Here is a 111389-nt window from a genome sequence, read left to right as displayed (position 1 = left end):
GAGGACCAGCCGGCCGAGGTTGACCGGGTGCAGCCCGTCGGCGTCCTTGGCCGGGTCCATCGCCTCCAGGACGGCGTACTCGTCGACCTGCCGCGGCAGCGGGAGCTGGACGATGTAGCCGGTGCACGCCGGGTCGGCGTTGAGCTCCTCGACGACGGCGAGGACGTCGGCCGGCGTCGCCGTGGCGGGCAGCTCGCGCTGGATGCTGGCGATGCCGACCTGCGCGCAGTCGGAGTGCTTGGCGTCGACGTACCAGCGGCTGCCCGGGTCGTCGCCGACCAGGAGCGTGCCCAGGCCCGGTTGGTGCCCGGCCGCCGTCAGGGCCGAGACCCGTGCGGTCAGCTCCTGACGGATGGTCGCTGCGGTCGCCTTGCCGTCGAGGATCGTCGCGGGCACGCGGACAGTGTGCCGGAGGCACCCCCGGGGCGGGCTCGACGGCCCTACCCTCACAGGCGGGGAGCGCAGCCCCGCACTGCCGACCCGCACGGCCGACCGCCAGGAGAGAGCAGATGACCGAGCGCGACCCGTCCACCCGTCAGGTCGGCGGCGAACCGCCGGCCGACGACTGGCGGGAGCAGACCACGCCGGGTCTCCTCCCCGTCGGCGGTGGCGCGTCCTCGGTGGACCCGGGCGGGTACGGCTACCCGGGCTCGGGCCAGAGCTACTCCACGACGCCCGACCACCCGACCAAGCCGGTGATCGTCCGGCGTCCCGACGGGCTGGCCGGGCTGCTGCTCCTGCTGGCCGGCGTCGCCGCCGCGGTGAGCCTGGTCCTGAGGTGGCTGCGGGAGCCCGGCGACATCGGCTGGGACCTCGTCCGCCGCGGGTTCGACGAGTTCGGCGGTGGCTTCGGCGACCTCGTCGGCTCCGGGTTCTGGCAGCCGCCGGCCGTCGTCCTCGGTGGCGGTGTGCTCTTCGTGCTCGGCCTGCTGCTGTGGCTGCCGGCGCGCACCCACCGGTTCCTCGGCGTGCTCGCGCTCTTCGTCAGCCTGCTGGCGCTGGCCGCGGTGCTGGTCCCGCTGGCCTCGGAGAGCTGGGACCCCGGCGCCTTCCGCCTCGGCTTCTGGTTCGCCTGCGCCGTCGGCGCCCTCGGTCTCCTCGGCGCCCTCAAGGCCATGCTGACGGGCCCCAGGTACGGCACGCGGTGACAGCGCCGTCCTCCCGGACGGCACCGCCCTGACTCCGCCGTCCTCCGCAGCCGGCTCGCCTCCGGTGCGTGCGTGCACGTCCGCGGACGTGCACGGTCACCCGTCGACGAGCGCTCCGTGCGCCGCTGCCACCTGGACGGCCTGGACGAGGTCGAGGCGGACGCCGGTGAGTTCCAGGGCACGCCACGGCAGGGCCTCGGTGGCCGCGCCGCGCAGGTCGCTGCCGCGCAGCTTCGTACCGCGCTGCATGCGGGCACGGTCGAGGTCGGCGCCGGTGAGGTCGCACTCACGCAGGTCCGCGTCGGTCAGGTCGGCCTCGCGGAAGCGCTGACCGGACAGGTCGCTGCCCGAGAGGTCCACGCCGCGCAGCGAGGTCCAGCTCCAGTCCGAGTCCGTCGTCGTCAGCGGCCGGAGCACCGCGCCCACGAACTGCGAGCCGGTCAGCTTGCAGCCCTCCCAGACGACGTCGATCAGCCGGGCGCGGTCGAAGCGGCAGGACAGGAACGCCGACCCCCGGTGCCGCGAGCCGCTCATCCGGACGCCGGTGAGGACGCAGGAGTCGAACACGCAGCGCCGGGTCACCAGCTCGGTGAGGTCGGCGTCGTCGAAGCGGCAGCGGGTGAACGTGACGCCGTCGAGCTCGGCGCCCCACCAGTCGGCCCGGGCGAGGTCGACGTCCTCGACCTCCTCCCCCGGTTCCGGCGGACGGAGGTGCGGCCGTGGCCCCGTGTAGGGGCCCGCGCCGAGCTTGCGAGGGGTGGGGGGCACGGGGTCCTTCCTCAGTGGGCGAAGTGGCGGGTCCCGGTGAGGTACAGCGGGACGCCGGCCGCCCGCGCCGCGTCGACGACCTCCTCGTCGCGCACCGAGCCACCGGGCTGCACGACCGCGCGGACCCCGGCGTCGAGCAGCACCTGCAGGCCGTCGGCGAAGGGGAAGAACGCGTCGGAGGCGGCCACCGACCCGGTCGCCCGCTCCCCCGCCCGTGTCACGGCGAGCCGGGCGGCGTCCACGCGGTTGACCTGCCCCATCCCGACGCCGACGGTCGCCCGGTCGTGCGCCAGCAGGATCGCGTTGCTGCGCACCGCCCGGACGCTGCGCCAGGCGAACACCAGGTCGTCGAGGCCGGCGGCGTCCAGCGGCTCGCCGCAGGCCAGCGTCCAGGTGGTGGGGTCGTCGCCGTCGGCGTCGATGCGGTCGGCGCTCTGCAGCAGCAGCCCGCCGCTGACCGGCCGCAGCTCGACCGCGGGCCGGCCGGCCTCGGGCAGCCGCAGCAGCCGGATGTTCTTCTTCGCCGTCAGCACCTCGATCGCGTCCTCGGTGAACGACGGCGCGACGACCACCTCGGTGAACACGCCGGCCACCTGCTCGGCCATGGCGAGGTCGACCTCGCGGTTGGCCGCGATCACCCCGCCGAACGCCGAGACCGGGTCGCAGGCGTGCGCCTTGCGGTGCGCCGCGGCGATGTCGGTACCGACGGCGATGCCGCACGGGTTGGCGTGCTTGATGACCGCCACGCACGGGTCGGTGTGGTCGTGGGCGGCCCGCCAGGCGGCGTCGGTGTCGACGTAGTTGTTGTAGGACATCTGCTTGCCGTGCAGCTGCTCGGCGTGCGCCAGCCCGGGCTGTCCGCTGCGGTAGAGCGCGGCCCGCTGGTGCGGGTTCTCGCCGTAGCGCAGCACGTCGGCGCGCTGCCAGCTGGCGCCCACCCACGTCGGGAAGCCCGACTCGTCGTCCGGGGCGAGCACGTTGCCCATCCACGAGGCGACGGCGATGTCGTAGGTGGCGGTGTGCCGGAACGCGGCGGCGGCCAGCCGCTGCCGCTCGGCGAGGGTGAACCCCCCGCCGGCGACGGCGGTCAGCACGTCGCCGTAGCGCGCCGGGTCGACGACGACGGCCACCGACGGGTGGTTCTTCGCCGCCGCGCGCACCATCGCCGGGCCACCGATGTCGATCTGCTCGACGCACTCGTCCGGCGTCGCACCGGAGGCCACGGTGTCGGGAAACGGGTAGAGGTTGACCACCACGAGGTCGAAGGCGGCGATGCCGAGCTCGTCGAGCTGCTGCACGTGCTCGGGCCTCCGGCGGTCGGCCAGGATGCCGGCGTGCACCGCCGGGTGCAGCGTCTTCACCCGGCCGTCGAGGCACTCGGGGAAGCCGGTGACCTGCTCGACCGGCGTCACCGGCACGCCGGCGTCGGCGATGCGGCGGGCCGTGGCCCCCGTGCTCACCAGCTCGACGCCGGCGTCGGCCAGCCCGCGGGCCAGCTCCTCGACACCGGTCTTGTCGTAGACGCCGAGCAGCGCGCGGCGGACGGGCGTGCGGGCGGCGTCGGGGGTCTCGGTCATCGGGGGCTCTCCTCCGTCGTCCCGGTGACGAGTCGCGCCACCGTCTCCATCAGGAGCGTGCGCTCCACGGCCTTGATCCGTTCGTGCAGGCGGTCCTCGTCGTCGCCGGGGAGGACGGGGACCTCGCGCTGGGCCAGCACCGGGCCGGTGTCGACGCCGGCGTCGACCAGGTGCACCGTGCTGCCGGTCACCTCGGCGCCTGCGCCCAGCGCGTCGCGGACGGCGTGCGCGCCGGGGAAGGCCGGCAGCAGGGCGGGGTGGGTGTTGACCAGGCGGCCCTCGTAGCGCTCCAGCACCGCGGGCCCGACGATCTTCATGAACCCGGCCGAGACGACGAGGTCGGGGTGGTGCGCGGCGATCACGTCGGCCAGCGCGCGGTCCCAGGCGGCGCGGTCGGGGAAGTCGCGCAGCCGGCAGGTGGCGGTGGGCAGGCCACGGCGGCGCGCGTGCTCGAGACCGGGGGCGTCGCGGTCGCTGACCACGGCGACGACGTCGGCCGGGTACCCGGGGTCGTCGGTGGCCTCGAGCAGTGCCGCGCACAGCGACCCGGTGCCCGAGAGCAGGACGACCACCCGCGCCCGCGCAGGACGTACGGGGGCGGGCACGCCCGCGACCCTATAAGGACCCTCCTGCCCCCATCGCTCGCACGCTCACGGCCGGCCCCCGCAGGAGGGCCGTTCCAGCAGGTCACCCGCTCGGCAGGAGCCTCTGGACGGGGCCGGTCAGCCCGGCGACCGCCAGCGCGCGACGGCGCCCGCGAGCGCCGCGGCGATGCCGGCCTGGGCGGCGACGGCGAGCGCGGTGGGCACCGGCGGGGCACCGACGTCGGCGAGGGCGCCGTCGCCCAGCGAGCCGCCGGCCACCGCGGCGACGACGCCCGCGGCCAGGCCGACCAGTCCCCCGGTGAGCACGCCCCACAGGCCGGCCATCACCGAGCCGCCGTCGTCGTCGATCATGCGCCGGCCCAGCGTCACGCCGGCGACCAGGCCCGCGAGCGCCGGCACCGCCTGCGAGACGAAGGCCAGCAGCGGCACCGCCTGGGTGTCGGGCAGCGCGGCCAGCAGCGGCAGCGCCGGCACCGGGCCCAGGCTGATCCCGTGCACCGAGACCACGGTCCCGGTGCCCACGGAGAAGCCCGGACCGGCCGCCAGCCCGAGGGACGCGGCGGCGGCGTTGGGCAGGAGCAGCGCGCCCAGCGCGAGCAGACCGACCGCGCCGGCACCCGAACCGCCGAGCGAGCCGGCCACGGCGGCGTAGCCCGCGGTGTCGGCGGCCAGCGCGACCGCGACGACCGCGGCGCCCAGACCCAGGGCGGTCAGCAGCCCGGCGAGGACGGCGGGCAGCACCGCCCGGACGGCGCCGGGCAACCGGTCCAGGACGGCGTCGAGCAGGCCGCTCTCGCGCAGCACGCCCCAGCCCGCGGCAGCCGCGGCGAGGACGGCGGGGCCGGCGGCGCAGCGCAGCAGGTCGGTGCGCGCTCCGGGCCCGTCGACGGCCAGGGCGAGCAGCACGGCGAGCGCGGCGTGGACGGTGACGACGGTCCCGGCCACCCCCGCGGCGCCCCCTGCACCCACCCGGTCGACCAACCGGACCACACCGCGCGCGGCACGGGACAGCCCCCAGGCCACGGCCAGGGTGAGCAGCAGCGGCGCCAGCACCAGCGGGCCCGACGGCAGCCGCAGTCCCCCGCCCTGGGCGAGCAGCCAGAGCCGTCCGGCCACCCGGGCCGAGCCGCCGACCGGGAGCCCGCCCGAGGGGTCGAGGGTCTGCACCACGACGACGGCGAGACCCAGACCGACCAGCCCGAGCACCGACACCGCGAGCGTGGCGGCGGCGGCGAGCGCGGCCGGGTACCAGGGTCGGCGGGCGTCCGGGTCGCGCTGCCCGGGCAGGGGCAGGCGGGCGAGCAGGGAGACCACGCGCCCACTGTCGCAAGCCCCGCCGCCGGATGGGCGGCGCACGCGCCGGGACGCCGTCCGGTGGACGCCGGCGAGGGACGGACGCCGGTGCCGCCGTCCCTCGCCGGGACGGGTGCCGGCCTCAGCCGGACGGGGATGACGCCCCGGTCAGGAGTGGCCCTGGCCCGACGCGGTGGAGCCGCCGGGCTGACCGGCCGGGCGTTGTGCGCCCGGGTCGGTCGCCGGGGACGGCGTGTACGGCTGTCCGGCCTGCCCGGGGTGCGGCTGACCCCAGGACGGGTCGGGCTGCCCGTACCGACCCGGGTCGGTCGACCGCTCCGGGCCCGGCCGGCCCCCGTGGGGCTGTCCGGGGGAGGCCGACCGGCCGGCACCGGAGCCGGGTGCCTGCCGGTGGGCCCACTGCGCGGCACCGGCGAGGCCACCGGGCAGCGCCCGCTGCGTGCGCAGCTCGGACAGCAGCCGCAGGACGGCGAACACCGTGACGGCGGCGGCGACCAGCAGTGCGAGCAGGCCGAAGACCGGGAAGTCGACGTCGGTGAGCGTGGCGAACTGGAGGAAGGCGACCAGCGTGAGCAGCGTGGCCAGGCCGGTGAGGCCCACCGTGACCCAGCTGCGCGGGAAGCCCAGCGGCAGCTCCACGAAGGCCGGCAGCAGCGCCCACGCCGCGGCGAGCAGCAGCAGCACGAAGCCGAACGTGACCAGGCCGCTGGAGGAGAAGCCGGAGTAGCTGTAGCTGACCTCCGGGACGTCGAAGCCCGGGAGGTCGAAGCTGTCGCTGGTGTAGCTGACCCAGGGCAGGGCCGCCAGCACCAGGTAGAGCAGCGCACCGGCGGCAACGACGTGGTCGGCCGTCCTCAGCCGCTTGAGGTCGAAGCCCGCGCCGGGCGGGCGGCCGGGGCCCGGGCCGTGGGGCGGCGGGGCGCCGTAGGGGGGCGGCTGCCCGTACGCGAACTGCTGGCCGTACGGCTGGCCGTAGGGCGGCTGCTGCCCGTACGGGAACTGCTGGCCGTACGGGAACTGCTGCCCGTACGTGGGCTGGCTGTACGGCTGCTGGCCGTGGAACTGGTCGTGGAACGGCTGAGCGCCGTACGGCTGCTCCTGCGGCGGCGGGCCGTACGGCGGAGCGGCGGGAGGCTGCTGGCCGTGGCCCGGCTGACCGCCCGGGCCCGGCTGCCCGTGGCCCCCGCGCTGCTCGGGGGGCTGGCTGGACGTCATGGGTCGGCTACCTCTCGTCACATCGGTACGGCGCGACGCGATGCTCTCCCCCGTCGGAGGCCAGGGCAACCACGCCACGCTCCTCCGCGACCAACGACGGCCGGGATCGCGACCGGGCGGCGACCGCCCCCTCCGCCGCCTCGATCACCGCCCGCCCACCGTGGCGCCGTCGGGCGTCCAGCGGGCAGGCGCCCGCGGTCAGGACCAGGCCGATCCCCGGCGGCGGGCCGCCGCACACGCGGAGGAGGCGCCCGCCAGGTCCGGTGGACGGACCAGGCGGACGCCCCCTCCGGAGTCACGACCCCGTCCCGGGTCCCGCCGTGAGCCTGCGAGCGGTGGGGGGCACGAGGGTCCTTCCTCAGCCGCCGACGATCTCCCGCATGAGGCGGGCGGTCTCCGACGGCGTCTTGCCGACCTTGACGCCCGCGGCCTCCAGGGCCTCCTTCTTGGCCTGCGCCGTGCCGGCCGAGCCGGAGACGATGGCGCCGGCGTGGCCCATGGTCTTGCCCTCCGGCGCGGTGAAGCCGGCGACGTAGCCGACGACCGGCTTGGTCACGTTGGCCTTGACGAAGTCCGCCGCGCGCTCCTCGGCGTCGCCACCGATCTCACCGATCATGACGATGGCCTCGGTCTCCGGGTCGTCCTGGAAGGCCTGCAGGCAGTCGATGTGCGTGGTGCCGATGACCGGGTCGCCGCCGATGCCCACGCAGGTGGAGAAACCGATGTCCCGGAGCTCGTACATCATCTGGTAGGTCAGCGTGCCCGACTTGCTGACCAGCCCGATCCGGCCCTGCTGGGTGATGTTGGCCGGGATGATGCCGGCGTTCGAGCGCCCGGGGCTGATCAGGCCCGGGCAGTTGGGGCCGATGATCCGGGTCGAGCCGCTCTGGGCGTGCGCCCAGAAGGCGGTCGAGTCGTGCACCGGGATGCCCTCGGTGATGACGACGGCGAGACCGATCTGGGCGTCGACGGCCTCGACGACCGCGCCCTTGGCCCCCGCCGGGGGCACGAAGATGACGCTGACGTCGGCGCCGGTCTCCTTCATGGCCTCGGACACGCTGCCGAAGACCGGCACGCTGGCGCCGTCGAAGTCGACGCTCTCGCCGGCCTTCTTCGGGTTGACGCCGCCGACGATGGCGGTGCCGGAGGCGAGCATGCGCTGGGTGTGCTTGCGCCCCTCGGAGCCGGTCATGCCCTGGACGATGACCTTGCTGTTCTCGTTGAGGAAGATCGACATCTCGGAAGTCCTGTTCTCAGGAGTGAAGGGGGCCCGGCCCCCTGCAGGGTCCCGCCGCGAGCTCGCGAGCGGTGGGGGGCAGGGGGTCCTTCTACTGCGAGGGGTGGGGAGGAAGGGGGTCCTTCCTCAGGCGGCGAGCTCGGCGGCCCGGCGGGCGGCGCCGTCCATCGTGTCGACCAGGGTCACCAGCGGGTGGTTGGCCTCGGCGAGGATCCGCCGGCCCTCCTCGACGTTGTTGCCGTCGAGCCGGACGACCAGCGGCTTGGTCGCCTCGTCGCCGAGCAGCTGCAACGCGTGCACGATGCCGTTGGCGACCGCGTCGCAGGCGGTGATCCCGCCGAAGACGTTGACGAAGACGCTTTTCACGGCGGGGTCGGAGAGGATGATGTGCAGGCCGTTGGCCATGACCTCGGCCGAGGCGCCGCCGCCGATGTCGAGGAAGTTGGCCGGCTTCACGCCGCCGAACTCCTCACCGGCGTAGGCGACGACGTCGAGGGTGCTCATGACCAGGCCGGCGCCGTTGCCGATGATGCCGACCGCGCCCTCGAGCTTGACGTAGTTGAGGTCCTTCTCCTTGGCCGCGGCCTCGAGCGGGTCGGCCGCGGCGCTGTCCTCCAGGGCCTCGTGCTCCTGGTGCCGGAAGCGCGCGTTCTCGTCGAGGGTCACCTTCGCGTCGAGCGCGAGCACGGTGCCGTCGGGCGCCTTGGCCAGCGGGTTCACCTCGACGAGGGTGGCGTCCTCCTTGCTGAAGACGTCCCACAGCTGGACGGCGATGGCGATCACCTGGTCCCGCACCTCGGCGGGGAAGCCGGCGGCGTCGACGATCTCGGTGGCCTTCTGGGTGTCGACGCCGACCGTGGCGTCGACGGGGATGCGGGCCAGCGCCTCCGGGCGCTCGACGGCGAGCTGCTCGATCTCCATGCCGCCCTCGACGCTGGCCATGGCCAGGAAGGTGCGGTTGGCGCGGTCGAGCAGGTAGGAGAAGTAGTACTCCTCGGCGATGTCGCTGGCCTGGGCCACCATCACGCGGTGGGTGATGTGCCCCTTGATGTCCAGGCCCAGGATGTCCTGGGCCCGCGCCCTGGCCTCGTCGGCGTCGTCGGCCAGCTTGACCCCGCCGGCCTTGCCGCGGCCACCGGTCTTGACCTGCGCCTTGACGACGACGCGCGTGCCGATCTCCCGCGCGATCGCCTCGGCCTGGTCGGGTGTCTCGGCCACGCCGCCGGGGAGCACGGGCACGCCGTGCGAGGCCAGCAGGTCACGCGCCTGGTACTCGAAGAGATCCACGAACAGGCACCGTAGCTCCCGCGCGTCCGGGTCGTGGCACCGGCGTGGGAGGGGTGGGCGGCGTCACGGCACGCGGCCGCCGGCACCCCCGTCCGGGCGCGGTCCCGGGGCCGGTGCCGGTGCCGCGGAGCCGGTCCCGCCGGCGCGGTGCAGGGCGGCGACGACCTCGTCGGGCGGGGTGCCGTCGGCGAACCGCCGCACGCCCGCGGGCAGGTTGCCGTCCTCCGGTCCGCCGAGCACGAACGCGGCGACGTCGTCCACGCCGGCGCCGGACAGCCGCTCGAGCACGTCGGCCAGCAGCCCGGGGGGCGCGCCGGCCAGGCCGACGGCGTCGGCGTCCTCCTGCACCACGGTGGCCGCCAGCTGCCCGGCCGACCGCGGGACACCGGTCAGGACGACCTCCGCACCCGCGTCGCGCAGGGCGCGGGCCAGGGCCACGGCGCGGGGGTCCGCCGGCGCCTCGGTCCCGGCGACGACGACCCGCAGCCGCTCGGCGACGCGTCCGGTCCCGCTCCCGCCGGTCGTCACGGGGCCGGCGTCCGGCGCAGCCGCCAGGCGAGCACGGTGAGCAGCCCGTAGGCCGCACCGGCGACGAGCAGCCCCGCGCCGGGCACGGTCCACTCGAGGTCCGGGCTGGCGACGGCGTCGCGCAGCCCGGTCAGCCCGGCGGCGAGCACGGTCACGGTGAGGGCGAGCAGGCCGCCGACCGCGGCCAGCCGCGGCCGCAGCGAGGGGGCGAGGACCGCGCCGACCAGGACGGCGCCGGCCAGGAGCAGCCCGCCCAGCAGCGCCAGCCCCGGCCGCTCGAGCAGCGCCTGCGGACCCTGCTGCTCGACCACGACCTCCATTCCGGTGGCCGGGTCGGCGACGAGCCGGTCGGGGACGTCGGCAGCGGGCAGGGCCAGGCACAGCACGGTGAGGACGCCGAGCAGCACGGCACCGCCGGCCAGCCCCGGGCGGGCGGGGTCGAGGGCACCGCGGTCCTCCATCAGCGTGCGGCCCCACGCCGCGGCGGCGCACCCGCCGGCGAGGACGGTCAGCCCGAGCGCGAGCACCTGCAGCCACCAGCCGGCCCCGGTCGCCACCGAGCTGGTGAGCACCCGCTCGCCGGCGAGCACCTCGATGCCGGGCCGCACCGTCGAGCTGCTGCCGCGGTAGACCTCGATGAGCAGCGAGCCGAGGGCCAGCACCCCGCCCACCCCGGCGTAGGCCAGCCCGAACCGGGGGACCCGGCCGGCCGCGAGCCCCGCTCCGACCGCCACCGACGTCAGCGGGACGACGAGGCCGACCAGCACGCCGCCGACGCCCCGGCCGAGGGTGAGCTCCTGGCTCCCGACGACGAGGTAGAGGGGGAACAGCGCGGCCGCGCCGGCCACGCCGGCCAGGACGAGGAGCGCCCCGGCGACGCGGGCGGTGCGCGGCGGCTCGCCGACGATCAGGCCGTCGGTGGACGCAGGGGGGACGGCGGGGCCCTCGGGCCGGCCCGTCGCCGCCTGCGGCCGCCGGTTGCCGGCCGGCCGGCCACCCCCGGTCCCCCGCTCGCGCGCGGCAGCGGAGCCGGTGCGCCGGGGGGTCGCGCCACTGGTGCGGTCGTCACGGGCAGAGCGGTCCCGGCCGGCCACGAGGCCTCCTTCGTCGAGATGTGTCACGAAGCGGCCTCGATGTCGTCGAGATCCGGCATCGTCGGTGTGACCGTCGCCACACGAGGGCATTACCGTCGTGTGAACGGAGCACAGGCAGGGTGCTCCGGCCACCGACGAGCTCTCGGTTCCCGGGACCAGGGCGGTGGCCGACGAACGGGGAGGACCAGCCATGCGCGCGACCGGCGACCCCGGGTGCCGTCCAGAGTGGCACACCGGGGACCACTCCCCGATCACGCCACGAGGCCTCCTGCGCACCCTGGCCACACCGGCCGCCGTCGCCGGTGGGCTGACCGAGCTGGCCTGGGTCGGCGCGCACCTGGTCATGTACCCGCTGGGCACGAGCAACGAGGTGCTGCGGCTCGACCCCCGGTGCCGCCCCGGTGAGCAGCCGCCCGGTGTCCGCGCGCTGTTCGCCGCCGACCCGCTGGCCGCTCGCATCCCGGTGCTGCTGGTGCACGGGCTCGTAGACAACCGCTCGATCTTCACGGTGATGCGCCGCGGGCTGCGCCGGCGGGGCTTCGCGCAGGTCTGCACGTGGAACTACAGCCCGATGCTGGGCGACGTCGCCCGGGGCGCCCGCGAGCTCGGTGCGCACATCGAGCAGATCTGCGCGCAGACCGGGCACGACCGCGTCCACGTCGTCGGGCACAGCCTGGGCGGCCTGATCGCCCGCTACCACGTCCAGCGGCAGGGCGGCGGCCGGCGGGTGGAGTCGCTGGTGACGCTGGGGACGCCGCACGGCGGGTCGGTGCTCGCCCACCTGCTGCCCACGCCGATGGTGCGCCAGCTGCGGCCGGGCTCCCCCGTGCTGCGTGAGCTCGCCCAGCCCGCGCCCGACTGGTCGACCCGCATGACCGCGCTCTACAGCGACCTCGACCAGATGGTCGTCCCCACGCGAGCCGGGCGCTGCGACCACCCCGACCTGAAGGCGCGCAACGTGCTCGTCCGCGGTGTCGGACACCTGTCGCTGCCCTTCCACCGCGGCGTCGTCGACGAGGTGGCCGCGACCCTCGCCGGCGTGCGCCCGGCCACGCCGACCCGGCTGGCCCCGGCGGCGGTCGCCTGACCGGTCGCGGTGGGGACATGACGACACGCAGGGTCGCCTACCCCCCTCGTCGGTGACTGCACGTTACGGTCCGATCACGGCGCCGGTACCCACCGGCGGGCGTCCCACCGGGCGCCTCCACCGCCGTCGCTCCCCCGGCGGACCGCTGCGCGCAGTGGTCCCGGGAGCGTGGACGAAGGGTGTCCCGTGGCCCGGCAGAGTGGTCCCGCGCTCCTCGAGCGCCCGGCGGGGAGCCCCCTGCCCGTCACCGCCGTGCCGCCCCGGGTGGGGGCACCGGCCGGCGACGTCCGCGACGCCGCCCCTGACGACGCTCCCGAGGACACCGCCGGGCCGGCCGCGCGCCGCACCGTGCGCCGCCCGCCCGGCCGGCGCGGGCCGCTGTGGCTGGCCGCGCTCGTCGTCGGGGCCGTGCTCGCCGCCGTCCCCGGCTTCACCGGCGGGACGCCCACCCCGACCTCGGTCAGCGCGGCCGACTACGGGCTCGGCGCGGCCGACATCGGCCTGACCGGGGACGTGGAGGACGCCGAGGCGCGCCGCGGGATCAGCCAGGCCGAGGCCCAGCAGCGCCTGAGCGAGCTCGCCGCCTCGCGCGCCGCCCGCGAGCCGCGGACCGTCCTGCCTGCGCAGGGCCGCATGACGACCTGCTTCTGCATGCGCTGGGGCTCGATGCACTACGGCATCGACCTCGCCGGCCCGCTCGGCACCCCGATCCACGCGGTCACCGACGGCGTCGTGCTGCGCGCCGGCCCGGCCTCGGGGTACGGCAACGCCGTCTACGTCCAGGACGCCGACGGCAACGTGCACGTCTACGGCCACATGCGCTACTACGACGTCGAGGCCGGCCAGATCGTGCACGCCGGCGACCAGATCGCCGAGATCGGCAACGAGGGCCAGTCGACCGGCCCGCACCTGCACTACCAGATCAACCGCGGCAGCATGACCGGCCGGCCGATCGACCCCGAGGAGTGGCTCGCCGACCACGGCGTGGCGATCTGACGGTCGGGGCACGTCCGCGGAGCGGCACTGCGGGTGTTCCTCGTGCCCTGGGGGCGGTGCAGGACCCGCAGTCCACGAGGACCACCGGTGGAGCGGGGTGCGGGACCGCAGGCTCCCCGACCGGTCCGTGGCCGGGCTCGGCGCAGGTCGGGACGGCACCTGGCCGCGGTGTCGTCAGGCGGACGACCGTGTCAGAGCTTGACGAGCGGGGCGTAGCGCAGGACCAGGCGCTTGGTGCCGCCCGAGCCGAAGTCGACCGTGGCCTGCGCCTTGTCGCCGGCACCGTTGACCTCGACCACCGTGCCGAGGCCGAACGCGTCGTGGCTGACCCGGTCGCCGACCTCGACGGAGATCACCGCGCGGTTGCCAGCACCGCCGCGCAGCCCACCGGTGGACAGCCCGGTGGCGGCCACCCGCGACTGCGCCGAGCCGTACCCGGTGCTCGGTGCCGGCGTCGGGTCGACGCGGGCCCAGTGGACGGCGTCGCCGGGCAGCTCGTCGAGGAACCGCGACGGCGGGTTGTAGGCCGGCTGCCCCCAGCTGGTGCGCACCGTGGCACGGGAGAGGAACAGCCGCTGCCGGGCGCGGGTGATGCCGACGTAGGCCAGCCGCCGCTCCTCCTCCAGCTCGCGCGGGTCCCCCAGGGCGCGCAGGTGCGGGAAGACGCCGTCCTCCAGCCCGGTGAGGAACACGACCGGGAACTCCAGGCCCTTGGCGGTGTGCAGCGTCATCAGCGTGACGACGCCGGCCTCGTCGCCGGACACGGGGATCTGGTCGGCGTCGGCCACCAGTGACACCTGCTCGAGGAAGTCGGTGACCGTGCCGCCGGGGTTCGTCGCCTCGAACTCCGCGGCCACCGAGACGAGCTCGTTGAGGTTGTCGACCCGCCCCTCGTCCTGCGGGTCGTTGCTGGCCTCCAGCTCGGCGAGGTAGCCGGTGCGGTCGAGGATGCTCTCGAGGAGTGCCGCGGGGCCCGAGCCGGTCTCGACCAGCTGCTCGAACTCCTCCAGCAGCGCGACGAAGTCCTGCAGTGCCTTGAGCGAGCGCGGCGCCAGCGTGGTGATCTCCGGGCAGCGGCGCAGCGCGGTGGCGAAGGCGATCCGTTCCCGGTCGGCGAACTGCTCGACGCAGGACTCCGCCTTGTCGCCGATGCCGCGCTTGGGCGTGTTGATGACCCGGCGGAGGCTGACGACGTCGGCCGGGTTGGCCACCACCTTGAGGTAGGCAAGCGCGTCGCGGACCTCCTTGCGCTCGTAGAAGCGCACCCCGCCGACGACCTTGTAGGGCATGCCGACGCGGATGAACACCTCCTCGAACACACGCGAGGCGTTGTTGGTCCGGTAGAAGACGGCGATGTCCTTGGGCGCCGCCTCGCCCTCGTCGACCAGCGCGTCGATCTGCTCGGCCACCCAGGCGGCCTCGTCGTGCTCGTTCTCGGCGACGTAGCCCTCGATCAGCTCGCCGTCGCCGGCGTCGGTCCACAGGTTCTTGGGCCGCCGGCTGGTGTTCTTGGCGATGACGGTGTTGGCCGCCTTGAGGATGCGCTGCGTCGAGCGGTAGTTCTGCTCGAGCAGGATCGTCGTCGCCTGCGGGTAGTCGCGCTCGAACTCGTCGATGTTGCGGATCGTGGCGCCGCGGAAGGCGTAGATCGACTGGTCGGCGTCGCCGACGACGCACAGCTCGGCCGGCGGGACGGGACCTTCGCCGGTGCCGACCAGCTCGCGGACCAGCACGTACTGCGCGTGGTTGGTGTCCTGGTACTCGTCGACCAGCACGTGCCGGAAGCGGCGGCGGTAGTGCTCGGCGACGTCGGGGAATGCCTGCAGGAGGTTGACCGTCGTCATGATCAGGTCGTCGAAGTCCAGCGCGTGCGCCTCGCGCAGCCGCCGCTGGTAGAGCGTGTAGGCCTCCTTGAGCACCTTCTCCGGCGCCGTCTGGGGGCTGAAGGACTCCTCGTCGACCAGCTCGTTCTTCAGGTTGGAGACCTGCGCGGTGAGGCTGCGGCCGGGGTAGCGCTTGGCGTCGAGGTCGAGGTCGCGGGCGACCATGGTCATGAGCCGCACCGAGTCGCCCTGGTCGTAGATCGTGAACGACGACTTCAGGCCCAGCTTGGTGGCCTCGGCGCGCAGGATGCGCACGCACATGGAGTGGAACGTCGACACCCACATCGCCCGGGCGCGCGGGCCCACGAGGGCGGCCACCCGCTCCTTCATCTCCCCGGCGGCCTTGTTGGTGAAGGTGATGGCCAGCACCTCGCCGGGCTGCACCCCCCGGGCGCCGAGCAGGTAGGCGATCCGGTGCGCGAGCACCCGGGTCTTGCCCGAGCCGGCGCCGGCCACGATGAGCAGCGGGCCGCCCTCGTGGACGACGGCCTGGCGCTGCGGGCCGTTGAGGCCGGCCAGCATCCGGTCCAGCTCCCGGCCGGCGGAGCCGGGTGCGGAACGCTGGAGAGCGGCGGTACCGGGGAGGGCCTGCTGCACGCTGCTCATAGCCACACCACTGTAGTTCGGATGGGGGACGGCTCCCCCGTCGGCGAAGCTATCTGGGGACGGCACCCCGGCGGGCCGCCCTGGTGTCGCCTCCCGGCGCTGTGGCAGACTCCGCGACGTGCTGCTCGCCACCGTCAGCTTTCACTACGGCCACCGGGATCCGGTGTCCGTCACCGCCGGCTGAGCAACCGCCGCAACAGACGCCCCGGGCCCGAGGAGCCCGGGGCGTTTCTCGTTCCCGGGGTCCGACGGCCACCGCCCCACCCGGAGGACCCCGATGACCGCCACCCTCCCCACCGCCGGCGCCGACCAGCAGATCGCCGAGCTGCGCCAGGAGATCGACGCCTGCGACGCCGAGCTCATCGCCCTGGTGCAGCGCCGGCTGGCCATGTCCCAGCAGATCGGTGAGCTGCGCCGCGCCGCCGGCGGCACCCGGCTGTCCCTCTCCCGCGAGCAGCAGGTGCTCGCCCGCTTCCGGACCGCGCTCGGCCCGGACGGCGCCGCTCTCGGCATGATGCTGCTCCGCCAGGGCCGCGGCCGCCTCTGAAGGGAGGACCCCGCGGGAGGGCCACCGTCGTGGTCGGTCAGCCGTCGCGCTGGTCGGGCGGCGGGAGGTCGGCGTGGCGGTGGACCAGCCACCAGTCGCCCTCGATCCGCCGGTAGACGTGCGTCACCCGGATCGCCATCGGCCGGGGTTCGCCACCGTCGACGCGCACCGTGCCCTCCTCGGTGCCGACCGTGTACGCGAGGTCGCCGCTGTGCTCGACCACCTCGTACCGCGGGACGAGCCGGCCGTTCCCGAAGCGACTGCCCACCCGCTCGACGGTCCTCGTGACGGCGTGGTGGCCCTTCTCGATCGGCCCCCGGGCACCGAACAGCGTCACGTCGGTGGAGTCAGCCCAGCAGGCCGCGTACGGACCGGGGTTCCCGGCCCCCATCTCCGCGAGCCCGTCGGCGACGCGTTCCAGCGCTCGCGACAGTGCGGGATCCACGGCCCCTCCTCCCACCCGGCGTGCCGGGCAGGAGCGTCCCGTGCGGCACGGACAGGCCGGGCCAGCATGCCCCCGGCTGTCCGGCCGCGGGGGGCGCCGGATCCCGGCCACCCCGTCCCGGCCGCCGTGTCACACCGCGGGCGGCTGCGTCGTCTCCATGGACGTCCCCTGGAGAGGAGCCGGACATGACCCGCAGCAGCACCGCCCGCATCCCGCTCGACCCGCCCCGCACCGTCGTCTACCGGCTGACGGAGTGGTACTCCCGCCGCCGGTTCGGGACCGTCGCCGACCCGGCCGCCGCGATGGGGCACAACCCCCGCGTGCTGGTGACCAACGCCCGGCACGAGATGGCGCTGGAGAAGTGGCACGCGCTCGACCCCACGCTGAAGGACCTGGCCCAGATGGCCTCCGCCGTCACCATCGGCTGCTCCTGGTGCGTGGACTTCGGCTACTGGGTCGCCACCCGGAAGGGCACCGACCCCGTCAAGCTCCGCGACGTCCCGCGGTGGCGGGACAGCGACGTCTTCACCGACCTCGAGCGGCGGGTGCTGGCCTACGCGGAGGCGATGAGCGCCACCCCGCCGGCCGTGACCGACGAGATGGTGGCCGGCCTGCGGCGCGATCTGGACGACGCCGCCCTGGTCGAGCTGACGATGATGGTCGCCGTGGAGAACTCCCGGTCGCGGTTCAACAGCGCACTGGGCCTGACCAGCCAGGGCTTCCGGGACCGCTGCGAGGTCCCCGCCGGGAGCGCCCGCGTCACGGGGGCCCGGTCGTCGTGAGCGCCGCGCGGCCGCCGGCGCCGGACGCGCGGCTCGCGGCCTTCGACCGGCACCGGCGGCTGCTGTTCACCGTCGCCTACCAGATGCTCGGCAGCGTCGCCGACGCCGAGGACGTCGTCCAGGACGCGTGGCTGCGCTGGTCGTCGGCCACCCGGGACGACGTCGCCGACCCGAGGGCCTACCTGGTGCAGGTCACCTCCCGGCTGGCCCTGGACCGGCTCGGGTCCGCGCGCTCGAGACGCGAGACCTACGTCGGCCCGTGGCTGCCCGAGCCCCTGCTGACCGACGACGCCGCCCGGGGACCGGAGGAGGCCGCGGAGCTGGGCGAGCAGGTGTCCCTGGCCCTGCTGGTGGTGCTCGAGACCCTCTCCCCCGTCGAGCGCGCCGTCTTCGTGCTGCGCGAGGTGTTCGGCCTGCCGGTCGCCGAGGTGGCCGCCGCGCTCGGGCGCTCGCAGGCCGCCGTCCGCCAGCAGGCCCACCGGGCACGCGAGCACGTCGAGGCGCGGCGGCCCCGGTTCGACGCCGACCGGCGCACGCAGCGGGAGGTGACCGAGCGGTTCCTGGCCGCGGCCGCCGGCGGGGACGTCGCCGAGCTCGTCGCGCTGCTGGCTCCCGACGTCGTCCTGGTGACCGACGGCGGAGGCCGGGCGAAGGCGGCGCTGCGGCCGATCACCGGCCGGGACAAGGTGCTGCGGTTCCTGCGGGCCACCGCGGCCGAGGGGATGGCGATGCCGGACCTGGCGATCGAGGTCACCGACCTCAACGGCACCCCGGGCGTCGTCGTGCGGACCGGCGGGGAGCCGTACATGACCATGTCGCTGGTCGTCGCCGGCGGGCGCGTGGAGCAGGTGCTCGTCGTCCGGAACCCGGAGAAGCTGGCCGGCCTGCGGAGGTGAGGTGCGGCGCGGCCCTCCTGCAGGGGCCCGCCGCGAGCCCGCGAGTGGCGGGGGGCAGGGCGGCCCTCCTGCAGGGGCCCGCCGCGAGCCCGCGAGTGGCGGGGGCAGGGCGGCCCTCCTGCAGGGGCCCGCTGCGAGCCTGCGAGTGGCGGGGGGCAGGAGGGTCCTTTCACTAGGCTCCGCCGGGTGACCGCGCCCCTCCCCACTGGACCCGCCGACCACGCGGAGCGCGCCCTCTGCGTGCTCGCCCACCCCGACGACGTCGACTTCGGCAGCGCCGGCACCGTCGCCACGTGGACGTCGGCCGGCACCGAGGTCACCTACTGCATCGTCACCGACGGCGACGCGGGCGGCTTCGACGAGACGCCGCGCGAGCAGATGGGCCCGCTGCGGCGGGACGAGCAGCGGGCGGCCGCGGCCGCCGTCGGCGTGACCGACGTCCGGTTCCTGGGGTACCCCGACGGCCGGCTGGAGCTGACCCTCGACCTGCGCCGCGACATCTCCCGGGTGATCCGGCAGGTGCGCCCGCAGCGGGTGCTGACCAGCTCACCGGAGCGCTGGTACGAGCGGATCGGCGCCAGCCACCCCGACCACATGACCGTCGGCGAGTCGACGCTGCGCGCGGTCTACCCCGACGCCCGCAACCCCTTCGCCTTCCCGGAGCTGCTCGCCGACGAGGACCTGGAGGCGTGGACGGTCTCGGAGGTCTGGCTGGGCGCGAGCCCGCGCGCCGACCACGCCGTCGACGTCACCGACGTGGTCGAGCTGAAGTTCGCCGCGCTGAAGAGCCACGTGACGCAGGTGGGCCACATGGACGACGTGGAGGGCTTCGTCTCCGGCTGGATGGCGCAGACCGCCCGCCGGTTCGGCCTGCCCGCGGGCCGGCTGGCCGAGGCCTTCCACGTCGTCCACACCGCCTGACCGCCGTGGACGGGTGGCGGGGCCGGCCCGGGAGGACCGGCCCCGCCGCCACCCGGGTGTCAGGCGTCGTGGTCGTGACCCAGTCCGCCGCCGCCCTCCTCCGCGAAGGTGCCCTCGGGGCCGGCAGGCTCGGGCAGCTCGAACGGCCGGCCGGGGACCGGCTTGCCCGGCACGGCGTTCACGGTCTCCGTGGAGTACGCGAACGTCAGCATCGCGAACGCGATCAGGTCGCTGTTGACCTCGAGCGCGTGGTCGTCGTTGTTCTCGTAGGTGTCGCAGGCCAGGTGGTAGCACGGGTCGAACTGCTCCCCGGCCGTGCCGCCCCAGATCGCCGCCTGCTCCTCGGTCTTGACCACCTCGGCGCCCGTGAACAGGCCACCCGAGGGGATGTCGGCGAGGATGAACGCCTCGTAGTCGCTCCGCCCGGAGAACTCGGTGTCGTCGTAGGGCTCACCGATCGCCGTGTAGTACGACTCGTAGACGTCCTCGACGGCCTCCGAGCCCTCCGGGATCGTGACGCCCTCGGGAGCCGGGAAGGTCGACTGGTCGGCGTCGTAGACCATGAAGACGTAGTTCGGCGAGCCGACCATGTCGTAGTTCGTGTAGAGCGCGATGCGGTCGCGCTCCTCCTGCGACAGCCCCGCGACGTAGTCGGCCGAGCCCACGAGTCCCTGCTCCTCGGCGGCCCACCAGGCGAACCGCAGCGTGTTCTGCGGCTCGGTGTCGGCCATCATCAGCGCCGTCTCGAGGATCGCTGCCGAACCCGAGCCGTTGTCGTTGATGCCCGGTCCCTCGATCACGCTGTCGAGGTGCGCACCGGCCATGACCACGTTGTCGGGGTCCTCGCCCGGCAGCTCGGCGATCACGTTGTGGTCGGTGCGCGTCTCGGCGGGCAGGACGTTCACGTACGCGGTCGAGCCCTCCTCGGCCAGCGACAGGCCGTCCTGGGAACTCGCGCCGACCACGGGGATGCCGTGGGTGACCGGTCCGGGGGCCCCGGGGATCGGCGCGTCCACACTCGTGGCATCGGCGACGAGCAGCTCTTCACGCTGCGGGGTGTTGCCCTGGTTCATGACGACGACCGCCTCGGCGCCGGCCTGCTCGGCGTGGTACGCCTTCGTCCCGAAGAAGCAGGTGCCGCGCTGCACGAGCGCGATGTCGGCGTCACCGCTCCAGTCGAAGGCCGCGAAGTCCTCGGGCTCGCAGCCGCTGGTCGAGACCGCGCCCTCGCCCGTCTCCGGGTTGATGTCGACGGGGATGACCTGACCCTCGACCTCGCCCGAGCCGCTGCCGGTGAAGACGCCGGTCTCGTACTCCGCCTCGGTCGGGGTGAGCTGGCGCAGCACAGCGGGGAAGTTGAAGGTGATCTCGACCGGGTCGAGCGTGACCTCGTACCCGGCCTCCTCGAGCAGACCGCGGACGTACTCGACGCTGTCCGCGTAGCCGTCGGTGCCGGCGGCCCTGGTCCCCGGGTAGACCGGGTCCGTGCTGTTGTCGGCGATCTTCTGGAACTCGGCCTGGTGCTCCCGGACGCCCTCGAGCGTCACGCACTCGAGGAGTTCGTCGTAGGTGTCGTTGCTGCGGTGCTCGCACCCGCCGCCCGGTGCCGCGACCGCCGTGGTCGCAGGCAGCGCCAGGGCCACGAGCAGCCCGCCCGCGCCCGCCGCGACGGCCTTCGTGCCGGTCCTCGCGGACCTGGTGTGCCGTTTCACCATCTCGTTCCCCCTCGTCAGGTCCGCCAGGCGACAGCGACCGACGGACACGTCCCGGTTCCCGATCGGCCGAGGATGGCCCCGGGTGCGCGGGAGGTACAGGGGCCGGCGCCGGACGGCGTCGGCGGCGGTGGAGCCGCGCGATCACCGCGAACGCGGGCTGAGCGGCGCCTTTGCGGGACGGTGCGGCCAGTGTGACGCGGGACACGCCCGGCTCGATCTGACGCTCCGTGGCTCCGAGGGGACGGACAGCAGTCCGGCCTGCCCGCCTCAGAGCAGGCGGTTCGTGGCCGCCCAGCGGGTGAGCTCGTTGCGGTTGGACAGCTGGAGCTTGCGCAGCACGTTCGACGCGTGCGACTCCACCGTCTTCACCGAGATGAACAGCCGTCCGCCGATCTCGCGGTAGGTGTAGCCGCGGGCCAGCAGCTGCATGACCTCGCGCTCGCGCGCGCTGAGCAGGTCCAGGCCGGGGTCGGTGGCGGGGTCCTCCGGCTCCGGGGCGGACGGCGACGAGGCGGCGAACGCGTCGAGCACGAAGCCGGCCAGCCGGGGGCTGAAGACGACGTCGCCCTCGGCCACCCGCTGCACCGCCGCGACCAGGTCGGGCCCGGAGATGGTCTTGGTGACGTAGCCGCGGGCGCCCGCGCGGATGACCGCGATGACGTCCTCGGCGGCGTCGGACACCGACAGCGCCAGCCAGCGCACCTCCGGCAGCTCGGCGCGCAGCGCCTCGAGCACCGCCCGCCCGTCGCCGCCGGGCAGGTGCACGTCGAGCAGCACCACGTCGGGGACGGCGGCCCGGATGCCGGCGACGGCGGAGTCGACGTCGGCGGCCTCCCCGACCACGGTGACCGAGTCGCCCAGCTCGGCGCGCACGCCCGCGCGGACCATCGCGTGGTCGTCGACGAGGTAGACGCGGGGGCGGTCGCTCACGCGGCGGCCTCGCGGGGCAGGCAGAGCTCCACCTCGGTGCCCTCCCCCGGCGCGGACCGGACGCTCGCCGTCCCGCCGAAGCGGGTCAGCCGCCCGCTCACCGAGTCGCGCAGGCCGCGCCGGTCGGCCGGTACCGCGGCGGGCTCGAAGCCGGCGCCGCGGTCGCGGACGAACACCGACACCTGGGCCGCCGACACCTCGGTGTAGAGGTCGGCGGAGGTCACGCCGGCGTGTTTGGCCGCGTTGACCAACGCCTCCCGGGCGGCCGCGCCGAGGGCGGCCAGCGCGTCGTCGACCGGCGCGTCCCCGACGACCACCGGGTCGACGGTCAGCTCGTGGTCGGCCTCGACCTCGGCCACGATCTCCGAGACCAGCGCCGTCCACGTGCCGCCGGCGGCGGCCGCCGGCTCGTACAGCCAGCTGCGCAGCTCGCGTTCCTGGCTGCGGGCCAGCCGGGCCACGGCCTGCTGGTCGTCGGCGTGCCGCTGGATGAGGGCGAGGGTCTGCAGCACCGAGTCGTGCAGGTGGGCGGCGACCGCGGCCCGCTCCTCCGACCGGATGCGGGCGGTCCGCTCGGCGGCCCGGGAGTCGAGCAGGCGGCGCCAGAACGGCGCGGTGGCCAGCACCACCCCGGCGAGGATGACCAGGGTGGCGGTGAACCCGTTGCGTGCGTTGGCCAGCTGCCCGGTGGTGGCCAGCAGCAGCACCACCCCGCCGGCGGCGAGCACCGCCCCGCCGGCCAGCACCCAGCGGACGCCGGGGCGGGCGAGCGTGCGGTCGGTGTCGAGCTGGCGCCAGATGACGGCCAGGCCGCCGGCGACGAGCAGCAGCGGGGCGATGAGGTCGCTGTTGCCCCAGGTGGAGAGGTTGGTGACCAGCACGAGGGCGCCGAGCCCGAAGAGCACCAGGCCGAGGGTCTGCCGCCGGCTCGGCTCCGACTCCGTGCGGGCCGGTGCGGCGTCGCCCAGCGGGACGAAGAACCACAGCAGCGCGTAGACCACGACGCCGATGCCGGTGGTGGCCAGTGCGACGAGGACCACCCGCACGACGAGCGGGTCGACGCGCAGGTGCGCCGCCGTCCCCGCCGCGACCCCGGCCAGCAGCCGGCCCGACCGGGGCCTGACCAGCGGCGGCCGCCCGTTCTCCATCGGGACCGGAGCCGCGGCGCCGGGCACCGGGGCGGGACCGCCGGGTGCGCCGCCGGGTACCTCGCCGGGCACGCCGACGGCGCGGCTGGGCGCGGGCGCGCTCGCGGCCGGCCGGGCAGCCGCCGGGGGTCCGCCCGCAGGGGTCGGCGCCGTCCTCGTCACGCGACGATCGTCGCACCGCGCGCCCCCCGTCCGGTACCGGGAAGCCCCCGGAGGAGGAGGACCAGGGTCGGATGGGGGCCTTCCCCGATACCGTGGCGGCGGCCCGGTCGGCACGCTGTGCGCCATGACCGCAGCACCCCCTCCCGCTCCACTCACCGAACCCCCACCGGTGGCCCGTTCCTCGCTCCGGCGCAGCCGCACCGACAAGGTCGTCGGCGGTGTCGCCGGCGGACTCGCCGAGTACAGCGGCATCGACGCGCTGCTGTGGCGGGTCGGCTTCGTCGCCCTGACCGTCGCCGGCGGCTCGGGCGTCCTCGTCTACCTGCTGCTGTGGCTGCTCATGCCGGCCGGCCCGCGACGTCCCGTCGACGGTGCCCCGGCGCAGCCGCCCGGCCCCCGCTCCCCCGTCGCCGGGATCACCGTCGCGGGGCTGCTGATCGCCGTCGGGCTGCTGGTCCTGGTCACCCGCTACACCGACCTCGACCTCGGCCCGACCGGCGTCCTCGCCACCGCGCTGCTGGTCGTCGGCCTGGGGCTGGTCGGGTCCAGCTTCGCCCGCGGCCGCTCGCCGCGCCGTGGGCTGATCGCCGTCGGCGCCGTTCTGTCCGTGGCGCTGCTGTTCGCCTCCACCGTCCCGTGGACCGACGGGGACGACGACGACTTCGGCGGCGGCATGGGCGACCGCACCTACCGGCCGACGAGCGTCGCGGAGGTGGACGACGTCTACCGCCTCGGCGCCGGCGACCTCGAGGTCGACCTCTCCGAGATCGACCTCGGCGACCGGGACCGGCCGCTGGAGGTGCGCATCGAGCACGGTGCGGGCGACCTCGACGTCACCGTGCCCGAGGACGCCGACGTGCGGATCGACGTCGAGAGCGGCATCGGCGAGGTCGACCTGCTCGGCCGCAGTGACGGCGGCCTGTTCCCCGCCGACGACGGGGACGGCGAGGCCGACCTCGTCCTGACCATCGAGCACGGTGTCGGAGACGTGGAGGTGTCCCGTGCCTGACTACAGCGAGTTCCCCACCACCCCCACCGGCTGGCAGGAGCGCGCGCTCGCCGAGCAGTGGCAGTACCCGACCGCGCTGGAGACGCAGGACGCGCCGCCGCCGCAGCGCCGGGTCGACCTGGTCACCCTCGTCCCGGGCGTCGTCTACGTCCTCCTGGCGCTGGTGGTCCTCGCCGGGGTGACCCTGCCGCTGGGCTTCCTCGCCGACGGCGGGCTGCTGTGGCTGCTGCTGGTCGGCGCCGGCGTCGGGCTCCTGGTGAGCGAGCTCCGGAAGGCCCGCCGCAGACGCTGACCACCACGGGGGTGCACCGATCGAGGGCCCGGGGAGCGACCGCTCCCCGGGCCCTCCGTCGTGTCAGCCGGCGACCCGGTCGCAGAAGGCCAGCGCCTCGCGCCACAGCCGCTCGGTCGCCTGCGGGTCGTACTCGTCCGGCAGGCTCGGATCGGTGAACAGGTGGCCCTCCCCCGGGTACTCGACCACCTCGAGCTGCCCACCGGCCGCGGCCACGTCGTCAGCGAGCGCACGGTCCCACTCGGCGGACCGGAACGGGTCGCCGGTCGTCCGGTGCAGCTGGGCCGGCAGCCCGGCCGGCCAGGACGCCCCCAGCACCGCCATCGGCAGGGCCCCGGAGAACAGCAGGACACCGCTGCACGGGCGCTGGGTGGCCACGTACTCGGCCATCCCGGCGCCGGTGGAGAAGCCGGCGGCCACGAAGCCGTCGGGGAGGTCGCGAACGGCGTCGGCGGCCTCGGCCATGAGCGCCGGGAAGCCGATCCCCTCGACGTACGCGCCGGCCGTCTCGTAGTCGTCGAAGACCCGCCCGTCGTACTGGTCGACGACGAGGACCTCGCAGCCGGCGGCCCGCAGCCGGGCGGCGGCACGGGTGACGCCCTCGCGGACGCCGAGGACGGAGTGGAAGAGCGCGACGGTGGTCATGCACCCACGGTGACGGAGGGTCGGTGACACCGTCCTGTCACCGACTGCTGCGAGGATCCGGCACGTGAACCGCACCGACCGGCTGCACGCGCTCACCGAGGAGCTGCGCCGGGCCGGCTCCCGCGGACGGACGGCGCACCGGCTGGCGGCGTGGCTGGAGGTGTCCACCCGGACGGTGAAGCGCGACGTCAGCGCGCTGCAGCAGGCCGGCGTCCCGATCTGGGCGAGCGCCGGTCCGGGCGGCGGCTACGTGCTCGACGCCGCGGCCACGCTCCCGCCGGTCAACCTCACGCCCGCGCAGGCCGTGGCGGTGGCGGTCGCGGTGGCCGGCGCGACGGACGCGCCCTTCGCCGCCGACGGCCGCGCGGCGCTGGAGAAGGTGCTCGACGTCCTCGGTCCCGCGGCCCGGGCGGAGGTGGAGCGTCTCGGGAACCGGGTGTGGGTGCGCGGCCGGCCGGGAGGACGCCCGGACCCGGCGCCCGTGGTCGAGGACGCCCTGGCCCGGCGCCGCGTCGTCGCGATCTCCTACCGCGACCGCGCGGGCACGCCCTCACGCCGCCGGGTCGAGCCGCACCTGCTCGCCCGCACCGGCGACCACTGGTACCTGGTCGGCTGGTGCCGGGAACGCGACGCCCCGCGCTGGTTCCGCTGGGACCGCATCGAGGCCGCCGACGTGACCACCGAGCCGGCGCCGGTCCGCGATCCCGCCGTCTTCGGCACCCCTCCGTCGGACGCCCACGCCGTCAGGTCCCCTGGGTGACGTGCTGGAACGGCCCTCCTGCAGGGGCCCGGCCCGAGCGTCAGCGAGGGCTGGGGGGCAGGGGGTCCTCATTCCCACTCGATGGTGCCCGGGGGCTTGCTGGTCACGTCGAGGACGACGCGGTTGACCTCGGGCACCTCGTTGGTGATGCGGGTGGAGACCCGCGCCAGCAGGTCGTAGGGCAGGCGGGTCCAGTCGGCGGTCATGGCGTCCTCGCTGGACACCGGCCGGAGCACGACCGGGTGGCCGTAGGTGCGCCCGTCGCCCTGGACGCCGACCGAGCGGACGTCGGCCAGCAGCACCACCGGGCACTGCCAGATCTCGCGGTCCAGGCCGGCGGCGCTCAGCTCGGCGCGGACGATCGCGTCGGCCCGGCGCAGCACGTCGAGCCGCTCCTGGGTCACCTCGCCGACGATGCGGATGCCCAGCCCCGGCCCCGGGAACGGCTGGCGCCACACCATCGACTCGGGCAGCCCGAGCTGCAGGCCGACCTCGCGCACCTCGTCCTTGAACAGCGTCCGCAGCGGCTCGACGAGGGTGAACGTGAGGTCCTCGGGGAGGCCGCCGACGTTGTGGTGGCTCTTGATGTTCGCCGTCCCGGTGCCGCCGCCGGACTCGACGACGTCGGGGTACAGCGTCCCCTGGACGAGGAAGTCGACCGACTCCCCGTGCTCCTTCGCGTCACCGACGACGTCGAGCGCCGCCTGCTCGAAGACCCGGATGAACTCCCGGCCGATCGTCTTGCGCTTCTCCTCGGGGTCGGCGGTGCCGGCCAGCGCGGAGAGGAACCGCTCGCGGGCGTCGACGACCCGCAGGTCGACCCCGGTGACGGCGACGAAGTCCCGCTCGATCTGCTCGGTCTCGCCCTCGCGCATCAGCCCGTGGTCGACGTGGACGCAGGTCAGCCGGTCGCCGATGGCCCGCTGCACGAGCGCGGCGGCCACGGCGGAGTCGACGCCGCCCGACAGCGCGCACAGCGCCCGGCCCTCGCCCACCTGCGCGCGGATCCGCTCGACCTGCTCGTCGACGACGTTGGCCATCGTCCAGGTGGGCTCGAGGCCGGCGATGTCGAACAGGAAGTGCTCGAGCACCGTCTGCCCGTGGGAGGTGTGCCGCACCTCGGGGTGGAACTGCACCCCGGCGAGCCGGCGGTCGACGTCCTCGAACGCCGCGACCGGCGCGCCGGTGGAGGTGGCGGTGACGGTGAACCCGGGGGGCGGCGCGCTGACGGCGTCGCCGTGGCTCATCCACACCGACTGCTCGACCGGCAGCGACCCGAACAGCCGGCCCGCCGTGGTGACCGTCAGCGGGGTGCCGCCGTACTCCCGGTCACCGGTGCGGGCGACGGTGCCGCCGAGGCTCTGGGCCATCGCCTGGAAGCCGTAGCAGATGCCGAAGGCCGGCACCCCGCCCTCGAACAGCGCGGGGTCGATCTGCGGGGCGTCCTCGGCGTAGACGCTGGAGGGCCCACCGGAGAGCACGATCGCGGCCGGCTCGCGGGCGATGATCTCCTTCGCCGGGACGTCGGAGGGGACGATCTCGGAGTAGACCCCGGCCTCCCGGATCCGCCGCGCGATGAGCTGGGCGTACTGGGCGCCGAAGTCGACGACGAGGACGGTCGGGAAGTCCATCAGCCGATCTCGGTGTCGGTCGGGCTGCCGCCGATCACCAGGTCCACGCGCTGGAACTCCTTGAGGTCGCGGTACCCGGTCTTGGCCATCGTGCGGCGCAGCGCACCGAAGAGGTTGGTGCGGCCGTCGGCGGTCTCGGCGGGGCCGAGCAGCACCTGCTCGAGCGTCCCGGCGGCCGGCACCGGCGCCGACGTCCCGCCGCGCGGCAGCCGCGGGTGGGCGGCCACCGAGTCCCACCAGACGCCGCCGGCCGGGGCCTCGCGCGCGGCGCGCAGCGGCTCCCCGATCTGGACGGCGTCGGCTCCGCAGGCCAGGGCCCGGGCGATCGACCCGCTGGTCTCGATCCGGCCGTTGGCGATGACGTGCACGTACCGGCCGCCGGTCTCGTCGAGGTAGTCGCGGCGGGCGGCCGCGGCGTCGGCGATGGCACTGGCCAGCGGCACGCGGATGCCCATGACGGCGTCGCCGGTGGAGAAGCTGTCGGCCCCGACGCCGACGATCACGCCGGCCGCGCCGGTGCGCATCAGGTGCAGCGCGGTCTGGTAGTTGGCCGCGCCGCCGACGATCACCGGGACGTCGAGGTCGGCGATGAACTCCTTGAGGTTGAGCGCACCGCCCTGGGTGGTCACGTGCTCGGCGGAGACGATCGTGCCCTGGATGACCAGCAGGTCGACCCCGGCGGCGAGCACGGCCGGCGCGAGCTGCAGCGTGTGCTGCGGGGAGACGCGCACCGCGGTGGTGACCCCGGCGTCGCGCATCTCCTTGATCCGCGCGCCGATCAGGTCGGGCTTCACCGGCTCGGCGTACACCTGCTGCAGCAGGGACACCGGCGGGGGCGCCTCGGCGGCGGCGTCGCGCAGCTGCCGGTAGACCGGCTGCGGGTCGTCGTAGCGGGTCCACAGCCCCTCGGCGTTGAGCACGCCGAGCCCGCCGGCCTGTCCGACGGCGATCGCCGTGGCGGGGCTGACGACGGCGTCGCTCGGGCTGGTCACCAGCGGGATGTCGAACCGGAAGGCGTCGATCTGCCAGGCCGTGGAGACGTCGTCGACGTCGCGGGTGCGGCGGGACGGGACGATCGAGACCTCGTCGAGGTCGTAGCCACGGCGGGCGAAGCGGTTGAGACCGATCTCGACGGTGTCGCGCGCGGGCATCGTCAGCGTCCTCGGTAGTTGGGAGCCTCGACGGTCATCTGGATGTCGTGCGGGTGGCTCTCCGTCAGGCCCGCGGCCGTGATCCGGGTGAGCCGGCCGTGCTCCTGCAGGTCGGCGACGGTGGCCGCGCCCGCGTAGCCCATCGACGCGCGCAGCCCGCCGACGAGCTGGTGCGCCACGGTGGCCAGTGCCCCGCGGTAGGGCACCTGGCCCTCGATGCCCTCGGGGACGAGCTTGTCGTCGGACAGCACGTCGTCGGCGAAGTACCGGTCGCGGCTGTAGGACTGGTTGCCGCGCTTCTGCATCGCGCCCAGCGAGCCCATGCCGCGGTAGGTCTTGAACTGCTTGCCGTTCATGAACACCAGCTCGCCCGGGGCCTCCTCGACCCCGGCGAACAGCCCGCCGATCATCACCGTGTCCGCGCCGGCCACCATCGCCTTGGCGATGTCGCCGGAGTACTGCAGGCCGCCGTCGGCGATGACCGGGACACCGGCCGGCCGGGCGGCCAGGCTCGCCTCGTAGACGGCGGTGACCTGCGGGACGCCGACGCCGGCGACCACGCGGGTGGTGCAGATCGAGCCCGGGCCGACGCCGACCTTCACCGCGTCCACGCCGGCGTCGACGAGCGCCTGCGCACCGGCCCGGGTGGCGACGTTGCCGCCGACCACCTGCACGCCGCCGTCGCCGCCGAAGTCGCCCTTCACGCGCGCGACCATGTCGAGCACCGCCCGCTGGTGGCCGTGCGCGGTGTCGACGACGAGCACGTCGACCCCGGCGTCGACCAGCAGACCGGCCCGCTTGTAGGCGTCCTCGCCCACGCCGAGCGCGGCGCCGACGACCAGCCGGCCGTCGGCGTCCTTGGTGCTGTTCGGGTACTGGTCGCGCTTGACGAAGTCCTTCACCGTGATCAGGCCGCGCAGCCGCCCGGCGTCGTCGATGATCGGCAGCTTCTCGATCTTGCGATGGGACAGCAGGCGCAGCGCGGTGTCGGCGTCGACCCCGACCGGCGCGGTGACCAGCGGCATCGGGGTCATGACGTCGCGCACGAGCCGGTGCTGGTCGGTCTCGAAGCGCATGTCGCGGTTGGTCACGATGCCGACCAGCACGCCCTCGTCGTCGACCACCGGGGCGCCGGAGATGCGGTACCGGGCCGACAGTGCGTCGACCTCGGCCAGGGTGTTGTCCGGCGAGCAGGTGACCGGGTTGGTGACCATCCCGGCCTCGGAGCGCTTGACCAGGTCGACCTGGCCGGCCTGCTCCTCGGCGGCGAGGTTGCGGTGCAGGATCCCGACGCCGCCGATGCGGGCCATGGCGATCGCCATGCGGGCCTCGGTGACGGTGTCCATGGCGCTGGAGAGCAGCGGCACGGCCAGCCGGATGCCGCGGGTGAGCCGGCTGCTCGTGTCGACCTCGGCCGGGACGACGTCGGACTCACCGGGGATGAGCAGGACGTCGTCGTAGGTCAGGCCGAGCGGGGCGAACTTCGCCGGGAGCTCGGGGACGCGGTCGTCGGGCTGCATGGGATGCCGCCACCCTCTCCGTCGGGCGTGCCCCCGGCCGGGCGCACGGGAACCCCCCGATCGTAGGCCGCGGCCGCGTGCGGCCGGGACGCCGCCGTGGGGTGCTGGGCGTGAGATCCGTCGGCGGGGGCGACTACCGTGAGCCCTCGGACGCGCGAGCCCGCGCGTCCCTGCAGGAGCGACAGCGCCGCCGGCGCGTGGGAGGAGGCACCGTGAGTCCCTTCGACGACTCCCCGGGGCCCGACTTCGGCTCCTCGCCGGCGGACCCGCCACCGCTGTCGATGGAGGAGCGGGCCGGCGTCCTCGACGACCTGGCCGAGCTCGAGGTCTTCCGCACGCTGCTCGAGCCCACCGGCATCAAGGGCATCGTCGTCGACTGCCCCGACTGCGACGAGGAGCACCACGTCGACTGGGCGCTGATGCAGGCCAACCTGCGCCAGCTGCTCGAGGAGGGCCAGACCGGCCGGCACGAGCCGCCGTTCGACCCCGACCCGGCCGACTACGTGAGCTGGGACTACGCCAGCGGCTACGCCGACGGGGTGGCCGCGATGGCCGAGCGCGACGAGCCCACCGGCTCCCAGCGCGGCGGCAAGCACGCCCGCGAGGAGTGAAGGACCCCCCTGCTCCCCACCGCTCGCACGCTCGCGGCGGGACCCTGCAGGGGGCCGGGGACGGGGCCGCACGACGAGGTGAGGGGCCCCTCCGACTCGGAGGGGCCCCTCGGCGTGTTCTCGTCCTGCTCAGCTCATCATGCCGCGGCGGAAACCGGTGGCCACCGCCTCGGCGCGGTCCTTCGCGCCCAGCTTGCGGAACAACCGGCGGGCGTGGGTCTTGATGGTGTCCTCGGACAGGTAGAGCTCGCGGCCGATCTGGGCGTTGCTCTTGCCCTGGCTCATGCCGGTGAGCACCTGCATCTCCCGCATCGACAGCGTGACCGGCGGCGTCGTCTCGCGGACCGTCGTGCTCACCGCCCGCGGCCCGGCACCGTTGAGCGGCGTGGCCCAGTTGGGGGCCGGCGCCCCGACCGAGGCCAGCGGCACGGGGGCGGCCGGCTGCGGCGGGCGGCCGTCGGCACGCAGGCCCACCCGGGACAGGCCCAGGCCCATCTCCAACGCGCTGGCGTCCCAGCGCAGGTACCCGCGGGCACCGACGGCGACCGCGGCGCGCACCGTCTCGGCGTCGTCCGGTGCACCCAGCAGCAGCACCGGGACGCCGGGGTGGGCCCGCAGCACCTGGGTGGCCACGGTCAGGCCGGTGTCGACCGCCCGCTGTGTGCCGACCAGCAGCACGTCGGGCTGCCGGATGGCCAGCCGCTGCACCAGCACGGCCGCGTCACCGACGACCTCGACCCGCCCCACGAAGGGCAGCGCCACGAGGCGGGCGGCGACGTCGTCGCGGACACGGCGGCGCTCGTCGTACACCCACACGGTCGTGGCCCCGTGGCCCGGACCGCGCATCCTGTCGTCGATCACGCTGACTCCTCGTCTTCCCCCGGCCGTGCAGGGCGTTCGGGTCACTCGACCCGGGGAACGGCGCGGCCTGCAGCCACCATGAGCGACCGTCAGAGGCGGCAACAGCCGTGCTCACCCTGCGGAGGGAGACGAGGACCGGCAAAATGACGGATCCGGTCGTGTTTGACCCCACTGACCCTCGGGCACCGGCCCCCATGCAGCCGGACCGCCCCCTCCGGCTCGCACCGAGCCGAGGAGGACCCAGATGGCCGACATCCGCCGCCTGCCCACGCCCGTTGCCGAGGTCTGGGACTGGCAGCTGCACGGTGCCTGCCGTGGCGAGAGCACGGCCCTGTTCTTCCACCCCGACGGCGAGCGCGGCCCCGCCCGCGCCCGTCGGCAGGCCGCGGCCAAGGCCGTGTGCGGCAAGTGCCCGGTCGTCGAGGCCTGCCTCAAGCACGCGCTCAGCGTCCGCGAGCCCTACGGCGTGTGGGGCGGCATGAGCGAGGAGGAGCGGGCCCGGCTGATCGCCGCGGAGCCCGCCGCCGTCGCCGCCGGGGTCTGAGCCCACCGGGGTCGGCGGACCCCACCACGGACACCGAGAGGGCCGGTCCAGCTGCTGCTGGACCGGCCCTCTCGCCGTGTGTGCAGGCGCCCGGGACGGCGTCCTCCCGCACCGTGCAGCGTCCTCCCCCACCGTCTGCGGTGAGGGAGGACGCGCGGTGATCAGGTCACCTGATCACCGCCCCGGCCGGCGTCAGTGGCTGTGGCCGTGCCCGTGCGAGTGGCCGTGGGTGTGGTGACCGGCCCCCGCGTGCTCCTCCTCCGCCGGTGCCTCGACGATCGCGGAGTCGGTGGTGAGCACCATCGCGGCGATCGACGCGGCGTTGCCCAGCGCGGCCTTGGTGACCTTGACCGGGTCGATGACGCCCTGCGCGGCCAGGTCGCCGTACTCGCCGGTCGCGGCGTTGAAGCCGTTGCCGACGCCCAGCTCGCGGACCTTGCTGGCCACGACCCGGCCCTCGAAGCCGGCGTTCTCGGCGATGCGGACCAGCGGGGCGTCGAGCGCCGCGCGGACCAGCCGGGCGCCGGTCAGCTCGTCACCGGTGAGGTCGAGCGCGTCGACCGCGGCGGCGGCGTGCACCAGCGCGGAGCCGCCACCGGGGACGACGCCCTCCTCGACCGCCGCGCGGGTGGCGGCGATGGCGTCCTCGATGCGGTGCTTGCGCTCCTTGAGCTCGACCTCGGTGGCCGCGCCGACCCGGATGACGCCGATGCCGCCGGCCAGCTTGGCCAGCCGCTCCTGCAGCTTCTCGCGGTCCCAGTCGGAGTCGGTGGACTCGATCTCGCGGCGGATCTGCGCGACCCGGTCGTTGATCGCCTCACCGGTGCCGCCGCCGTCGACGATCGTGGTCGTGTCCTTGTCGACCGTGACGCGGCGGGCGGTGCCCAGCACCTCGAGGCCCACCTGGTCGAGCCGGAGGCCGACGTCCTCGCTGACCACCTGGCCGCCGGTGACGATCGCCAGGTCGGTCATGAAGGCCTTGCGACGGTCGCCGAAGTAGGGCGACTTCACCGCGACGACCTTGATCGTCTTGCGGATCGAGTTGACGACGAGGGTGGACAGCGCCTCGCCCTCGACGTCCTCGGCGACGATCAGCAGCGGGCGGGCGCCGGAGCCGAGCACCTTCTCCAGCAGCGGCAGCAGGTCGGCCAGCGCGCCGACCTTGCCCTGCACCAGCAGGACGAGGGCGTCGTCGAGGACGGCCTCCATCGCCTCCGGATCGGTCACGAAGTAGGGCGAGAGGTAGCCCTTGTCGAACTGCACGCCCTCGGTGACGTCGAGGTCGGTGGAGAGGGTGTTGCTCTCCTCGACGGTGATGACGCCGTCCTTGCCGACCTTCTCCATCGCCTCGCCGATCAGCTGGCCGACCTCGGCGTCCTGCGCCGAGATGGTGGCGACGCCGGCGATGGACTGCTGGTCGTCGACCGGGATGGCGGCCTCGTCCAGGGCGGTGTGCACCGCGTCGACGGCGGCGCGCATGCCGCGGCCGAGCGCCATCGGGTTGGCGCCGGCGGCGACGTTGCGCATGCCCTCCTTGACCAGGGCCTGGGCCAGCACGGTCGCGGTGGTGGTGCCGTCACCGGCGACGTCGTTGGTCTTGGTGGCGACGCTCTTGGCAAGCTGGGCGCCGAGGTCCTCGTAGGGGTCCTCGAGCTCGACCTCGCGGGCGATGGTGACGCCGTCGTTCGTGATGGTCGGGGCGCCGAACTTCTTGTCGAGGACGACGTTGCGACCGCGCGGGCCGAGGGTCACCTTGACCGCGTCGGCGAGCTTGTCCACACCGCGCTCGAGCGCGCGGCGGGCGTCCTCGTTGAACTTGATGATCTTGGCCATGGGGCCCTTCCGATCAGAGGGTGCACGGGGTGGGACGACGACCGCCCCGGGACCCGGTCAGGACGGGTCGCCGGGGCGGACGTGACGTGCTGGAACGGCCATCTCTCAGGGTCCCGCGCCGAGCCTGCGAGGCGTGGGGGGAGAGATGGTCCTTCTACTACTTCTCCACGACGGCGAGCAGGTCGCGGGCGGAGAGCACGAGGTACTCCTCGCCGGCGTACTTGACCTCGGTGCCGCCGTACTTCGAGTAGATGACGACGTCGCCGACGTTGACGTCGAGCGGGACGCGGTTGCCGTTGTCGTCGATGCGGCCGGGGCCCACGGCGATGACCGTGCCCTCCTGCGGCTTCTCCTTGGCGGTGTCCGGGATGACCAGACCGGAGGCAGTGGTGGTCTCGGCCTCGTTGGCCTGGACCACGACGCGGTCCTCGAGCGGCTTGATGGTGACCTTGGTAGCGGTCGTCACGAGGTGACGCCCCCTTCGGGATCGGACGGCTGGTGGGCTTGCACGTTGTGGCACGGGGTCTGGGCCTGCCGTCGCGGGGGTCAGGCGCCGACCCGTGTCGATTGGCACTCTACCCACGAGAGTGCCAGCCACTCAACCGGGTCACCGGCGGGGTGGAACAGCCGGCGGAGGACGCTGGCCGGGTGCCCGACGACGACGTGCCCGCCCAGCTGCAGCGACTGCGCACGCCGGCCGGGGCGGCGGCCACCGCCCGTGCCGCGGCACTGCTCGCCGAGGGCGCCGACGTGCTCGCCGGCGTGGCCCGGCTGCGCGCGGAGGTGGGCCCGGAACTGGCCGGGCCGGCGTGGGAGCTGGCCCGGTTGCGGGCGCGCGCACGGCCGGTGTTCGGCGCCGACGCCGACCTGCTGTTGCTCACCGCCGACACCCTCGAGCAGGCCGGCCGACCCGAGCTGGCCGCCCGCCGCGCCGCGCGCCTGCTGGCCGACGGCACCGACTCCGCCGCCGACCTCGGCTGCGCGGCCGGCACCGACTCCGTGGCGCTGGCCCGGGCGGGCGCCCGGGTGCTGGCGGTGGACCGCGACCCGGTCGCGCGGGAGCTGACCGCCGCCAACGTCGCCGCGCTCGGGGTGGACGACGACGTGTGGGTGGTCGCCGGCGACGTCGTCGAGCTGGTCGACGCCGCCCGCGGTGGCGAGGTGGCCGGCTGCGGCGCCGCCGTCCTGGACCCCGCCCGGCGGGCCGGCGGACGGCGGCAGCTCGACCCCGACCGTTGGTCCCCGCCCTGGTCCACGGTCACCACGCTGCTCGACCGGGTGCCGCGCGCGGTGGTCAAGGTGGCGCCCGGACTGGACCACGAGCGGGTGCCCGACGGCGTCGAGGCCGAGTGGGTGTCGGTGCGCGGGTCGATCGTCGAGGCGCTGCTCTGGGGTCGCGGCGTCTCGGCCACCTGGCGGCGGGCGACGGTCGTGCGCGACGGCGGTGTCACCGAGCTGACCGCCGACGCCGACCCCGGCCCCGCCGTCGCCGGTCCGGTGCGCGGCTGGCTGCACGAGCCCGACCCCGCCGTCATCCGGTCCGGGCTGGTGTCGCTGGTGGCCGGCGACCTCGGCGCCACGCTGGTCGACCCGACGATCGCCTACCTGACCTCCGACGCCGCCGCGGACTCCCCCTGGGTGGCCTCCTACCGGGTCGACGAGGTGCTGCCGTTCAACCTCAAGCGGCTCCGGGCGCTGCTGCGGTCGCGCGGCGTCGGCCGGGTGACGGTGAAGAAGCGCGGCTCGGCGATCGAGCCCGAGCTCCTCGCCCGGCAGTTGCGCGGCGACGGCGCGGGGACGGCGGTCGTCGTCGTCACCCGGGTCGCCGGCGCTCCGGCGGCGCTGGTGTGCGACGTCAGCGGGTGACCACGTCGATGGGCAGCGAGCTGTCCGCGCCCAGGTCGGGGGCCGACGGCGCGACGCCGGCCGCGACCAGCCGTGACCCGAGCGCGGCGACCATCGCGCCGTTGTCGGTGCACAACCGCGGGCTGGGTACCCGCAGCACGATCCCGGCGGCGGCGCAGCGCTCCTCGGCCAGCGCGCGCAGCCGCGAGTTGGCCGCCACTCCCCCGCCGAGCACCAGGTGGTCGACGCCGGAGTCGCGGCAGGCACGAACGGCCTTGGCGGTGAGCACGTCGGCCACCGCCTCCTGGAACGACGCCGCGACGTCGGCCACCGGCACCGGCTCGCCGGCCCTCCGGCGGGCCTCGACCCAGCGGGCGACGGCGGTCTTGAGCCCGGAGAACGAGAAGTCGTAGGGGGCGTCGCGGGGGCCGGTGAGCCCGCGGGGGAAGTCGATGGCCGAGGCGTCGCCGTCGCGGGCGGCGCGGTCGATCGGCGGGCCGCCCGGGAAGGGCATGCCGAGCACGCGGGCGACCTTGTCGAACGCCTCGCCGGCCGCGTCGTCGATCGTGCGGCCCAGCGAGGTCACCTCGCGGGCGAGGTCGGGCACCAGCAGCAGCGAGCTGTGCCCGCCGGAGACCAGCAGCGCCAGCGACGGCTCGGCCAGCCGGCCGTGCTGCAGCTCGTCGACGGCGACGTGCGCGGCCAGGTGGTTGACCCCGTACAGCGGCTTGTCCAGCGCCAGCGCGTAGGCCTTGGCCGCGGCCAGGCCGACCAGCAGCGCGCCGGTCAGCCCGGGCCCGGCGGTGACCGCGACGGCGTCGACGTCGGAGGCGCGCACCCCGGCCTCGGCCAGGGCGCGGTGCACGGTGGGGACCATCGCCTCCAGGTGCGCCCGCGAGGCGATCTCGGGCACCACGCCGCCGAAGCGCTCGTGCTCGGCCATCGAGGTGGCCAGCGCGTCGGCCAGCAGCGTCTGCCCGCGGACGACGCCGACCCCGGTCTCGTCGCAGGAGGTCTCGAACCCCAGCACCAGCGGCTCGCTCATCGCAGCAGCTCCCGCCTCATCACGACCGCGTCCGTCCCGCTCGGCTGGTAGTAGCGCGGGCGCCGGCCGATCTCGGTGAACCCCCGCCGCCGGTAGAGCCCCTGGGCGAGGTCGTTGTCGGCGCGGACCTCGAGCAGCACCACCGGGCTGCGCCGGTCGGCCTCGGCCAGCAGCGCGTCGAGCAGCTCCGCGCCGATCCCCTCGCCCTGCCGGGCGCGGGCGACGCCGATCGTCGACACGTGCGCCTCGTCGTCGTAGGCGATCAGCCCGGCGTAGCCGACGACCGTCCCGTCGTCCTCGGCGACCAGGTAGTGCCGGGTGTCGGGGCGCGACAGCTCGTCGCGGTACATCGCGCGGGTCCAGGTGTCGGGCGCGAAGAGCTCCTCCTCCAGCACCAGGACCGCGTCGAGGTCGGCCAGCCGCATCGGCCGCAGCCGCACCGTCGTCACGACGTGGTCACCGGCTTGAACGACGTCGGCGGGACGGCGTCGGGGCGGCGCAGGTAGAGCGGCACCAGCGGGCCGGCGGACGAGGGGTCGGCCAGCGGCTCCGCGGCCGCGCGCAGCAGGCCGGCCGTCGTCACCTCGGCGGGGGTGACCGGCGCGCCCAGCCGTTCCCCGAACCGCGGGTCGCCGACCAGCGGGCCGGTCAGGTGCGCGTCCTCGGGGCGGACGACGCCCGGCCCGTCGACCCGCGCCCCGGCCGCGTCGTAGGCGGCCCAGTAGACCTCCTTGCGGCGGGCGTCGGTGACCACCGTGCGGGCGCCCTCGCCCACCGCGTCGAGCGAGCAGACGCCGACGGCGGGGATGCCCCGGGCGTCGGCGAGCGCCGCTGCGGTGACCACGCCGACGCGCAGGCCGGTGAAGGGCCCCGGTCCCAGTCCGGTCACCACGGCGTCCAGGTCGCCCAGCGCCAGCCCGGCCTCGGCCAGTGCCTCCCGCACGGCGGGGACCAGCAGCTCGGCGTGCCGGTTGCCCGAGGGCACCGACCGCTCGGCGAGGACCTCGACCCGCCCGTCGCCCGAGCGGCGGGCGACCCCGGCGACCAGCGTGGGGGTCGCGGTGTCGAGGGCGAGGACGAGCACGGGACGCCAGGTTAGTCCGCGGGCGCACCCGCGCCGGTCACCCGCTCGACCAGGTCGGCGTAGGACGGGTCCGCCAGCGCCAGCCCGCGGACCTCGGCCGCGGACACCCAGCGCAGCTCGTCGTGCTCGGCCGGCTGCAGGTTGCGCGGCTCCCCCTCCCACGCACGGACGGCGTAGAGCACCAGGTGCAGCTCCCCGTCCTCGAGGCGGGCCACGGGGTCGGCGTCCACCCGCGCCACGACGACGCCGACCTCCTCGCGCAGCTCCCGGGCCAGCGCGGTGCGCTCGTCCTCGCCGGGCTCGACGTGGCCGCCGGGGAGGTCCCAGACGTCGGGGTACCAGCGGCGGGCCGGCGACCGGTGGCCCAGGAGGACCCGGTCGCCCCGGACGAGGACCCCGGCGACGACGTGGTGGACGCGGGCGGTCACAGGTCGAGCTCGTACACGATCTCGACGCCGTCGACCTCGTCGACCTCCTCGCCGACCTCGCGGAAGCCGAACGGCAGCGCCACCGCCCGCGACGCCGCGTTGGACGGGGCGATCGACACCCGCACCACCCGCACGCCGGGCTCGCGACGGGCGCGGTCGACCAGGGCGGCCAGCGCCGCGCGCGCGTACCCGCGCCGCTGGTGCTCGGGGACGACGGCGTAGCCGATCTCGACCGTGCCGCGGGCATCGGGCGGGCCGTGGAAGCCGGCGCGGCCGACGGCGAGCCGCCGGTCGGGGTCCCACACGACGCCGGTCACCCAACCGGCCGCTCCGGGGTCGGCGGCCACCTGCTGCGCGCGCACCCGCCACACCGGCGCCCACTCCGGATCCGCGAACGACGGCGGGAGCGGCACGGGGGCGGCCGCGTTCGCCGCGGCCAGGTCGCCGTCGGCCAGCGCCGCGAACACCGGGCCGCTGAGCGCGACCACCTCCACGCGCGGCGCGGCCGGCGGGGCGGCGGGGACGGACACGGCGGCGACGCTAGCGGTCACGGAGCCGTGCGGCGCCGGCGCCCGGGCCGGGTGACCGGTCAGCCGCTGCTCCCAGCCGGGGCCGTGCGGCACGAGGACGGCGGTGCGGACGTCGTCGTCGCGGCGGTCCAGCCGCACCTCCAGGTGCTCGTCGGCGAGCCGCTCGACCAGTCCGGCGCCCCACTCGACGACGGTCACCGACTCCTCGGTCGAGGCGTCGAGGTCGAGGTCGTCGACGTCGGCGACGCTCGCCAGCCGGTAGGCGTCGACGTGCACCAGCGGCAGCCGCCCGCCGCGGTGCACGCGGGCGATGACGAACGTCGGCGAGGTGACCGGCTCGGTGACCCCGAGGGCGGCGCCGAGGCCCTGGGTGAGCGCGGTCTTGCCGGCGCCGAGCGGGCCGGTGAGGACGACCAGGTCGCCGGGCCCGACGACGGCGGCCAGTGCGGCGCCCAGTGCCCGGGTGTCCTCGGGCGTGGGCAGGACGTGGTCCCGCCTCACGCCAGGCTCGCCGCCACCGAGGTCAGGTCCGCCAGCAGGCCGGCGCGCGGCGCCCCGTGCGGGCCGAACCGGATGGCCGCCGACGGGTGGTAAGTGGCCCAGACGGCGCGGCCACCGACGTCGTGCGGGCGGCCGCGGGCCGCGGCGAGCACCGTCCTCGGTCCGAGGAACCACTTGGCCGACGAGAGCCCGAGGGCCACGACGACCGGCGGGTCGAGGAGCTCGAGCTGGCGGCGCAGCCAGCCGCTGCAGCGGGCGACCTCGGGCGTCTTCGGCGTCCGGTTGCCCGGGGGGCGGCACTTCACGATGTTGAGGACGGCGGCGTCGGCGCGGTCCAGCCCGGCCTCGGCGAGCAGCCGGTCGAGCAGCTGTCCCGACTTCCCGACGAAGGGCCGGCCGGTCTCGTCCTCGTTCGCACCGGGCGCCTCCCCGATGAGCGCGAAGCGGGCCCGGCCGTTGGCCGGGGGGTCGCCGACGACGACGTGCTGCCGGGTGGTGGCCAGCTCGGGGCACGCGACGCAGGGCGTGGCGGCTGCGGCCAGCGCCGGCCAGTCGGCGGCCGCCGCGGCGGCGCGGGCGACCTCCTCGGCCGTCGCCCGGGTCACGGCGTCGAACCGGGGCGGACGGGGGGCGGCCACACCCCGACCCTACGGCGGCGGCGCGGGAGCGGCCCGCGGGCTTCCGTCCGGAGCCGCGTCCTGTCACCGTTGCCCCCAGGACCCCCGCACGGGAGGTGGTGGGCATGACCCCGCAGCCGGACGTGTACGACGTCGCCTTCCTCGCCGGCGGCCCGCACCGGGTGGTGGACACCGCCCTGGTGGCGCTGGCGTCCACCGGCCGGGTCCGCGCGGTCGCACCGGGCGAGCTGCAGGTCGTCGACCCGCGCCGCCGGCACCCCGTGGAGGCCGCCGTCCTCGACGCCGTCGGCGGGCGCGGGCGGCGCTCGGTGGACACGGTGCACTGGCGGGCCCTGGCCGACCGGCGGGTCACCGGCATCGGGCGGCGGTTGCACGACGCGGGCCTGCTCGGCCGGGTGCTCGGCCCGACCGCGGCCGGCCGCCGTCTGCTGCGCGAGCTGCGCTGCGCCGTCGGTGCCGGCGACCCGGTCCGCCGGGTGGCCCTCGACGGGCGCGAGCAGGTGACCGACCCGGCGCTGCACGCGGCCGTCTTCGAGCCGCCGCGCCACCCCGTGCTCCCCGGTGCCGGGACGACGCCGTGGGACCTGTCCTTCGCCGACGGCTGGCAGGCCGCCCACCGCACGCGGGACGCGATCGTCGCCCGGGCGCAGAGCGGCGGGCTCGGCTGAGCGGGCCTCAGTCCTGCGGGCGGCCGGCGGTCTCGGCGGCGACCCGGCGCAGCAGCCCGGTCAGCGCCCGGGTCACCTCGTCGGGCTTCTCCAGCGTCACCAGGTGACCGGCCTCCGGGACGACGACGTACTCGACCCGGCCCTCGCCCACCCCCCCGAGGTGCTCGACGAGCAGGTCGCTGTGCGCCTTGGGGATCATCTTGTCCTGGTCGCCGGTCAGCACGAGGACGGGCACCCGAGCCAGGGGCGCCAGCGCGCCGGTCTCGTCCAGGCCGGTCAGCGCCGGGTAGAACTCCGCGATCACGTCGACCGGGGTGCCGGCGATCATCGCGTCCACGTAGCGGCCCAGCCGCGGGTCGACGTCGGCGGAGGCGAACGACAGCGAGCGGGTGATCGCGCTGACCACCTCGGCGACCAGCTTGCGGGTGCGCTCGGCGAAGGCCGGCCGGCGGCGCATCGTGTAGGCGGCGAACGGCAGGACGGCGGCCCGCACGCGGGTCAGGAACTCGGGCATGCCGAAGTCGAGGTCGGCGAGGTTGCCGCTCGACGTCGACACCAGGGCGACGCCGACCACCTTGGGGCCGAACAGCTCGGGGGCGACCTCGGCCAGGCCCATGATCGTCATGCCGCCCATGGAGTGTCCGATCAGCACGACCGGGCCCGAGGGCGCCCGCGCCGCGAGCACGCTGGCCAGGTCGTGGGCCAGCTGCTCGACGGTCGAGTGCTCGGCCGGCCCGCGCGAGGACGAGCCGTGCCCGCGCTGGTCGTAGAAGACCAGCCGGGCGTCGGGCCGGTGGCCGTTGGCGGTGGCCAGCGTGGCGGCCAGGGACCGCCGCTGGTAGGTCCACGACGCCATCGACAGCGTGTAGCCGTGCACGAAGACGACGGTCAGCGGCGCGTCGAGCGGGCCGATCTCCTCCACCGCCAGCAGCACGCCGTCGTCGGCCTGCACCAGCGCCGTGCGGTCGGCCCGCCGCGCCGCGGCGCCGAGCGGGTCGTCCTCGCGCAGGTCGGCGTCGCTGGCGCCCTCGGGCAGGGCACCGGCGGGGCTCAGCCGGTCGGCGCGCACCCGCCGGGTGGCGATGCGCGCGACCGTGACGCCGACCGCCGTCGTCGCGGCCACCAGGCCCACGACGGCCCCGGCGACCCCGACCACCGGGTGGCGCGACAGCGCGTCGGCGACCCCCGACCGCGCCGGCGTCGCCTGCTCCCCGGCGGACCCGGGCCTCCCCCACCGTGCCATCAGACCGCCCCCGCAGTCCCGACGTAGCGGCGGGTGAAGCGCCCGCCGACCCGGGTGACCAGCTCGTAGTGGATGGTGTCGACCGCGTCGGCCCACTGCTGCGCGGTCGGCTCGCCCCGGTCGCCAGGCCCCCACAGCACGACCTCGTCGCCCGGCGCGACCTCGGCGTCGCCGACGTCGAGCACGAACTGGTCCATGCACACGCGCCCGGCGATCGTGCGCTGGGCGCCGGCGGCCAGCACCGGCGCGCGGTTGCCCCCGGCCCGCGGCACGCCGTCGGCGTAGCCGACGGGGACGAGTACCAGGGTGGTCTCGCGCTCGGGCGTGTAGGTGTGCCCGTAGGAGACGCCGACGCCGGCCGGTACCCGCTTGGTCAGCGCGGCCGCGGCGCGCACGGTCATCGCCGGCCGGAGCCCGTGCACGGCGGGGTTCCCGCCGAGCGGGTCGAGGCCGTAGACGGCGATCCCCGGGCGGACCATGTCGTACCAGGTCTCGGGCAGCGCGACGGTGGCCGCGGAGTTGGCCAGGTGCAGCCGGGCGTCGGTCAGCCCCGCCCGGCGGGCGATCGCCACGGCCTCGTCGAACAGGCGCACCTGCGCGCCGATCGTGGGGTGGGTCGGCGCGTCGGCGTAGGCCATGTGGCTCCACAGCCCGACCACGCTGAGGTCGCCGTCGGTCCGGGCCCGTGCCGCGGCGTCGACCAGCGCGGGCCAGGCGGCTTCGGTGGCGCCCTCCCGGGACAGTCCGGTGTCGGCGCACAGGTGCAGCCGGGCGGGGCGGCCGGTGGCGCGGGCGGCCTCGACCACCTCGGCCAGCGCCCACTCGGCGTTGACCGACACCTCGACGTCGGCGGTGAGCGCGGCGGCGTAGTCGGTGCCGGGCCGGTGCAGCCAGGCCAGCACCGGGACGGTGATCCCGGCGGCCCGCAGCGCGAGGGCCTCCTCGAGCACGGCGACGCCGAGCGCGTCGGCCCCCCCGGCCAGCGCCGCCCGCGCGGCGGGCACCAGGCCGTGGCCGTAGCCGTCGGCCTTGACCACCGCCATCAGCGGCCGGCTCACCCGGTCCCGGAGCGCAGCCGTGTTGGCCGCGATCGCGTCGAGGTCGACGACCACCTCGGCCCCGTCCGCCCTGTCGCTCACGCCTCCGAGTCTCGCAGGCCCCCGGTCCCCGGCTCGCGCACCCGGCCGACCGTCTCGGGCAGCCGCCGCACCAGGTCGCCCGCGATCAGCGGCCCGCGCTCGGCGGCCAGCTGCCCGGTGCGGCCGTGCAGGTGGGCGGCGGCCGCGGCGGTCTCCGCGGCGGGTGTGCCGGTGGCCAGCAGCGCGCCGAGGATGCCCGCCAGCACGTCGCCGGTGCCGGCGGTGGCCAGCTCCGAGGTGCCGGTGGCGTTGACGTACGCCGTCCCGTCGGGAGCGGCGACGACGGTGGCGTCCCCCTTGAGCAGCACGACGGCGCCGAGCTCGGCGGCCAGCCGGCGGGCACTGCCGACCCGGTCGGCGTCGACCGGGACGCCGAAGCGCTCGAACTCGCGGTCGTGCGGGGTGAGCACGGTGGGCGCGTCCCGGCCGCGGACGAGGGCGGGCTCGCGGGCGGCCATCGTGAGCGCGTCGGCGTCCACCACCACCGGCAGGTCGGTGGCCAGCACCTCGGCGAGCACGCTGCGCGCGTCGTCGTCGGTGCCCATGCCCGGGCCGGCCACCCAGGCCTGCACGCGGCCGGCGTCGGCCGGCCGGCCGTCGGTGACGATCGCCTCGGGCCAGGCCGCGCGGACGCCGTCGCCGGCCGTCCCGGCGTAGCGGACCAGCCCGGCGCGGGTGCGCAGCGCCGCGCCGGTGCACAGCACCGCGGCACCCGGGTAGGTCGCCGAGCCCGCGACGACGCCGACCACGCCGCGGGAGTACTTGTCGTCGCCCGGCTCCGGGGGCTGCAGGTGCGCGGCGACGTCGGCGTCGGTGAGCTGGTGCGCCCGCGGCGGGGCCAGGTGCGGGCCGAGGCCGATGTCGACCAGGTGCACGGTGCCGGCGTACCCGCGCCCGTCGCCGACGACGAGGCCGGGCTTGACGGCGCCGAAGGTGACCGTGTGCAGCACGGGGAACGCCGCACCCTCGACCGCGCCGGTGTCGGCGTCCACGCCGCTCGGCACGTCGACGGCGACGGTCAGCCCCGGGCCCGTCGCGGCCCGCTCGGCCAGTGCCGCGGCGGCCGGCCGCAACCCGCCCCGGCCGCCGATGCCGACGATCCCGTCGAGCACCAGGTCGGCGCGGTCGAGCCCGTCGGGACCCTCGGGTCCGGTCACCCGGCCGCCGGCGCGGCGCAGTGCGGCGAGCCCGGCGGGGTGCGCGCGGCCGGGGTCGAGCAGGACGGCGGTCACCCGGGCGCCGCGGGCGGCCAGGTGCGCACCGGCGAACAGCGCGTCACCGCCGTTGTTGCCGCCGCCGACCAGCACGGTGACCCGCACGCCGTGCGCCCGGCCGAGCCGCCGCAGGCAGACGGTGGCCAGGCCGGTGGCCGCTCGCCGCATGAGCGCGCCCTCGCGGGTGCGGGCCAGCAGCACGTCCTCGGCGGCGCGGACCTCGGCGGCGCGGACCTCGGCGGCGGTGGACAGGCCGATCACGGCCGCCTCCCCCGCGCGATGCCGCTCTCGGCGATGACGACGGCGGAGGCGATCCCGCCGTCGTGGCTGAGCGAGACGTGCCAGCGGGTGACCCCCAGCTCGGCGCCCCGCTCCGCGATGCTGCCCCGCACGTCCAGGTGCGGCCGGCCGCGCTCGCCGACGACGACCTCGGCGTCGTGCCAGCGCAGGCTGGCAGGGGCGCCGAGCGCCTTGGCCAGGGCCTCCTTGGCGGCGAACCGTGCGGCCAGCGACTCCGGGCTGCGGTCACCGCCCGACGGCGTCCGCTGCTCGGCCTCGGTGAACAGCCGGTCGCGCAGACCCGGGGTGCGGGTGAGCGACTCCGCGAAGCGGGCCACGGGGACCACGTCGATCCCGACCCCGACGATCACCGGCTCAGTCTGCCCCAACCGTGCTGGAACGGCCCCGTCCAGAGGCTCACCCCGAGCCTGCGAGGGGTGAGGGGGACGGGGTCCTTCTATTCGACGGTGACGCTCTTGGCCAGGTTGCGCGGCTGGTCGACGTCGTGGCCGCGGGCGGCGGCGATCTCGCAGGCGAGCACCTGCAGCGGCACCGTCGTGAGCACCGGCGCGAGCAGGGTCGGCGTGCGCGGCACGCGGACGAGGTGGTCGGCGTACGGGACGACGTCCTCGTCGCCCTCCTCGGCGATCACGACGGTGCGCGCCCCGCGGGCACGGACCTCCTGGATGTTGGAGACGACCTTGTCGTGCACCGACTCCCGGCTGCGCGGCGACGGGACGACGACCACCACCGGGGTGCCCTGGTCGATCAGCGCGATCGGGCCGTGCTTCAGCTCACCCGCGGCGAAGCCCTCGGCGTGGATGTAGGCGAGCTCCTTGAGCTTGAGCGCACCTTCCAGGGCCACCGGGTACCCGACGTGCCGGCCGAGGAACAGGATCGTGTCGGCGTCGGCGAGGGACCGGCCCAGCTCGCGGACCGGCTCCATGCGGCCCAGCACGACGCTCACCTCGTCGGGCAGCCTGCGGATGTCCTCGACGATCGCGGCCACCTCGTCGGCGTACTTGATGCCGCGGATCTGGGCGAGGACGAGGCCCACCAGGTAGCAGGCGACGACCTGGGCGAGGAACGCCTTGGTCGAGGCGACGGCGATCTCCGGCCCGGCGTGGGTGTAGAGGACGGCGTCGGACTCCCGCGGGATGGTGGAGCCGTTGACGTTGCAGATGGCCAGGGTGCGGGCCTTCTGGTCGCGGGCGTGCCGCAGCGCCATGAGCGTGTCCATCGTCTCGCCGGACTGGCTGATGACGACGACCAGCGTGGAGCGGTCGAGCACCGGGTCGCGGTAGCGGAACTCGCTGGCCACCTCGACCTCGACCGGGATGCGGGTCCAGTGCTCGATGGCGTACTTGGCGATCAGCCCGGCGTGGAAGGACGTGCCGCACGAGACGACGAAGATCTTGTCGATGTCGCGCAGCTCCTGGTCGGACAGCCGGACCTCGTCGAGCAGCAGCCGGCCGTCGTCGCCCAGCCGGCCGAGCAGGGTGTCGGCGACCGCCTGCGGCTGCTCGGCGATCTCCTTGAGCATGAACCAGTCGTAGCCGCCCTTCTCGGCGGCGGCGGCGTCCCAGTCGACGGTGTAGGCGACCGGCTCGACGGCGGTGCCGTGGAAGTCGGTGACCGTCAGCCCGCGGGTGCGGTCGATCTCGACGACCTGGTCCTGGCCGAGCTCGCGGGCCTCGCGGGTGTGCGCGATGAAGGCCGCGACGTCGGAGCCGAGGAAGTACTCGCCGTCGCCGACGCCCACCACGAGCGGGCTGTTGCGCCGCGAGGCGACCAGCGTGTCGGGCTCGTCGGCGTGCGCGGCGACGAGGGTGAAGGCCCCCTCCAGCCGGCGGCTGACCGCCCGCAACGCCTCGGCCAGCCGGTCGGGACCCGCCGGCAGCTCGTCGTAGGCGCGGGCCAGCAGGTGCGCGGCGACCTCGGTGTCGGTCTCGGAGCGGAACTCGGTTCCCGCGTCCTCGCACTCGGCGCGCAGCGCGGCGAAGTTCTCGATGATCCCGTTGTGGATCACCGCGACCCGGCCGTCCGCGGACAGGTGCGGGTGGGCGTTGCGGTCGGTCGGGCCGCCGTGGGTGGCCCACCGCGTGTGCCCGATGCCGAGCGTCGACGCCGGCAGCGGCTGGTCGGCAAGGACCTTCTCGAGGTTCGCCAGCTTGCCCGCCTTCTTGGCCGTGCTCAGCTCAGCCGCGCCGTCGACCCGGACGGCCACCCCGGCGGAGTCGTACCCGCGGTACTCCAGCCGGCGCAGACCCTCCAGGACGACCTCCAGGGCGTCCTTCGAGCCGACGTAACCCACGATGCCGCACATCCCTCGGAGGTTACCGGCAGAGGCGGACCGATCCGTCCTGTCCGCGCCGTGTCACCGTCGCCGGACACCGCCGCCCCACCAGTCCCACGGCTCCGACCGGGGTGGCCGGGGCCGGGGCCGTCCCGTGGGAGGGGGTCCCGTCAGCCGACGGCGGCGACGACGGCGGCCAGGCGCTGGGCGATCGCGTCGGCCTGCTCCTGGGTGGGCGCCTCGACCATCACGCGCACGAGCTGCTCGGTCCCCGAGGGACGCAGCAGCACGCGGCCGTCGTCCCCGAGCTCCTCCTCGACGGCGTTGACCGCGCCGGCCACCTCGTCGCTCTCGACGACGGCGATCCGGTCGCGCACCGGCACGTTGACCAGGATCTGCGGCAGCCGCACGACCACGGAGGCGAGCTCGGCGAGCGACGCGCCGGTGGCGTGCAGGCGGGAGAGCAGCGACAGGCCGGTCAGCAGGCCGTCGCCGGTGGTGGCGTGGTCCAGGAAGACGAGGTGCCCGCTCTGCTCGCCGCCCAGGCTCAGCCCGCGGGCGCGCAGCGCCTCGAGCACGTAGCGGTCGCCGACCGCGGTGGTGTGCACCGCGATGCCGGCGTCGCGCATGGTGTGGTGGAAGCCCAGGTTGCTCATCACCGTGGCGACGACGGTGTCCTGCGCCAGCTCGCCGCGCTCCTTGAGGCCCAGCGCGCAGACCGCGAGGATCGCGTCGCCGTCGACGACCTCGCCGTCGGCGGTGACCGCCAGGCAGCGGTCGGCGTCGCCGTCGTGCGCGATGCCGAGGTCGGCGCCCAGGCTGCGCACCGCGTCCTTGAGCGGGCCCAGGTGGGTGGAGCCGATGCCGTCGTTGATGTTCCAGCCGTCGGGCTCGCCACCGATGACGGTGACGTCGGCCCCCGCACGGCGGTAGACGTCGGGTGCGCAGGCGGCGGCGGACCCGTGCGCGCAGTCGACGACCAGGCGCAGCCCCGGGACGGGGGCCGGCAGTGTCGCGAGCAGGTGTGCGGTGTAGTCCTCGGTGCCGCCGGCGAGGTCGCGGACCCGGCCGACGCCGTCCCCGGTGGGCCGGGGCCCGGGGCCGTCACCGGCGAGGACGGTGCGCTCGATGGCGGCCTCGACCGCGTCGGGCAGCTTGTGGCCGCCGCGGCTGAACAGCTTGATGCCGTTGTCGGGCATCGGGTTGTGGCTCGCCGAGATCATGACGCCGAGGTCGGCGCCGGTCGAGGCGGTGAGGAAGGCGACGGCGGGGGTGGGCAGGACGCCCACGCGGAGCACCTCGGCACCCGCGCTCGCCAGGCCCGCCACGACGGCGGCCTCGAGCATCTCCCCGCTGGCGCGGGGGTCACGGCCGACGACCGCGACGGGACGCCGGGTCCCGTCGCGGTCGGCGAGCACGCCGGCGGCCGCGCGGGCCACCGAGAGAGCCAGCTCCGGCGTGAGGTCGGCGTTGGCCCGACCCCGGACGCCGTCGGTCCCGAAGAGGCGACCCACGGCCGTACCGGTCAGCGCTTCGAGTACTGCGGTGCCTTGCGGGCCTTCTTGAGCCCGTACTTCTTGCGCTCGGTGACCCGGGCATCGCGGGTGAGGAAGCCGGCCTTCTTCAGGGCCGGACGGTCGTCGGCCTCGACCTCGACGAGGGCGCGGGCGATGGCCAGGCGCAGCGCACCGGCCTGCCCGCTGACGCCGCCGCCGTGCAGGATGCCGACGACGTCGTACTGCTCGCCCTTCTCCAGGATCACGAACGGCTCACGGATGAGCTGCTGGTGGACCTTGTTGGGGAAGTACTGCTCGAGGGTGCGGCCGTTGAGGCGGAACTGGCCGGTGCCGGGGAGGAGCCGCACGCGGACGATGGCCTCCTTGCGGCGACCGACGGTCTGGACGGGACGCCCCTCGGCGTCGGTCACGTTCAGGGCGGAGGTCACTGGGCCACCTGCTTGATCTCGAAGGTCTGGGGCTGCTGAGCGGCGTGCGGGTGCTCCGGCCCCGCGTACACCTTCAGCTTCTTGATCATCTGCCGGCCGAGGCTGTTGTGCGGCAGCATGCCCTTGACGGCGCGCTCCACGACCCGGTCGGGGTGGGTGCGCAGCTGGTCACCGACGTTGATCGCGCGCAGACCGCCCGGGTAGCCGGAGTGCCGGTAGGCCGTCTTCTGGTCCCGCTTGGAGCCGGTGAGGGCGATCTTGCCGGCGTTGACGACGACCACGAAGTCGCCGACGTCCACGTGCGGTGCGAACTGCGGCTTGTGCTTGCCGCGCAGCAGGGTCGCGACCTGGCTGGCGAGTCGACCGAGCACCACGTCGGTGGCGTCGATGACGTGCCACGCCCGGGCGATCTCGCCGGGCTTGGGTGAGTACGTGCGCACGGCGCTCGTGTCCTCCGTCGTCGTCGGGGCGGCTGGTGGGATCGCCTCACCGAGCACGGGAGACGCCGACGGCACGCGCGCACCAGCCGGCGGCCGCGCACCAGCCGACGACGATACCAGCCGGTCACCACGGGCCGGCCGGCCGCTCAGCCGTCGACGAGGTCCGCTGTCACGCTCCCGGCGCCGGCTCCACCCGGTGCAGTCGGCCGGTGGTGACGTCGTAGACGGTCCCGCAGATCTCCTTGGAGAGCAGGAACGGGCTCTCCTGCAGCAGCCGGATCGACTCGCGGACGTCGTCGTCGGCGTCGGTGAAGGCCCGCGCCGGCCACGGCGGGCGGACGCCGGTGGCCTGCTCGACGAGGTCGGCGAAGGCGGCGTCGTCGGTCTTCTGCAGCCCGCAGTCGGTGTGGTGGACCAGCACGATCTCGCGGGTGCCGAGCAGGTGCTGGGAGATGGTCAGCGACCGGATGGTGTCGTCGGTGACGACGCCGCCGGCGTTGCGGATGACGTGCGCGTCGCCGACGGCCAGGCCCAGCAGCGGGAACAGCGGCATCCGCGAGTCCATGCAGGCGACGACGGCGACCTTCCGTGCCGGCGCCACGGGCAGCTCGCCGCGGAAGTCGCGGGCCCACTCCTCGTTGGCGGCCAGCATCCGCTCGTACTCGGGCATGCGCTCTCCTCCGGGTCCGTGTCGGGCACGGCTAGCCAACCACCTGCCCCGGGAGCCGCCCACCGGGCCATCGGCCAGGATGGCCGGGTGCGCACGGTCGAGGAACACCAGGCGGTCGTGGCCGCCCTGCTCGCGCCGCTCGGCGAGGAGGAGGTGCCGCTGGCCGCGGCGCACGGCCGCGTCCTGGCGCGGGACGTGCCGGCGAGCGTGCCGCTGCCGGGCTTCGACAACTCGGCGATGGACGGCTACGCCGCCCGCTGGGCCGAGGTCGGCTCCGCGGGTGAGCGCCCCGTGCGGCTGCCGGTCGCCGACGACGTCCCCGCCGGGCGCACCGACGTCGTCCCGCTGGCGCCGGGCACGGTCCAGCGGATCATGACCGGGGCGCTGCTGCCGCCGGGCACCGACGTGATCGTCCCGGTGGAGCTCACCGACGCCGCCACCGACGTGGTCGAGATCCGCGGTGCTCCCGCCGCCGGCACCCACCTGCGCCACGCCGGGGAGGACATCACCGCCGGCGCGGTCGCCCTGCAGGCCGGCACCCCGCTGGGCGCCGCGCAGCTCGGGCTGGCCGCCGCCGTCGGGGCGCGGACCCTTCCCGTCCGCCGGCGTCCGCGGGTGCTGGTGCTCTCCACCGGCAGCGAGCTGGTCGAGCCCGGCGAGCCGCTGCTGCCCGGTCAGGTGTACGAGTCCAACTCGCTGCTGCTGTGCGCCGCCGTCGAGGACGCCGGCGGCACCGCCCGGCGGCTGCACTTCGTGCCCGACGACGTCGACCAGTTCCTCACCACCGTGCGCGCCGAGCTGGCCGAGGCCGACCTGCTGGTGACCAGCGGCGGCGTCAGCGCCGGCGCCTACGAGGTCGTCAAGGACGCCTTCCGCACGCTCGGCACCGTCGAGTTCGGCAAGGTGGCCATGCAGCCCGGCGGCCCCCAGGGAGCCGGCACCGTGGACGGCGTCCCGGTGGTCACCCTCCCCGGCAACCCGGTGAGCTCGTTCGTGTCCTTCGAGGTCTTCGTCCGGCCGGCGCTGCGGCGGGCCCTCGGCCACGCCGCGCCCGACCGGCTGCGCGCGCCGGCCGCCCTGACCGCGCCGCTGCGCTCCCCCGCCGGCCGGCGCCAGTTCCTGCGCGGCCGCTACGACGCCGGGCAGGTGTCCCAGGTCGGCGGCCCCGGCTCGCACCTGGTCGCCCACCTGGCGCGCGCCAACTGCCTGGTCGTCGTACCCGAGGACGTCACCGAGCTGCCCGCGGGCGCCCGGGTGGACGTCGTCCTGATCGAAGGAGCGCTCCAGTGAGCGAGCCCCGGCTCACCCACGTCGACGAGGCCGGCGCCGCCCGGATGGTCGACGTCTCCGCCAAGCCCGTCACCGCCCGCGAGGCCACGGCCGCCGGGCGGGTGCTGGTCAGCCCCGAGGTGGTCGCCCTGCTGCGCGGGCAGGGGGTGCCCAAGGGGGACGCCGTCGCCGTCGCCCGGATCGCGGGGATCGCCGGGGCCAAGCGGACGCCGGACCTCGTGCCGCTGTGCCACCCGATCGCGCTGCACGGCGTGACCGTGGACGTGACCGTGGCCGACGACGCCGTCGAGATCACCGCGACCGCGCGCACCGCCGACCGCACGGGCGTGGAGATGGAGGCGCTGACCTCGGTCGCCGTCGCCGGCCTGACGGTCATCGACATGGTCAAGGCCGTCGACCCCCGGGCGTCGATCACCGACGTCCGGCTGCTGGCGAAGTCCGGCGGCAAGAGCGGCGAGTGGCGGAGATGAGCGAGCTCCCGCCCGGCGCACGGGCCGTCGTCGTCACCGCGTCCAACCGCGCCTCGGCCGGGGTCTACGAGGACCGCAGCGGGCAGGCGCTCGCCGAGGGGCTCCGGTCGCTCGGCTTCGAGGTCGAGGGGCCGCACGTGCGCCCGGACGACGTCGAGGCGCTGGTCGCCGTCCTGCGGGACGCCGTGGCCTCCGGCGCCGACGTCGTCCTCACCACCGGCGGCACCGGCCTGTCCCCCACCGACGTCACGCCCGAGGCGACCCGCGCGGTGGTGGAACGCGAGGCGCCCGGGCTGGCCGAGGCCGTCCGGCGGTACGGGGAGTCGACGGTGCCGACGTCGGTGCTCTCCCGGGGCCTGGCCGGGACCGCCGGGCGCACGCTGATCGTCAACCTGCCCGGCTCCACCGGCGGCGTGGCGGACGGGCTCGCCGTCCTCGGCCCGCTGCTGCCGCACGTGGTGAGCCAGCTCCGCGGGGGCGACCACTCCTGAGGAAGGACCCCGCTGCCCCCCTCACTCGCAGGCTCGCGGCGGGACCCTGCAGTGGGGCCGGACGCTCAGTCCGGCAGGACGATGCGCTCCTGACGCGTGTAGACGTTGCAGCCGTCGCCACGGAGGAAGCCGACCAGGGTGATGCCGACGTCGGCGGCCAGCTCCACGGCCAGCGAGGACGGCGCCGACACCGCGGCCAGCACGGGGATGCCGGCCATCGCGGCCTTCTGGGTCAGCTCGAAGCTCGCCCGGCCGCTCACCATGAGCACGTGCCCGGTCAGCGGGACCCGTCCCTCGCGCACCGCGTCGCCGATCACCTTGTCCACGGCGTTGTGCCGGCCGACGTCCTCGCGGAGCACCACCAGCTCGCCGTCGGCGGTGAACAGGCCCGCGGCGTGCAGCCCGCCGGTGCGGTCGAACACCTCCTGGGCGGCGCGCAGCCGGTCCGGCATCGCCAGCAGCGTCGCGAGCTCCAGCCGGGTGGCGTCGGCGGCGACGTCGTGCCGCGTGCGCGTGCGGATCGCGTCGATGCTGGCCTTGCCGCACACCCCGCACGAGCTGGAGGTCAGGAAGTTGCGGTCCAGCGCGGTGTCGGGCGGCTGCACGCCGGGCGCCAGGTCGACGTCGACGACGTTGTAGGTGTTGCGTCCCTCGGCGTCGACGGAGTTGCAGTACCGCAGCCCGGCGACGTCCTCGACGCCCGCGATGACGCCCTCGGTGGCCAGGAAGCCGTGCACGAGGTCGAAGTCCGCGCCCGGGGTGCGCATGGTGACCGCCAGCGGCGTGCCGGCCAGGCGGATCTCCAGGGGCTCCTCGGCGGCCACCGTGTCCGGCCGGGTGGTGCGCACGGGACCCCGGATGCGGAGGACCGGGGTGCGGCTGGTGACTCGTCCCACGATCAGCGACGGTACCCACGTCCGGCCCCTACGGTCCTCCTGTGACCCGGCCGCCGGACCCGCTCCCGCCCTACGCGGCGGTGGTGCTCGCCGGTGGCCGCGCGGCCCGGCTCGGCGGTCGGGCGAAGCCGCAGCTCGAGGTGGGTGGCCGCACGATGCTCGCCGCGGCGCTGACCGCGGTCGCCGACGCGTCGCCCCGGGTCGTCGTGGGCCCGCCCCAGCCGGTGCCCGACGGCGTCCTCGTCGTCCGCGAGCAGCCGCCGGGAGGCGGACCGGTAGCCGCGCTGCGGGCCGGGCTGGCCGCCGTCGACACCGACGTGGTCGCCGTCCTCGCCGGTGACCTGCCGTTCGTCCCGGCACAGCTGGTCCGCGAGCTGCGCGAGCGGCTGACCGGCGACGGCGTGCTCGTCGTCGACGACACCGGCCGCGACCAGCTGCTGCTCGGGGTCTGGCGCACCGCGGCCCTGCGGACGGCGCTCGGCGGCGCCGGCGGCCCCACCTCGGTCCGCCGGCTGGTCGCGCCCCTGTCGGTGACCCGGTACCGCCCCGACCGCGAGCCGGGGCGGCCCGCACCGTGGACCGACTGCGACACCCCGGCCGACCTCGCCCGCGCCCGGGCCGCCGCCGCGGAGGAGCCCCACCGGGGGTGACCGCACCGGCCCGCGGGTAGGCAGCGGCCATGCGCGTCGCCATCGCCGGTGCCCACGGACAGATCGCCCGCCGCCTCGGCCGCCTGCTGGCCGGACGCGGTGACGCCGTCCTCGGCATCGTCCGCAACCCCGACCACGCCGCCGACCTCGAGGCCGACGGCGTGACGCCCGTGGTGCTCGACCTGGAGTCCGCGTCCGTCGACGAGGTGGCCGACGCCGTCCGCGGCTCCGACGCGGTCGTCTTCTCCGCCGGGGCCGGGCCGGACAGCGGGGCGGCGCGCAAGCACACGGTCGACCGCGGCGCCGCGGTGCTGCTCGCCGACGCCGCGGAGCGCGCCGGTGTCCGCCCGTACCTGCTGGTGTCCTCGATGGGCGTCGAGCAGGCCCGCCAGGGCACGCCGAAGGGCATGGACCCGGTGTTCGCCGTCTACCTGCAGGCCAAGCTGGCCGCGGAGGACAGGATCCTCCCGCGACCGGGTCTGGACACGGTCATCGTCCGGCCCGGGCGGTTGACCGACGAGCCGGGCACCGGCCGGGTGACCCTGGCGCACGGCGTCGAGTACGGCGAGGTCCCCCGGGACGACGTCGCCGCGGTCCTGCTCGCCCTGCTCGACGCCGGCAAGACCGACGAGGTCGTGGAGCTGGTCAGCGGGGACACCCCGATCGACGAGGCGGTCGCCGCGCTGCCCTGAGCCGCGTTCAGGCCCGCCGGGCGCGGGTGACCCGGGCGCGGGCGGCGAGGTCGGCGTCGGCCGGGTAGTCGACCCGCACCAGCGTGAGCCCGCCCGCGGGAGCGACGCCGACCTCGTTCACCCGCTCCCGGCGGGTCAGCAGGCCGGCCGGCCACTCGGGTGGCCGGCGGCCCTCCCCCACCGCCAGCAGCGCGCCGACGAGGCTGCGGACCATCGAGTGGCAGAAGGCGTCGGCCGATGCCGATACGGTCACCAGGTCACCCGCTCGGGCCACGGCCAGCCCGAGCAGAGTCCGGATCGTGGTCGCCCCCTCGCGGCGGCGGCAGAACGCGGCGAAGTCGTGCTCGCCGAGCAACAGGCCCGCCGCCCGGTCCATCGCCGCGGCGTCCAGGCGGCGCGGCCAGCCGACGGTGTCGGCCCGGCGCAGCGGCGGCGGCCCACCGTCGGCGTCGGAGAGCCGGTAGACGTAGTGCCGGGCCAGCGCGGCGAAGCGGGCGTCGAAGTCCGGCGGCGCCTCGTCGACGGCCGGGACGGCGACGTCGGGGGGCAGGACTCCGCGCAGCCGGCGCACCAGCCGCCCCCGCTGCTCCTCCCAGACCTCGCGGGGGACGTCGGCGTGCGCGACCTGCCCGGTGGCGTGCACGCCGGCATCCGTGCGCCCGGCGACGGTCAGCTCGACCGGGCAGCGCAGCACCCGCGCGAGCGCCTCCTCCAGCTCGCCCTGCACGGTGCGCCGACCGGGCTGGCGGGCCCAGCCGGACAGCGCCGTCCCGTCGTAGGCGACCTGCAGCCGGAGACGGACGAGCCCGCCCCCGGGGCCGGGAGCGGGCTCGTCGTCGTGCGCGGTGGTGGTCAGCGACCGCTCACCGGGGGTCGGGTGCGGAGTCGCCACCGGGGGCGTGGGTGCCCGCGCTCGCGGCGTCCCCCATCTCGGCGGCCTCGATCTCGGCGGCCGCGGCGGCGGCGACGTCCGGCGACAGCGACGGGTCGTCGACCACGGCGGTGTTCTCCGCGCGCGGCTGTGGGGTGACGTCGCCGTCGTCGAGACGGTCGCCGTCGGGGGTGAAGACGTCGGTGACGACCTGCTGGGCCTCGTCGGTGACGCTGCCGTCGGTCACGGCCGGGGAGGTGTCCCCGCCGGGTCCGGTGGTCTCGCCCTCGAAGGTCGCCCCCTGGTCACCGCCGCTGGCGGGGACCCCGACGGCGCCGGCGTTGCCGCCCTCGCCCGGCCGGCGGTCGGTCACCGGGCGCCGCCGGTGTCCGCGGCGTCGCCCGGGGACTCGGCGTCGCCCGGGGACTCGGCGTCAGCGGCCACGACCTCGTCGGCAACGGGCTCGTCGGCGGCGGGCTCGTCGGCGGCCACGGCCTCGTCGGCGGCGGCCTCGTCGGCGGCCACGGCATCCGCGGCGGTGGCCTCGTCGGCGTCCTCGTCGACGGCGACGGGAGCGGCGTCCGCGGCGGGGGCGTCGGCGGCCTCGACGGCGTCGGCGGTGACCTCACCGGCGGCGGAGGCGGCACCGGCGCCGGCGGCGAAGCGGGTGCCCCGGGCGCGCTCGGCCTCGCCGACGGCCTCCTGGGCCACGGTGGCGCCCTCGACCAGCTCGATGACCGCCATGGGGGCGTTGTCGCCCTTGCGGGGGCCCACCTTGGTGATGCGGGTGTAACCGCCCGGACGGTTCTCGTAGCGCGGACCGATCTCGGCGAACAGGTGGTGGACGACGTCCTTGTCGCGGATGACCGTCATCACCTGGCGCCGGGCGTGCAGGTCGCCCCGCTTGGCGAAGGTGACCAGCTTCTCGGCGTACGGGCGCAGCCGCTTCGCCTTGGTCTCGGTGGTGGTGATCCGCCCGTGCTCGAACAGCGACGTGGCCAGGTTGGCCAGCATCAGCCGCTCGTGCGACGGGGAACCGCCGAGACGGGGGCCCTTGGTGGGGGTGGGCATGTCGGTCCTTCCTCACGCGGCCGGGCGGGCGGGTGCCGGCTGCATCCAGGTGGTGCGTCGTCGCTGATCGGTGTGGCGGGCGGGGCCAGTGTGCGCGGCTCCGCAGACGGACCGGGCGGCGGGTCGCCCCGCCGCCCGGTGCGGCCCCGCTGCAGGGTCCCACCGCGAGCCTGCGAGCGGTGGGGGGCAGCGGGGTCCTGCTAGAGCTGCTCGGTCTCCTGGAAGGAGCCGTCGTCGTACTGGACCTGGCCGTACTCGGTGCCGTACTCGGCGGTGCCGTGGTAGGCGTCGGTCTCGTAGCCCTCGTCGTAGCTCTCGACCGAGGTCGGGATGAACCCGGGCGGGCTGTCCTTGAGCGCCAGGCCCATGGCCGCCAGCTTCATCTTGACCTCGTCGATCGACTTGGCCCCGAAGTTGCGGATGTCGAGCAGGTCGGCCTCCGAGCGGGTGACCAGCTCGCCGACGGTGTGCACGCCCTCGCGCTTGAGGCAGTTGTAGGACCGGACGGTGAGGTCCATGTCCTCGATCGGCATCGAGAAGTTCGCGATGTCGGCGGCCTCGGCCGGGCTGGGGCCGACCTCGATGCCCTCGGCGTCCACGTTGAGCTCGCGCAGCAGGCCGAACAGCTCGACCAGGGTCGACCCGGCGCTGGCGATGGCGTCACGCGGGGCGATCGACGGCTTGGTCTCGACGTCGACGACGAGGCGGTCGAAGTCGGTGCGCTGCTCGACGCGGGTGGCCTCGACGCCGTAGGTGACCTTGAGGACCGGCGAGTAGATCGAGTCGACCGGGATGCGGCCGATCTCCTGGCCGGGCTGCTTGTTCTGCGGCGCCGGCACGTAACCGCGGCCCCGCTCGACGACCAGCTCGACCTCGAGGCGGCCCTTGCCGTTGAGGGTGGCGATGTGCAGGTCGGGGTTGTGCACCTCGACGCCGGCCGGGGGCGCGATGTCGGCGGCGGTGACCTCACCGGGGCCCTGCTTGCGCAGGTACATGGTCACCGGCTCGTCGGAGTCGGAGCTGACCACGAGACCCTTGAGGTTCAGGATGATCTCGGTGACGTCCTCCTTGACCCCGGGCACGGTGGTGAACTCGTGCAGGGTCCCCTCGATCCGGATGCTGGTCACAGCAGCACCGGGGATCGAGGACAGGAGCGTCCGGCGCAGCGAGTTGCCGAGGGTGTAGCCGAATCCGGGCTCCAGCGGCTCGATGACGAACCGCGAGCGCTGCTCGGAGATGGTCTCCTCGGTCAGCGTGGGGCGCTGTGCGATGAGCATGGTGGGGTTCTCCTCAGATTCCTCCGGCGACCGCCATATGACGCCGTGAGGGGGGTGGTGCGGGCCCCGGCGGACATCCGTCCGCCCGCCGGAGCCGGCCTGGTGCAGGGACCGGGGTCCCTGCACCAGGCGGCGAGCTGCTACTTGGAGTAGAGCTCGACGATCAGCTGCTCCTGGACCGGGGTGTCGATCACCTGGCGGGCCGGGACGCTGTGCACGACGGCGCGCAGCTGGCCGCCGATGACCTCCAGCCACGGCGGCACGGGACGCTCGCCGGCGCGGGCCTGGGCGATCTCGAAGGGCACCATGCGGCGCGACTTCTCGGCGACCTCGACGATGTCGTTGGCGCTCACGCGGTAGGACGGGATGTCGACCTTGCGGCCGTTGACCCGGATGTGGCCGTGCTTGACCAGCTGGCGGGCCATGTCGCGGCTCTCGCCCCAGCCGGCCCGGTACACGACGTTGTCCAGTCGCGACTCGAGGATCTGGAGCAGGACCTCACCGGTCTTGCCCGTCTTGCGGTTGGCCTCTTCGTAGTAGCCGCGGAACTGCTTCTCGAGGACGCCGTAGATGCGGCGGGCCTTCTGCTTCTCGCGCAGCTGCAGGAGGTACTCGCTGTCCTTGCTGCGGCCCCGGCCGTGCTCGCCCGGCGGGTAGGGCCGGATCTCGATCGGGCACTTCGGGGACTCGCACTTGCTGCCCTTGAGGAACAGCTTCATCTTCTCGCGCCGGCACATGCGGCAGTCGGCTCCGGCGTAACGGGCCACGTCAGGTACTCCTCGTCAGTCTCGTCTGTGGCCGGTCAGACCCGGCGGCGCTTCTTGGGGCGGCAGCCGTTGTGCGGCTGCGGGGTCACGTCCTGGATCTGCCCGACCTCGAGGCCGGTGGCCTGCAGCGAGCGGATCGCGGTCTCACGGCCGGAGCCGGGGCCCTTGACGAAGACGTCGACCTTGCGCATGCCGTGCTCCTGCGCCTTGCGCGCGGCGTTCTCCGCGGCCATCTGAGCGGCGAAGGGCGTCGACTTGCGGGAGCCCTTGAAGCCGACGTGGCCGGCGGACGCCCAGCTGATCACGTTGCCGGTGGGGTCGGTGATCGACACGATCGTGTTGTTGAACGTGCTCTTGATGTGCGCGGCGCCGTGGGCGACGTTCTTCTTCTCCTTGCGGCGGACCTTCTTGGCACCAGCCGCGGTGCGAGCCCTGGGAGGCATGTCTCTCCGGTTTCCTTCTGGACGATCAGTGGCCAGGTACGGCTCGTCGCGCGCTCGTCGCTCCCGCCCTCACGGGTCGCCGCGACGGCGCGCGCACGGCCTTACTTCTTGCCGGCCTTCTTCTTGCCGGCGATGGTCTTGCGCGGGCCCTTGCTCGAGCGCGCGTTGGTGCGGGTGCGCTGACCGTGGACGGGCAGCCCGCGGCGGTGACGCAGCCCCTGGTAGCAGCCGATCTCCACCTTGCGGCGGATGTCGGCGGCCACCTCGCGGCGCAGGTCACCCTCGACGCGGAAGTGCTCGTCGATGTAGTCGCGCAGCCTCAGCAGGTCCTCGTCGCCGAGGTCCCGGACACGCAGGTCGGGGCTGACGCCCGTCGCGGCCAGGGTCTCCTTGGCGTGGGTCTTGCCGATGCCGTAGATGTAGGTGAGCGCGATCTCCATCCGCTTGTCGCGGGGGAGGTCGACGCCGGCCAGTCGTGCCATGTCCAGGTACTCCCTCAGCCCTGCCGCTGCTTGTGGCGGGCGTTGTCGCAGATGACCATGACCCGGCCGTGCCGGCGGATCACCTTGCACTTGTCGCAGATCTTCTTCACCGACGGCTGGACCTTCACCGGTGCCGCCCCTCATTCCTGTCGATCGATGGCCGCCCGCACGGCACCCGGAGGTGCCCCGCGTGGGCGGCGGTCACTTGTAGCGGTAGACGATGCGACCGCGGGTCAGGTCGTAGGGCGAGAGCTCCACGACGACGCGGTCCTCCGGCAGGATGCGGATGTAGTGCTGTCGCATCTTGCCGCTGATGTGGGCGAGCACCCGGTGTCCGTTCTGCAGCTCGACCCGGAACATCGCATTGGGCAGCGGCTCGACGACGCGACCCTCGACCTCGATGGCCCCGTCCTTCTTCGCCATGCCCGACACGGCCTCCCTGACTCGGTGGTGCTCACGGTGTGGTGCTGAGTCGCGTGCGACCATGCCGGAGCCCGGCGAGGTCGTGCGCGGTGGATGCAGAACAGGTGGTGCAGACGCTCCCGCGAGGGCGTCCTGCGCCGAGCGGCCACAGCACGACGACAGGACGGCGCGAACGCCGTCGTTCACTGTACCCCGCGGCGACGGGGCTCTCCAACCCGGCCTCGGTCACATGCAGGACCCTCTGTCCCACCACCCGCGCGCTCGCCGCGGGCGCCCCGTCCCGGGTCCCACCCCGAGCCCGCGAGGGGTGGGTGGGGAGGACGGTGGACCCCCTGCAGGGGGCCCGCCGCGAGCCTGCGAGCGGTGGGGGGCAGGGGTCCTTGCTCAGGTGCGGGGGGTGATCCCGAAGGGCGCCAGCCCGGCGGCGCCGCCGTCCTCGGCCGTGAGGACCCACGGTCCCTCGGGCGTGATGGCGACGGTGTGCTCGAAGTGGGCGGCCCGGGAACCGTCCTTGGTGACCACGGTCCAGCCGTCCTCGAGCTCGACGGTGGCCGGGTCGCCCACGGTCACCATCGGCTCGATGGCCAGGACCAGGCCGGGGACCAGCCGCGGCCCACGACCGGGCCGCCCGTAGTTGAGGACGTGCGGGTCCTGGTGCATCTCGGTGCCGATGCCGTGGCCGCCGTAGTGGTCCACGATGCCGTAGGGGTGCGTCTCGGCGGTGACGACCGACTCGACCGCGGCACTGATGTCGGTCAGCCGGCCACCGGCGACGGCACGGGCCAGACCGGCCCACATCGACCGCTCGGTGACCGCCATCAGGGCGGCGTCCGCGGCCGACGGCGGCCCGACGGTCACGGTGACCGCGGAGTCGCCGTGCCAGCCCTCGAGGATCGCGCCGCAGTCGATCGAGATGTTGTCGCCCTCGGCGAGCGCCCGCTGCGGGTCGGGGATGCCGTGGACGATCTCGTCGTTGATCGACGCGCAGATGCTCCCGGTGAAGCCGTGGTAGCCCAAGAACGACGGGATCGCCCCCGCGGAGCGGATGGTGTCCTCCGCGATGGCGTCGAGCTCACCGGTGGTCACCCCCGGTCGCACGGCGGCGCGCACGGCCGAGATGGCCTGCGCGACGACGAGACCGGCTCCGCGCATCAGCTCGATCTCGTGCGGCGTCTTGATCTGGATCATGCGTCCACTCCACTTCGCCAGCAGCGGGAGGCGGGTGAGGATCCCGGCCGACATCGGCGGTGCCGTCCCCCTCAGCTGTCGTCCGACTGCCCGGGCTGCCCCAGGGCGGTCATCGCGCGGGCGGTGACCTCCTCGATGGTCCCGATCGCGTCGAACTGCGCGAGCAGTCCCTCGGCGTCGTAGAACCCCGAGAGAGGGGCGGTCTGTGCCCGGTACACCTCGAGACGGTGCCGGACCGTCTCGGGCTTGTCGTCGTCGCGCTGCACCCACTCGCCGTCGACGAGCATGCGGCGCCCGGACAGCCGGCGCACCAGCTCGTCCTCGTCGACGACGAGCTCGAGCACGCAGTCGAGGTGCTGCCCCAGCTCGTCCAGGGAGGCGCGCAGCTGCTCGGCCTGGGCGATGGTGCGCGGGAAGCCGTCGAGCAGGAACCCGGCCTTGGCGTCGGGCTCGGCCAGGCGGTCCTTGACCATGGCGACGGTGATCTCGTCGGGCACCAGGTCGCCGGCGTCCATGTAGGCCTTCGCCTGCCGGCCCAGCTCGGTCTGCCCGCTCACGTTGGCACGGAAGATGTCGCCGGTCGAGATGGCCGGCACCCCGAGCCGGCCGGCGATGATCTGGGCCTGGGTCCCCTTGCCCGCCCCCGGGGGGCCGAGCAGCACGACGCGCACTACTTCAGGAACCCTTCGTAGTTGCGCTGGTTGAGCTGCGTCTCGATCTGCTTCACGGTCTCCAAGCCCACTCCCACCATGATGAGCACTGCGGTCCCGCCGAACGGGAAGTTCTGGTTGGCTCCCTGCTGCGTGATCGACAGGAAGAAGTTGGGCAGCACCGCCACGATCCCGAGGTAGATCGACCCCGGCAGGGTGATCCGGGACAGCACGTACTGCAGGTACTCCGCCGTCGGCCGGCCGGGGCGGATGCCGGGGATGAAGCCGCCGTAGCGCTTCATGTCGTCGGCCCGCTCCTCCGGGTTGAAGGTGATCGACACGTAGAAGTACGTGAAGAACACGATCAGGCCGAAGTACAGCGCGACGTGCACCGGGCTGCTCTGGTCGATGACGTAGTTCTCGAAGAACTGGCGCACCGGGCCGGTCTCGTCGCCCTGCAGCTGGGTGATCAGCTGCGGCAGGTAGAGCAGGGACGAGGCGAAGATGACCGGGATGACACCGGCCTGGTTCACCTTCAGCGGCAGGTAGGTCGACGTCCCGCCGTACATCCGGCGGCCGACCATGCGCTTGGCGTACTGCACCGGTATGCGCCGCTGGGCCTGTTCGACGTAGACCACCGCACCGATGATCAGCAGGGCGAAGGCGCAGACGACGGCGAAGACCACGCCGCCGCGGGTCTGCAGGATCGAACCGCCCTCGGCCGGGATGCGCGCCGCGATCGAGGTGAAGATCAGCACGGACATGCCGTTGCCGATGCCCTTCTCGGTCAGTAGCTCGCCCAGCCACATGATGACGGCGGTGCCGGCGGTCAGGGTGATGACCAGGACGATCGTCGACCAGATGCTGTCCGACGGGATGATGTCCTGCTGGCAGCCGGGGAAGAGCTGGCCGCTGCGGGCCAGCGCGATGATGCCGGTGCTCTGCAGGATCGCCAGGGCGATCGTCAGGTAGCGCGTGTACTGGGTCAGCTTGGCCTGACCCGACTGGCCTTCCTTCTTCAGCTGCTCGAAGCGCGGGATGACCACGACCAGCAGCTGCACGATGATGCTGGCGGTGATGTAGGGCATGATCCCGAGCGCGAACACCGACAGCCGCAGCAGCGCGCCGCCGGAGAACAGGTTCACCAGCGAGTAGACGTCCCGCTGGTCGGAGGCCTGCGCCTGCTCGAGGCAGCTGTTGATGGCCTCGACCGAGACACCGGGACCGGGGATCGCGGCACCCAGCCGGTAGACGGCGATGATCGCCAGGGAGAATAGCAACTTGCGCCGGAGGTCTGGCGTCCGGAACGCCGCGGCGAACGCCTGCAGCACGTGCCCTCCCCTGCTCGGTCGGATGAGGTTAGCAACGACGAAGGACCCCTGCCCCCCACCACTCGCGAGCTCGCGGCGGGGCCGGGCAGGGGGCCGCATCCGGCCCGCCCTCGGAGCGGCGGACCGGGCAGCAGACGACCCCCGGGGTGCTGGTGCACCCCGGGGGTCGTCGTCGCTCAGATGCGGGTGGTGCTGCCCCCGGCCGCGACGACCTTCTCGGCCGCCGAGCCCGAGAAGGCGTGCGCGTGGACGTGGACCTGGACGCCGCCGAGGTCCCCGGTGCCGAGGACCTTGACCGGCTGACCGCGGCGGACGGCGCCCGCTGCGGCGAGGGAGTCGGGGTCGACGTGCCCGCCCTGGGGGAAGAGCGCCGCGATCCGGTCGAGGTTCACGACCTGGAACACGACCTTGTTGTTGTTCTTGAAGCCGGACATCTTGGGCAGCCGCATGTGCAGCGGCGTCTGGCCGCCCTCGAAGCGCGGGGAGGTGTTGCCGCGCGCCCCGCTGCCCTTGGTGCCGCGACCGGCGGTCTTGCCCTTGGAGCCCTCACCCCGGCCGACGCGCGTCTTGGGGGTGTGGGCGCCCGGGGCCGGACGCAGGTGGTGGACCTTGAGAGTCATGTCAGAGCCCCTCCTCGCCTGTGACCCGGACCTCTTCGACGGCGACGAGGTGGGTCACCGTGGCGACCATCCCGCGGATCTCGGGACGGTCCTCCTGCACGACCGTGTCGTTGATCCGCTTGAGGCCCAGGGACCGCAGCGTCTGCCGCTGGTTGGGCTTCGTGCCGATCGCCGACCGGACCTGGGTCACCTTCAGCTGCGCCACGTCAGACCCCCTGACCCGCACGCGCCCGCAGCATGGCGGCCGGGGCGACGTCCTCGAGGGGCAGCCCGCGACGGGCGGCGATCTCCTCGGGGCGGACGAGGTCCTTCAGCGCCTGCATGGTGGCGTGCACGATGTTGATGGGGTTCGACGAGCCGAGGCTCTTGGACAGCACGTCGTGGATGCCCGCGCACTCCAGCACGGCGCGCACCGGGCCACCGGCGATGACACCGGTACCGGGGCTGGCCGGCTTGAGCAGCACGACACCGGCAGCGGCCTCACCCTGCACGGGGTGCGGGATGGTGCTGGCGATGCGCGGCACCTTGTAGAAGTGCTTCTTGGCCTCCTCGACGCCCTTGGCGATCGCCGCGGGCACCTCCTTGGCCTTGCCGTAGCCGACGCCCACGGTGCCGTCACCGTCGCCGACGATCACCAGGGCGGTGAAGCTGAAGCGCCGACCGCCCTTGACGACCTTCGACACGCGGTTGATGGCCACCACGCGCTCGATGAAGTTGCTCTTCTCGGCAGGCGCGCCGCCGGGCCCCCGCCCGCCGTCACGACGGTCGCGGCGGTCGTTACCGCCGCCGGCGCCGCCGCCGCGTCGCTGTGGTCCTGGCATCAGACGTCCCTCTCGATCTGCTGGTCGGCCGGGTGACCGGCCGAGTCGTGAGTCAGGCTGCTCATCAGAAGTCCAGCCCGCCCTCTCGTGCACCGTCGGCGAGTGCGGCGATGCGGCCCTGGTAGCGGTTGCCACCACGGTCGAACACGACCTTGGTGATGCCCGCGGCCGCGGCGCGCTCGGCGACCAGGCTGCCCACCCGGCGGGCCAGGGCGGACTTGTCGCCCTCGACGCTGCGCAGGCTGGCGTCCAGCGTCGAGGCACTGACCAGCGTACGGCCGACGGTGTCGTCGACGACCTGCACGTGGATGTGCCGCGAGCTGCGGTTGACCACCAGGCGCGGGCGCTCCGCCGTGCCGGCCACCCGCTTGCGGAGCCGGTTGTGGCGGCGCAGCCGCGAGACGCGGCGCGCGGTGCTGATGTCGGTGCCGACGGGCGTGTGCGCCCGGGCCACCTTCGCCCCGCTCTGTGAACTGGTCTGTGCCATCACTTACCCGTCTTCCCGACCTTGCGCTTCACGACCTCGCCCTGGTACCGGACGCCCTTGCCCTTGTAGGGGTCCGGCCGGCGCAGCCCGCGGATGTTGGCGGCCACCTGGCCGACCTGCTGCTTGTCGATGCCGGTGACACGCAGGCGCGTGGGCGACTCGACGGTGAACGTGATGCCCTCCGGCGCCCGCACGGGCACCGGGTGGCTGTAGCCGAGGGCGAACTCGAGGTCCGACCCGCGCGCCTGGACGCGGTACCCGACACCCACGATCTCGAGTGTCTTGGTGTAGCCCTCGGTCACGCCGGTGATCATGTTGGCGATCAGGGTGCGGGACAGGCCGTGCAGGGCCCGGCTCTCCCGCTCGTCGTCGGGGCGCTGCACCGAGAGGACGCCGTCCTCGCCGCGGGCGACCGTGATCGGCGTGGCGACGGTGTGCGCCAGCTCGCCCTTGGGGCCCTTCACGCTCACCGTCTGGCCGTCGACGGACACATCCACGCCGCTCGGCACGGGAATCGGCAGTCGTCCGATCCGTGACATCTCGCTCGCTCCTCTTACCAGACGTAGGCGAGGACTTCCCCGCCCACGCCCTTCTTGTTCGCCTGCCGGTCGGTCAGCAGCCCGGTCGAGGTGGAGATGATCGCCACCCCGAGGCCGCCGAGCACCTTGGGCAGGGCGGTGGACTTCGCGTAGACCCGCAGCCCCGGCTTGGACACCCGGCGCACCCCGGCGATGCTGCGCTCGCGGTTGGGGCCGTACTTCAGGTCGATCACCAGCTCCTTGCGGGTGGTGCCGTCCTTCTCGACCTCGGCGACGCGCCAGCCGGCGATGTAGCCCTCCTGCTGGAGGATCTCGGCGATGTGCGTCTTCAGCTTCGACGACGGCATCGCCGCCTGGTCGTGGTAGGCCGTGTTCGCGTTGCGCAGACGCGTGAGCATGTCCGCGATCGGATCGGTCATCGTCATGGGTGTCGTGCCTCTCTCGCCGCGGTTCCGCACGCGTCCCTCGCGTGGGCCTCTCGGCGACCGGTGGTGCTCAGGTCCCGTCCCGGCGGTCAGTCGCGGGGCGGGCGGTCAAGCGGCCCCGCTGCAGGGTCCCGTGCCGAGCGTGCGAGGCGCGGGGGCAGCGGGGTCCTTCACCAGCTGGACTTGCTCACGCCCGGCAGCTCGCCGGCGTGCGCCATCTCCCGCAGGCAGATCCGGCACAGGCCGAACTTGCGGAAGACCGAGTGCGGACGACCGCAGCGCTGGCAGCGGGTGTACCCGCGGACCGCGAACTTGGGCTTGCGGGCCGCCTTGTTGATCAGAGCCTTCTTGGCCATCTGTCTCTCCTGCCCCGGCTCAGCGGGTCGTGGTCACGACGGTGAGGCCGGCGAAGGGGAAACCGAGCAGGCGGAGCAGCTCGCGACCCTCCTCGTCGGTCGTGGCGGTGGTGACGAGGGTGATGTCCATGCCGCGGGGACGGTCGATCTTGTCGACGTCGATCTCGCGGAACATCGACTGCTCGGTCAGCCCGAAGGTGTAGTTGCCGTGGCCGTCGAACTGCCGGGCGTTGAGGCCGCGGAAGTCGCGGATGCGGGGCAGCGCCAGCGCCAGGAGCCGGTCGAGGAACTCCCACATGCGGTCACCGCGGAGGGTGACCTTCGCGCCGATGGGCATGCCCTCGCGCAGCTTGAACTGGGCGATGGACTTGCGCGCCCGGACGACGGCCGGCCGCTGGCCGGTGATGGCGGTGAGGTCGCGGACCGCGCCGTCCATCAGCTTGGCGTCGCGGGTGGCCTCGCCGACGCCCATGTTGACCACGATCTTGGTCAGCCGCGGGATCTGCATGACGTTCTCGTAGCCGAACTCCTCCTGGAGGGCCGGCACGATCGACTCGCGGTAGTGCGACAGCAGGCGCGGGAGCTCGCGGGTGGGTGCAGTCATGGTCCTCAGAGGTCCTTACCGGTCCGCCGCGACACCCGGATGTTGCGGCCTTCCTCGTCCTTGCGGTGGCCGACCCGGGTCGGCTTGCCCTCGGAGTCGATCACCATCACGTTGCTGACGTGGATGGGAGCCTCCTGGGTGACGATCCCGCCCGACTGTGCGCCCCGCTGGTTCGAGCTGATGCGGGTGTGCTTCTTGACGCGGCCGACGCCCTCGACGAGGACCTTCTGCAGCTTGGGGTAGGCGGCGATCACGCGGCCCCTGGCGCCCTTGTCCTTGCCGGACAGCACCACGACCGTGTCGCCCTTCTTGACCTTCATGGACGGCGTCCTGCCGGTGTTGGCCATGGTCAGAGCACCTCCGGTGCGAGCGAGATGATCCGCATGAAGCGCTTGTCGCGCAGCTCCCGGCCGACGGGACCGAAGATGCGGGTCCCGCGCGGGTCGCCGCTGTCGCGGATGATGACCGCGGCGTTCTCGTCGAAGCGGATGTAGGAGCCGTCGGGACGACGCCGCTCCTTCGCCGTGCGGACCACGACGGCCTTGACCACGTCGCCGCGCTTGACGCCGGCACCGGGCAGCGCGTCCTTGACGGTCGCCACGATGACGTCGCCGATGCCCGCGTAGCGCCGCCCGGAGCCGCCGAGCACCCGGATGCAGAGGATCTCCTTCGCACCGGTGTTGTCGGCGACCCGGAGCCGCGACTCCTGCTGGATCACGTCCTACTCCCAATCTCAGTGGTGACAGCCGGGCCGGAACGGTGAACCGGCTGTCCGGCACCCACGTGCGGACGCACCGGCAGCTGATGCCGCCGGTGCGTCCGACACGGGTACCGGGATGTGACGCACTCCCGGAGGGGCGCCAGTCGTCCAGGGTACCCGGTCCCGCGACCTCGCCCTGAGGGCATGGGTCACAGGGGCCGGACGACCCCGATCGGTGCTACTTGGCCTTCTCGAGGACCTCGACCAGCCGCCACCGCTTGGTGGCCGACAGCGGCCGGGTCTCCATGATCTGCACGCGGTCACCGATGCCGGCGACCCCCTGCTCGTCGTGGGCCTTGAGCTTGCTGGTGCGACGGAGGACCTTGCCGTAGAGGCCGTGCTTCACGCGGTCCTCGACCTCGACGACGATGGTCTTGTCCATCTTGTCGCTGACGACCAGGCCCTCACGGACCTTGCGGTAGCCACGACCGGCCAGGCCGGGGCCGCTGGCGACAGCGGTGTTCTCGGGCTCGCTCATGCCACACCCTCGTTCGGGGCGACCGAGAGACCCAGCTCGCGCTCGCGCATGATCGTGTAGATCCGGGCGATGTCGCGGCGGACGGTCTGCAGCCGCCGGTTGTTGTCCAGCTGGCCGGTGGCCACCTGGAACCTCAGGTTGAACAGCTCTTCCTTGGACTCACGCAGCCGTGTGGCGAGCTCGTCGGCCGAGAGCTCGCGCAGCTCCGGGGCGGTCAGGCCGGCGGCCATCACACCTCTCCTTCACGCGTGATGAAGCGGCACTTCATGGGCAGCTTGTGGATGGCGCGGCGCATGGCCTCGCGGGCCACCGGCTCGGCCACACCGGAGAGCTCGAAGAGCACCCGGCCCGGCTTGACGTTGGCCACCCACCACTCCGGCGAGCCCTTGCCGGAACCCATGCGGGTCTCGGCCGGCTTCTTGGTCAGCGGACGGTCCGGGTAGATCGAGATCCACACCTTGCCGCCACGCCGGATGTGGCGGGTCATGGCGATACGGGCGGACTCGATCTGCCGGTTGGTCACGTACGCCGGCTCCAGGGCCTGGATGGCGTACTCACCGAAGTTGATCTCGGTGCCGCCCTTGGCCCGGCCGGAGCGGCTCGGGTGGTGCTGCTTGCGGTGCTTGACGCGCCGTGGGATCAGCACGTGTCAGCCCTCCGTCGTGGTCTCGGCCGCGGTCGTCTCGGCCGCGGCGGTCGCCTCGGGCCCGGCGGCCTGGGCGACGGTCTGCTCGGACGCCCCCTCACCGGAGGTCACCGCCACGGTGCTGTCGGCGGTCTCCGGGCCGGTCGAGGACTCGGCCGCGGCGCGGCCGGCCTCGGTGCCGCCGGCGGTCGTGCCGCTGGAGCCCGACCGGCGGGGGCGCTGCGGCCGCTCACGGCGCTGCTGCCGGGCGGCGAGGGCCTCGAGGGCCTCCCGCTCGGCACGCGAGCCGCTGACGTCGCCCTTGTAGATCCACACCTTCACGCCGATCCGGCCGAAGGTGGTGCGGGCCTCGTAGAGGCCGTAGTCGATGTTCGCCCGGAGGGTGTGCAGCGGCACCCGACCCTCGCGGTAGAACTCCGACCGGCTCATCTCGGTACCACCCAGGCGCCCGGAGCACTGCACCCGGATGCCCTTGACCTGCGGGCTGCGCTGCGCCGACTGCATGGCCTTGCGCATGGCGCGGCGGAAGCTGACGCGGCTGGACAGCTGCTCGGCCACGGCCTGTGCGACGAGCTGGGCGTCGGCCTCGGGGTTCTTCACCTCGAGGATGTTCAGCTGCACCTGCTTGCCGGTCAGCTTCTCCAGCTCACCGCGGATGCGGTCGGCCTCCGCGCCGCGACGGCCGATGACGATGCCCGGCCGGGCGGTGTGGATGTCGACGCGGACCCGGTCACGGGTGCGCTCGATCTCCACCTTCGAGATGCCGGCGCGCTCCATGCCCTTGGACATGAGCTTGCGGATGGCCACGTCTTCCTTGACGTAGTCCTTGTAGAGCTTGTCGGCGTACCACCGGGACTTGTAGTCGGTGGTGATGCCCAGGCGGAACCCGTGCGGGTTGACCTTCTGACCCACTAGCGGGTCCCTCCCCTCGTGTTGGAGCGCTGCTGCGTGCCCTGCTGCTGCGCAGCCGGGCCGGACTGGCCGGTGCGACGGCGCGCGGTGCGCGACTTGCCGGCGAGCTCGGCGCTGGTGCCGACCTCGGTCACCTCGACGGTGATGTGGCTGGTCCGCTTGTTGATGCGGTAGGCCCGGCCCTGGGCACGCGGACGGATCCGCTTGAGCGTCGGGCCCTCGTCGACGTAGGCGGCGCTCACGATCAGCGCAGCCGGGTCGAGCCGCAGGTTGTGCTCGGCGTTGGCCACCGCGCTGGCGACGACCTTGGCCACCGGCTCGCTGGCCGCCTGCGGGGCGAACCGCAGCAGGGCCAGGGCCTCGTCGGTGGGCAGGTAGCGGATGAGGTCCACCACCCGGCGTGCCTTCATGGGGGCGACGCGGACGAACCGGGCGGTGGCCCGGGCGACCTGCGTCTCCTCTCCCAGCTGGGAAGTCATCTCGTGTCTCTCTCTCCCGGGACCGTGGTCAGCCCCGCCGCGACCGGCGGTCGTCCTTGACGTGGCCCCGGAAGGTCCGGGTGGGGGCGAACTCGCCGAGCTTGTGCCCGACCATCGCCTCGGTCACGAAGACCGGGACGTGCTTGCGCCCGTCGTGCACGGCGATGGTGTGGCCGAGCATGTCGGGGATGATCGTCGAGCGCCGCGACCAGGTGCGGATGACGGTCTTGGTGCCCTTGTCGTTCTGTGCGTCCACCTTGGCGAGCAGGTGGTCGTCGACGAACGGGCCCTTCTTCAGGCTGCGTGGCATGTCTGTCGGACTCCTCTACCCGCTCAGCGCTTCTTGTTGGTGCGGCGACGGCGCACGATCAGGGCGTCGCTGGCCTTGCGCTTGCGCGTCCGGCCCTCCGGCTTGCCCTTCGGGTTCACCGGGTGGCGACCCCCGGAGGTCTTGCCCTCACCACCACCGTGGGGGTGGTCGACCGGGTTCATGGCGACGCCACGGACGGTCGGGCGCTTGCCCTTCCACCGCATGCGGCCGGCCTTGCCCCAGTTGATGTTGGACTGCTCGGCGTTGCCCACCTCGCCGACCGTCGCGCGGCAGCGGACGTCGACGTTGCGGATCTCGCCCGAGGGCATGCGCAGCTGCGCGAACCGGCCCTCACGGGCGACCAGCTGGACGCTGGTGCCCGCCGAGCGCGCGATCTTGGCGCCGCCACCGGGACGGAGCTCGATGGCGTGCACGACCGTGCCGACCGGGATGTTGCGCAGCGGCAGGTTGTTGCCGGGCTTGATGTCGGCCGCGGGGCCGCACTCCACCGTGTCGCCCTGCTTGAGCCGCGCCGGCGCGAGGATGTACCGCTTCTCGCCGTCGGCGAAGTGCAGCAGCGCGATGCGCGACGTGCGGTTCGGGTCGTACTCGATGTGCGCGACCTTCGCCGGCACGCCGTCCTTGTCCGCCCGACGGAAGTCGATGAGACGGTAGGCGCGCTTGTGGCCGCCGCCCTGGTGGCGGGCGGTGACCTTCCCGTGCACGTTGCGTCCGCCGCGACCGTGCAGCGGCCGGACCAGCGACTTCTCGGGATGGTCGCGGGTGACCTCGGCGAAGTCGGCGACGCTGGAGCCGCGGCGGCCCGGCGTCGTCGGCTTGTACTTGCGGATGGCCATGGGTCTGCAGTCCCTGTCTGTTCTCTCTGGTCCGGATCAGTGGTCTCGGGCGCGGGTCGGCGTCGGCCGGCTCAGGCGCCCGGGCCGCCGAAGATCTCGATGCGGTCGCCGGGGGCCACCGAGACGATGGCGCGCTTGGTGTCCTTGCGCTTGCCCATGCGGGTGCCGCGGCTGCGCTTGCGCTTGCCCTGGCGGTTCGCGGTGTTCACGGCCAGGACCTTCACGTTGAAGACCTGCTCGACCGCGATCTTGATCTGCGTCTTGTTCGCCTCGGGGAGGACCACGAACGTGTACTGGTTGTCGTCCAGCAGCCCGTAGCTCTTCTCGGAGATGACCGGGGACAGCAGGACGTCCCGGGGGTCGCGGACGCTCATGCCTTGTCCTCGGTGGTGTCGGTGGCGATGTCGAGGTCGGTGGTGCCCTCGGCCGGCTGCATCGACGGGATCGCACCCGGGATGTCCGGGGTGGTCAGGTCGGGCTTGTGCAGCGAGACGGCACCGCCGTGGGGACCGGCGACGAACTCGGCGAGCGCGGCCTCGGTGAAGACCACCTCGTCGCTGAGCAGGACGTCGTAGGTGTTGAGCTGACCGGCCTCGAGCAGGTGCACCCGCTGCTCGTTGCGCAGGCTTACCCAGTTGAGGACGTCGTCGCGGTCGAGGACCACGAGCACCCGCTTGGCCGAGGTGATCGCGTCGAGCGTGGCCAGCGCCGCCTTGGTCTTCGGGGCGTCCCCGTCGACGAAGGTGGTGACCACGTGCACGCGGCCCTCGCGGGCCCGGTCGGACAGCGCCCCGCGCAGGGCGGCGGCCTTCATCTTCTTGGGCGTGCGCTGCGAGTAGTCGCGCGGCTGGGGCCCGTGGACGGTTCCACCACCGGTGAACTGCGGGGCGCGGATCGAGCCCTGACGGGCGCGGCCGGTGCCCTTCTGGCGGTAGGGCTTGACGCCACCACCCCTGACGGCACCGCGCGTCTTCGTCGCGTGCGTGCCCTGGCGGGCGGCGGCCAGCTGCGCGACGACCACCTGGTGCATGAGCGAGACGTTGGCGGTCGTGTCGAACAGGGCGCCGGGCAGCGTGACGCTGCCGGCGGTCTCCCCGCCCGGCGCGCGGACGTCGACCTGGCGGTCGGCGCGCGCGGCCTCGGTCGTGGTCGACTGGGTCACTGGTTGTCACTCCCCACGGGGCCGCCCTTGACCGCCGAACGGACGAGCAGGAGCCCACCCTTCGGGCCGGGGACGGCGCCCTTGATCAGGATGAGGCCGCGCTCGGCGTCGACCTTGTGGACCACGAGCGAGAGCGTCGTCGTCTTGACCGCGCCCATGCGGCCGGCCATGCGCAGGCCCTTGAACACACGGCCCGGGGTGGACGCGCCACCGATCGAGCCGGGCGAGCGGTGCTTGCGCTGGGTGCCGTGCGCGGCGCCGAGGCCCTTGAAGCCGTGACGCTTCATGACGCCGGCGGTGCCCTTGCCCTTGCTGGTGCCGATGACGTCGACCTTGGCCACGCCGTCGAACACCTCGGCGGTCAGCTCCTGGCCGACCGTGTACTGCGCGGCGTCCTCCGTGCGCAGCTCCACCAGGTGGCGCCGCGGCGTGACGCCCGCCTTGGCGAAGTGCCCGCCCTCGGGCTTGTTCACCTTGCGGGGGTCGATCTCGCCGAAGCCGAGCTGGAGGGCCGAGTAGCCGTCCACCTCGGGGGTGCGCACCTGCGTCACCACGCACGGACCCGCCTTGACGACGGTGACCGGCACCATGCGGTTGTTCTCGTCGAACACCTGGGTCATCCCCAGCTTCTCGCCGAGGAGCCCGCGGAACGTACTCGCCATGACTGGTCTCGGTCCTTACTGGATGTTCACGTCGACCGAGGCCGGCAGGTCGATGCGCATGAGCGCGTCGACCGTCTTCGGCGTCGGGTCGAGGATGTCGATGAGGCGCTTGTGCGTGCGCATCTCGAAGTGCTCGCGCGAGTCCTTGTACTTGTGCGGCGAGCGGATGACGCAGTACACGTTCTTCTCCGTCGGCAGCGGCACCGGGCCGACGACGCGCGCACCGGTCTTGGTGACCGTGTCGACGATGCGCCGCGCCGAGGCGTCGATGGCCTCGTGGTCGTAGGCCTTCAGCCGGATGCGGATCTTCTGTCCCGCCATCGCTGTCTTCTGCTCCTGCCGATCGGTGTTGTCCGTAGCTGGGGAACGCCGGGTGTGTCCGGACGTCATCCGGTCAGGGCCCCAGCGGGTGGGTGGCCGTGCGCACAGGCGCCGGCCACCCGGGGACGGGCGGCGGTGCGGGGTCGCACCGCCGCCCGTCGGGTGGTGTTACTTGAGGATCTTGGTGACGCGACCGGCGCCGACGGTGCGGCCACCCTCACGGATGGCGAACCGCAGGCCCTCCTCCATGGCGATCGGCTGGATGAGCTCGACCGTCATCTCGGTGTTGTCGCCCGGCATGACCATCTCGGTGCCGGCCGGCAGGGTCACGACGCCCGTGACGTCCGTGGTCCGGAAGTAGAACTGGGGCCGGTAGTTGTTGAAGAACGGCGTGTGACGGCCACCCTCGTCCTTCGAGAGGATGTAGACCGAACCCTCGAAGTTGGTGTGCGGGGTGATCGAGCCGGGCTTCACGACGACCTGGCCGCGCTCCACGTCCTCGCGCTTGATGCCGCGCAGCAGCAGGCCCACGTTGTCGCCGGCCTGGCCCTGGTCGAGCAGCTTGCGGAACATCTCGACGCCGGTGACGGTGGTCGAGGTCGAGTTCGGGCGGATGCCGACGATCTCGACGGTCTCGGAGACCTTGACGATGCCGCGCTCCACGCGACCGGTGACGACGGTGCCGCGACCGGTGATGGTGAAGACGTCCTCGACGGGCATGAGGAAGGGCTTGTCGATCTCACGCTCCGGCTCGGGGATCGCCGTGTCGACGGCGGTCATGAGCTCCATGAGCTTGTCGCCCCACTCGGCGTCGCCCTCGAGGGCCTTCAGCGCCGAGACGCGGACCACGGGGACGTCGTCGCCCGGGAACTCGTACTCGGACAGCAGCTCGCGGACCTCCAGCTCGACGAGCTCGAGGATCTCCTCGTCGTCGACCATGTCGGCCTTGTTCAGCGCCACGACGATGTAGGGGACGCCGACCTGGCGGGCCAGGAGGACGTGCTCCTTGGTCTGCGGCATCGGGCCGTCGGTCGCGGCGACCACCAGGATGGCGCCGTCCATCTGCGCCGCACCGGTGATCATGTTCTTGATGTAGTCGGCGTGCCCGGGGCAGTCGACGTGAGCGTAGTGACGGTTCTCCGTCTGGTACTCGACGTGGGCGATCGAGATCGTGATGCCGCGGGCCTTCTCCTCGGGCGCCTTGTCGATCTGGTCGAAGGCCGACGCCTCGTTGAGGTCCGGGTACTTGTCGTGCAGCACCTTGGTGATCGCCGCGGTCAGCGTGGTCTTGCCGTGGTCGATGTGCCCGATGGTGCCGATGTTGACGTGCGGCTTGGTCCGCTCGAACTTGGCCTTGGCCACTGGGTTCCTCTCCTCGTGGTGTCGCAGTCGTGCGCGAACTCTGGGGTGGGGCTTGCTGGGGGCCGGGCGGGGACGCACCCCGCCCGGCGGGTCACTCGCCGGTGGCCTTGGCGATGATCTCCTTGGCCACGTTCTGCGGGACCTCGGCGTACGAGTCGAACACCATGGTGTAGCTCGCCCGCCCCTGGGTGCGGCTGCGCAGGTCGCCCACGTAGCCGAACATCTCCGAGAGCGGGACCAGGGCCCGGACGACGCGGGCGCCGGAGCGCTCCTCCATCGCCTGGATCATCCCGCGCCGGGAGTTCAGGTCGCCGATGACGTCGCCCATGTAGTCCTCGGGCGTGACGACCTCGACGGCCATCATCGGCTCGAGCAGGGCCGGGCTGGCCTTGCGGGCGGCCTCCTTGAAGACCATCGAGCCGGCGATCTTGAAGGCCATCTCCGAGGAGTCGACCTCGTGGTACTGGCCGTCGACGAGGGTCGCCTTGACGCCCACCATCGGGTAGCCGGCGAGGATGCCGTACTGCATGGCGTCCTGCATGCCCTGGTCGACCGAGGGGATGTACTCCCTCGGGATGCGACCACCGGTGACGGCGTTGACGAACTCGTAGGTCGGGCCGTCGGCGGCGACCTCCAGCGGCTCGATGCTGACCTGCACCTTGGCGAACTGGCCGGACCCACCCGTCTGCTTCTTGTGGGTGTAGTCGACCTTCTCGACCAGCTTGCGGATGGTCTCGCGGTAGGCCACCTGCGGCTTGCCGACGTTGGCCTCGACCTTGAACTCGCGCCGCATGCGGTCGACGAGGATCTCCAGGTGGAGCTCGCCCATGCCGGAGATGACCGTCTGGCCGGTCTCCTCGTCGAGCTTCACCTGGAAGGTCGGGTCCTCCTCGGCCAGCTTCTGGATGGCCGTGCCCAGCTTCTCCTGGTCGCCCTTGGTCTTGGGCTCGATGGCGACCGAGATGACCGGGGCCGGGAAGGTCATCGACTCGAGGATCACCGGGTTCTGCGGGTCGCAGAGGGTGTCACCCGTGGTCGTCTGCTTCAGCCCGACGACGGCGACGATCTGACCGGCACCCACGCCCGCACGCTCCTCGCGCTTGTTGGCGTGCATCTGGTAGATCTTGCCGATCCGCTCCTTGCGGTCCTTGGTGCTGTTGAGCACCGGGGACCCGGAGCTGAGCCGGCCGGAGTAGACCCGGACGTAGGTCAGCTTGCCGAGGTGCTGGTCGGTCTGGATCTTGAAGGCCAGGGCCGAGAACGGCTCGTCCTCGTCGGCGTGCCGCAGGACCTCGGTCTCGCCGTCCATGGCTGTGCCGACGATGGCCTCGACGTCCAGCGGGCTGGGCAGGTAGTCGGTCACCGCGTCGAGCAGGGGCTGGATGCCCTTGTTCTTGAACGCCGTGCCGGTGAGCACCGGGTTGACCTGCGCGGCGATGGTCGCCTTGCGGATGGCGGCCTTCAGCCGCTCGACGGAGATCTCCTCGCCGCCGAGGTATGCCTCCATGAGCTCGTCGTCGGTCTCGGCGATGGTCTCGAGCAGCTTCTCGCGGTACTCGGCGGCCTGGTCGGCGAGCTCGGCCGGGATCTCCTCGATGGCGTACTCCTCACCCAGCGCGGTCTCCCCGCGCCAGGTGAGGGCCTTCATCTGCACCAGGTCGACGACGCCGATGAAGTCGGCCTCGGCACCGATGGGCAGCTGCAGCACGGCCGGGTTGGCGCCGAGCCGCTCGACCATCATGTCGATGCAGCGGAAGAAGTCCGCACCGGTGCGGTCGAGCTTGTTGACGAAGCACATGCGCGGGACGCTGTACTTCTCGGCCTGCCGCCAGACCTGCTCGGTCTGCGGCTCGACGCCGGCGACACCGTCGTAGACGGCCACGGCACCGTCGAGCACGCGCAGGGACCGCTCCACCTCGACGGTGAAGTCGACGTGCCCCGGGGTGTCGATGATGTTGATGTCGTGGCCGTTCCAGGAGCACTTCGTCGCGGCGGACGTGATGGTGATGCCGCGCTCCTGCTCCTGCTCCATCCAGTCCATCGTGGCCGCGCCGTCGTGGACCTCACCGATCTTGTAGTTGATACCGGTGTAGAAGAGGATGCGCTCGGTCGTCGTGGTCTTGCCCGCGTCGATGTGCGCCATGATCCCGATGTTGCGGGTCTTGGCGAGCTGGGCCTCGTTGCTGGCCATTCCTCACTCCTCTTTGCTTCGGGTCCGCGTGCGGACGTCCGGGGTGGCCCGGACTCGTCCGCCGGCCGCGGGGTGCTGGCTGGGCCAGCGCGGTGCGACTACCAGCGGTAGTGCGCGAAGGCCTTGTTCGACTCGGCCATCTTGTGGGTGTCCTCGCGGCGCTTGACCGCGGCACCGAGGCCGTTGCTGGCGTCGAGCAGCTCGTTCATGAGGCGCTCGGTCATCGTCTTCTCCCGGCGGGCGCGGCTGTACTGGATCAGCCAGCGCAGGCCGAGTGTGGTGCTCCGGGAGGCGCGGACCTCGACCGGGACCTGGTAGGTCGCACCACCCACGCGGCGGCTGCGGACCTCGAGAGCCGGCTTGACGTTGTCCAGCGCGCGCTTGAGCGTGACCACCGGGTCGGTGTCGGTCTTGGCGCGGGCACCTTCGAGGGCGCCGTAGACGATCGCCTCGGCGACCGAGCGCTTGCCGTCGACGAGCACCTTGTTCACCAGCTGGGTGACCAGCGGCGACTGGTAGACCGGGTCGGCGACCAGCGGACGGCGCGGCGCGGGGCCCTTGCGCGGCATTAGCTCTTCTCCTTCTTCGCGCCGTAGCGGCTACGGGCCTGCTTGCGGTTGCGGACACCCTGGGTGTCCAGCGAGCCACGGATGATCTTGTAGCGCACACCCGGGAGGTCCTTCACGCGACCGCCGCGCACGAGCACCATCGAGTGCTCCTGCAGGTTGTGGCCGACGCCCGGGATGTAGGCGGTCACCTCGATGCCACTGGTGAGGCGGACGCGAGCGACCTTGCGCAGCGCCGAGTTCGGCTTCTTCGGCGTCGTGGTGTACACGCGGGTGCACACGCCGCGACGCTGAGGGGAGCCCTTCAACGCCGGGGTCTTGGTCTTCTCGACCTTGTCCTCGCGGCCCTTGCGGACCAGCTGGTTGATCGTGGGCATGGGTGGCCTGGATCTCCTACCTGCGCTGCGGTGGTGCTGCGGACGGTGCTGCTGTCGTGTCGCCGGTGCCGGTCCTGCCGGGGCCGGCCGCTCGCGGCCACACCCACCGTCCGGTCCCCGCGGTCGGGCGTGTCGCCCTTCCCGGGACCGGCCCGTGAGTCGAACCGGATCGGTCGCCCCCCGCGACTCGGCGCCGCCACCTCCGGCGACCGTCCTCGTGGACGGTCCGGCCGGTGGGGACCCGCGGGCCAGGAGGACGGACCTCCGGACACCCAGGCGCACCGCGAACGGGAGCAGGCCCAGGGCACCCTGGGCACGGCTCACCACGATACCCGCGTGCTCGGAGCCGGTCAAAGCCGGGTCCCGGGCACCGGACGGGCAGGCGGACCTGCCTCCCGGACGGGACACCGGGCACAACGGCGCAGGGGTCCGGGGCATTCCGGACGCCGACGGCCGGGACACGGCGGCGGGGTGGCGAGGACTGTACCGCGGCGCGGCCCGGACGCCAGGGCTCCCACACCGTCGACGGCGACGGCCTCCACCGCACCCGCCCGCGACTGTCACCCCCTCCCCCTACCGTCGGTCGCAGTAATGCAACCCACAGCAACGGAGGTCACCCGTGCTCATCGACTCGGCGCGCGAGCTCAAGGCGCGTCTGTCCGCGCGGCTGGCCGAGGGGTTCCCCCCGGTCACCGCCAGCGACCTGGGCGGCCGGGTGTGGACCCGGCCGGCGATCGGACTGGTCCCGGTGGCGCCGGGACGGGCCCACCTGGCCATCCGGGTGGCCGCTGCCGACGACGCCCGGGTGTTCCTCACCGATCTCGACGACGCGGTGCGCGCCGAGGTCGACGTCCGGGTGACCGGGCCGATAGTGCCGCAGTCCTCCCCCACCCCGGGCCGGCTGCAGCAGCGCACCCGCCCGCTGGTCCCCGGGCTCTCGGTGGCCCATCCCGCCGTGAGCGCGGGGACGCTCGGCGGGTTCGTCCGGCTCGACGGGCGGCTGGCCGTCCTGTCCAACAACCACGTCCTGGCCGCCAGCGACGCCGGTGCGGTGGGAGACGCCGTCCTGCAGCCCGGCCCGGCCGACGGCGGCGTGCCGGCCGACCGGGTCGCCAGGCTCGCCGCCGTCCAGCGGTTCACCGGCTCCCGCAACCGCGTGGACGCCGCGGTCGCCGTCCTCGACGAGGGCGTCGGCGCCGAGCCCGGCCGACTGCCGGGCGGGCCGCTGGGCACCACGGTGCCCGACGGGGTCGAGGTCGAGCCGGACGAGGAGGTGGAGAAGCTCGGCCGGACGACCGGGCACACCCGGGGCCGGATCACCGCCGTCGAGGTCGACGGGGTCGCCGTCCAGTACGACGACGGCGTGTACTTCTTCGACGACCAGATCGAGATCGAGGGGCTGGCGGGGACCTTCTCCCTCGGCGGCGACAGCGGCTCGGTCATCTGGCGCAGTGCCGACCGCGCGCCGCTGGCACTGCTCTTCGCCGGGAGCAGCGAGGGCGGCAGCAACGGCGCCGGGCTGACCTTCGCCAACCCGCTGTCGACCGTGCTGTCCACCCTCGGGGTGGAGTGGGTCGCCTCCTGAGGTCCTCCCCCGGGTCGGGGGGATGTCGCTCCGGGCGGGGACGGGGCACCATGGGGAGGTGACCGAGCCCGCGCGGCCGCCCGGGGCTCCCCGCTCCCCCGGGCGCCCGGCCGCCGGGCGTCAGCGAGGAGACCTCGTGACCGACCGTGCCACCGCCCGCGCCGCCAAGCAGACCCTCGTCGCCCAGCTGTCCACCCAGTCGGGGGTGGTCGGCATCGGCCTGGCACGGCGCGACACCGGCTACGTCGTCAAGGTCGACGTCGCCGACGCGGACGCGGCCGGCCGGGTCCCCCGCGACGTCGACGGCGTCCGCGTGGTCACCGAGGTCGTCGGCGTGATCCGGCCCCTGCGCAGCCGCACCGCCTGACCTCGCGGCGGCCCTCCCGAGCCCGCCGGCCCGCTCCCCGGCACCCGCTACGGTCGCGCTGGCGCCGACGAGGGCGCCGCCGACCAGAGGAGTGCAGGTGCGCATCGGCATCCAGGCCAGTTACGCGGGGGGTTTCCGGGAGACGGCGGCCGAGATCGTCGACCTGGAGGCCGCAGGTCTCGACCTGGCCATGTGCGCGGAGGTCTACACCTTCGACGCCGTCAGCCAGCTCGGCTACCTGGCCGCCGTCACCGAGCGGGTCGAGCTGATGAGCGCCATCCTGCCGATCTACAGCCGCACCCCCGCGCTGACGGCGATGACCGCGGCCGGCCTGGACTTCGTCTCCGGCGGCCGCTTCACCCTCGGCCTGGGCGCCTCGGGCCCGCAGGTCATCGAGGGGTGGCACGGCGTCCCCTACGACGCCCCGCTGCAGCGCACCCGCGAGATCGTCGAGATTTGCCGCCAGGTGTGGCGGCGCGAGCGGCTCGTGCACGAGGGGCCCAAGTACACCGTCCCGCTGCCGGCCGACCAGGGCACCGGTCTCGGCAAGCCGCTCAAGCTGATCAACACCCCCGTCCGCGAGCGGATCCCGGTCATGCTCGCGGCCCTGGGGCCCAAGAACGTGGAGCTGGCCGCCGAGATCGCCGAGGTGTGGGAGCCCATCTGGTTCATGCCGGAGAGGGCCGACGCCGTCTGGGGGGACTCGCTGCGCGCCGGGAAAGCCAAGCGCGACCCCGAGCTGGGTGAGCTGCAAGTGATCTGCGGCGTCCCGGTGGCCATCGGCGAGGACGTCGACCACCTGCACGACCAGGTCCGCCCGAACCTGGCGCTCTACGTCGGCGGCATGGGCGCCAAGGGCAAGAACTTCTACAACGACCTCGCCCGGCGCTACGGCTTCGAGGAGGCCGCCGAGACCGTCCAGGAGCTCTACCTCTCCGGGCGCAAGGACGAGGCCGCTGCCGCACTGCCCGAGGAGTTCGTGCGGTCGGTGTCGCTCATCGGTCCCGAGTCGCACGTCGCCGAGCGGGTGGCCGCCTACGCCGAGGCCGGCGTCACCACCATCGCCCTGCAGCCGCTCGACGACAGTCGCGAGGGCCGGCTGCGCACCGTCGAGACCATGCGCAGGCTCGCCGACCGGTAGCTGGGGGCCTCCTCCGGTTCTGTCACGTCATGGGCGCGGCCTCGGGACCGTGCCGGTCCGGTAGTACCGGCCGACGCCGTCCTCCCCCACCGCAGCGGGTCCTCCTCGACCGCCCACCGTCGGGGAGGACACGCCAGGATCAGGTCACCTGATCGTCGCCGCTCCCCGACGCCGGACACGGAAGGGCCCCCGGACCGAGTGGTCCGGGGGCCCTCCTCACGTGCTACGGAGCCTCAGCCCCGCCAGTCGTACTCCTCGAGGCGCACGGCCTCACCGGAGCCCGCCCCGAAGACGTCGGGGCTGTAGTACTGCCCGTCGTCGTACCCGGCCATCGTGTAGACGGCGGCGCGGGCCTCCTCGGTCGGCTCGACCGTGATGTTCCGGTAGCGGCTGATGCCCGTACCCGCCGGGATCAGCTTGCCGATGATCACGTTCTCCTTGAGGCCGAGCAGGCTGTCGCTCTTGCCCTGGATCGCGGCGTCGGTGAGCACCTTCGTCGTCTCCTGGAAGGAGGCCGCCGACAGCCACGACTCGGTCGCGAGCGAGGCCTTGGTGATGCCCATCAGCACCGGACGGGCCGAGGCCGGCTCGCCGCCCTCGGCGACGACGCGGCGGTTCTCCGTCTCGAAGATCGTCCGCTCGACCAGCGCACCGGGGAGGAACTCCGTGGCGCCCGAGTCGATGATGGTCACCCGCTTGAGCATCTGGCGGATGATCACCTCGATGTGCTTGTCGTGGATGGACACGCCCTGGCTGCGGTAGACCTCCTGGACCTCGCGGACCAGGTGCAGCTGCACCTCGCGCGGGCCCATGATCCGCAGCACCTCGTGCGGGTCCACCGCACCCTCGGTGAGCTGCTCGCCGACCTCGACGTGCGCGCCGTCCTCGACCCGCAGCCGCGACCGGCGCGACAGCTTGTCGTAGACGACGTCGTCGGAGCCGTCGTCCGGGGTGATGGTCAGCTTCCGGAACTGCTCGCCGTCCTCGATGCGGACGCTGCCGGCCAGCTCGGCGATCGGGGCCTTGCCCTTGGGGACGCGGGCCTCGAAGAGCTCCACCACACGCGGCAGGCCGTGGGTGATGTCCTCACCCGCGACACCACCGGTGTGGAAGGTGCGCATCGTCAGCTGGGTGCCGGGCTCGCCGATGGACTGGGCGGCGATGATGCCGACCGCCTCACCGACGTCGACCAGCTTGCCGGTCGCCAGCGACCGGCCGTAGCAGGTCGCGCAGGTGCCGAGCAGCGACTCGCAGGTCAGGACGCAGCGGACCTTGACCTCGCTGACCCCGGCCTCGACGAGCGCGCTGATCAGCACGTCGCCGAGGTCCTGACCGGCCTGCGCGACGAGCGTGCCGTCCTCGGCCGTCACGTCGGCGGCCAGGGAACGGGCGTAGACGCCGGTCTCGACGTGCGGGTCGCGGGTCAGCTGACCGTCGACCACCGTCGCGATCGGCATGAGCACGCCGCGCTCGGTGCCGCAGTCCTCCTCGCGGATGATGACGTCCTGGGAGACGTCGACAAGCCGGCGGGTGAGGTACCCGGAGTCCGCGGTCCGCAGGGCGGTGTCGGCCAGACCCTTGCGCGCGCCGTGCGTGGAGATGAAGTACTCCAGCACCGACAGACCCTCCCGGAAGTTGGCCTTGATCGGCCGCGGGATGATCTCGCCCTTCGGGTTGGCGACCAGACCACGCATGCCGGCGATCTGGCTGATCTGCATCATGTTGCCCCGGGCGCCCGAGTTGACCATGACCCAGACCGGGTTGGTGGTGGGGAAGTTGTCCACCATCGCCTGGCTGACCTCGGCCCGCGCGCGGGTCCAGATCTCGATCAGCTCACCGCGGCGCTCGGCGTCGGTGATGACACCGCGCTCGTACTGCCGCTCGATCTGCCGGGCCTCGGCCTCGTGGCGGTCGAGGATCTCCTGCTTGGCCGGCGGGGTGACGACGTCGTCGATGGCGATCGTGACGCCCGAGCGGGTGGCCCAGCGGAAGCCGGCCGACTTGAGGGCGTCCAGCGTCGCCGCGACCTGCACCTTGGGGTAGCGCTCGGCGAGGTCGTTGACGATCGCCCCGAGCTCCTTCTTCGGCACCTGGTAGTTGACGAAGCGGTAGTCCTCGGGCAGGGCCTCGTTGAACAGCACCCGGCCCAGGCTGGTCTCGACCAGCGCCGGCTGACCGGGGGTCCAGTCCTCCGGCTGCTGCCAGGCGGGGTTGACCTTGCCGTTGTCGACGCCGAACACCTCGTCGAGGCGGATCAGCGCCCGCTCCTGCAGACCCAGCGCACCCATGTCGAACGCCATGATCGCCTCGGCGGTCGAACCGTAGGCGGCCGGACGGCCACCGTCGGCCTCGTACCGGCTGGCCACCAGGGTGGTCAGGTGGTACAGACCCAGCACCATGTCCTGGGTCGGCGCGGTGATCGGGCGACCGTCGGCCGGGCTCAGGATGTTGTTGCTGGACAGCATGAGGATGCGGGCCTCGGCCTGCGCCTCGGCCGACAGCGGCAGGTGAACGGCCATCTGGTCACCGTCGAAGTCCGCGTTGAACGCGGTGCAGACCAGTGGGTGGATCTGGATGGCCTTGCCCTCGACCAGCTGCGGCTCGAAGGCCTGGATGCCCAGGCGGTGCAGCGTCGGCGCCCGGTTCAGCAGGACCGGGTGCTCGGTGATGACCTCCTCGAGCACGTCCCAGACGACGGGACGGGCACGCTCGACCATGCGCTTGGCGGACTTGATGTTCTGCGCGTGGTTGAGGTCGACCAGCCGCTTCATGACGAAGGGCTTGAACAGCTCGAGTGCCATCTGCTTGGGCAGGCCGCACTGGTGCAGCTTGAGCTGCGGGCCGACGACGATGACCGAACGGCCGGAGTAGTCGACGCGCTTGCCGAGCAGGTTCTGGCGGAACCGGCCCTGCTTGCCCTTGAGCAGGTCGCTCAGGGACTTGAGGGGACGGTTGCCCGGGCCGGTGACCGGCCGGCCGCGGCGGCCGTTGTCGAACAGCGCGTCCACGGACTCCTGGAGCATCCGCTTCTCGTTGTTCACGATGATCTCGGGGGCGCCGAGGTCGAGCAGACGCTTGAGCCGGTTGTTCCGGTTGATGACCCGGCGGTACAGGTCGTTCATGTCGCTGGTGGCGAAGCGGCCACCGTCGAGCTGCACCATCGGGCGCAGGTCCGGCGGGATGACCGGGACGCAGTCGAGCACCATGCCCATGGGCGAGTTGCGCGTCTGCTGGAACGCCGCGACGACCTTGAGCCGCTTGAGGGCCCGCAGCTTGCGCTGGCCCTTGCCGTTGCGGATGGTGTCGCGCAGCGACGTGGCCTCGGCGTCGAGGTCGAAGTCGGCCAGCAGCTTCTGCAGGGCCGCGGCACCCATGCCGCCCTCGAAGTACTCACCGAAGCGGTCGCGCAGCTCGCGGTAGAGGCCCTCGTCGGCGATGAGCTGCTTGACCTCGAGCTTGCGGAAGGTGTCGAGCACCTCCTCGAGGCGGTCGATCTCCCGCTGGGCACGGTCCCGCAGCTGGCGCATCTCGCGCTCGCCGCCCTCGCGCACCTTGCGGCGGACGTCGGACTTGGCGCCCTCCGCCTCGAGCTCGGCGAGGTCGGCCTCCAGCTTCTGCTGGCGGGCCTCGACGTCGGCGTCGCGGCGGTTCTCGAGGTTGGACTTCTCCGCGCTGATCTCGGCCTCGACGGTCGGGAGGTCGCGGTGGCGGGCCTCGTCGTCGACCGAGGTGATCAGGTAGGCGGCGAAGTAGATGATCTTCTCGAGGTCCTTGGGCGCCAGGTCGAGCAGGTAGCCCAGGCGCGAGGGGACGCCCTTGAAGAACCAGATGTGCGTGACCGGCGCGGCCAGCTCGATGTGGCCCATCCGCTCGCGGCGGACCTTGGCCCGGGTCACCTCGACGCCGCAGCGCTCACAGATGATGCCCTTGAAGCGGACGCGCTTGTACTTGCCGCAGTAGCACTCCCAGTCCCGCGTGGGACCGAAGATCTTCTCGCAGAAGAGACCGTCCTTCTCCGGACGGAGGGTGCGGTAGTTGATGGTCTCGGGCTTCTTCACCTCACCGTGCGACCACTGGCGGATGTCGTCGCCGGTGGCCAGACCGATGCGGAGCTCGTCGAAGAAGTTGACGTCGAGCACTGAGTGGACCCCTTTCCCGGGGCTCGGTTACTGCACTTCTCGCTGATGGCTTCGGGGGCGCCGGCCGGCCCCGGGGGCCCGGGGCCCGGCCGGCTGACCCTCTCCCGGCGTCCCCTGAGCGTGCGGGGGGACGCCGGCGGGGGTCCTCTAGACGTCCTCGACGCTGGAGGGCTCGCGGCGGGAGAGGTCGATGCCCAGCTCCTCCGCGGCCCGGAACACCTCGTCGTCGGTGTCGCGCAGCTCGATCGCCTGCCCGTCCCCGGACAGCACCTCGACGTTGAGGCAGAGCGACTGCAGCTCCTTGAGCAACACCTTGAACGACTCGGGGATGCCCGGCTCGGGGATGTTCTCGCCCTTGACGATGGCCTCGTAGACCTTGACGCGGCCGAGGATGTCGTCGGACTTGATGGTCAGCAGTTCCTGCAGCGCGTAGGCCGCGCCGTAGGCCTGCATCGCCCAGCACTCCATCTCGCCGAAGCGCTGGCCACCGAACTGCGCCTTACCACCCAGCGGCTGCTGCGTGATCATCGAGTACGGGCCGGTCGACCGGGCGTGGATCTTGTCGTCGACCAGGTGCAGCAGCTTCAGGATGTAGACGTAGCCCACCGAGATCGCCTCGGGGAAGGGCTCCCCGGAGCGGCCGTCGAAGAGCCGCGCCTTGCCGGTCGGCGCGACCATCCGGTCGCCGTCGCGGTTCGGGGTCGTCGAGGCGAGCAGGCCGACGATCTCGTCCTCCTTGGCGCCGTCGAACACCGGCGTCGCCGTCCGGGTGCCCGGGGCGGCCGACTTGGCGGCCTCCGGCAGGTTGACCGCCCAGTCGGGCGTGCCCTCGACCTGCCAGCCCTGCTTGGCGACCCACCCGAGGTGGGTCTCCAGCACCTGGCCGACGTTCATCCGGCCCGGGACGCCGAGCGGGTTGAGGACGATGTCCACCGGGGTGCCGTCCTCGAGGAACGGCATGTCCTCCTGCGGCAGGATCTTCGCGATGACGCCCTTGTTGCCGTGGCGGCCGGCGAGCTTGTCGCCGTCGGAGATCTTGCGCATCTGGGCGACGTAGACCCGGATCAGCTCGTTGACGCCGGCGGGCAGCTCGTCGCCGTCCTCGCGCGAGAACACGCGGACGCCGATGACCTTGCCGGACTCACCGTGCTTGACCTTGAGGCTGGTGTCGCGGACCTCGCGGGCCTTCTCACCGAAGATCGCCCGCAGCAGCCGCTCCTCGGGGGTCAGCTCGGTCTCGCCCTTGGGTGTGACCTTGCCGACGAGGATGTCGCCGGGGACGACCTCGGCGCCGATGCGGATGATGCCGCGCTCGTCGAGGTCGGCGAGGACCTCCTCGGAGACGTTCGGGATGTCCCGGGTGATCTCCTCGGCACCGAGCTTGGTGTCGCGGGCGTCGACCTCGAACTCCTCGATGTGGATCGAGGACAGGACGTCGTCCTGCACGAGGCGCTGCGACAGGATGATCGCGTCCTCGTAGTTGTGGCCCTCCCACGGCATGAAGGCGACGAGCAGGTTCTTGCCCAGCGCCATCTCACCCCGGTCGGTGCACGGCCCGTCGGCGATGACCTGACCGACCTCGACCCGCTGGCCCTCGTCGACGACGGGGGTCTGGTTGATCGAGGTGCCCTGGTTCGAGCGGCGGAACTTCAGCAGCCGGTAGGTCTGCCGGGTGCCGTCGTCGGCCATGACGGTGACGTAGTCGGCGGTCGAGTCCTCGACCACGCCGGCCTTCTCCGCCACGACGACGTCGCCGGCGTCGACGGCGGCCCGCAGCTCCATGCCGGTGCCGACCAGCGGCGCCTCGCTGCGCAGCAGCGGGACGGCCTGGCGCTGCATGTTCGCGCCCATGAGCGCGCGGTTGGCGTCGTCGTGCTCGAGGAACGGGATCATCGCCGTCGCGACCGAGGTCATCTGCCGCGGCGAGACGTCCATGTAGTCGACGTTCTCGGGGACGAGGTAGTCGACCTCACCGCCCTTGGTGCGGACCAGGACGCGGTCCTCGGCGAACCGGCCCTGGGCATCCAGCGGCGAGTTGGCCTGGGCGACGACGAAGCGGTCCTCCTCGTCGGCGGTCAGGTAGTCGATCTGGTCGGTGACCGTGCCGTTCACGACCCGCCGGTAGGGGGTCTCGATGAAGCCGAAGGCGTTGACCCGGCCGTAGGCCGACAGCGAGCCGATCAGGCCGATGTTCGGCCCCTCGGGGGTCTCGATCGGGCACATCCGGCCGTAGTGGCTCGGGTGCACGTCGCGGACCTCCATGCCGGCCCGCTCACGGGACAGACCACCGGGGCCCAGCGCCGACAGGCGGCGCTTGTGGGTCAGGCCCGCGAGGGGGTTGGTCTGGTCCATGAACTGCGAGAGCTGGCTGGTGCCGAAGAACTCCTTGATGGAGGCGACGACCGGCCGGATGTTGATCAGGGTCTGCGGCGTGATCGCCTCGACGTCCTGGGTCGTCATCCGCTCGCGGACGACGCGCTCCATGCGGGAGAGGCCGACCCGGATCTGGTTCTGGATCAGCTCGCCGACGGTGCGCAGGCGGCGGTTGCCGAAGTGGTCGATGTCGTCGACGCCGTGGTCGGGCTCGCCGGCGTGCAGCCGCACGACGTACTCGATGGTGGCGACGATGTCGTCCTCGGTCAGCGTGGAGGTCGGCTGGGGCACCTCGACGCCGAGCTTCTTGTTCACCTTGTAGCGGCCGACCTTGGCCAGGTCGTAGCGCTTGGGGTTGAAGAAGAGGTTCTCCAGCAGCGCCTGGGCGCTCTCCCGCGTCGGCGGCTCGCCCGGCCGCAGCTTGCGGTAGATGTCGAGCAGCGCCTCGTCCTGCCCGGCGACGTGGTCCTTCTCCAGGGTGGCGAGGACGGTGGGCGACCACTGGAAGTGCTCGCGGATGCGGTCCTCGGTCCAGCCCAGCGCCTTGAGGAGCACGGTGACCGGCTGGCGGCGCTTGCGGTCGATGCGCACGCCGACGGTGTCGCGCTTGTCGACGTCGAACTCCAGCCACGCACCGCGGCTGGGGATGACCTTGGCGGTGAAGACGTCCTTGTCCGACGTCTTGTCCAGGGTCTTGTCGAAGTAGACGCCCGGGCTGCGGACCAGCTGCGAGACGACGACGCGCTCGGTCCCGTTGATGACGAACGTGCCCTTGTTCGTCATGATCGGGAAGTCGCCCATGAACACCGTCTGGCTCTTGATCTCGCCGGTGGTGTTGTTCATGAACTCGGCGGTGACGAACAGCGGCGCCGCGTAGGTCATGTCCTTGTCCTTGCACTCCTCGAGGGACGCCTTGACGTCCTCGAAGCGCGGGTTGGAGAAGGACAGCGACATCGAGCCGCTGAAGTCCTCGATCGGGGAGATCTCCTCGAGGATCTCGGCCAGGCCGCCGACGGCGGTGGCCTGCTCCTCGGGCGCCAGGGTGGCCTTCCACTCGGGGCTTCCGACCAGCCAGTCGAAGGAGGCGGTCTGCAGCGCCAGCAGGTCGGGCACCTCGAGGGGCTCGGAGATCTTCGCGAAGGAGACGCGCAGCGGGGCGCCGGGGATCTTCTGCTGGTCGGCCTCACCGGTGCGGGGGCCGGACTGGGGGGCGTACGGGGTGTTCTGGGTGGTGCCGGACGGGGTGGTGCTGGCGGAGATGCTGGTGGGGCGAGAGCCTGCCAAGATGCGTCCTTCCAAGGACCTCACGACGTGCGGGCGGTGGGTGCGGGTTCGTCCTGGGTCGTCGTCGGTGATGGCGGCGCCGTCCGCGGCGTCCGGCCCGCTCGGTCGACGGGGTGTCCAGGAGATCCCGGGCACCCCCAGCGACCCGTCTCGGCGGGCAGGCAGTCAGGGGGCAGCGCAACAGGGAACCCTACCCCTGATGACGCACGCTGTCCACGTCGGTGGGTGGGGGCGACCAGCGCCACACCCCCGGTAAGGACAGCGACTCTCGTCCGAGCGGTTCCGCGCGGCCATGATGCCAGTCCGAGGGCCCCGGTGTCTCCGCCACGCCCAGAATGACCCCCGGAGGACCCCGGGAAGGACCCCGTCCTCCTCACCGCTCGCGAGCTCGCGGTGAGCCTCTGGACGGGGCCGGCCTCTGGACGGGGGCGACGAGGACGCGACAGGGGCCGCCCTCCCGGAGGGGAGCGGCCCCTGTGGCGTGCTCGGTGGTGCGACCCGGCCCTGGCAGGGGTCGGGTGGGTGTCACCGGACGGTGACGAGCCCGGCCGCGCGGAGGGCCGGGCAGGACGTCACTTGACGGTGACGGTGGCGCCGGCGCCCTCGAGGGCGGCCTTGGCCTTCTCGGCGGCGTCCTTGGCGACCTTCTCCAGGACCGGCTTGGGCGCGCCGTCGACCAGGTCCTTGGCCTCCTTGAGGCCGAGCGAGGTCAGGCCGCGCACCTCCTTGATGACCTGGATCTTCTTGTCGCCGGCAGCCTCGAGGATGACGTCGAACTCGTCCTGCTCCTCGGCGGCGGGGGCACCGCCGTCGCCGGCACCGCCGGCGGCCGGGGCGGCCGCGACGGCGACCGGGGCAGCAGCGGTGACCTCGAAGGTCTCCTCGAACTGCTTCACGAAGTCGGACAGCTCGAGCAGCGTCATCTCCTTGAACGCGTCGAGCAGCTCCGTGGTGGACAGCTTGGCCATGATCTTTCTCCTTCTGGGGTCAGTCGGTGCTGGCCGCGGCGTCCGCGGCGTCAGCGGTGTCGGTGGTGTCGGCAGCAGTCGTGTCGGTGGCGGTCGTGTCGGTGGCGGTGCCGGCCGCGGAGTCGGCGCCCTCGGCGGGCTTCTTCTCCTGCAGCGCGGCGGCCAGACGGGCGACCTGCGACAGCGGGGCCTGGAACAGGCCGGCGGCCTTGGTCAGGTTGCCCTTCATCGCCCCGGCCAGCTTGGCCAGGAGCACCTCGCGCGGCTCGACGTCGGCCAGGGCGGTGACCTCGGCGGGGCCGACGGTGCGACCCTCGACGACGCCGCCCTTGACGACGAGCAGCGGGTTGGCGCGCGCGAAGTCGCGGATGGCCTTGGCCGCCTCGACGACGTCGCCCTCGATGAAGGCGATCGCGGTGGGGCCGTTGAGCAGCGGGGCCAGGTCGGGGTGCCCGACCTCGTCCGCCGCCCGCTTCGTCAGGGTGTTCTTGACGACGGCGTAGCTGCTGCCCGCACCGAGGGAACGGCGCAGCTGGGTCAGCTGCGCCACGGTCAGCCCGCGGTACTCGGTGAGCACGGCCGCGCTGGACTTCTGGAACCGGTCGGTGATCTCGTCGATCACCGCGGCCTTCGCCTGCGTGGGCATGGGCCTCCTCTCGTCTGACGGGCGACCGCTCGTGCGTCGTGCGGGAGCGGGCGATCACGGCCCGGAGACGACGAACGCCCCGGCGCAGGGCGCACGGGGCGAGGGACGCGGGCTCACGGCACCGCGTCGATCGAACCGTCCTCCTGCGCGGGCCGCCCGGGGATCCGGGACCTTCGATCGCACGCGGACGTGCGACGACCAGCGGTCGTGGGGGGAACGCCGATCAGCGTACACGGGGTGAGCGACCGGGTCGGCCGGCCCCGGGTCAGCGCTCCCAGCCGCGCCGGGTGCGCCCGATCCGCCGCCAGCCGAACCGGGCGAACCAGGGCTCGAGCGGCAGGTCGTCCTGGCCCAGGGCGACGAGGAACCGTCGCGTCCCGCCGAGCCGCAGCCACTCGGCCATGGACGCGACCAGCCAGGTGCCGACGCCCGCGCCGCGGACGCCCTCGGCCACGTGCAGCTCGGCCAGGTCGGCCCAGCCGTGCAGGCGGGAGAGGCTGCCGCCGCGCGTGTGGTCGTCCTGCGCCTCCACGTACCCGACGACCTCGCCGTGCCGGGTCGCGACGAAGCGGGCGGCGAAGGTGCCGACCACCCGCTGCAGTTCGAGGTCGGGGACCGCCGGCGGCCGGGGCAGCGGCACGTCGTCCAGGGTGCCGGCGAGCGTCACCTCGGTCCTGGCCGACGCCGGGTCGAAGCCCGCGCCGGCCAGCACCCGGGCCACGTGCGGCCAGGAGTCCGGGACGCCGTAGGTCGCCGGGGTGGGCAGGTCGCCGTCGGCGTACTGCCGGCGGACCCGCCAGCTCCCGAGCACCTCGGTGCAGGCGGCCGCGAGCCGTGCGCCCGCCTCCTCGTGCGCCGGCCAGCAGACCAGCCAGGCGATCTCCCCCGCGCCGCGCCGGTCGGGGCCGACGTCCGCGTCGTCGCGGTAGCGCCGCAGGTGCGCGGCCGCGACGAGGCGGGAGTCGACCTCGGCGACGAGGGTGGCCCGGGCCCGCACCCAGGGGTCGGTGACGTACTGGGCGGGGTCACGCTCGATCTGGGCGAGGAGGACGGCGGTCGACACCGCCCACCCCGGGACGACGGTGCAGACGTGCGCGTTGACCAGTGCGGTCAGCTGGTCGCGGTCCGCGCGGCGGAAGGGACGGACGACGGGGACGGACACGGTGCGACTCCGGGGCCGAGCGCCCGGACGCGGGCGCAGTGGGTCGAGGAGCCGCTACCCGTGCGGCACGGCGGCGACCGTAGCCCTCCCGTCGTCGTCCGCCAGCAGCCCGTCCGGGGACACCGAGGCCCCGCCGCGCGAGCTGCGCGACGGGGCCTCGGGACCCTCCGTGGGTGACCCCTCGCCGGGCCCCACCGCGAGCGTCAGCGAGCGGAGGGGCGAGGGGTCCTTCAGGCGGTGGGCTCGTCCACCGTCAGGTTGCGCGTGCGGTTCGGGTCGACCGGGATACCGGGGCCCATGGTGGTGGAGATGGTGACCTTCTTCAGGTACCGGCCCTTGGCCGCGGCGGGCTTGGCCCGCAGGACCTCGTCGAGGGCCGCGGCGTAGTTCTCGACCAGCTTCGCCTCGTCGAAGGACGTCTTGCCGATCACCAGGTGCAGGTTGGCCTGCTTGTCGACGCGGAAGTTGATCTTCCCGCCCTTGATGTCGTTGACCGCCTTGGTGACGTCGGGGGTCACGGTGCCGGTCTTCGGGTTCGGCATCAGGCCGCGCGGACCGAGGATCCGGGCGATCCGGCCGACCTTGGCCATCTGGTCGGGGGTGGCGATCGCCGCGTCGAAGTCCAGGAACCCGCCCTGGATGCGCTCGATCAGGTCGTCGCTGCCGACGACGTCGGCGCCGGCGGCCTCGGCCTCGGCGGCGCGGTCACCGGTCGCGAAGACGATGACGCGGGCGGTCTTGCCGGTGCCGTGGGGCAGGTTGACGGTGCCGCGGACCATCTGGTCGGCCTTGCGCGGGTCGACGCCCAGCCGCATGGCCACCTCGACGGTGGCGTCGTAGGCGGTCGGCGAGGTCTCCTTCGCCAGGCCGGCGGCCTTCAGCGGGCTGTAGAGCGACTCGCGGTCGACCTTGGCCGCGGCCTCGCGGTACTTCTTGCCGTGCTTCGCCATGGTGGTGTCCTCTCCCCCGGGCGGAGCCGGGGATCGTGTGGTGCACGGGCCTGGCGTGGCCCTCCCACAGGTGCGGATCGGGTCTGGGGACCCGGGTGGTGCAACGCCGTCGGCGTCCGGCGGCTTCCTCTTACTGGACGGTGATGCCCATCGACCGGGCGGTGCCGGCGATGATCTTCTCGGCCTCGTCGAGGGAGTTGGCGTTGAGGTCGACCATCTTGGTCTGGGCGATCTCACGGACCTGGTCGCGCGTGACGGTGGCGACCTTGGTCTTGTGCGGCTCGCCCGAGCCCTTCTCGACACCGGCGGCCTTGAGCAGCATGCGCGCGGCCGGCGGGGTCTTGGTGACGAAGGTGAACGAGCGGTCCTCGAACACCGAGATCTCGACGGGCACGACGTCGCCACGCTGCGACTCGGTCGCGGCGTTGTACGCCTTGCAGAACTCCATGATGTTGACGCCGTGCTGGCCCAGCGCCGGACCCACGGGCGGCGCGGGGGTGGCCGCGCCGGCCTTGATCTGGAGCTTGATGACCGCGGTCAACCGCTTCCTGGGGGGCATGACTTCCTTCTCGTGTGTGGCTGGCGGCTCAGATGGCCGGGGTGGTGCTCGGGCGCACTCAGATCTTGGCGACCTGCGTGAACGAGAGCTCGACCGGCGTCTCCCGGCCGAAGATGGAGACGAGGACCTGCAGCTTCTGCTGCTCGGCGTTGATCTCGTTGATGGTCGCCGGGAGGGTGGCGAAGGGGCCGTCCATGACGGTCACCGACTCGCCGATCTCGAAGTCGACGAGGGTCGTCGGCGCGGAGGCGGCGGCCGGCGAGGCGGCCTCGGCCACCTTCGCGGCCTGCGGCGGGGTGGCGGGGACCAGCAGGTTGACGACCTCGTCGATCGACAGCGGCGAGGGCCGCGAGGTGGCGCCGACGAAGCCGGTGACGCCGGGGGTGTTGCGGACCGCGCCCCAGGACTCGTCGTTGAGGTCCATGCGGACGAGCAGGTAGCCGGGCAGCTTCTTCCGGTTGACCTGGGTGCGCTTGCCGTTCTTGATCTCGGTGACCTCCTCGGTGGGCACCTCGATCTGGAAGATGTAGTCCTCCATGTCCAGCGACTGGATGCGGGACTCGAGGTTGGTCTTCACCTTGTTCTCGTAGCCCGCGTAGGAGTGGATGACGTACCAGTCGCCGAACTGGGTGCGCAGGGTGCGCTTGAGCGTCTCCCGCGGGTCCTCGTCCTCGGCCTCCGCCTCGGCCAGGGCCTCGGTGACGACCGGGTCGTGGTCGGGGGCGGGCTCGGCGAGCGGGTCGCCGACGAGGCTGTCGCGGCCACCGCTCTCCACCACCGGGGTCACGTCGGCGACGCCGGTGGCGACGTCCTGGCCGGTGGTGTCGACGGAGCCCTCGGCCGAGCCGGGCTCGCCGGCGCCGGTGTCGAGGTCGACGCTGCCGCGGACGTCCATCCGCTGGTCGTCGAGGTCGATGGCCTCGACGTCGCTGTCGGTGTCGAAGGGCTCGCGGGGGTCGGTCACGGGGTTCTCTTCCTTGTCGGGGTGCGGGCGGGCGCGGGGCGGGTCAGCCGAAGACGGCGAGCACGCCCTGCGCGAAGAGGATGTCCAGGCCCGCGACCAGCGCGACGATGAAGGCCACGAAGACGATCACGACGGCCGTGTAGGTGATCAGCTCGCGGCGACCCGGCCAGATGACCTTGCGCAGCTCGGCGACCACCTCGCGGAGGAAGCGGCGCAGGCTGCGGCGCTGGCGGACCTCGTCGGCCCGGGCGCGGTGGGCGGCGGCCCGCGAGCGGGTGCCGGCGCCCTCGGCCGCGCGACCGGCGGGACGGCCGGCCGCGGTGCTCCCGCCGCGGGCGGCGCGGCGGGTGCGGGGAGCGGCGGGCGCGTCGTCCTCGTCGTCGTCACCGGCGGTGATCCGCCCTCCGCGGCGACGGGTGGGCGCGGGGACGACCTTGTCCTCGTCGGCCTCGGCCTCGGCGGCGAGCTCGTCCTCGGCGGCCTCGAGCTCGGCGGCGTCCTCGACGCCCGGGGCCTCCCGGTCGAGCTGCTCGTCGGTCAGCTCGGCGTCCGAGGCGGCGCGGGGGTCCTCCCCGCGGCCCGGCTTCTCGTCGCTCACTGCGCCTCGCTCGCGTCGTGGTGGTGGCCGCTGTCGGCGGGCCCTGTGGTCTGGTGCGTCCCGTGCCGTGGTGCTGCCCCGGCAGGTGCCGTCCGCGCCCGCGCGGCGGGTGCGCGGTCGGCGCCGGGTCGTCCTGCCCGCCGGCACGGGCCGGCGGCACGGGCAGGGGTGACAGGACTTGAACCTGCAGCCTGCGGTTTTGGAGACCGCTGCTCTGCCAATTGAGCTACACCCCTAGCGCCCGGGACCGGTGGCCCCGCGCACTGCCGGGGCGGCCCGACCCGCCGGGCCGGTGCCGTCCCGGAGGGATCCGGGGCACGCCGGTGGCGGGGTCGATCGCCCCAGGACCGCCAGTGTACGGGACCGCGACCGGTGCCCGTGACCGCGCTCCGCCGGCCGCCCCCTCCGGGTGCAGCGGGTCCGGTGCGAGGGGTGCGGTGCGAGGGGTGCGGTGCGAGGGGTGCGGTGCGAGGGGTGCGGTGCGAGGGGTGCGGTGCGAGGGGTCCGGGGCGAGGGGCCCGGGGCGATGAGTGCGGCTCCCCCGGCCGTCTGTCCTGGCAGGACCCGACGACGGTCCGAGGAGGACCCGTGACCGGACTGGCGGTCCACGCCCCGTCGATCTCGCTGGACGGCTTCGCGGCCGGGCCTGGCCAGGACGAGGAGCACCCGCTCGGCGTGGGTGGGGAACGGCTGCACGAGTGGGTGTTCGCCGGGGACCGCTCGGCCGCCGACGACCGGTTCCCGGCGCGCGGCACCGAGGGGATCGGCGCGACGATCATGGGCCGCGACGTGTCCGGTCCCGTCCGCGGCCCCTGGTCGGCGGCGCCGGAGTGGCGCGGCCGGTGGGGCGAGGAACCGCCGTACGGCCACGACGTCTTCGTCCTCACCCACCAGGCGCGGCCGCCGCTGCCGATGGCCGGCGGGACGACGTCCCACTTGGTCACCGACGGTCCCGAGGCGGCGCTGGAGCGGGCGGCCGGGGGCGCCGGCGTCGGCCCCCTTGCAGGGGCCCACCGCGGGCTCGCGAGCGGTGGGGGCAAGGGGGTCCTTGCTGAGGTGCACGTCGCCGTCGTGCCGGTGCTGCTGGGCGCGGGCGAGCGGCTCTTCGACGGCACGGCCTTCCCCGCGGCGGGGGGAGACGGTCGAGGTGGCGCCGTCGGCGTCGGTCACCCACGTGCGGCTGCGCCGGACGGGCGGCTGAGCCGGCGGGGAGCCCCGACGGCACCGCCTCCGACATGATGGGGGTCATGACCGCCGCCTCCCCGTCGGAGTCCGCCGCCCCCTCCCCCGCCCAGCGCCGCGTGTCGCGGCGCATCGGCGCCATCACCGAGTCCGCGACGCTCGCGGTCGACGCCAAGGCCAAGGCGCTCAAGGCGGCGGGCAAGCCGGTCATCGGCTTCGGTGCCGGCGAGCCGGACTTCCCGACGCCGGACTACGTCGTCGAGGCCGCCGTCGCCGCCTGCAGCCAGCCGGCGATGCACCGCTACACCCCGGCCGGGGGCCTGCCGGCGCTCAAGGAGGCGATCGTCACCAAGACCGCCCGGGACTCCGGCCTGGCGCTCACCCCGGCCCAGGTGCTGGTGACCAACGGCGGCAAGCAGGCGGTCTACGAGGCCTTCGCCACGATGCTCGACCCCGGCGACGAGGTGCTCGTGCCGGCGCCGTACTGGACCACCTACCCCGAGGCCATCGCCCTGGCCGGTGGTGTGCCGGTGCCCGTGGTGGCCGACGAGGAGAGCGGCTACCTCGTCTCGGTGGCCCAGCTCGAGGCCGCCCGCACCGAGCGCACCAAGGTGCTGCTGTTCGTGTCGCCGTCCAACCCGACCGGCGCGGTCTACCCGCCCGACCAGGTGGAGGCCATCGGCCGGTGGGCGCTCGAGACCGGGCTGTGGGTGCTCACCGACGAGATCTACGAGCACCTCACCTACGGCGGGGCCACTGCGCCGTCGATGCCGGTCGTCGTCCCCGAGCTGACCGACCGCTGCGTCGTCGTCAACGGCGTCGCCAAGACCTACGCGATGACCGGCTGGCGGGTGGGCTGGATGGCCGGTCCGGCCGACGTCGTCAAGGCCGCCACCAACCTGCAGTCGCACGCCACCTCGAACGTCGCCAACGTGTCGCAGGCCGCCGCGGTCGCCGCGCTGACCGGTGACCTGTCGGCGGTGGACGAGATGCGGACGGCGTTCGACCGACGGCGGAAGACCATCGTGTCGATGCTGCGGGAGATCCCCGGCGTCGCCTGCCCCGAGCCGCAGGGGGCCTTCTACGTCTACCCGTCGGTGAAGGCCCTGCTCGGCCGGCCGATCAACGGGCGGACGGCGTCGTCCAGCGTCGAGCTGGCCGAGATCGTCCTCGAGGAGGCCGAGGTCGCCGTCGTCCCGGGTGAGGCCTTCGGCACCCCGGGGTACCTGCGGATGTCCTACGCGCTCGGCGACGACGACCTGGTCGAGGGCGTCAGCCGGATGCAGCGCCTGCTGGGGTGAGGACCCCCTGCCCCGACCGCTCGCAGGCTCGCGGCGGGACCCTGCAGGGGGGCCGCGACTACTCGGGGAGGTCGTCCGCGTCGAGGGCACCGGCGCGCACCAGCACGTCGAGGGCGGCCGGGAGGTCGGCCAGCGCGGCGGCGAGGTCGTCGGGCGTGGCGATCGTCCAGGCGTTGGCCTGCGCGTAGCAGCGCAGCGCCGCGTCGAAGGCCTCCGCGCCGGCGGCCTCGCGGGCGGCCAGCAGGGCGGCGCCGCCCTTGCCGTAGACGACGTCGAGGTAGGTGCCGGTGTCCTCGAACTCGTCCATCGCCGCGCCGACGTCGCCCGGGACGGCCAGCGCCCGGTCCGGCTGCGCCGGCGATCCCCGCTCGCCGACCGAGGACTCGGCGTAGGTGGCCAGGGCCTCGTCCAGCCACGGGTCGCGGAACTGGGAGTCGCCGACCATCCCGTAGAACCACATGTGCGCGACCTCGTGCTCGAGGACCACCCGGCTGACGCCGGCCAGCAGGATCGAGCTCGGGTACTCGATGCCGCCGCCCGCGTCGGGGAGCAGCGGCACGGTGAGGGTGTCGTACGGGAAGGCGCCGAAGCGCTCGGCCAGCGCGGTGACCTCCTCGGCGGCCTGGTCGGCGAGCTCGCCGGGCCCCACCCCGGCGTCCGGCAGCACCCCGGTGGTGATCTCCACCCCGCCGTCCGTGGTGAGGGTGGCGGTGCGGAACCGCCCGGCGGCGACGCTGACGTCGCGGGCGACCGGCTCGCGCGCGGTCCAGGTGCGCCGGCCGTCGTCGGCGGCGGAGGGCTCGTCCTGGTCGCCGGTCATCAGCACGGTCAGCTCCTCGGGTGCCGAGACGCTGACCGTGGTGTCGGCGACCGGGCTGGTCGCGGTCTCGCCGAGGATCTCGACGAACGGGTCGCGCGCCCAGCCGACGCCGGGCTCCCACGCCAGCAGCGGGAAGCCGCTGGCCCACCAGGAGACGCCCTCGACCGCGCCGAGCCGCTCGAAGCCGCCCTCGCCGAGGGAGACGGTGAAGTCCAGCTCGACCTCGGTGGACTCCCCCGGCTCGAGCTCGCCGTCGAGCTGCAGCACGAAGAGGCCGCCGGGCGCCTCCGCGCCGGCGTCCTCGTACCCGGCCCGGTCGACGTCGTCGCCGCGGGTGTCGTCGACGGTGATCCGGTTGCCCAGCCCGGCCGCACCGGGGCCGTTGGGCACCAGCCGGAAGACCAGCTCGTCGGTGACGAGGTCCGGGGTGAAGACGACGGTCTCGGTGCCGGTGACCGTGCGCAGGTCGTCGGAGAGCCGGAACTCCAGGTCGACGACGGGGCGGTCGGGGTCGGGCCCGGCCCGCTCGGCGGGACAGCTCGCCCGCCCGCCGGGAGCGGGGGACGACGGGGCGGCGGTGCCCTGGTCGGCGGTGCCCTGACCGGCGGTGCCGCGCTCCGCGGCGAGGGTCTCGGCGAAGGACGTGCAGCCGGCCAGCAGGAGCAGCGCGGCCGCGGCCGGCAGTGCCCGCCGCGGGGTCATGCCAGTGCGACGGTGGCGCGGGCCAGCGAGAGGACCTTCTCCCCTCCGCTGGTGACCGTGAGGTCGACGCGGACCCGGCCGCCGTCGAGGACCTGCCCGACCTTGCCGCGGACGGTGACCTCGGCGCCGGTGTCGTCGTCGGGGACGACGACCGGCCGGCCGAAGCGGACCTGGTACTCGACGACCGCGCCGGGGTCGCCGGCCCAGTCGGTGACCGCCCGGACGGTCAGGCCCATGGTGAGCATGCCGTGGGCGATGACGCCGGGCAGGCCGACACCGGTGGCCACCCGGTCGCTCCAGTGGATGGGGTTGAGGTCCCCCGACGCGCCGGCGTAGCGGACGAGGTCGGCGCGGGTCACCCGGTGCGTCTGCTCGGGCAGCTCGGCGCCGACGGCGACGTCGGCCGCCTGCAGCCGGGCGCTCACGCCGTCCCCCGGGCCACGAGCATCGACGTCGCGGTGCAGACGGCCTCGCCGTCCTCGGTGGCGACGTCGACCCGCGTGGTGAGCAGGTCGTTGCCGGCCACGCTGCGCACCGCCTCGATCGTCGTGGTGCTCACCAGCCGGTCACCGGCCCGGATCGGGCGGTGGTGCGTGAAGCGCTGCTCGCCGTGCACGACGCGGCTGTAGTCCAGTGCCACGTCGGGGTCGGCCAGCACGACGTCGGCCGCGCCGAGGGTGACCACGATGGCGAAGGTGGGCGGCGCGACGACGTCCGGGTGGCCCAGCGCACGGGCCGCCTCGGGGTCGGTGTGCACCGGGTCGCCCGCGCCGACGGCGGCGGCGAACTCGGCGATCTTCGCGCGGCCGACCTCGTAGACGGCGGAGGGCGGGTAGCTGCGCCCGACCAGTCCTGCGTCCAGCGCCACTCCCGCCCTCCCTCGTCCCTCGGCGACCGGCGTCAGCGGGTCTCGCGGTGGACCGTGTGCCGCTTGTCCGTGGGGCAGTACTTCTTCAGCTCGAGCCGGTCGGGGTCGTTCCGACGGTTCTTGCGGGTGATGTAGTTGCGGTTCTTGCACTCCTGGCAGGCCAGGGTGATCTTCGGACGGACGTCGGTGGCTGCCACGGAGGCACTCCTCGCCTTGTCGGGACCGGCCCGCTGCGGGCCGGGCATCCGTGGCGGCGGGCGCCGACACGGCGACGGACCCCGGGCGACCGGGGTCCGTCTGGAGTAGCGGTGACCGGACTTGAACCGGTGACACAGCGATTATGAGCCGCTTGCTCTACCAGGCTGAGCTACACCGCCGGGTGACCGCGCGGCCCGGTCTCACGACAGGACCGGCTGGTCGGAGCCCCTTTACGGAATCGAACCGTAGACCTTCTCCTTACCATGGAGACGCTCTGCCGACTGAGCTAAAGGGGCGTGCTCGAAGAGCCGTCGAGGACTATACCCGACGCCCTTGGGCCGCCCTGCAGGGGCCCGCCGCGTGCGTGCGAGCGGTGGGGGCAGTCGAAGGACCCCGTCCCTCTCACCCCTCGCTCGCTCGGGGCGAGCCTCCGGACGGGGCCGTGCTCAGGTGCGGACGAACAGCCTGCGGTGCTGGGCGCCCGGAGCGGCGGACCGGACGCCGGTGCGGGCGAGCAGCCAGCTCTCCAGGCGCTCGTCGGGCAGCGGCCGGCTGACCAGGAAGCCCTGGAGTTTGTCGCAGCCCATCTCGGTGAGCAGCTTGCGCGTCAGCTCGTCCTCGACGCCCTCGGCCACGACCCGCAGGCCCAGGTTGTGCGCCAGCTCGATGATCGAGCGGGCGATGAACGACTCCCCCTGGCTGGTCGACATCCCGAGCACGAAGGACTTGTCGATCTTCACCTCGTCGATCGGCAGCTGCCTGAGCTGGGACAGCGACGAGTAGCCGGTGCCGAAGTCGTCCATGGACAGCCGCAGGCCCAGGGCGTGCAGCTCGGCCAGGACGTTGCTCGACCGCACCGAGTCGTCGACGACGCTGCCCTCGGTCAGCTCGAGGATGAGCAGCTCGCCGGGGACGCCGTGGCGGCGCAGCGCGCGCTGCATTCGATCGACGAGGTCGGGCTCGGTGAGGCACCGGGCGGAGAGGTTGACCGCGACCGACAGGGCGATGTCCTGGTCCAGCCAGCGGCGGCAGCGCGCCAGCGCCAGGTCGAGGACGCGGTCGGTCAGCAGGCCGATCCGGCCGATCTGCTCGGCGAGGTGGATGAAGTCGTCCGGCGGGATCGCGCCGAAGCGCGGGTGCGCCCAGCGGACCAGCGTCTCCACCGACACGATGTCGGAGGTCCGGGCGTCGATGATCGGCTGGAAGACCACGCTGATCTGCCCGTCGGCCATGGCCAGCTCGAGCTCGGTGCCCAGCTGCAGGCGGCGCAGGCTCTGCTGGTCGAGCACCTGGTGGTAGCTGGCCACGCGGCCGCCGCCGCTGTCGGAGGCGGCCAGCAGCGCGACGTCGGCCCGCTGCATGAGCGTGCCCGAGTCGGTGCCGTGCACGGGCGCCGCGGCGACGCCGATGGTCAGCGTGACCTCCAGGTCCAACCCCGCCACGCGGGCGCGGGTGGAGGTGGCCTCGCGCAGCCGGCGGGCGGCCCGCTCGGCCGCCGCCAGGGACAGCCCGGGCAGCAGGACGGCGAACTGCTCGCCCTCCATGCGGGCGACCAGGGCGTCGGGCGGCGCGTGCTCGCGCAGCAGGCCCGCGGTGACCAGCAGGAGCTCGTCGGCGGCGGCGTGGCCGAGGGTGTCGACGATCTCGGTGTGGTTGTCCAGCGCGGCCAGCACCAGGCCGGCCCGGGCGCCGACCGGGTCGGCGGTGAGCAGCTGGTCGATCTCGGCGGCCAGGCGCTGCCGGTTGGGCAGGCCGGTGAGCCGGTCGTGGTCGGCGTCGTAGCGGATCTGGGTCAGCAGCTGCTGCTGGCGGATGGCCGCGTTGACGTGCGTGAGCATGGAGTCCAGCGCGGAGCGGTCACCCTCGGAGAACGAGACGACGTCGCTGCGCCGGTCGCACACCTCGAGGTACCCGGGCTCACCCGCGGCCGTGGCGACCGGCGCACCGAGGACCTCCTCGGCGCCACGGCGGGCGAGGGCGGCCGCCTCGGCGGCGTCCGCGCGCCCGGCGGTGATCAGCAACGGACCGCCGGCACCGGGCTGCAGCGCGCGGCGGCGCAGGACGTCGTCGGGGTCACCGGGCCCCTCGTAGTACGCCGTCCCCCCGTCCCCGACGACGACCAGGCGCGGCGCCTCGTCGAGGTAGGGCGGCAGCCAGAGCGCGACCTTGTCGGCGTTGAGCAGCTCCTTGACCGCGAGCGCGATCTCGTGGGGCCCGTCCCGGTCGGGCTGGACGGCCTCGATCCGCCGGGCGAAGTCGTAGATGCGCTCGAGGCTCTGTCCCTGCCGCGACACACGGGCGAAGCGGCGGAACAGGAGGATCACGGCTGCGGCGGCCGGTGCGATCAGCACCGCCGCCCAACCGGTCTGCGCGTTCAGCAGGATCGCGACCAGACCCACCGAGACGGCGAAGGGGGCGACGACGCCGATCGGGAGCAGCAACTCCTTCCACAGCCCGCGACCGGGGTTCCCACCGCTCAACCTGATCGCGGCGACGACGAGAGGAGCACCGATCAGATCGGCGACCAGGACCGCGACGAGCAGGATCAGCCAACTGACCGGATCGCTCAACGCCCCGAACGACAGCAGGTCGAGCACCGCAGAGGCAGTCGCCACCTCGATGACGGCGACCGACAGGTTGTAGACGGCCTTCGCCCAGGCGTAGTGCTGCCAGGCCATGCTCATGCCGAGCCCGATGACGCGGGCCGCCGCGGCCCAGATCCCGCCCACCTCGATGAGAGCGATCGTCAGAGCCAGCTCGCTCACCGACCACGCCCACGTCTGCCGCCGGAACTCGACGTGGAGGGAGACCATGTCGGTGACGAAGAAGGCGGCCGTCACGACGAGGAAGGGCACCAACCGGAACTCGGTGGGCACTCCTGGGAAGACCAGGACGGCCGCGGCGGTCGCCAGTACGACGCCGGCAGCGGCGATCAGCCCGAGCGGTACCGGCGCACCCGCCCGACGGGTCGAGGTGCGCGCGCGACTGGTCAAGGCCACTCGATCTGTGAGGAGGGGAGATGCGGCGCCGAGGCTAACAGCGCCCGCCCACCCACAGAACGGATCCGACCCGATCGAGGCAGCCGGTCCGCGACCGGCCGCCCCGGGGTCAGAGGTCAGACGCGACGGGGGAACCGCCCCCGCGGCCGCGTCAGGCCCACTTGGCTCCTCGAGCCCACTTGGCTCCCCGGGCCCACTTGGCTCCCCTGGTCCACATTGCGCTGCGCTCACTCATGACGCCTCCTCAGGCACGAAGTACTGCTCGACAGTGCGGCAGTCACCCAGGGCGCGGGGGCAGAGCGTCGTTCGGATACGGACCGCGCCCGGGAATTTGCTGCCCTTCCCCCGGGAGTGGCAAGCACGGACGATCACGAGGGAGTGACGCCCCGTGAAGTCGTCACTCACCGTGTCATTTGATCACCTGAAGGTCACCGAGTCGGGTGACCCGTGGGGCACGCGGGATGGACGACCTGGGGACGGCGGGTCCGGCCCGCGCCCACCGGCCCTACGCTCCGCGCCGTGTCAGCAGGACGGGGTGCGGCCGACGACGGCCGGGAGCGGGGCTCTGCCCTGCCGTTCGTGCTCGTCTGCTGGCTGGTCGCGGCCTTCATGGCGCTGGGCGCCATCGCGGCGTCCGACGCCTTCCTCGAGCACCAGGACGTGCAGGCGGTCTGCGACGGCGCCGCCCTCGCCGGGGCCAACAGCACCGACGAGGGACGCGTCTACGCGACCGGGGTCGGCGACGCGCTGCCGCTGACCGGCGAGACCGCGCGGACCGCGATCGCCGACCACCTGGCCGACGGCGGCACGGCGCTGGGCGCCTGGTCGGCAGAGACCGACGGCGCGGAGGTCACCGTGCGCTGCTCGCGCTCGGTCGAGATCGCGTTCGGCTGGCTGTTCCTCGCCGGCCGGCCGCTGGAGGTCACCGCCGTCGCCAGCGCGCGGGCACCGACGCTGTCCTGACGGCCTCCGGACGCGACAGCGGCCCCCGACCTGCCGGTCGGGGGCCGCTGCACGGGGGTGGCGGGTGAAGGATTCGAACCTTCGTAGGCTAAGCCGACGGATTTACAGTCCGCTCCCATTGGCCACTCGGGCAACCCGCCGTGGTCCCACGGGGGAGAGCGTACAAGACGGGCCGACGACGGCCCGACGGGTCCCACCGCGGGGTTCCCCGCGCGAGGAGAGGAGCAGAGATGGCCGACGCGTCCTTCGACGTCGTGAGCAAGGTCGACCGCCAGGAGGTCGACAACGCGCTCAACCAGGCGGGCAAGGAGCTGTCCCAGCGCTTCGACTTCCGCGGCACGAACGCCGCCATCGCGTGGGCCGGCGAGGAGGGCGTCACGCTCACCGCCGACACCGAGGAGCGGGTGGTCGCCGCGCTCGACGTCTTCAAGGAGAAGCTCGTCAAGCGGGGGATCTCGCTGAAGTCGCTGGACGCGGACGAGCCGCAGTCCTCGGGCCGCACCTACAAGATCTCCGCGCGCATCAAGCAGGGCATCGAGTCCGACACCGCCAAGAAGATCGCGAAGATCATCCGCGACGAGGGCCCCAAGGGCGTGCAGGCGCAGATCCAGGGCGACCAGCTGCGGGTCAGCGGCAAGAAGCGCGACGACCTGCAGACGGTCCAGCAGCTGCTGCGCGGCAAGGACCTCGACGTCGCCCTGCAGTTCGACAACTATCGCTGAACTGGCTTGTCCACGCAGGTCAGCGCGTCGTCACAGCGTCTCGGTCCGCAGGGAGTCCGCACGTGCGCCCAGCGCCGCGGCCATCAAGTCGCCGGCTGCGGCGCGCGTGCGGTCCTCGGCCGTGGGCCACAGGTGGGAGTAGACGCCGAGCGTGATCGTCGCCGAGGAGTGCCCGAGCGCCCGCTGCACGGTCACCACATCGCAGCCCGACGCGATGAGTCCGCTGGCGTAGAAGTGCCTCAGGTCGTGCAGCGTGTACCCGTCGAGTCCGGCGGCTTTGCGGACCTGCCGCCACTGGTGGCCCGCGGAGTTCCGGTTCAGCGGTAGCCCGCCGTTGGAGAACAGCCAGTGACTCTGTGGGAGAACTGGGCGCCGCACGTGCTCGGCGAGGACGGCGATCAGCTCGGCGGGGGCGTGGACGACCCGCTCGGACCCGAACTCAGGCGCCACGAGCTCGGTCGTCGAGCTGGTCTCACCCTGCAGCTGGTGGCGGACGGAGATCGTTCGACGCAGGAAGTCGACGTCCTCCAGGCGCAGTCCGGCCGCCTCCCCCAGCCGCAGCCCGGCGACGGCGCACACGGCGATGAACGGCCGGAACCAGGTCGGGGCGACATCGAGCGCTCGCCCGACCTCCTCGACGGCGGGGATCGTCATGGCCGCTGCGGCCTTGCGTGCCCTCGGGAGCGGCACGCCGGCAGACGGATCGGCCTTGATGATTCGGTCGACGACAGCGGCCCGCATGGCCATGTGGACGTAGTTGTACCGAGTACGGATTGTGCTGGGAGCGAGCCCGGATCGCCGGCCGCCGGCGGGCTGGGACATGGCCTTGACCCACTGCTGGACGTGCGAGGGACGGATCTGACGCATGGGCACGTCAGCGAACGTCACTGAGTCGGCCGCCTGCCGAGCCGCGAGCATCGTGCCGCGCTCCCACACCTGCCGGCCCGACCACTCCGTGAACCAGGCCCTGAAGGTGATCCTCCCCGCGGCGGGATCGACGTAGTCGCCGGTGACCATCGCCGCAGTGACCTCATCGAGCCACCGCTGCGCATCGACCTTGCGCTTGAAGTGGCGGGCGTGTTCCTTGCCGTGCTCGTCCCGGTACCGCGGTCGGTACGTGCCGTCCGGCCGCCTCGCGAGCGACGCCACCGCTCATCGCCTCCCTCTTCCTGAACCGCTGACCGAGTCGACGGACGGGCCGCTCCGGACCCGCAGGCCGCCACCGCAGCGGGGCCCCGACGTGGCCGCGCGGTGGAACGGTGAACCGGCGACCGCGGCCGAGGCGAGCGCCCTGCGGGTCCGGTTGTGCGGCGCGCTGCTCGATGGTGGTCGTCCCGCCGGCGCCGATGCCGACGACGTCGAGCGGCTGATGTTGATCTTCGAGGAGCTCACGTCGAACGGGCTGCGGCACGGCGGCACGGCCCGGTGTGGGTGCCCGAGCAGGCCGCCGGTGCGGGTGAGCGTCGCGACCTGGGGGATCGGCTGGTTGTTCGAGGTCACCGACGCGGCGGTCGACCGCCCACCGACGCCGGCTGTCGGCCGCGATGCGGCCGACGGTGGTCTGGGCCTGTACCCCGTCGCCAAGCTCGGCGCGGAGTACGGCTGGGTCCTCGAGCGGGACCGTAAGCATGTCCGGGCGTCGATCGATGTCCGGTCTTCCGCGCCACCAGCGGATGCGCCAGCGGCACTGCCGCGGCCTCGAGGCGACACCGGATGCCGCGGTTCGCGGTGGCAGCCGGCCCCGGTGATTGGTGGGCGGGGCTCATCCGGCACAGCAGCGCCGGGGCCCTGCCGCGACGTTCAGGGACACGCAGTGGGCACCGAACTTCTGCTCCGCCCCTTGGAGTTGCCGAGTCCGGCGGCGGTGGTCGTGCCCTTCCGTGCGCCGGGCGGCTGGAAGTCGTTGGAGGTCCCCGCCCGCGCCCAGCCGGTACGTCAAGGCTCCAGTTGCTGCTCGTCGCCGGTACGCCACTCGACGACGACGATGCTCGCGTCGTCCTGCAGATGGTCGGCCTGGTGGTCGAGCACGTGCCGGATCAGCCGGCGCAGGGTTTCCGGGGCTGAGTCGCCGGCGGCGTCGGCGCGGATGATGAAGTCGGCCAGCCGGCGTTCGCCGAAGAACTCCCCGGCCGGGGAGCGGGCCTCGACGATGCCGTCGGTGTAGAGCAACACGCGGTCCCCGGCGTGCAGCTGGGCCGAACAGACCTGCACCGGGCCCTCCTGCAGCCCCAGGGGCGGGTGAGGTCGGCAGCCTGGCGTGGGGATGAGCGCGCCGCCGCGGACGATCAGCGGCGCGGGGTGCCCGGCGTTGACCCAGCGCAGCAGACCGGTGTCCACGTCGAGGCGGGCGAGGACGGCGGTGGCGAAGGCGCTGTCCGGAAACTGTCCGGCGACCGCGGTGTTGACCGCCGCGGTGATGGCCGGCAGGTCGCCGACCTCGCGACGGGCATGCCGGTAGGCGCCGATCGCCACGCTGGCCAACACCGCGGCGGGCAGCCCGTGACCGACCGCGTCGAGGACCATCAGGTCGGCGGTGGAGCCGTTGACGGCGTAGTCGAAGGTGTCCCCGCCGATCTCATACGCCGGCTCGAGCAGGCCGGCGATCACGACGTGGTCGGAGGCGAAGGTCAGCGGCGGCAGCAGCTGCCACTGGATCTCCGCGGACAGGCTCAGCGGGCGGCGGCGGCGGGTACGAGCGAAGACGTCGCTGTACAGGTCGTTGGCCACGACGAGCTCGGCCAGCAGGGAGACGAACGCCCGTGCGGCATCGTCCAGGCCGGCGGCGTCCTCGGTGGCGACGATCTCGACGACCCCCAGCCGCTCCACGCCGTCCAGCAGTGGTAGCCACATCCGCCGCAGACCGTCAGCGGCGGCGGTGTCGATGACCTCGACTCGGCGGAAGGCCCTGCCCGCCGCCGACCCGTCCACGTTCAGCAGGTCTCGCGCCGGGGCGCCGTGGCCGGGCAGCGGGTGCAACGTCGACTGCCCGTAGTCGACGAGGTAGATGACCAGCTCCTGTGCGCCGAATCGGCGGGCGTGCTCGGCGGCGACCGAGGCCAGCTGATCGGGCGCCATGAGATGCGAGGCGCGCAGCAGCGAGCCCAGCGCGTCACCGGCTGAGCGCGGCGTCGAGGCGGCGCCGAAGGCGGGCAAGGAGGCCAGCCACGACCTGTCGGGCGGTCGCTGTTGGTCCCCTCCGCCCAGGGCACGAGCCTGCCGGCGAGGACCGGCTGCGACGGGCCGAACCGGGACACTCCCGTCGGCACGGTCGTCACCGCTGCCGGCGGCGGTGACGACCGAGGCCTGGTGGCGTGCTGGCGACTGGTCGTCGAGGAGCCGTGCCATGAGTCCGCGGAGACGGTCGTCATCCCAGCCGTCCACCGCCGCTGGTGTGGACAGCGGGATGAGGTGGCTCTGGTAGAGGTCCCTGAGTGCCTCGTTGAGGGCCTGGGCGAGGACGTCCTGCTCGATGGTGTCCAGGGGCACCAGGCCCTGCAGGTAGCCGTCGAGGTCGAAGGCGTCACCGGTGCCGCCGAGCGCGAGGTAGCGCAGCCACAGGTCCTGGACGGTCAGCTGGGCGCGCAGCCGCGCGGCGTCCATCCGTCGGTAGCGCTCATCGGTGGTCATGGTGGCGGGCTGCTCAGGGGGCGGCGGAGCCGCTGTTGCGCGTGGTCACCGCGGCGAGCAGGGCGCGGGCCACGTCCTCGACGGAGCGGTCGGTCCGGCGGGCGGTGGCGGCGAGGGTGGCGAAGGCGTCCTGCCGGCTGGCCGCGCCCCGGGCCAGGAGCACGCCGGTGGCCTGGGCGATGGCGTCCCGGCTGGCGAGCGCGTCGGTGAGCTGCCGGCTGAGCCGGCGGGCCTCGGCCAGGCTTTGAGTGTTGGCCAGCAGGATCGCGGCCTGCGCAGCGAGCAGGCGCATGACGTGCTCGTCGTGGGGGCCGTAGTTCATCGGGCGCTCGCAGTACACCTTCATGGCACCGATGGACTCGTCGCCCACCAGGAGGGGTGCGCTGAGCACCGAGCGCACGCCCAGCCGGCTGGCCGCCTCGTTCCACCGGGGCCAGCGGGCGTCGGTGGTGGTGTCGTCGATGCGCACCGGCTCCCGGGTGCGCCAGGCGGTCAGGCACGGGCCTTCGTCGAACTCGTACTGCAGGGTGTCGGCCTGCTCGGCGGCGGAGTTGGAGGCGGCGCGGGAGCGTTTGCCGTGCTCGTCGACGACGGTGACCGCGGCGCCTAGCGTGCCGGCCGTGGCGGTCACGGCCAGCGAGGTGACCAACTCGAGCGCGGTCTCCACCGTTTCCCGGGACAGCAGGAGTCCGCTCATCTGGCTCAGTGCCCAGGCCAGGCCCACCGGCGGCGCGGAACTCCGCTCATCGGATCGGGCCGGCGTCGGGTCCTCGGCGGGCGTGGTGGGGTCGGTCATCGGTGTTCCCGTCCGGCGGTGCCTGAGCTTGTCGTGGACGTCTTGTGATGGGCGGTGGTGGCGATGCTCGCCAGGGGCCGGTGCTCAGGCGCACCCGACTCAGGGGGTCAGCTCGCCGGTGAGCACCAGCTGCTCGGCCAGGTCACGCACCTTGCGGTTGGTGTTCATCGAGACGGCGGTCAGCAGCCGAAAGGCCTGGTCGGGGGTCACCTTGAACCGCTCGATGAGGATGCCCTTGGCCTGCTCGATCGCCGCCCGGGACTCCATCGCCGCCCGCAGGTTCGCCGCCTGATCGCGGGCGTCCTGCAGGGCTTCCAGGTTCGCGAGCGCCACCGCAGCGTAGGCGGCGAGCTGCGCCACGGCGTAGCGGTGCTCGTCGGTGAAGGCACCGGCCACCGGCGCGTACACGTTCAACCCCGCCGCCAGCTGCGCGGCGGGCACCGGCACCGCCAGCGAACTCAACGCACCGAACTCGAGGAAGATTGGTATGTACTCCGGCCACCGGCTCTCGGTGCGCCCGTCGGTGACCTCGATCAACTGCCCGCCGAGGGCTGCCTCAACACAAGGCCCGTAGCCCTGCCCGTACTGCGTCTCATCGAGGTGTCGAGCCATGTCCCCGGTGAAGGCCGCAGTGGTGGCCCGCTCGTCGCGCACCACCGTGATCGAGACCTCCGCGCGCGCCGGCACCACCTGCCGCGCCAGATCAACGACACGCTGCAGCACCGACTGCGTGTTCTCCACGGCGAGCAGCAGACGAGCGAGCTCGTCCAGCGCATCACGAGTGCCCGACGCACTTAGGCCGTCCGCGGAACCGGTCACGAGCCTCGTCCCCCTCCCGGCCGGACGTCGGTCCACCACCGTCATGACCTGGCGGGGCCATCACCCGTGGCTGAGGTGAACAGGGCCGATCCCCTGCACTACGAGGCCCACTGGCCGGTCGCCGGGCGTGCCCAGTGGATGGTCTGCACGGTACCCGACATTGCCGGGAGTCGGGACGGGAGCCGCGTCCCTCCGGCGGGGCTTGTCCCGCCTGTCACCATGGGGTTGCTCCGCAGCCAGGAGCAGCCTCCGCCCGAGCGCACGCACCGTGGACGAGGGATCACCATCCCCGCCGCAGGTCGCGGCACCGGTAGCGCAGCATGGAGGAATCCCCTCGTGGCGATCGACCCGAGTACCGCACGCGGCAACACCGTGCTGGCCGGCCTCGACGAGCCGGCCCTCGCCCCGCTGCTGCCCGACCTGCACGAGACGCTGCTGTCCCTGGGACAGGTGCTGCACGAGCCGGGCAAGCCGATCCAGGTCGTGTACTTCCCCCTCGTCGGGGTCGTCTCCGTCCTCGCCGACCTCGGCGCCGATCAGGTCGTGGAGATCGCCACCATCGGCCGGGAGGGCATGGTCGGCATCTCGGTGTACCTCGGTGCCGTCGCCCCCACTGAACGTGCCCTGGTCCAGGTGCCCGGCCGGGCGCTGGCCATGAGCGTCGAGGACCTCCGGGAGCACCTCGCCGACGCCGACGGCCCGTTGACCGCCCAGCTCGCCCGCTCGGCGCAGGCGATGTTCACCCAGGTGGCCCGCAACGCCGCCTGCAACCGCGTGCACACCGTGCGCCAGCGCGCCGCGCGGTGGCTGCTGATGACCGCCGACCGCATGGACAGCCCCAGCTTCGACCTCACCCAACACTTCCTCGCCCAGATGCTCGCCGTGCGCCGCACCTCGGTCAGCGAGGTCGCGCAGTCCCTGGCCGAGGATGACTGCATCGTCTACATCCGCGGCACCATCACCATCACCGACCGCCCGCGCCTGCAGTCCCACGCCTGCAACTGCTACGAGGCAATCCGTCAGGCCACCGACGCCGCCATGGGGGCAGCGCGGTAGACGCAAGCCTCTCGACAACGTCTTCTCACGAGCCAGCGCGCTTCCTCCTCCCGGAGCGGCGTCGAAGTCGTCGACCTGCAGTGTCGGGAGACGCGCCGACGGACGGGCCGGTCACGGGCATGAGCTCCTCCACACTCCAGGCCGCTTCCCACAACCGGCCCTCCTCCGGCTGTAGCGGGCCGGGGGAAGGGTGGGCCGCAGGCCGATCCCGGAGGGACGCGAAGCGCCCTTCCGGCGACCCGCTGCAGCCAGCATCCTCAGCCGGCTGCGGAGCGGTCTCGTCGCCGCCCAAGACGGCTCGGATGGAGCCGCGAATCACGCCGTCTCAGTCCGCACCCAGTCCGCAGAGTCCGCAGAAAGTCCGCAAATCGGCCAAGCTCGACCGTCGTCGACCACCAGCACCCAACCGCGAACTCGCAGCTCAGAAGCGAGTCTCAGTGATCACCATAGACAGCCCAAGGCCGCGGATCGGTTCGACAACTACCGCTGACCAGGCACGTGCCGGTGGGGACCACCCGCGCGGGAGGTGAGGTGCCGCGCTGTCCCCGCCTCCGACGCCTGTACCGGCACCCGCACCTGTCCACCGCGCGGGTCCTCCATCCCGCCGCGCGACCACGAACGCCACCCGACATGCCACCTCCGGAGATGCCGGGGGCCCCGCAGAGCAGGGCCCGACCCACCGCCATCTGTGGCGCGCGTGCCGCCTACGAGTGGAGGCCGGGAGGTTGTGGAGCTGGGAGTCGAAGTGCGGTTCGTGGGCCAGCTCGCACGGCCCGCGAGCCGTTCCCCTCGACACCCGGTCCACGCGGCCGGTGTCCCCGAGGGAGGTCCGCCTCCACAGCCACCACCACGCCCGCGACATCAAGGCCTCCCGAGGGCCTGATCACGGGCGCTGTGGCTCGCAGCGGTACCGAGGATCCAACTGCTTGACGTCCTGTCTCGGACCGCCACGTCGAGCTG

At 73.7% G+C, this 111389-nt stretch carries 120 protein-coding genes and 4 tRNA genes (1 of these 124 running past the window's edge); 27 read left to right on the top strand and 97 right to left on the bottom strand.

What is annotated here, in order from left to right:
• Positions 1 to 396 carry the 5' end (the start) of a bifunctional methylenetetrahydrofolate dehydrogenase/methenyltetrahydrofolate cyclohydrolase gene (locus ABQ292_RS02660; protein ID WP_369202927.1) on the bottom strand. It extends 477 nt beyond the left edge of the window, so only the first 396 of its 873 coding nucleotides appear in the window; its start codon is at positions 394 to 396; the stop codon falls past the left edge of the window.
• A 113-nt stretch (positions 397 to 509) separates the two neighbouring features.
• On the opposite strand from ABQ292_RS02660, the gene ABQ292_RS02655 reads away from it, so the two are divergent.
• Complete coding sequence (locus ABQ292_RS02655; RefSeq protein WP_369202925.1) at positions 510 to 1148, top strand: hypothetical protein; 639 nt, start codon at positions 510 to 512, stop codon at positions 1146 to 1148.
• A 96-nt stretch (positions 1149 to 1244) separates the two neighbouring features.
• On the opposite strand, the gene ABQ292_RS02650 is transcribed toward ABQ292_RS02655, so the two are convergent.
• From ABQ292_RS02650 to ABQ292_RS02610, 9 genes are all read right to left on the bottom strand, one after another.
• Complete coding sequence (locus ABQ292_RS02650) at positions 1245 to 1916, bottom strand: pentapeptide repeat-containing protein (protein ID WP_369202923.1); 672 nt, start codon at positions 1914 to 1916, stop codon at positions 1245 to 1247.
• 11 nt (positions 1917 to 1927) lie between these two features.
• A complete protein-coding gene (purH, locus tag ABQ292_RS02645) occupies positions 1928 to 3493 on the bottom strand; it encodes a bifunctional phosphoribosylaminoimidazolecarboxamide formyltransferase/IMP cyclohydrolase (RefSeq protein ID WP_369202921.1) in 1566 nt (521 codons plus the stop codon).
• The gene (purN, locus tag ABQ292_RS02640) at positions 3490 to 4098 is read right to left on the bottom strand and encodes a phosphoribosylglycinamide formyltransferase (RefSeq protein ID WP_369202919.1); all 609 of its coding nucleotides are present in this window, start codon (positions 4096 to 4098) and stop codon (positions 3490 to 3492) included. The genes purH and purN overlap by 4 nt, the downstream gene beginning before the upstream one ends.
• 117 nt (positions 4099 to 4215) lie before the next feature.
• A complete protein-coding gene (locus tag ABQ292_RS02635) occupies positions 4216 to 5412 on the bottom strand; it encodes a cell division protein PerM (protein WP_369202917.1) in 1197 nt (398 codons plus the stop codon).
• 147 nt (positions 5413 to 5559) lie between these two features.
• Positions 5560 to 6627, bottom strand: coding sequence for a hypothetical protein (locus tag ABQ292_RS02630; protein ID WP_369202915.1), 1068 nt, complete (start codon positions 6625 to 6627; stop codon positions 5560 to 5562).
• Between the two features lie 358 nt (positions 6628 to 6985).
• A complete protein-coding gene (sucD, locus tag ABQ292_RS02625; protein WP_369202913.1) occupies positions 6986 to 7864 on the bottom strand; it encodes a succinate--CoA ligase subunit alpha in 879 nt (292 codons plus the stop codon).
• A 126-nt stretch (positions 7865 to 7990) separates the two neighbouring features.
• Complete coding sequence (gene sucC / locus ABQ292_RS02620) at positions 7991 to 9151, bottom strand: ADP-forming succinate--CoA ligase subunit beta (protein WP_369202911.1); 1161 nt, start codon at positions 9149 to 9151, stop codon at positions 7991 to 7993.
• A gap of 63 nt (positions 9152 to 9214) precedes the next feature.
• Positions 9215 to 9679 carry a cobalamin B12-binding domain-containing protein gene (locus ABQ292_RS02615; RefSeq protein ID WP_369202909.1) on the bottom strand — a complete coding sequence of 155 codons (465 nt, stop codon included), beginning with the start codon at positions 9677 to 9679 and terminating at the stop codon, positions 9215 to 9217.
• The gene (locus tag ABQ292_RS02610; protein ID WP_369202907.1) at positions 9676 to 10773 is read right to left on the bottom strand and encodes a hypothetical protein; all 1098 of its coding nucleotides are present in this window, start codon (positions 10771 to 10773) and stop codon (positions 9676 to 9678) included. The genes ABQ292_RS02615 and ABQ292_RS02610 overlap by 4 nt, the downstream gene beginning before the upstream one ends.
• A 190-nt stretch (positions 10774 to 10963) precedes the next feature.
• On the opposite strand from ABQ292_RS02610, the gene ABQ292_RS02605 reads away from it, so the two are divergent.
• Positions 10964 to 11860, top strand: coding sequence for an esterase/lipase family protein (locus tag ABQ292_RS02605; RefSeq protein WP_369202905.1), 897 nt, complete (start codon positions 10964 to 10966; stop codon positions 11858 to 11860).
• Between the two features lie 186 nt (positions 11861 to 12046).
• Complete coding sequence (locus ABQ292_RS02600) at positions 12047 to 12856, top strand: M23 family metallopeptidase (RefSeq protein ID WP_369202903.1); 810 nt, start codon at positions 12047 to 12049, stop codon at positions 12854 to 12856.
• Between the two features lie 191 nt (positions 12857 to 13047).
• On the opposite strand, the gene pcrA is transcribed toward ABQ292_RS02600, so the two are convergent.
• On the bottom strand, positions 13048 to 15345 hold the full coding sequence (gene pcrA / locus ABQ292_RS02595) for a DNA helicase PcrA (protein WP_369202901.1): 2298 nt from the start codon (positions 15343 to 15345) through the stop codon (positions 13048 to 13050).
• 277 nt (positions 15346 to 15622) lie between these two features.
• Here pcrA and ABQ292_RS02590 point away from each other — a divergent pair, with 277 nt between their 5' ends.
• Entirely contained in the window at positions 15623 to 15892 is a 270-nt protein-coding gene (locus ABQ292_RS02590) for a chorismate mutase (RefSeq protein WP_369202899.1), read from the top strand.
• 37 nt (positions 15893 to 15929) lie between these two features.
• Here the strand turns inward: ABQ292_RS02590 and ABQ292_RS02585 are convergent, their stop codons facing one another.
• Positions 15930 to 16337 carry a YybH family protein gene (locus ABQ292_RS02585; RefSeq protein ID WP_369202897.1) on the bottom strand — a complete coding sequence of 136 codons (408 nt, stop codon included), beginning with the start codon at positions 16335 to 16337 and terminating at the stop codon, positions 15930 to 15932.
• 185 nt (positions 16338 to 16522) lie between these two features.
• On the opposite strand from ABQ292_RS02585, the gene ABQ292_RS02580 reads away from it, so the two are divergent.
• The 3 genes from ABQ292_RS02580 to ABQ292_RS02570 all read left to right on the top strand — a co-directional run bounded on the left by ABQ292_RS02580 (position 16523) and on the right by ABQ292_RS02570 (position 18936).
• Positions 16523 to 17119 (top strand): carboxymuconolactone decarboxylase family protein, encoded by a 597-nt coding sequence (locus tag ABQ292_RS02580; protein ID WP_369202895.1) that lies wholly within the window; start codon positions 16523 to 16525, stop codon positions 17117 to 17119.
• Complete coding sequence (locus ABQ292_RS02575; RefSeq protein WP_369202893.1) at positions 17116 to 18015, top strand: RNA polymerase sigma-70 factor; 900 nt, start codon at positions 17116 to 17118, stop codon at positions 18013 to 18015. Before ABQ292_RS02580 ends, ABQ292_RS02575 begins: the two co-directional genes overlap by 4 nt.
• 186 nt (positions 18016 to 18201) lie before the next feature.
• On the top strand, positions 18202 to 18936 hold the full coding sequence (locus tag ABQ292_RS02570; protein ID WP_369202891.1) for a PIG-L deacetylase family protein: 735 nt from the start codon (positions 18202 to 18204) through the stop codon (positions 18934 to 18936).
• Positions 18937 to 18995: 59 nt separating this feature from the next.
• On the opposite strand, the gene ABQ292_RS02565 is transcribed toward ABQ292_RS02570, so the two are convergent.
• From ABQ292_RS02565 to ABQ292_RS02555, 3 genes are all read right to left on the bottom strand, one after another.
• Entirely contained in the window at positions 18996 to 20651 is a 1656-nt protein-coding gene (locus tag ABQ292_RS02565; RefSeq protein WP_369202889.1) for a M28 family peptidase, read from the bottom strand.
• 267 nt (positions 20652 to 20918) lie between these two features.
• The gene (locus ABQ292_RS02560) at positions 20919 to 21581 is read right to left on the bottom strand and encodes a response regulator (protein ID WP_369202887.1); all 663 of its coding nucleotides are present in this window, start codon (positions 21579 to 21581) and stop codon (positions 20919 to 20921) included.
• The gene (locus ABQ292_RS02555) at positions 21578 to 22891 is read right to left on the bottom strand and encodes an ATP-binding protein (RefSeq protein ID WP_369202885.1); all 1314 of its coding nucleotides are present in this window, start codon (positions 22889 to 22891) and stop codon (positions 21578 to 21580) included. The genes ABQ292_RS02560 and ABQ292_RS02555 overlap by 4 nt, the downstream gene beginning before the upstream one ends.
• A 124-nt stretch (positions 22892 to 23015) precedes the next feature.
• On the opposite strand from ABQ292_RS02555, the gene ABQ292_RS02550 reads away from it, so the two are divergent.
• Both ABQ292_RS02550 and ABQ292_RS02545 read left to right on the top strand, forming a co-directional pair.
• Positions 23016 to 23900: a PspC domain-containing protein gene (locus tag ABQ292_RS02550; RefSeq protein ID WP_369202883.1), complete on the top strand. Its 885-nt coding sequence runs from the start codon at positions 23016 to 23018 to the stop codon at positions 23898 to 23900.
• Positions 23893 to 24192, top strand: coding sequence for a hypothetical protein (locus ABQ292_RS02545; protein WP_204691640.1), 300 nt, complete (start codon positions 23893 to 23895; stop codon positions 24190 to 24192). The genes ABQ292_RS02550 and ABQ292_RS02545 overlap by 8 nt, the downstream gene beginning before the upstream one ends.
• 63 nt (positions 24193 to 24255) lie before the next feature.
• Here ABQ292_RS02545 and ABQ292_RS02540 read toward each other — a convergent pair whose 3' ends face one another.
• Positions 24256 to 24837, bottom strand: a complete 582-nt coding sequence (locus ABQ292_RS02540; protein WP_369202881.1) for a dienelactone hydrolase family protein — start codon at positions 24835 to 24837, stop codon at positions 24256 to 24258.
• Positions 24838 to 24901: 64 nt separating this feature from the next.
• On the opposite strand from ABQ292_RS02540, the gene ABQ292_RS02535 reads away from it, so the two are divergent.
• Positions 24902 to 25597: a helix-turn-helix transcriptional regulator gene (locus ABQ292_RS02535; RefSeq protein ID WP_369202879.1), complete on the top strand. Its 696-nt coding sequence runs from the start codon at positions 24902 to 24904 to the stop codon at positions 25595 to 25597.
• A gap of 68 nt (positions 25598 to 25665) precedes the next feature.
• On the opposite strand, the gene guaA is transcribed toward ABQ292_RS02535, so the two are convergent.
• From guaA to guaB, 3 genes are read right to left on the bottom strand one after another with little or no spacing between them, the layout of a single operon-like run.
• A complete protein-coding gene (gene guaA, locus ABQ292_RS02530) occupies positions 25666 to 27228 on the bottom strand; it encodes a glutamine-hydrolyzing GMP synthase (protein ID WP_369202877.1) in 1563 nt (520 codons plus the stop codon).
• Complete coding sequence (locus ABQ292_RS02525) at positions 27228 to 28379, bottom strand: GuaB3 family IMP dehydrogenase-related protein (RefSeq protein WP_369202875.1); 1152 nt, start codon at positions 28377 to 28379, stop codon at positions 27228 to 27230. Before ABQ292_RS02525 ends, guaA begins: the two co-directional genes overlap by 1 nt.
• Positions 28380 to 28381: 2 nt before the next feature.
• Positions 28382 to 29899, bottom strand: a complete 1518-nt coding sequence (gene guaB, locus ABQ292_RS02520) for an IMP dehydrogenase (protein ID WP_369202873.1) — start codon at positions 29897 to 29899, stop codon at positions 28382 to 28384.
• Between the two features lie 212 nt (positions 29900 to 30111).
• On the opposite strand from guaB, the gene ABQ292_RS02515 reads away from it, so the two are divergent.
• Positions 30112 to 30510, top strand: a complete 399-nt coding sequence (locus tag ABQ292_RS02515) for a DUF5319 family protein (protein WP_204691675.1) — start codon at positions 30112 to 30114, stop codon at positions 30508 to 30510.
• A gap of 129 nt (positions 30511 to 30639) precedes the next feature.
• Here ABQ292_RS02515 and ABQ292_RS02510 read toward each other — a convergent pair whose 3' ends face one another.
• The gene (locus tag ABQ292_RS02510) at positions 30640 to 31371 is read right to left on the bottom strand and encodes a LuxR C-terminal-related transcriptional regulator (RefSeq protein WP_438940562.1); all 732 of its coding nucleotides are present in this window, start codon (positions 31369 to 31371) and stop codon (positions 30640 to 30642) included.
• Positions 31372 to 31615: 244 nt separating this feature from the next.
• Here ABQ292_RS02510 and ABQ292_RS02505 point away from each other — a divergent pair, with 244 nt between their 5' ends.
• Positions 31616 to 31915, top strand: a complete 300-nt coding sequence (locus ABQ292_RS02505; protein WP_075013352.1) for a WhiB family transcriptional regulator — start codon at positions 31616 to 31618, stop codon at positions 31913 to 31915.
• A 192-nt stretch (positions 31916 to 32107) separates the two neighbouring features.
• Here ABQ292_RS02505 and groL read toward each other — a convergent pair whose 3' ends face one another.
• Positions 32108 to 33748, bottom strand: coding sequence for a chaperonin GroEL (groL, locus tag ABQ292_RS02500; protein ID WP_369202870.1), 1641 nt, complete (start codon positions 33746 to 33748; stop codon positions 32108 to 32110).
• Between the two features lie 157 nt (positions 33749 to 33905).
• Positions 33906 to 34214 (bottom strand): co-chaperone GroES, encoded by a 309-nt coding sequence (groES, locus tag ABQ292_RS02495; protein WP_089402145.1) that lies wholly within the window; start codon positions 34212 to 34214, stop codon positions 33906 to 33908.
• A 182-nt stretch (positions 34215 to 34396) separates the two neighbouring features.
• Here groES and ABQ292_RS02490 point away from each other — a divergent pair, with 182 nt between their 5' ends.
• Entirely contained in the window at positions 34397 to 35614 is a 1218-nt protein-coding gene (locus ABQ292_RS02490; RefSeq protein WP_369202868.1) for a class I SAM-dependent methyltransferase, read from the top strand.
• Here ABQ292_RS02490 and tsaD read toward each other — a convergent pair.
• Genes tsaD through ABQ292_RS02460 form a run of 6 tightly spaced genes read right to left on the bottom strand, consistent with a single transcriptional unit; the run spans position 35604 to position 39819 of the window.
• Positions 35604 to 36638: a tRNA (adenosine(37)-N6)-threonylcarbamoyltransferase complex transferase subunit TsaD gene (gene tsaD / locus ABQ292_RS02485; protein WP_369202866.1), complete on the bottom strand. Its 1035-nt coding sequence runs from the start codon at positions 36636 to 36638 to the stop codon at positions 35604 to 35606. The two genes, ABQ292_RS02490 and tsaD, sit on opposite strands and share 11 nt — an antisense overlap.
• Positions 36635 to 37087 carry a ribosomal protein S18-alanine N-acetyltransferase gene (rimI, locus tag ABQ292_RS02480; protein WP_369202864.1) on the bottom strand — a complete coding sequence of 151 codons (453 nt, stop codon included), beginning with the start codon at positions 37085 to 37087 and terminating at the stop codon, positions 36635 to 36637. The genes tsaD and rimI overlap by 4 nt, the downstream gene beginning before the upstream one ends.
• Entirely contained in the window at positions 37084 to 37722 is a 639-nt protein-coding gene (tsaB, locus tag ABQ292_RS02475) for a tRNA (adenosine(37)-N6)-threonylcarbamoyltransferase complex dimerization subunit type 1 TsaB (protein ID WP_369202862.1), read from the bottom strand. Before tsaB ends, rimI begins: the two co-directional genes overlap by 4 nt.
• 11 nt (positions 37723 to 37733) lie before the next feature.
• The gene (locus tag ABQ292_RS02470; RefSeq protein ID WP_369202860.1) at positions 37734 to 38150 is read right to left on the bottom strand and encodes an NUDIX domain-containing protein; all 417 of its coding nucleotides are present in this window, start codon (positions 38148 to 38150) and stop codon (positions 37734 to 37736) included.
• Positions 38147 to 39181, bottom strand: a complete 1035-nt coding sequence (tsaE, locus tag ABQ292_RS02465; protein WP_369202858.1) for a tRNA (adenosine(37)-N6)-threonylcarbamoyltransferase complex ATPase subunit type 1 TsaE — start codon at positions 39179 to 39181, stop codon at positions 38147 to 38149. The genes ABQ292_RS02470 and tsaE overlap by 4 nt, the downstream gene beginning before the upstream one ends.
• Positions 39178 to 39819 (bottom strand): uracil-DNA glycosylase, encoded by a 642-nt coding sequence (locus ABQ292_RS02460; RefSeq protein ID WP_369202856.1) that lies wholly within the window; start codon positions 39817 to 39819, stop codon positions 39178 to 39180. Before ABQ292_RS02460 ends, tsaE begins: the two co-directional genes overlap by 4 nt.
• 95 nt (positions 39820 to 39914) lie before the next feature.
• Here ABQ292_RS02460 and ABQ292_RS02455 point away from each other — a divergent pair, with 95 nt between their 5' ends.
• On the top strand, positions 39915 to 40487 hold the full coding sequence (locus tag ABQ292_RS02455) for a TIGR04222 domain-containing membrane protein (protein ID WP_369202854.1): 573 nt from the start codon (positions 39915 to 39917) through the stop codon (positions 40485 to 40487).
• A 7-nt stretch (positions 40488 to 40494) separates the two neighbouring features.
• Here ABQ292_RS02455 and ABQ292_RS02450 read toward each other — a convergent pair whose 3' ends face one another.
• The 9 genes from ABQ292_RS02450 to ABQ292_RS02410 all read right to left on the bottom strand — a co-directional run bounded on the left by ABQ292_RS02450 (position 40495) and on the right by ABQ292_RS02410 (position 49713).
• Entirely contained in the window at positions 40495 to 41730 is a 1236-nt protein-coding gene (locus tag ABQ292_RS02450) for an alpha/beta fold hydrolase (RefSeq protein WP_369202852.1), read from the bottom strand.
• Positions 41730 to 42869 (bottom strand): alanine racemase, encoded by a 1140-nt coding sequence (gene alr, locus ABQ292_RS02445; RefSeq protein ID WP_369202850.1) that lies wholly within the window; start codon positions 42867 to 42869, stop codon positions 41730 to 41732. The genes ABQ292_RS02450 and alr overlap by 1 nt, the downstream gene beginning before the upstream one ends.
• A complete protein-coding gene (locus ABQ292_RS02440) occupies positions 42866 to 44344 on the bottom strand; it encodes an NAD(P)H-hydrate dehydratase (protein WP_369202848.1) in 1479 nt (492 codons plus the stop codon). Before ABQ292_RS02440 ends, alr begins: the two co-directional genes overlap by 4 nt.
• The gene (locus tag ABQ292_RS02435; protein WP_369202846.1) at positions 44341 to 44733 is read right to left on the bottom strand and encodes a holo-ACP synthase; all 393 of its coding nucleotides are present in this window, start codon (positions 44731 to 44733) and stop codon (positions 44341 to 44343) included. The genes ABQ292_RS02440 and ABQ292_RS02435 overlap by 4 nt, the downstream gene beginning before the upstream one ends.
• A gap of 86 nt (positions 44734 to 44819) precedes the next feature.
• Positions 44820 to 46688, bottom strand: a complete 1869-nt coding sequence (gene glmS / locus ABQ292_RS02430) for a glutamine--fructose-6-phosphate transaminase (isomerizing) (RefSeq protein ID WP_369202844.1) — start codon at positions 46686 to 46688, stop codon at positions 44820 to 44822.
• Between the two features lie 140 nt (positions 46689 to 46828).
• Positions 46829 to 48172: a phosphoglucosamine mutase gene (gene glmM, locus ABQ292_RS02425; protein ID WP_369202842.1), complete on the bottom strand. Its 1344-nt coding sequence runs from the start codon at positions 48170 to 48172 to the stop codon at positions 46829 to 46831.
• An 11-nt stretch (positions 48173 to 48183) separates the two neighbouring features.
• The gene (gene rpsI, locus ABQ292_RS02420) at positions 48184 to 48603 is read right to left on the bottom strand and encodes a 30S ribosomal protein S9 (RefSeq protein ID WP_369202840.1); all 420 of its coding nucleotides are present in this window, start codon (positions 48601 to 48603) and stop codon (positions 48184 to 48186) included.
• Entirely contained in the window at positions 48600 to 49043 is a 444-nt protein-coding gene (gene rplM / locus ABQ292_RS02415) for a 50S ribosomal protein L13 (protein WP_369202838.1), read from the bottom strand. Before rplM ends, rpsI begins: the two co-directional genes overlap by 4 nt.
• 169 nt (positions 49044 to 49212) lie before the next feature.
• Positions 49213 to 49713: a beta-class carbonic anhydrase gene (locus tag ABQ292_RS02410; RefSeq protein WP_369202836.1), complete on the bottom strand. Its 501-nt coding sequence runs from the start codon at positions 49711 to 49713 to the stop codon at positions 49213 to 49215.
• An 87-nt stretch (positions 49714 to 49800) separates the two neighbouring features.
• On the opposite strand from ABQ292_RS02410, the gene moeA reads away from it, so the two are divergent.
• The 3 genes from moeA to ABQ292_RS02395 are packed head-to-tail and all read left to right on the top strand — an operon-like array spanning position 49801 to position 51964.
• Complete coding sequence (gene moeA / locus ABQ292_RS02405) at positions 49801 to 51003, top strand: molybdopterin molybdotransferase MoeA (protein ID WP_369202834.1); 1203 nt, start codon at positions 49801 to 49803, stop codon at positions 51001 to 51003.
• Positions 51000 to 51473, top strand: a complete 474-nt coding sequence (gene moaC, locus ABQ292_RS02400; RefSeq protein ID WP_369202832.1) for a cyclic pyranopterin monophosphate synthase MoaC — start codon at positions 51000 to 51002, stop codon at positions 51471 to 51473. Before moeA ends, moaC begins: the two co-directional genes overlap by 4 nt.
• A complete protein-coding gene (locus tag ABQ292_RS02395; RefSeq protein WP_369202830.1) occupies positions 51470 to 51964 on the top strand; it encodes a MogA/MoaB family molybdenum cofactor biosynthesis protein in 495 nt (164 codons plus the stop codon). Before moaC ends, ABQ292_RS02395 begins: the two co-directional genes overlap by 4 nt.
• Positions 51965 to 52029: 65 nt before the next feature.
• On the opposite strand, the gene fdhD is transcribed toward ABQ292_RS02395, so the two are convergent.
• Complete coding sequence (gene fdhD / locus ABQ292_RS02390; protein ID WP_369202828.1) at positions 52030 to 52860, bottom strand: formate dehydrogenase accessory sulfurtransferase FdhD; 831 nt, start codon at positions 52858 to 52860, stop codon at positions 52030 to 52032.
• Between the two features lie 41 nt (positions 52861 to 52901).
• Here fdhD and mobA point away from each other — a divergent pair, with 41 nt between their 5' ends.
• Complete coding sequence (gene mobA / locus ABQ292_RS02385; RefSeq protein ID WP_369202826.1) at positions 52902 to 53510, top strand: molybdenum cofactor guanylyltransferase; 609 nt, start codon at positions 52902 to 52904, stop codon at positions 53508 to 53510.
• A gap of 29 nt (positions 53511 to 53539) precedes the next feature.
• Positions 53540 to 54202: an NAD(P)H-binding protein gene (locus ABQ292_RS02380; protein ID WP_369202824.1), complete on the top strand. Its 663-nt coding sequence runs from the start codon at positions 53540 to 53542 to the stop codon at positions 54200 to 54202.
• A gap of 7 nt (positions 54203 to 54209) precedes the next feature.
• Here the strand turns inward: ABQ292_RS02380 and truA are convergent, their stop codons facing one another.
• The 37 genes from truA to rpsL form a co-directional block, all read right to left on the bottom strand.
• Positions 54210 to 55094 carry a tRNA pseudouridine(38-40) synthase TruA gene (gene truA, locus ABQ292_RS02375; protein WP_369202822.1) on the bottom strand — a complete coding sequence of 295 codons (885 nt, stop codon included), beginning with the start codon at positions 55092 to 55094 and terminating at the stop codon, positions 54210 to 54212.
• Complete coding sequence (locus tag ABQ292_RS02370) at positions 55066 to 55446, bottom strand: hypothetical protein (protein ID WP_369202820.1); 381 nt, start codon at positions 55444 to 55446, stop codon at positions 55066 to 55068. The genes truA and ABQ292_RS02370 overlap by 29 nt, the downstream gene beginning before the upstream one ends.
• The gene (gene rplQ / locus ABQ292_RS02365; RefSeq protein ID WP_369202818.1) at positions 55443 to 56144 is read right to left on the bottom strand and encodes a 50S ribosomal protein L17; all 702 of its coding nucleotides are present in this window, start codon (positions 56142 to 56144) and stop codon (positions 55443 to 55445) included. Before rplQ ends, ABQ292_RS02370 begins: the two co-directional genes overlap by 4 nt.
• A 200-nt stretch (positions 56145 to 56344) precedes the next feature.
• Complete coding sequence (locus ABQ292_RS02360; RefSeq protein WP_369202816.1) at positions 56345 to 57421, bottom strand: DNA-directed RNA polymerase subunit alpha; 1077 nt, start codon at positions 57419 to 57421, stop codon at positions 56345 to 56347.
• A gap of 140 nt (positions 57422 to 57561) precedes the next feature.
• Positions 57562 to 58188: a 30S ribosomal protein S4 gene (gene rpsD / locus ABQ292_RS02355; protein ID WP_369202814.1), complete on the bottom strand. Its 627-nt coding sequence runs from the start codon at positions 58186 to 58188 to the stop codon at positions 57562 to 57564.
• 35 nt (positions 58189 to 58223) lie between these two features.
• A complete protein-coding gene (rpsK, locus tag ABQ292_RS02350; RefSeq protein ID WP_091380976.1) occupies positions 58224 to 58631 on the bottom strand; it encodes a 30S ribosomal protein S11 in 408 nt (135 codons plus the stop codon).
• Positions 58632 to 58732: 101 nt separating this feature from the next.
• Positions 58733 to 59113 carry a 30S ribosomal protein S13 gene (gene rpsM, locus ABQ292_RS02345; RefSeq protein ID WP_012950457.1) on the bottom strand — a complete coding sequence of 127 codons (381 nt, stop codon included), beginning with the start codon at positions 59111 to 59113 and terminating at the stop codon, positions 58733 to 58735.
• A 14-nt stretch (positions 59114 to 59127) separates the two neighbouring features.
• Positions 59128 to 59241: a 50S ribosomal protein L36 gene (rpmJ, locus tag ABQ292_RS02340; protein ID WP_012950458.1), complete on the bottom strand. Its 114-nt coding sequence runs from the start codon at positions 59239 to 59241 to the stop codon at positions 59128 to 59130.
• A 73-nt stretch (positions 59242 to 59314) separates the two neighbouring features.
• The gene (infA, locus tag ABQ292_RS02335) at positions 59315 to 59536 is read right to left on the bottom strand and encodes a translation initiation factor IF-1 (RefSeq protein ID WP_012950459.1); all 222 of its coding nucleotides are present in this window, start codon (positions 59534 to 59536) and stop codon (positions 59315 to 59317) included.
• Positions 59537 to 59920: 384 nt separating this feature from the next.
• A complete protein-coding gene (gene map / locus ABQ292_RS02330; protein ID WP_369202810.1) occupies positions 59921 to 60724 on the bottom strand; it encodes a type I methionyl aminopeptidase in 804 nt (267 codons plus the stop codon).
• 71 nt (positions 60725 to 60795) lie between these two features.
• Positions 60796 to 61395: an adenylate kinase gene (locus ABQ292_RS02325; protein ID WP_369202808.1), complete on the bottom strand. Its 600-nt coding sequence runs from the start codon at positions 61393 to 61395 to the stop codon at positions 60796 to 60798.
• Positions 61395 to 62705, bottom strand: coding sequence for a preprotein translocase subunit SecY (gene secY / locus ABQ292_RS02320; protein ID WP_369202806.1), 1311 nt, complete (start codon positions 62703 to 62705; stop codon positions 61395 to 61397). Before secY ends, ABQ292_RS02325 begins: the two co-directional genes overlap by 1 nt.
• Positions 62706 to 62881: 176 nt before the next feature.
• Positions 62882 to 63325 (bottom strand): 50S ribosomal protein L15, encoded by a 444-nt coding sequence (gene rplO, locus ABQ292_RS02315; protein WP_369202804.1) that lies wholly within the window; start codon positions 63323 to 63325, stop codon positions 62882 to 62884.
• 1 nt (position 63326) lies between these two features.
• Positions 63327 to 63530, bottom strand: a complete 204-nt coding sequence (rpmD, locus tag ABQ292_RS02310; protein ID WP_369202802.1) for a 50S ribosomal protein L30 — start codon at positions 63528 to 63530, stop codon at positions 63327 to 63329.
• Between the two features lies 1 nt (position 63531).
• A complete protein-coding gene (rpsE, locus tag ABQ292_RS02305; protein WP_072919083.1) occupies positions 63532 to 64146 on the bottom strand; it encodes a 30S ribosomal protein S5 in 615 nt (204 codons plus the stop codon).
• A 64-nt stretch (positions 64147 to 64210) separates the two neighbouring features.
• Positions 64211 to 64633 (bottom strand): 50S ribosomal protein L18, encoded by a 423-nt coding sequence (gene rplR, locus ABQ292_RS02300; RefSeq protein WP_369202952.1) that lies wholly within the window; start codon positions 64631 to 64633, stop codon positions 64211 to 64213.
• Positions 64633 to 65172, bottom strand: a complete 540-nt coding sequence (rplF, locus tag ABQ292_RS02295) for a 50S ribosomal protein L6 (RefSeq protein WP_369202800.1) — start codon at positions 65170 to 65172, stop codon at positions 64633 to 64635. Before rplF ends, rplR begins: the two co-directional genes overlap by 1 nt.
• A gap of 14 nt (positions 65173 to 65186) precedes the next feature.
• Positions 65187 to 65591 carry a 30S ribosomal protein S8 gene (gene rpsH, locus ABQ292_RS02290; RefSeq protein WP_438940561.1) on the bottom strand — a complete coding sequence of 135 codons (405 nt, stop codon included), beginning with the start codon at positions 65589 to 65591 and terminating at the stop codon, positions 65187 to 65189.
• 176 nt (positions 65592 to 65767) lie between these two features.
• A complete protein-coding gene (locus ABQ292_RS02285; protein WP_012950469.1) occupies positions 65768 to 65953 on the bottom strand; it encodes a type Z 30S ribosomal protein S14 in 186 nt (61 codons plus the stop codon).
• 19 nt (positions 65954 to 65972) lie between these two features.
• A complete protein-coding gene (gene rplE, locus ABQ292_RS02280; protein WP_369202795.1) occupies positions 65973 to 66557 on the bottom strand; it encodes a 50S ribosomal protein L5 in 585 nt (194 codons plus the stop codon).
• 5 nt (positions 66558 to 66562) lie between these two features.
• The gene (rplX, locus tag ABQ292_RS02275; RefSeq protein WP_438940560.1) at positions 66563 to 66904 is read right to left on the bottom strand and encodes a 50S ribosomal protein L24; all 342 of its coding nucleotides are present in this window, start codon (positions 66902 to 66904) and stop codon (positions 66563 to 66565) included.
• A gap of 2 nt (positions 66905 to 66906) precedes the next feature.
• Positions 66907 to 67275, bottom strand: coding sequence for a 50S ribosomal protein L14 (rplN, locus tag ABQ292_RS02270; protein WP_072919076.1), 369 nt, complete (start codon positions 67273 to 67275; stop codon positions 66907 to 66909).
• A 220-nt stretch (positions 67276 to 67495) separates the two neighbouring features.
• Positions 67496 to 67795 carry a 30S ribosomal protein S17 gene (gene rpsQ / locus ABQ292_RS02265; RefSeq protein WP_369202793.1) on the bottom strand — a complete coding sequence of 100 codons (300 nt, stop codon included), beginning with the start codon at positions 67793 to 67795 and terminating at the stop codon, positions 67496 to 67498.
• Positions 67792 to 68025, bottom strand: a complete 234-nt coding sequence (gene rpmC / locus ABQ292_RS02260) for a 50S ribosomal protein L29 (RefSeq protein WP_040338545.1) — start codon at positions 68023 to 68025, stop codon at positions 67792 to 67794. The genes rpsQ and rpmC overlap by 4 nt, the downstream gene beginning before the upstream one ends.
• Positions 68025 to 68441 carry a 50S ribosomal protein L16 gene (gene rplP, locus ABQ292_RS02255; protein WP_014377986.1) on the bottom strand — a complete coding sequence of 139 codons (417 nt, stop codon included), beginning with the start codon at positions 68439 to 68441 and terminating at the stop codon, positions 68025 to 68027. Before rplP ends, rpmC begins: the two co-directional genes overlap by 1 nt.
• 3 nt (positions 68442 to 68444) lie before the next feature.
• Positions 68445 to 69353 (bottom strand): 30S ribosomal protein S3, encoded by a 909-nt coding sequence (gene rpsC, locus ABQ292_RS02250; RefSeq protein ID WP_369202790.1) that lies wholly within the window; start codon positions 69351 to 69353, stop codon positions 68445 to 68447.
• Complete coding sequence (gene rplV / locus ABQ292_RS02245; protein WP_438940559.1) at positions 69353 to 69832, bottom strand: 50S ribosomal protein L22; 480 nt, start codon at positions 69830 to 69832, stop codon at positions 69353 to 69355. Before rplV ends, rpsC begins: the two co-directional genes overlap by 1 nt.
• 28 nt (positions 69833 to 69860) lie before the next feature.
• Entirely contained in the window at positions 69861 to 70142 is a 282-nt protein-coding gene (gene rpsS, locus ABQ292_RS02240) for a 30S ribosomal protein S19 (RefSeq protein ID WP_091362959.1), read from the bottom strand.
• Between the two features lie 23 nt (positions 70143 to 70165).
• Positions 70166 to 70999, bottom strand: a complete 834-nt coding sequence (gene rplB / locus ABQ292_RS02235; protein WP_204691742.1) for a 50S ribosomal protein L2 — start codon at positions 70997 to 70999, stop codon at positions 70166 to 70168.
• A 71-nt stretch (positions 71000 to 71070) separates the two neighbouring features.
• The gene (gene rplW, locus ABQ292_RS02230) at positions 71071 to 71373 is read right to left on the bottom strand and encodes a 50S ribosomal protein L23 (protein WP_204691743.1); all 303 of its coding nucleotides are present in this window, start codon (positions 71371 to 71373) and stop codon (positions 71071 to 71073) included.
• Positions 71370 to 72161, bottom strand: a complete 792-nt coding sequence (gene rplD / locus ABQ292_RS02225; RefSeq protein ID WP_369202787.1) for a 50S ribosomal protein L4 — start codon at positions 72159 to 72161, stop codon at positions 71370 to 71372. Before rplD ends, rplW begins: the two co-directional genes overlap by 4 nt.
• Entirely contained in the window at positions 72158 to 72823 is a 666-nt protein-coding gene (gene rplC / locus ABQ292_RS02220; protein ID WP_369202785.1) for a 50S ribosomal protein L3, read from the bottom strand. Before rplC ends, rplD begins: the two co-directional genes overlap by 4 nt.
• A gap of 15 nt (positions 72824 to 72838) precedes the next feature.
• Complete coding sequence (gene rpsJ / locus ABQ292_RS02215; protein ID WP_014742859.1) at positions 72839 to 73144, bottom strand: 30S ribosomal protein S10; 306 nt, start codon at positions 73142 to 73144, stop codon at positions 72839 to 72841.
• A gap of 168 nt (positions 73145 to 73312) precedes the next feature.
• Entirely contained in the window at positions 73313 to 74506 is a 1194-nt protein-coding gene (gene tuf, locus ABQ292_RS02210) for an elongation factor Tu (protein ID WP_369202783.1), read from the bottom strand.
• A 91-nt stretch (positions 74507 to 74597) separates the two neighbouring features.
• Positions 74598 to 76697, bottom strand: a complete 2100-nt coding sequence (fusA, locus tag ABQ292_RS02205; protein WP_369202781.1) for an elongation factor G — start codon at positions 76695 to 76697, stop codon at positions 74598 to 74600.
• Between the two features lie 98 nt (positions 76698 to 76795).
• Positions 76796 to 77266 (bottom strand): 30S ribosomal protein S7, encoded by a 471-nt coding sequence (rpsG, locus tag ABQ292_RS02200; protein WP_073421335.1) that lies wholly within the window; start codon positions 77264 to 77266, stop codon positions 76796 to 76798.
• Complete coding sequence (gene rpsL, locus ABQ292_RS02195; RefSeq protein WP_012950487.1) at positions 77266 to 77640, bottom strand: 30S ribosomal protein S12; 375 nt, start codon at positions 77638 to 77640, stop codon at positions 77266 to 77268. Before rpsL ends, rpsG begins: the two co-directional genes overlap by 1 nt.
• 619 nt (positions 77641 to 78259) lie before the next feature.
• Between rpsL and ABQ292_RS02190 the strand changes: the two genes are divergently transcribed.
• From ABQ292_RS02190 to ABQ292_RS02180, 3 genes are all read left to right on the top strand, one after another.
• Positions 78260 to 79225, top strand: a complete 966-nt coding sequence (locus tag ABQ292_RS02190) for a chymotrypsin family serine protease (protein ID WP_369202778.1) — start codon at positions 78260 to 78262, stop codon at positions 79223 to 79225.
• 136 nt (positions 79226 to 79361) lie between these two features.
• Positions 79362 to 79592 carry a hypothetical protein gene (locus ABQ292_RS02185; RefSeq protein WP_369202776.1) on the top strand — a complete coding sequence of 77 codons (231 nt, stop codon included), beginning with the start codon at positions 79362 to 79364 and terminating at the stop codon, positions 79590 to 79592.
• 97 nt (positions 79593 to 79689) lie between these two features.
• Positions 79690 to 80733 carry an LLM class F420-dependent oxidoreductase gene (locus ABQ292_RS02180; RefSeq protein WP_369202774.1) on the top strand — a complete coding sequence of 348 codons (1044 nt, stop codon included), beginning with the start codon at positions 79690 to 79692 and terminating at the stop codon, positions 80731 to 80733.
• A gap of 233 nt (positions 80734 to 80966) precedes the next feature.
• Here the strand turns inward: ABQ292_RS02180 and ABQ292_RS02175 are convergent, their stop codons facing one another.
• The 10 genes from ABQ292_RS02175 to ABQ292_RS02130 form a co-directional block, all read right to left on the bottom strand.
• On the bottom strand, positions 80967 to 84872 hold the full coding sequence (locus tag ABQ292_RS02175) for a DNA-directed RNA polymerase subunit beta' (RefSeq protein ID WP_369202772.1): 3906 nt from the start codon (positions 84870 to 84872) through the stop codon (positions 80967 to 80969).
• A gap of 147 nt (positions 84873 to 85019) precedes the next feature.
• Positions 85020 to 88529, bottom strand: a complete 3510-nt coding sequence (gene rpoB / locus ABQ292_RS02170) for a DNA-directed RNA polymerase subunit beta (RefSeq protein WP_438940558.1) — start codon at positions 88527 to 88529, stop codon at positions 85020 to 85022.
• Positions 88530 to 89101: 572 nt separating this feature from the next.
• Positions 89102 to 89497, bottom strand: a complete 396-nt coding sequence (gene rplL / locus ABQ292_RS02165; protein WP_091362974.1) for a 50S ribosomal protein L7/L12 — start codon at positions 89495 to 89497, stop codon at positions 89102 to 89104.
• 19 nt (positions 89498 to 89516) lie between these two features.
• Positions 89517 to 90143: a 50S ribosomal protein L10 gene (rplJ, locus tag ABQ292_RS02160; protein ID WP_438940557.1), complete on the bottom strand. Its 627-nt coding sequence runs from the start codon at positions 90141 to 90143 to the stop codon at positions 89517 to 89519.
• A gap of 265 nt (positions 90144 to 90408) precedes the next feature.
• Positions 90409 to 91305 (bottom strand): GNAT family N-acetyltransferase, encoded by an 897-nt coding sequence (locus ABQ292_RS02155; RefSeq protein ID WP_369202769.1) that lies wholly within the window; start codon positions 91303 to 91305, stop codon positions 90409 to 90411.
• Between the two features lie 230 nt (positions 91306 to 91535).
• The gene (gene rplA / locus ABQ292_RS02150; RefSeq protein ID WP_369202767.1) at positions 91536 to 92255 is read right to left on the bottom strand and encodes a 50S ribosomal protein L1; all 720 of its coding nucleotides are present in this window, start codon (positions 92253 to 92255) and stop codon (positions 91536 to 91538) included.
• 130 nt (positions 92256 to 92385) lie between these two features.
• Entirely contained in the window at positions 92386 to 92814 is a 429-nt protein-coding gene (rplK, locus tag ABQ292_RS02145; RefSeq protein WP_204691755.1) for a 50S ribosomal protein L11, read from the bottom strand.
• 58 nt (positions 92815 to 92872) lie between these two features.
• Complete coding sequence (nusG, locus tag ABQ292_RS02140) at positions 92873 to 93778, bottom strand: transcription termination/antitermination protein NusG (RefSeq protein WP_369202765.1); 906 nt, start codon at positions 93776 to 93778, stop codon at positions 92873 to 92875.
• A 43-nt stretch (positions 93779 to 93821) separates the two neighbouring features.
• Positions 93822 to 94376, bottom strand: coding sequence for a preprotein translocase subunit SecE (gene secE, locus ABQ292_RS02135; RefSeq protein ID WP_369202763.1), 555 nt, complete (start codon positions 94374 to 94376; stop codon positions 93822 to 93824).
• A gap of 163 nt (positions 94377 to 94539) precedes the next feature.
• Positions 94540 to 94612, bottom strand: a tRNA-Trp gene (locus ABQ292_RS02130).
• Between the two features lie 352 nt (positions 94613 to 94964).
• Here ABQ292_RS02130 and ABQ292_RS02125 point away from each other — a divergent pair.
• Together ABQ292_RS02125 and ABQ292_RS02120 are read left to right on the top strand one after the other, a co-directional pair.
• Positions 94965 to 95615 carry a dihydrofolate reductase family protein gene (locus ABQ292_RS02125; RefSeq protein WP_369202761.1) on the top strand — a complete coding sequence of 217 codons (651 nt, stop codon included), beginning with the start codon at positions 94965 to 94967 and terminating at the stop codon, positions 95613 to 95615.
• An 8-nt stretch (positions 95616 to 95623) separates the two neighbouring features.
• Positions 95624 to 96859 (top strand): pyridoxal phosphate-dependent aminotransferase, encoded by a 1236-nt coding sequence (locus ABQ292_RS02120; RefSeq protein ID WP_369202759.1) that lies wholly within the window; start codon positions 95624 to 95626, stop codon positions 96857 to 96859.
• A 58-nt stretch (positions 96860 to 96917) separates the two neighbouring features.
• Here ABQ292_RS02120 and ABQ292_RS02115 read toward each other — a convergent pair whose 3' ends face one another.
• The 7 genes from ABQ292_RS02115 to ABQ292_RS02085 form a co-directional block, all read right to left on the bottom strand.
• Positions 96918 to 98381 carry a M1 family aminopeptidase gene (locus ABQ292_RS02115; protein WP_369202757.1) on the bottom strand — a complete coding sequence of 488 codons (1464 nt, stop codon included), beginning with the start codon at positions 98379 to 98381 and terminating at the stop codon, positions 96918 to 96920.
• The gene (locus ABQ292_RS02110; protein ID WP_369202755.1) at positions 98378 to 98806 is read right to left on the bottom strand and encodes a MaoC family dehydratase; all 429 of its coding nucleotides are present in this window, start codon (positions 98804 to 98806) and stop codon (positions 98378 to 98380) included. The genes ABQ292_RS02115 and ABQ292_RS02110 overlap by 4 nt, the downstream gene beginning before the upstream one ends.
• Positions 98803 to 99249, bottom strand: a complete 447-nt coding sequence (locus tag ABQ292_RS02105; RefSeq protein ID WP_369202753.1) for an FAS1-like dehydratase domain-containing protein — start codon at positions 99247 to 99249, stop codon at positions 98803 to 98805. Before ABQ292_RS02105 ends, ABQ292_RS02110 begins: the two co-directional genes overlap by 4 nt.
• Before the next feature lie 32 nt (positions 99250 to 99281).
• A complete protein-coding gene (gene rpmG, locus ABQ292_RS02100; protein ID WP_369202751.1) occupies positions 99282 to 99446 on the bottom strand; it encodes a 50S ribosomal protein L33 in 165 nt (54 codons plus the stop codon).
• Positions 99447 to 99552: 106 nt separating this feature from the next.
• Positions 99553 to 99626 (bottom strand) — tRNA-Met (locus ABQ292_RS02095).
• 44 nt (positions 99627 to 99670) lie between these two features.
• A tRNA-Thr gene (locus ABQ292_RS02090) sits at positions 99671 to 99743 on the bottom strand.
• Positions 99744 to 99893: 150 nt separating this feature from the next.
• Entirely contained in the window at positions 99894 to 102440 is a 2547-nt protein-coding gene (locus tag ABQ292_RS02085) for a putative bifunctional diguanylate cyclase/phosphodiesterase (protein WP_369202749.1), read from the bottom strand.
• A 525-nt stretch (positions 102441 to 102965) separates the two neighbouring features.
• On the opposite strand from ABQ292_RS02085, the gene ABQ292_RS02080 reads away from it, so the two are divergent.
• On the top strand, positions 102966 to 103409 hold the full coding sequence (locus ABQ292_RS02080) for a pilus assembly protein TadG-related protein (RefSeq protein WP_369202747.1): 444 nt from the start codon (positions 102966 to 102968) through the stop codon (positions 103407 to 103409).
• A gap of 58 nt (positions 103410 to 103467) precedes the next feature.
• On the opposite strand, the gene ABQ292_RS02075 is transcribed toward ABQ292_RS02080, so the two are convergent.
• Positions 103468 to 103549: transfer RNA gene (locus tag ABQ292_RS02075), tRNA-Tyr, on the bottom strand.
• A gap of 90 nt (positions 103550 to 103639) precedes the next feature.
• Between ABQ292_RS02075 and ABQ292_RS02070 the strand changes: the two genes are divergently transcribed.
• Positions 103640 to 104131: a YajQ family cyclic di-GMP-binding protein gene (locus ABQ292_RS02070; protein ID WP_369202745.1), complete on the top strand. Its 492-nt coding sequence runs from the start codon at positions 103640 to 103642 to the stop codon at positions 104129 to 104131.
• Between the two features lie 30 nt (positions 104132 to 104161).
• On the opposite strand, the gene ABQ292_RS02065 is transcribed toward ABQ292_RS02070, so the two are convergent.
• The 4 genes from ABQ292_RS02065 to ABQ292_RS02050 form a co-directional block, all read right to left on the bottom strand.
• Complete coding sequence (locus tag ABQ292_RS02065) at positions 104162 to 105280, bottom strand: tyrosine-type recombinase/integrase (RefSeq protein WP_369202743.1); 1119 nt, start codon at positions 105278 to 105280, stop codon at positions 104162 to 104164.
• A gap of 786 nt (positions 105281 to 106066) precedes the next feature.
• Entirely contained in the window at positions 106067 to 107758 is a 1692-nt protein-coding gene (locus ABQ292_RS02060) for a PP2C family protein-serine/threonine phosphatase (protein WP_369202741.1), read from the bottom strand.
• Positions 107759 to 107771: 13 nt separating this feature from the next.
• A complete protein-coding gene (locus ABQ292_RS02055) occupies positions 107772 to 108554 on the bottom strand; it encodes a GAF and ANTAR domain-containing protein (protein ID WP_369202739.1) in 783 nt (260 codons plus the stop codon).
• A 99-nt stretch (positions 108555 to 108653) separates the two neighbouring features.
• Positions 108654 to 109373 (bottom strand): ANTAR domain-containing protein, encoded by a 720-nt coding sequence (locus ABQ292_RS02050; protein WP_369202737.1) that lies wholly within the window; start codon positions 109371 to 109373, stop codon positions 108654 to 108656.
• A gap of 336 nt (positions 109374 to 109709) precedes the next feature.
• Between ABQ292_RS02050 and ABQ292_RS02045 the strand changes: the two genes are divergently transcribed.
• Positions 109710 to 110429 carry a Crp/Fnr family transcriptional regulator gene (locus ABQ292_RS02045; protein WP_369202735.1) on the top strand — a complete coding sequence of 240 codons (720 nt, stop codon included), beginning with the start codon at positions 109710 to 109712 and terminating at the stop codon, positions 110427 to 110429.
• Positions 110430 to 111389: the final 960 nt, after the last annotated feature.

The organism is Geodermatophilus maliterrae, assembly GCF_041018925.1.
Classification (GTDB): domain Bacteria; phylum Actinomycetota; class Actinomycetes; order Mycobacteriales; family Geodermatophilaceae; genus Geodermatophilus; species Geodermatophilus maliterrae.
Note: the sequence above shows the minus strand (reverse complement) of the source record. Positions and strands in the feature narration are given on the sequence as shown.

Excerpts from the sequence above, each read along its gene's own strand:
- ABQ292_RS02655 (WP_369202925.1), top strand. The coding sequence starts at position 510 with ATGACCGAGCGCGACCCGTCCACCCGTCAGGTCGGCGGCGAACCGCCG.
- purH (WP_369202921.1), bottom strand. The coding sequence starts at position 3,493 with ATGACCGAGACCCCCGACGCCGCCCGCACGCCCGTCCGCCGCGCGCTG.
- ABQ292_RS02630 (WP_369202915.1), bottom strand. The coding sequence starts at position 6,627 with ATGACGTCCAGCCAGCCCCCCGAGCAGCGCGGGGGCCACGGGCAGCCG.
- sucD (WP_369202913.1), bottom strand. The coding sequence starts at position 7,864 with ATGTCGATCTTCCTCAACGAGAACAGCAAGGTCATCGTCCAGGGCATG.
- ABQ292_RS02605 (WP_369202905.1), top strand. The coding sequence starts at position 10,964 with ATGCGCGCGACCGGCGACCCCGGGTGCCGTCCAGAGTGGCACACCGGG.
- pcrA (WP_369202901.1), bottom strand. The coding sequence starts at position 15,345 with ATGAGCAGCGTGCAGCAGGCCCTCCCCGGTACCGCCGCTCTCCAGCGT.
- ABQ292_RS02590 (WP_369202899.1), top strand. The coding sequence starts at position 15,623 with ATGACCGCCACCCTCCCCACCGCCGGCGCCGACCAGCAGATCGCCGAG.
- ABQ292_RS02580 (WP_369202895.1), top strand. The coding sequence starts at position 16,523 with ATGACCCGCAGCAGCACCGCCCGCATCCCGCTCGACCCGCCCCGCACC.
- ABQ292_RS02565 (WP_369202889.1), bottom strand. The coding sequence starts at position 20,651 with ATGGTGAAACGGCACACCAGGTCCGCGAGGACCGGCACGAAGGCCGTC.
- ABQ292_RS02550 (WP_369202883.1), top strand. The coding sequence starts at position 23,016 with ATGACCGCAGCACCCCCTCCCGCTCCACTCACCGAACCCCCACCGGTG.
- ABQ292_RS02540 (WP_369202881.1), bottom strand. The coding sequence starts at position 24,837 with ATGACCACCGTCGCGCTCTTCCACTCCGTCCTCGGCGTCCGCGAGGGC.
- guaA (WP_369202877.1), bottom strand. The coding sequence starts at position 27,228 with ATGGACTTCCCGACCGTCCTCGTCGTCGACTTCGGCGCCCAGTACGCC.
- ABQ292_RS02525 (WP_369202875.1), bottom strand. The coding sequence starts at position 28,379 with ATGCCCGCGCGCGACACCGTCGAGATCGGTCTCAACCGCTTCGCCCGC.
- guaB (WP_369202873.1), bottom strand. The coding sequence starts at position 29,899 with ATGCAGCCCGACGACCGCGTCCCCGAGCTCCCGGCGAAGTTCGCCCCG.
- ABQ292_RS02505 (WP_075013352.1), top strand. The coding sequence starts at position 31,616 with ATGGCCGACATCCGCCGCCTGCCCACGCCCGTTGCCGAGGTCTGGGAC.
- groL (WP_369202870.1), bottom strand. The coding sequence starts at position 33,748 with ATGGCCAAGATCATCAAGTTCAACGAGGACGCCCGCCGCGCGCTCGAG.
- tsaD (WP_369202866.1), bottom strand. The coding sequence starts at position 36,638 with ATGAGCGAGCCGCTGGTGCTGGGGTTCGAGACCTCCTGCGACGAGACC.
- ABQ292_RS02450 (WP_369202852.1), bottom strand. The coding sequence starts at position 41,730 with ATGGCACGGTGGGGGAGGCCCGGGTCCGCCGGGGAGCAGGCGACGCCG.
- glmS (WP_369202844.1), bottom strand. The coding sequence starts at position 46,688 with ATGTGCGGCATCGTGGGTTACGTCGGCTCGAAGGACGCCCTGGAGGTC.
- ABQ292_RS02410 (WP_369202836.1), bottom strand. The coding sequence starts at position 49,713 with ATGCCCGAGTACGAGCGGATGCTGGCCGCCAACGAGGAGTGGGCCCGC.
- ABQ292_RS02395 (WP_369202830.1), top strand. The coding sequence starts at position 51,470 with ATGAGCGAGCTCCCGCCCGGCGCACGGGCCGTCGTCGTCACCGCGTCC.
- ABQ292_RS02380 (WP_369202824.1), top strand. The coding sequence starts at position 53,540 with ATGCGCGTCGCCATCGCCGGTGCCCACGGACAGATCGCCCGCCGCCTC.
- rplQ (WP_369202818.1), bottom strand. The coding sequence starts at position 56,144 with ATGCCCACCCCCACCAAGGGCCCCCGTCTCGGCGGTTCCCCGTCGCAC.
- ABQ292_RS02360 (WP_369202816.1), bottom strand. The coding sequence starts at position 57,421 with ATGCTCATCGCACAGCGCCCCACGCTGACCGAGGAGACCATCTCCGAG.
- rpsK (WP_091380976.1), bottom strand. The coding sequence starts at position 58,631 with ATGCCTCCCAGGGCTCGCACCGCGGCTGGTGCCAAGAAGGTCCGCCGC.
- rpsM (WP_012950457.1), bottom strand. The coding sequence starts at position 59,113 with ATGGCACGACTGGCCGGCGTCGACCTCCCCCGCGACAAGCGGATGGAG.
- infA (WP_012950459.1), bottom strand. The coding sequence starts at position 59,536 with ATGGCGAAGAAGGACGGGGCCATCGAGGTCGAGGGTCGCGTCGTCGAG.
- map (WP_369202810.1), bottom strand. The coding sequence starts at position 60,724 with ATGATCCAGATCAAGACGCCGCACGAGATCGAGCTGATGCGCGGAGCC.
- rplO (WP_369202804.1), bottom strand. The coding sequence starts at position 63,325 with ATGACTCTCAAGGTCCACCACCTGCGTCCGGCCCCGGGCGCCCACACC.
- rpsE (WP_072919083.1), bottom strand. The coding sequence starts at position 64,146 with ATGCCAGGACCACAGCGACGCGGCGGCGGCGCCGGCGGCGGTAACGAC.
- rplR (WP_369202952.1), bottom strand. The coding sequence starts at position 64,633 with ATGGCACAGACCAGTTCACAGAGCGGGGCGAAGGTGGCCCGGGCGCAC.
- rplF (WP_369202800.1), bottom strand. The coding sequence starts at position 65,172 with ATGTCACGGATCGGACGACTGCCGATTCCCGTGCCGAGCGGCGTGGAT.
- rpsH (WP_438940561.1), bottom strand. The coding sequence starts at position 65,591 with ATGACCGATCCGATCGCGGACATGCTCACGCGTCTGCGCAACGCGAAC.
- ABQ292_RS02285 (WP_012950469.1), bottom strand. The coding sequence starts at position 65,953 with ATGGCCAAGAAGGCTCTGATCAACAAGGCGGCCCGCAAGCCCAAGTTC.
- rplE (WP_369202795.1), bottom strand. The coding sequence starts at position 66,557 with ATGACTGCACCCACCCGCGAGCTCCCGCGCCTGCTGTCGCACTACCGC.
- rplX (WP_438940560.1), bottom strand. The coding sequence starts at position 66,904 with ATGGCCAACACCGGCAGGACGCCGTCCATGAAGGTCAAGAAGGGCGAC.
- rpsQ (WP_369202793.1), bottom strand. The coding sequence starts at position 67,795 with ATGAGCGAGCCCGAGAACACCGCTGTCGCCAGCGGCCCCGGCCTGGCC.
- rpmC (WP_040338545.1), bottom strand. The coding sequence starts at position 68,025 with ATGGCCGCCGGCCTGACCGCCCCGGAGCTGCGCGAGCTCTCGGCCGAC.
- rplV (WP_438940559.1), bottom strand. The coding sequence starts at position 69,832 with ATGACTTCCCAGCTGGGAGAGGAGACGCAGGTCGCCCGGGCCACCGCC.
- rpsS (WP_091362959.1), bottom strand. The coding sequence starts at position 70,142 with ATGCCACGCAGCCTGAAGAAGGGCCCGTTCGTCGACGACCACCTGCTC.
- rplB (WP_204691742.1), bottom strand. The coding sequence starts at position 70,999 with ATGGCCATCCGCAAGTACAAGCCGACGACGCCGGGCCGCCGCGGCTCC.
- rplW (WP_204691743.1), bottom strand. The coding sequence starts at position 71,373 with ATGAGCGTCCGCGACCCCCGGGACGTCCTGCTGTCCCCGGTCATCTCC.
- rplC (WP_369202785.1), bottom strand. The coding sequence starts at position 72,823 with ATGGCGAGTACGTTCCGCGGGCTCCTCGGCGAGAAGCTGGGGATGACC.
- rpsJ (WP_014742859.1), bottom strand. The coding sequence starts at position 73,144 with ATGGCGGGACAGAAGATCCGCATCCGGCTGAAGGCCTACGACCACGAG.
- fusA (WP_369202781.1), bottom strand. The coding sequence starts at position 76,697 with ATGGCCAGCAACGAGGCCCAGCTCGCCAAGACCCGCAACATCGGGATC.
- rpsG (WP_073421335.1), bottom strand. The coding sequence starts at position 77,266 with ATGCCGCGCAAGGGCCCCGCGCCGCGCCGTCCGCTGGTCGCCGACCCG.
- rpsL (WP_012950487.1), bottom strand. The coding sequence starts at position 77,640 with ATGCCCACGATCAACCAGCTGGTCCGCAAGGGCCGCGAGGACAAGGTC.
- rplL (WP_091362974.1), bottom strand. The coding sequence starts at position 89,497 with ATGGCCAAGCTGTCCACCACGGAGCTGCTCGACGCGTTCAAGGAGATG.
- rplJ (WP_438940557.1), bottom strand. The coding sequence starts at position 90,143 with ATGCCCACGCAGGCGAAGGCCGCGGTGATCGACGAGATCACCGACCGG.
- rplA (WP_369202767.1), bottom strand. The coding sequence starts at position 92,255 with ATGGCGAAGCACGGCAAGAAGTACCGCGAGGCCGCGGCCAAGGTCGAC.
- rplK (WP_204691755.1), bottom strand. The coding sequence starts at position 92,814 with ATGCCCCCCAGGAAGCGGTTGACCGCGGTCATCAAGCTCCAGATCAAG.
- ABQ292_RS02120 (WP_369202759.1), top strand. The coding sequence starts at position 95,624 with ATGACCGCCGCCTCCCCGTCGGAGTCCGCCGCCCCCTCCCCCGCCCAG.
- ABQ292_RS02115 (WP_369202757.1), bottom strand. The coding sequence starts at position 98,381 with ATGACCCCGCGGCGGGCACTGCCGGCCGCGGCCGCGCTGCTCCTGCTG.
- ABQ292_RS02070 (WP_369202745.1), top strand. The coding sequence starts at position 103,640 with ATGGCCGACGCGTCCTTCGACGTCGTGAGCAAGGTCGACCGCCAGGAG.
- ABQ292_RS02060 (WP_369202741.1), bottom strand. The coding sequence starts at position 107,758 with ATGACCACCGATGAGCGCTACCGACGGATGGACGCCGCGCGGCTGCGC.
- ABQ292_RS02055 (WP_369202739.1), bottom strand. The coding sequence starts at position 108,554 with ATGACCGACCCCACCACGCCCGCCGAGGACCCGACGCCGGCCCGATCC.